The 115343-nt window shown below is 45.5% G+C and carries 94 protein-coding genes and 1 tRNA gene (2 of these 95 cut by a window edge); 60 read left to right on the top strand and 35 right to left on the bottom strand.

The genetic code is table 11. From position 1 onward, the window contains the following. From BUB19_RS13330 to BUB19_RS13280, 11 genes are all read left to right on the top strand, one after another. Nucleotides 1-56, top strand: the end of a protein-coding gene (locus tag BUB19_RS13330; RefSeq protein WP_073095052.1) for a TatD family hydrolase. Its footprint begins 727 nt before the window's first position; 56 of the gene's 783 nt are visible here — the last part of the coding sequence; the start codon falls outside the window, past its left edge; its stop codon occupies nt 54-56. Beyond that, entirely contained in the window at nt 46-1122 is a 1077-nt protein-coding gene (locus BUB19_RS13325) for an asparaginase (RefSeq protein ID WP_073095051.1), read from the top strand. The genes BUB19_RS13330 and BUB19_RS13325 overlap by 11 nt, the downstream gene beginning before the upstream one ends. Before the next feature lie 162 nt (nt 1123-1284). Beyond that, nucleotides 1285-1372, top strand: a tRNA-Ser gene (locus BUB19_RS13320). A gap of 298 nt (nt 1373-1670) precedes the next feature. Then, nucleotides 1671-2483 (top strand): MotA/TolQ/ExbB proton channel family protein, encoded by an 813-nt coding sequence (locus tag BUB19_RS13315; RefSeq protein ID WP_073095050.1) that lies wholly within the window; start codon nt 1671-1673, stop codon nt 2481-2483. 59 nt (nt 2484-2542) lie between these two features. Beyond that, entirely contained in the window at nt 2543-2872 is a 330-nt protein-coding gene (locus BUB19_RS13310; protein WP_073095049.1) for a hypothetical protein, read from the top strand. Between the two features lie 2 nt (nt 2873-2874). Then, the gene (locus BUB19_RS13305; protein ID WP_073095048.1) at nt 2875-3510 is read left to right on the top strand and encodes an ExbD/TolR family protein; all 636 of its coding nucleotides are present in this window, start codon (nt 2875-2877) and stop codon (nt 3508-3510) included. Nucleotides 3511-3512: 2 nt separating this feature from the next. Beyond that, on the top strand, nt 3513-3977 hold the full coding sequence (locus tag BUB19_RS13300; RefSeq protein ID WP_073095047.1) for an ExbD/TolR family protein: 465 nt from the start codon (nt 3513-3515) through the stop codon (nt 3975-3977). A 140-nt stretch (nt 3978-4117) separates the two neighbouring features. Next, nucleotides 4118-4444 (top strand): rhodanese-like domain-containing protein, encoded by a 327-nt coding sequence (locus BUB19_RS13295; RefSeq protein ID WP_073095046.1) that lies wholly within the window; start codon nt 4118-4120, stop codon nt 4442-4444. A 144-nt stretch (nt 4445-4588) separates the two neighbouring features. Further along, the gene (locus BUB19_RS13290; RefSeq protein WP_073095045.1) at nt 4589-6010 is read left to right on the top strand and encodes an MBL fold metallo-hydrolase; all 1422 of its coding nucleotides are present in this window, start codon (nt 4589-4591) and stop codon (nt 6008-6010) included. 200 nt (nt 6011-6210) lie between these two features. Next, the gene (locus tag BUB19_RS13285) at nt 6211-6819 is read left to right on the top strand and encodes a YeeE/YedE family protein (RefSeq protein ID WP_262485840.1); all 609 of its coding nucleotides are present in this window, start codon (nt 6211-6213) and stop codon (nt 6817-6819) included. 39 nt (nt 6820-6858) lie between these two features. Next, nucleotides 6859-7347 carry a DUF6691 family protein gene (locus BUB19_RS13280; protein WP_073095043.1) on the top strand — a complete coding sequence of 163 codons (489 nt, stop codon included), beginning with the start codon at nt 6859-6861 and terminating at the stop codon, nt 7345-7347. Between the two features lie 60 nt (nt 7348-7407). On the opposite strand, the gene smc is transcribed toward BUB19_RS13280, so the two are convergent. Together smc and BUB19_RS13270 are read right to left on the bottom strand one after the other, a co-directional pair. Next, the gene (smc, locus tag BUB19_RS13275; RefSeq protein ID WP_073095042.1) at nt 7408-10968 is read right to left on the bottom strand and encodes a chromosome segregation protein SMC; all 3561 of its coding nucleotides are present in this window, start codon (nt 10966-10968) and stop codon (nt 7408-7410) included. 137 nt (nt 10969-11105) lie between these two features. Next, a complete protein-coding gene (locus BUB19_RS13270) occupies nt 11106-11534 on the bottom strand; it encodes a response regulator (protein WP_073095041.1) in 429 nt (142 codons plus the stop codon). 650 nt (nt 11535-12184) lie between these two features. Here BUB19_RS13270 and BUB19_RS13260 point away from each other — a divergent pair. Then, nucleotides 12185-12652, top strand: coding sequence for a bactofilin family protein (locus tag BUB19_RS13260; protein ID WP_073095039.1), 468 nt, complete (start codon nt 12185-12187; stop codon nt 12650-12652). Nucleotides 12653-12678: 26 nt separating this feature from the next. Here the strand turns inward: BUB19_RS13260 and BUB19_RS13255 are convergent, their stop codons facing one another. Continuing rightward, entirely contained in the window at nt 12679-13221 is a 543-nt protein-coding gene (locus BUB19_RS13255; protein ID WP_143156032.1) for a hypothetical protein, read from the bottom strand. Nucleotides 13222-13501: 280 nt separating this feature from the next. Here BUB19_RS13255 and BUB19_RS13250 point away from each other — a divergent pair, with 280 nt between their 5' ends. The 4 genes from BUB19_RS13250 to BUB19_RS13230 all read left to right on the top strand — a co-directional run bounded on the left by BUB19_RS13250 (nt 13502) and on the right by BUB19_RS13230 (nt 17644). Beyond that, complete coding sequence (locus BUB19_RS13250) at nt 13502-14008, top strand: large conductance mechanosensitive channel protein MscL (RefSeq protein WP_073095037.1); 507 nt, start codon at nt 13502-13504, stop codon at nt 14006-14008. A gap of 54 nt (nt 14009-14062) precedes the next feature. Next, on the top strand, nt 14063-15259 hold the full coding sequence (locus BUB19_RS13245) for an Nramp family divalent metal transporter (protein WP_073095036.1): 1197 nt from the start codon (nt 14063-14065) through the stop codon (nt 15257-15259). A 284-nt stretch (nt 15260-15543) separates the two neighbouring features. Beyond that, the gene (locus tag BUB19_RS13235) at nt 15544-16560 is read left to right on the top strand and encodes an NAD-dependent epimerase/dehydratase family protein (RefSeq protein WP_073095034.1); all 1017 of its coding nucleotides are present in this window, start codon (nt 15544-15546) and stop codon (nt 16558-16560) included. A gap of 4 nt (nt 16561-16564) precedes the next feature. Beyond that, entirely contained in the window at nt 16565-17644 is a 1080-nt protein-coding gene (locus BUB19_RS13230; RefSeq protein WP_073095033.1) for a dihydrodipicolinate synthase family protein, read from the top strand. Here the strand turns inward: BUB19_RS13230 and BUB19_RS13225 are convergent. Next, complete coding sequence (locus BUB19_RS13225) at nt 17629-19437, bottom strand: GDSL-type esterase/lipase family protein (RefSeq protein ID WP_073095032.1); 1809 nt, start codon at nt 19435-19437, stop codon at nt 17629-17631. The genes BUB19_RS13230 and BUB19_RS13225 overlap by 16 nt on opposite strands. Nucleotides 19438-19659: 222 nt before the next feature. On the opposite strand from BUB19_RS13225, the gene BUB19_RS13220 reads away from it, so the two are divergent. Further along, nucleotides 19660-21792, top strand: a complete 2133-nt coding sequence (locus tag BUB19_RS13220) for a hypothetical protein (protein WP_084097276.1) — start codon at nt 19660-19662, stop codon at nt 21790-21792. 375 nt (nt 21793-22167) lie between these two features. On the opposite strand, the gene BUB19_RS13215 is transcribed toward BUB19_RS13220, so the two are convergent. The 3 genes from BUB19_RS13215 to mtaB all read right to left on the bottom strand — a co-directional run bounded on the left by BUB19_RS13215 (nt 22168) and on the right by mtaB (nt 26435). After that, the gene (locus BUB19_RS13215; protein WP_073095030.1) at nt 22168-22878 is read right to left on the bottom strand and encodes a 3-keto-disaccharide hydrolase; all 711 of its coding nucleotides are present in this window, start codon (nt 22876-22878) and stop codon (nt 22168-22170) included. A 54-nt stretch (nt 22879-22932) separates the two neighbouring features. After that, nucleotides 22933-25017 carry a BNR-4 repeat-containing protein gene (locus BUB19_RS13210; RefSeq protein ID WP_073095029.1) on the bottom strand — a complete coding sequence of 695 codons (2085 nt, stop codon included), beginning with the start codon at nt 25015-25017 and terminating at the stop codon, nt 22933-22935. 95 nt (nt 25018-25112) lie between these two features. Continuing rightward, nucleotides 25113-26435 (bottom strand): tRNA (N(6)-L-threonylcarbamoyladenosine(37)-C(2))-methylthiotransferase MtaB, encoded by a 1323-nt coding sequence (mtaB, locus tag BUB19_RS13205; protein WP_073095028.1) that lies wholly within the window; start codon nt 26433-26435, stop codon nt 25113-25115. 234 nt (nt 26436-26669) lie between these two features. On the opposite strand from mtaB, the gene BUB19_RS13200 reads away from it, so the two are divergent. Further along, nucleotides 26670-28832: a glutamine synthetase III family protein gene (locus BUB19_RS13200; RefSeq protein WP_178371496.1), complete on the top strand. Its 2163-nt coding sequence runs from the start codon at nt 26670-26672 to the stop codon at nt 28830-28832. A gap of 118 nt (nt 28833-28950) precedes the next feature. On the opposite strand, the gene BUB19_RS13195 is transcribed toward BUB19_RS13200, so the two are convergent. Both BUB19_RS13195 and BUB19_RS13190 read right to left on the bottom strand, forming a co-directional pair. Then, nucleotides 28951-29424 carry a hypothetical protein gene (locus tag BUB19_RS13195; protein ID WP_073095027.1) on the bottom strand — a complete coding sequence of 158 codons (474 nt, stop codon included), beginning with the start codon at nt 29422-29424 and terminating at the stop codon, nt 28951-28953. Between the two features lie 95 nt (nt 29425-29519). Further along, nucleotides 29520-30527: a zinc-binding alcohol dehydrogenase family protein gene (locus tag BUB19_RS13190; RefSeq protein ID WP_073095026.1), complete on the bottom strand. Its 1008-nt coding sequence runs from the start codon at nt 30525-30527 to the stop codon at nt 29520-29522. Nucleotides 30528-30900: 373 nt separating this feature from the next. On the opposite strand from BUB19_RS13190, the gene yiaK reads away from it, so the two are divergent. From yiaK to BUB19_RS13175, 3 genes are read left to right on the top strand one after another with little or no spacing between them, the layout of a single operon-like run. Then, on the top strand, nt 30901-31917 hold the full coding sequence (gene yiaK / locus BUB19_RS13185; protein ID WP_073095137.1) for a 3-dehydro-L-gulonate 2-dehydrogenase: 1017 nt from the start codon (nt 30901-30903) through the stop codon (nt 31915-31917). A gap of 47 nt (nt 31918-31964) precedes the next feature. Next, complete coding sequence (locus tag BUB19_RS13180) at nt 31965-32468, top strand: P-loop nucleotide/nucleoside kinase family protein (protein WP_073095025.1); 504 nt, start codon at nt 31965-31967, stop codon at nt 32466-32468. Continuing rightward, a complete protein-coding gene (locus BUB19_RS13175) occupies nt 32458-33435 on the top strand; it encodes a phosphotransferase (protein ID WP_073095024.1) in 978 nt (325 codons plus the stop codon). Before BUB19_RS13180 ends, BUB19_RS13175 begins: the two co-directional genes overlap by 11 nt. Before the next feature lie 39 nt (nt 33436-33474). Here the strand turns inward: BUB19_RS13175 and BUB19_RS13170 are convergent, their stop codons facing one another. Both BUB19_RS13170 and BUB19_RS13165 read right to left on the bottom strand, forming a co-directional pair. After that, a complete protein-coding gene (locus BUB19_RS13170; RefSeq protein WP_073095023.1) occupies nt 33475-34941 on the bottom strand; it encodes a pyruvate kinase in 1467 nt (488 codons plus the stop codon). 115 nt (nt 34942-35056) lie between these two features. Continuing rightward, complete coding sequence (locus tag BUB19_RS13165; protein WP_073095022.1) at nt 35057-36436, bottom strand: MBL fold metallo-hydrolase; 1380 nt, start codon at nt 36434-36436, stop codon at nt 35057-35059. A 363-nt stretch (nt 36437-36799) separates the two neighbouring features. On the opposite strand from BUB19_RS13165, the gene BUB19_RS13160 reads away from it, so the two are divergent. The 3 genes from BUB19_RS13160 (at nt 36800) to BUB19_RS13150 (ending at nt 39996) form a co-directional block, all read left to right on the top strand. Then, complete coding sequence (locus BUB19_RS13160; RefSeq protein WP_073095021.1) at nt 36800-37021, top strand: FeoA family protein; 222 nt, start codon at nt 36800-36802, stop codon at nt 37019-37021. A gap of 3 nt (nt 37022-37024) precedes the next feature. After that, complete coding sequence (feoB, locus tag BUB19_RS13155) at nt 37025-39136, top strand: ferrous iron transport protein B (RefSeq protein WP_073095020.1); 2112 nt, start codon at nt 37025-37027, stop codon at nt 39134-39136. A 230-nt stretch (nt 39137-39366) separates the two neighbouring features. Then, nucleotides 39367-39996: an MCP four helix bundle domain-containing protein gene (locus BUB19_RS13150; protein WP_143156031.1), complete on the top strand. Its 630-nt coding sequence runs from the start codon at nt 39367-39369 to the stop codon at nt 39994-39996. A gap of 10 nt (nt 39997-40006) precedes the next feature. Here BUB19_RS13150 and BUB19_RS13145 read toward each other — a convergent pair whose 3' ends face one another. The 3 genes from BUB19_RS13145 to purL form a co-directional block, all read right to left on the bottom strand. Next, on the bottom strand, nt 40007-41035 hold the full coding sequence (locus tag BUB19_RS13145; RefSeq protein ID WP_073095018.1) for an LLM class flavin-dependent oxidoreductase: 1029 nt from the start codon (nt 41033-41035) through the stop codon (nt 40007-40009). Between the two features lie 132 nt (nt 41036-41167). Next, on the bottom strand, nt 41168-42277 hold the full coding sequence (locus tag BUB19_RS13140; protein ID WP_073095017.1) for an alkene reductase: 1110 nt from the start codon (nt 42275-42277) through the stop codon (nt 41168-41170). A gap of 321 nt (nt 42278-42598) precedes the next feature. Then, on the bottom strand, nt 42599-46285 hold the full coding sequence (gene purL, locus BUB19_RS13135; RefSeq protein ID WP_073095016.1) for a phosphoribosylformylglycinamidine synthase: 3687 nt from the start codon (nt 46283-46285) through the stop codon (nt 42599-42601). A 365-nt stretch (nt 46286-46650) separates the two neighbouring features. On the opposite strand from purL, the gene BUB19_RS13130 reads away from it, so the two are divergent. Genes BUB19_RS13130 through BUB19_RS13115 form a run of 4 tightly spaced genes read left to right on the top strand, consistent with a single transcriptional unit; the run spans nt 46651 to nt 53179 of the window. Next, on the top strand, nt 46651-47259 hold the full coding sequence (locus tag BUB19_RS13130) for a TetR/AcrR family transcriptional regulator (RefSeq protein WP_073095136.1): 609 nt from the start codon (nt 46651-46653) through the stop codon (nt 47257-47259). Between the two features lie 4 nt (nt 47260-47263). Further along, nucleotides 47264-48610 (top strand): TolC family protein, encoded by a 1347-nt coding sequence (locus BUB19_RS13125; protein WP_073095015.1) that lies wholly within the window; start codon nt 47264-47266, stop codon nt 48608-48610. Between the two features lie 23 nt (nt 48611-48633). Next, nucleotides 48634-49764, top strand: a complete 1131-nt coding sequence (locus tag BUB19_RS13120) for an efflux RND transporter periplasmic adaptor subunit (RefSeq protein ID WP_073095014.1) — start codon at nt 48634-48636, stop codon at nt 49762-49764. Between the two features lie 7 nt (nt 49765-49771). Then, nucleotides 49772-53179, top strand: a complete 3408-nt coding sequence (locus tag BUB19_RS13115; protein WP_073095013.1) for an efflux RND transporter permease subunit — start codon at nt 49772-49774, stop codon at nt 53177-53179. 74 nt (nt 53180-53253) lie between these two features. Here BUB19_RS13115 and BUB19_RS13110 read toward each other — a convergent pair whose 3' ends face one another. Both BUB19_RS13110 and BUB19_RS13105 read right to left on the bottom strand, forming a co-directional pair. Next, entirely contained in the window at nt 53254-53961 is a 708-nt protein-coding gene (locus tag BUB19_RS13110; RefSeq protein ID WP_073095012.1) for an L-ribulose-5-phosphate 4-epimerase, read from the bottom strand. 210 nt (nt 53962-54171) lie between these two features. Next, entirely contained in the window at nt 54172-54753 is a 582-nt protein-coding gene (locus BUB19_RS13105) for a peptidylprolyl isomerase (RefSeq protein WP_073095011.1), read from the bottom strand. A 236-nt stretch (nt 54754-54989) separates the two neighbouring features. Between BUB19_RS13105 and araA the strand changes: the two genes are divergently transcribed. Beyond that, the gene (gene araA / locus BUB19_RS13100) at nt 54990-56477 is read left to right on the top strand and encodes an L-arabinose isomerase (protein WP_073095010.1); all 1488 of its coding nucleotides are present in this window, start codon (nt 54990-54992) and stop codon (nt 56475-56477) included. Here the strand turns inward: araA and BUB19_RS13095 are convergent. The 7 genes from BUB19_RS13095 to BUB19_RS13065 all read right to left on the bottom strand — a co-directional run bounded on the left by BUB19_RS13095 (nt 56469) and on the right by BUB19_RS13065 (nt 66726). After that, nucleotides 56469-58133 carry a cation:proton antiporter gene (locus tag BUB19_RS13095; protein ID WP_073095009.1) on the bottom strand — a complete coding sequence of 555 codons (1665 nt, stop codon included), beginning with the start codon at nt 58131-58133 and terminating at the stop codon, nt 56469-56471. The two genes, araA and BUB19_RS13095, sit on opposite strands and share 9 nt — an antisense overlap. Continuing rightward, entirely contained in the window at nt 58133-58942 is an 810-nt protein-coding gene (locus BUB19_RS13090; protein ID WP_143156030.1) for a hypothetical protein, read from the bottom strand. Before BUB19_RS13090 ends, BUB19_RS13095 begins: the two co-directional genes overlap by 1 nt. Before the next feature lie 92 nt (nt 58943-59034). Continuing rightward, on the bottom strand, nt 59035-59241 hold the full coding sequence (locus BUB19_RS13085) for a hypothetical protein (protein ID WP_073095007.1): 207 nt from the start codon (nt 59239-59241) through the stop codon (nt 59035-59037). A 66-nt stretch (nt 59242-59307) separates the two neighbouring features. After that, nucleotides 59308-59631, bottom strand: coding sequence for a high-potential iron-sulfur protein (locus BUB19_RS13080; RefSeq protein WP_073095006.1), 324 nt, complete (start codon nt 59629-59631; stop codon nt 59308-59310). 12 nt (nt 59632-59643) lie between these two features. Beyond that, nucleotides 59644-61755, bottom strand: coding sequence for a PVC-type heme-binding CxxCH protein (locus BUB19_RS13075; RefSeq protein WP_073095005.1), 2112 nt, complete (start codon nt 61753-61755; stop codon nt 59644-59646). Nucleotides 61756-61958: 203 nt separating this feature from the next. After that, on the bottom strand, nt 61959-64361 hold the full coding sequence (locus BUB19_RS13070) for an alpha/beta hydrolase family protein (protein ID WP_073095004.1): 2403 nt from the start codon (nt 64359-64361) through the stop codon (nt 61959-61961). Continuing rightward, nucleotides 64354-66726, bottom strand: coding sequence for an alpha/beta fold hydrolase (locus BUB19_RS13065; RefSeq protein WP_073095003.1), 2373 nt, complete (start codon nt 66724-66726; stop codon nt 64354-64356). Before BUB19_RS13065 ends, BUB19_RS13070 begins: the two co-directional genes overlap by 8 nt. Nucleotides 66727-67044: 318 nt before the next feature. On the opposite strand from BUB19_RS13065, the gene BUB19_RS13060 reads away from it, so the two are divergent. Continuing rightward, nucleotides 67045-69267: a sodium-translocating pyrophosphatase gene (locus BUB19_RS13060; protein WP_073095135.1), complete on the top strand. Its 2223-nt coding sequence runs from the start codon at nt 67045-67047 to the stop codon at nt 69265-69267. Between the two features lie 191 nt (nt 69268-69458). After that, nucleotides 69459-70523, top strand: a complete 1065-nt coding sequence (locus BUB19_RS13055) for an N-acetylmuramoyl-L-alanine amidase family protein (RefSeq protein WP_084097274.1) — start codon at nt 69459-69461, stop codon at nt 70521-70523. A 3-nt stretch (nt 70524-70526) separates the two neighbouring features. On the opposite strand, the gene BUB19_RS13050 is transcribed toward BUB19_RS13055, so the two are convergent. Next, entirely contained in the window at nt 70527-70892 is a 366-nt protein-coding gene (locus BUB19_RS13050) for an Hpt domain-containing protein (RefSeq protein WP_073095002.1), read from the bottom strand. Nucleotides 70893-71040: 148 nt separating this feature from the next. Here BUB19_RS13050 and BUB19_RS13045 point away from each other — a divergent pair, with 148 nt between their 5' ends. The 5 genes from BUB19_RS13045 to BUB19_RS13025 all read left to right on the top strand — a co-directional run bounded on the left by BUB19_RS13045 (nt 71041) and on the right by BUB19_RS13025 (nt 80482). Next, nucleotides 71041-73302 (top strand): Tex family protein, encoded by a 2262-nt coding sequence (locus tag BUB19_RS13045; protein WP_073095001.1) that lies wholly within the window; start codon nt 71041-71043, stop codon nt 73300-73302. A gap of 701 nt (nt 73303-74003) precedes the next feature. Next, nucleotides 74004-77168, top strand: coding sequence for a SusC/RagA family TonB-linked outer membrane protein (locus BUB19_RS13040; RefSeq protein WP_084097272.1), 3165 nt, complete (start codon nt 74004-74006; stop codon nt 77166-77168). A 30-nt stretch (nt 77169-77198) separates the two neighbouring features. After that, nucleotides 77199-78659 carry a SusD/RagB family nutrient-binding outer membrane lipoprotein gene (locus BUB19_RS13035; RefSeq protein WP_073095132.1) on the top strand — a complete coding sequence of 487 codons (1461 nt, stop codon included), beginning with the start codon at nt 77199-77201 and terminating at the stop codon, nt 78657-78659. A gap of 60 nt (nt 78660-78719) precedes the next feature. Next, complete coding sequence (locus BUB19_RS13030; protein ID WP_073095000.1) at nt 78720-79154, top strand: hypothetical protein; 435 nt, start codon at nt 78720-78722, stop codon at nt 79152-79154. Nucleotides 79155-79333: 179 nt separating this feature from the next. Next, the gene (locus BUB19_RS13025) at nt 79334-80482 is read left to right on the top strand and encodes a pyridoxal phosphate-dependent aminotransferase (RefSeq protein ID WP_073094999.1); all 1149 of its coding nucleotides are present in this window, start codon (nt 79334-79336) and stop codon (nt 80480-80482) included. Nucleotides 80483-81129: 647 nt separating this feature from the next. Here BUB19_RS13025 and BUB19_RS13015 read toward each other — a convergent pair. Together BUB19_RS13015 and BUB19_RS13010 are read right to left on the bottom strand one after the other, a co-directional pair. Next, the gene (locus BUB19_RS13015; protein ID WP_073094997.1) at nt 81130-82248 is read right to left on the bottom strand and encodes an AEC family transporter; all 1119 of its coding nucleotides are present in this window, start codon (nt 82246-82248) and stop codon (nt 81130-81132) included. 69 nt (nt 82249-82317) lie between these two features. After that, nucleotides 82318-83484: a pyridoxal phosphate-dependent aminotransferase gene (locus BUB19_RS13010; protein ID WP_073094996.1), complete on the bottom strand. Its 1167-nt coding sequence runs from the start codon at nt 83482-83484 to the stop codon at nt 82318-82320. A 342-nt stretch (nt 83485-83826) separates the two neighbouring features. On the opposite strand from BUB19_RS13010, the gene BUB19_RS13005 reads away from it, so the two are divergent. Continuing rightward, entirely contained in the window at nt 83827-84078 is a 252-nt protein-coding gene (locus tag BUB19_RS13005; RefSeq protein ID WP_073094995.1) for a hypothetical protein, read from the top strand. Beyond that, entirely contained in the window at nt 84075-84848 is a 774-nt protein-coding gene (locus tag BUB19_RS13000) for an XRE family transcriptional regulator (RefSeq protein ID WP_073094994.1), read from the top strand. The genes BUB19_RS13005 and BUB19_RS13000 overlap by 4 nt, the downstream gene beginning before the upstream one ends. 14 nt (nt 84849-84862) lie before the next feature. Here BUB19_RS13000 and BUB19_RS12995 read toward each other — a convergent pair whose 3' ends face one another. Beyond that, on the bottom strand, nt 84863-85627 hold the full coding sequence (locus BUB19_RS12995; protein ID WP_073095131.1) for a hypothetical protein: 765 nt from the start codon (nt 85625-85627) through the stop codon (nt 84863-84865). A 283-nt stretch (nt 85628-85910) separates the two neighbouring features. Here BUB19_RS12995 and BUB19_RS12985 point away from each other — a divergent pair, with 283 nt between their 5' ends. Next, the gene (locus tag BUB19_RS12985) at nt 85911-86534 is read left to right on the top strand and encodes a 2OG-Fe(II) oxygenase (RefSeq protein ID WP_245802848.1); all 624 of its coding nucleotides are present in this window, start codon (nt 85911-85913) and stop codon (nt 86532-86534) included. Nucleotides 86535-86536: 2 nt separating this feature from the next. Here the strand turns inward: BUB19_RS12985 and BUB19_RS12980 are convergent, their stop codons facing one another. The 4 genes from BUB19_RS12980 to BUB19_RS12965 form a co-directional block, all read right to left on the bottom strand. Beyond that, nucleotides 86537-86974 carry a DUF4174 domain-containing protein gene (locus BUB19_RS12980; protein ID WP_073094991.1) on the bottom strand — a complete coding sequence of 146 codons (438 nt, stop codon included), beginning with the start codon at nt 86972-86974 and terminating at the stop codon, nt 86537-86539. A 111-nt stretch (nt 86975-87085) separates the two neighbouring features. Beyond that, entirely contained in the window at nt 87086-89146 is a 2061-nt protein-coding gene (gene metG, locus BUB19_RS12975; protein ID WP_073094990.1) for a methionine--tRNA ligase, read from the bottom strand. Between the two features lie 95 nt (nt 89147-89241). Beyond that, on the bottom strand, nt 89242-90180 hold the full coding sequence (locus tag BUB19_RS12970; protein ID WP_143156029.1) for a hypothetical protein: 939 nt from the start codon (nt 90178-90180) through the stop codon (nt 89242-89244). Nucleotides 90181-90400: 220 nt separating this feature from the next. Beyond that, entirely contained in the window at nt 90401-91699 is a 1299-nt protein-coding gene (locus BUB19_RS12965) for a serine hydrolase domain-containing protein (protein ID WP_084097290.1), read from the bottom strand. Between the two features lie 365 nt (nt 91700-92064). Between BUB19_RS12965 and BUB19_RS12955 the strand changes: the two genes are divergently transcribed. Further along, on the top strand, nt 92065-93075 hold the full coding sequence (locus BUB19_RS12955) for a cation diffusion facilitator family transporter (protein ID WP_073094988.1): 1011 nt from the start codon (nt 92065-92067) through the stop codon (nt 93073-93075). A gap of 429 nt (nt 93076-93504) precedes the next feature. Here the strand turns inward: BUB19_RS12955 and BUB19_RS12950 are convergent, their stop codons facing one another. Beyond that, on the bottom strand, nt 93505-95535 hold the full coding sequence (locus BUB19_RS12950) for a M3 family metallopeptidase (RefSeq protein ID WP_073094987.1): 2031 nt from the start codon (nt 95533-95535) through the stop codon (nt 93505-93507). 45 nt (nt 95536-95580) lie between these two features. On the opposite strand from BUB19_RS12950, the gene BUB19_RS12945 reads away from it, so the two are divergent. Continuing rightward, entirely contained in the window at nt 95581-96120 is a 540-nt protein-coding gene (locus BUB19_RS12945) for a DinB family protein (RefSeq protein WP_084097268.1), read from the top strand. Nucleotides 96121-96199: 79 nt separating this feature from the next. Then, the gene (gene trxA, locus BUB19_RS12940) at nt 96200-96517 is read left to right on the top strand and encodes a thioredoxin (RefSeq protein WP_073094986.1); all 318 of its coding nucleotides are present in this window, start codon (nt 96200-96202) and stop codon (nt 96515-96517) included. A 15-nt stretch (nt 96518-96532) separates the two neighbouring features. Here the strand turns inward: trxA and BUB19_RS12935 are convergent, their stop codons facing one another. Continuing rightward, entirely contained in the window at nt 96533-97012 is a 480-nt protein-coding gene (locus tag BUB19_RS12935) for a DUF4442 domain-containing protein (protein WP_073094985.1), read from the bottom strand. Nucleotides 97013-97190: 178 nt separating this feature from the next. Further along, nucleotides 97191-99521 carry a CHRD domain-containing protein gene (locus BUB19_RS24200; RefSeq protein ID WP_073094984.1) on the bottom strand — a complete coding sequence of 777 codons (2331 nt, stop codon included), beginning with the start codon at nt 99519-99521 and terminating at the stop codon, nt 97191-97193. 186 nt (nt 99522-99707) lie between these two features. On the opposite strand from BUB19_RS24200, the gene BUB19_RS12925 reads away from it, so the two are divergent. Beyond that, nucleotides 99708-100505: a M48 family metallopeptidase gene (locus BUB19_RS12925; protein WP_073094983.1), complete on the top strand. Its 798-nt coding sequence runs from the start codon at nt 99708-99710 to the stop codon at nt 100503-100505. A 13-nt stretch (nt 100506-100518) separates the two neighbouring features. Here BUB19_RS12925 and BUB19_RS12920 read toward each other — a convergent pair whose 3' ends face one another. After that, complete coding sequence (locus BUB19_RS12920; RefSeq protein WP_073094982.1) at nt 100519-102930, bottom strand: glycoside hydrolase family 31 protein; 2412 nt, start codon at nt 102928-102930, stop codon at nt 100519-100521. 192 nt (nt 102931-103122) lie between these two features. Between BUB19_RS12920 and BUB19_RS12915 the strand changes: the two genes are divergently transcribed. The 17 genes from BUB19_RS12915 to BUB19_RS12840 all read left to right on the top strand — a co-directional run. Beyond that, entirely contained in the window at nt 103123-103509 is a 387-nt protein-coding gene (locus BUB19_RS12915) for a hypothetical protein (protein ID WP_073094981.1), read from the top strand. A 181-nt stretch (nt 103510-103690) separates the two neighbouring features. Beyond that, nucleotides 103691-104938: a site-specific integrase gene (locus BUB19_RS12910; RefSeq protein WP_073094980.1), complete on the top strand. Its 1248-nt coding sequence runs from the start codon at nt 103691-103693 to the stop codon at nt 104936-104938. A 71-nt stretch (nt 104939-105009) separates the two neighbouring features. Continuing rightward, nucleotides 105010-105378: an ArsR/SmtB family transcription factor gene (locus tag BUB19_RS12905; RefSeq protein ID WP_073094979.1), complete on the top strand. Its 369-nt coding sequence runs from the start codon at nt 105010-105012 to the stop codon at nt 105376-105378. After that, entirely contained in the window at nt 105375-105764 is a 390-nt protein-coding gene (locus tag BUB19_RS12900) for a metal-sensing transcriptional repressor (RefSeq protein WP_073094978.1), read from the top strand. Before BUB19_RS12905 ends, BUB19_RS12900 begins: the two co-directional genes overlap by 4 nt. A gap of 34 nt (nt 105765-105798) precedes the next feature. Then, on the top strand, nt 105799-106002 hold the full coding sequence (locus tag BUB19_RS23985; RefSeq protein WP_143156028.1) for a hypothetical protein: 204 nt from the start codon (nt 105799-105801) through the stop codon (nt 106000-106002). A 42-nt stretch (nt 106003-106044) separates the two neighbouring features. Continuing rightward, entirely contained in the window at nt 106045-106644 is a 600-nt protein-coding gene (gene merTP / locus BUB19_RS12895) for a mercuric transport protein MerTP (protein ID WP_073094977.1), read from the top strand. Further along, nucleotides 106645-106857 (top strand): GDCCVxC domain-containing (seleno)protein, encoded by a 213-nt coding sequence (locus BUB19_RS24530; protein WP_073094976.1) that lies wholly within the window; start codon nt 106645-106647, stop codon nt 106855-106857. A gap of 150 nt (nt 106858-107007) precedes the next feature. After that, entirely contained in the window at nt 107008-107388 is a 381-nt protein-coding gene (locus tag BUB19_RS12885) for an HYC_CC_PP family protein (RefSeq protein ID WP_143156027.1), read from the top strand. Nucleotides 107389-107480: 92 nt separating this feature from the next. Further along, the gene (locus tag BUB19_RS12880; RefSeq protein WP_073094974.1) at nt 107481-108053 is read left to right on the top strand and encodes a helix-turn-helix transcriptional regulator; all 573 of its coding nucleotides are present in this window, start codon (nt 107481-107483) and stop codon (nt 108051-108053) included. Between the two features lie 326 nt (nt 108054-108379). Continuing rightward, nucleotides 108380-109411, top strand: coding sequence for an alcohol dehydrogenase AdhP (gene adhP, locus BUB19_RS12875; RefSeq protein ID WP_015266994.1), 1032 nt, complete (start codon nt 108380-108382; stop codon nt 109409-109411). A gap of 11 nt (nt 109412-109422) precedes the next feature. Next, on the top strand, nt 109423-110001 hold the full coding sequence (locus tag BUB19_RS12870; RefSeq protein ID WP_073094973.1) for a YceI family protein: 579 nt from the start codon (nt 109423-109425) through the stop codon (nt 109999-110001). Between the two features lie 13 nt (nt 110002-110014). After that, nucleotides 110015-111316, top strand: coding sequence for a hypothetical protein (locus tag BUB19_RS12865; RefSeq protein WP_073094972.1), 1302 nt, complete (start codon nt 110015-110017; stop codon nt 111314-111316). 63 nt (nt 111317-111379) lie between these two features. Next, on the top strand, nt 111380-111571 hold the full coding sequence (locus BUB19_RS12860; RefSeq protein ID WP_084097266.1) for a hypothetical protein: 192 nt from the start codon (nt 111380-111382) through the stop codon (nt 111569-111571). Next, nucleotides 111568-112419 carry a restriction endonuclease gene (locus BUB19_RS12855; protein WP_073094971.1) on the top strand — a complete coding sequence of 284 codons (852 nt, stop codon included), beginning with the start codon at nt 111568-111570 and terminating at the stop codon, nt 112417-112419. Before BUB19_RS12860 ends, BUB19_RS12855 begins: the two co-directional genes overlap by 4 nt. Further along, nucleotides 112419-113789 (top strand): MBL fold metallo-hydrolase RNA specificity domain-containing protein, encoded by a 1371-nt coding sequence (locus tag BUB19_RS12850; RefSeq protein ID WP_073094970.1) that lies wholly within the window; start codon nt 112419-112421, stop codon nt 113787-113789. The genes BUB19_RS12855 and BUB19_RS12850 overlap by 1 nt, the downstream gene beginning before the upstream one ends. A gap of 13 nt (nt 113790-113802) precedes the next feature. After that, entirely contained in the window at nt 113803-115302 is a 1500-nt protein-coding gene (locus BUB19_RS12845; protein ID WP_073094969.1) for a thymidine phosphorylase family protein, read from the top strand. Further along, nucleotides 115299-115343 carry the 5' portion of a ribose-phosphate pyrophosphokinase gene (locus BUB19_RS12840; protein ID WP_073094968.1) on the top strand. It continues 840 nt past the right edge of the window, so 45 of the gene's 885 nt are visible here — the first part of the coding sequence; its start codon is at nt 115299-115301; its stop codon lies off the right edge, out of view. The genes BUB19_RS12845 and BUB19_RS12840 overlap by 4 nt, the downstream gene beginning before the upstream one ends.

Below are 115343 nucleotides of genomic sequence, written 5' to 3'. Positions count from 1 at the left end.
AAGTGACGAGAAATAATGCCCTGAAAGTGTTTAAACAAACCTCCCATGAATTATAAAATCGTTCGGCTCAATACAGCTTCCAGGCAGGAGATTGAGCATGCTGTGCTGATCATTTATACGGGTGGCACTTTGGGTATGGCTTATGATGAGCAGGGGGCATTGGTACCCTTTAATTTTGGGAAGATCCTCGAAAAGATCCCCAATCTCAATAACCTGAACATCAGCATTACCGTCATCTCCTTTCCCGAGCCTATCGATTCTTCCAATATCAACCTGCAGCATTGGGTAGACATGGCCTACATCATCTATGAGAATTACGACACCTATGATGGATTTGTGGTGCTGCACGGCACAGACACCATGGCCTACAGTGCCTCCATGCTCAGCTACATGCTGAAAGGACTGAATAAGCCGGTCATTTTTACCGGTGCCCAGTTGCCCATCAGCGCCATGCGATCAGATGCCAGGGAAAACCTGATGACTTCGCTGGAAATTGCCATTTCAAAAGTAAATGGAAAGCCGGTGGTGCCGGAGGTTTGCATTTTCTTTAACCACATGCTTTTGCGGGGAAACCGGGCAAAGAAAGTACAGAGTGTGCATTTTGATGCCTTTGAATCTGAAAATTATCCTCCTCTGGCAGAATCAGGTATCGTCATTGATTACAATTATGCGTCTATAAGACCCTATGAGGAGGGGAAGAAGCTCAGGTACCTGAACAAACTGGACAACAACGTGATGGTATTGAAACTTTTTCCCGGTATCACAGAGAATGTGGTTCGCCACTGTCTGGAAACAAAAGGACTGAAGGGAATGGTCCTGGAAACCTACGGATCTGGCAACAGCCCCAGTGAAGACTGGTTTGTAAAAGCCATGGAGGAGGCTGTGGACAATGGCTTACTGATCCTGAATGTTTCTCAATGCAATGGGGGCAGGGTGATACAGGGCAGGTACCAGACCAGCAAGGACCTCAAAAGGGTAGGGGTATTGAGCGGAGGAGACATTACCACCGAAGCGGCCGTGACCAAGATGATGTTTTTGCTTGCCAATGAGACCGATGAAACCGAAATCAAAAGGAAGATGATGATGCCGCTGGCCGGGGAGATGTCTGTTTTGAGTCAGTGAGGCCTTTCTGATCAAGGCTTTGACCATCAATCCACTAGCTTTCGCAGCCAAAAAAATAGCTTTTACACCCTGTTTTTTTTCCATAATAAAGCGGACAATTATTTGCATGGGCTGATTTTTATAATTTTATTTGTCGCTGCAAGAATGCCAAAATGAACAATTAGAGAGGTGTCCGAGCGGTCGAAGGAGCACGCCTGGAAAGCGTGTATACCCCTAAAGGGTATCGAGGGTTCGAATCCCTTCCTCTCTGCAAGTTTCCATCAATAAGTGATGATGTGCTGGCTTATTTTCACCGGATTAAAGTCAGTGACAAAAAAATGCGGTGGTTTTTCCACTCACATAGTGCGATTTCCATTTAAGTAAATTAAATTACGGGTTCTATTTAATTAAAATACCTTGGAAATCTGTTCGACGGGCTAAATTTCAAATGGTTTCTCACAAATTATAAAGGAATCATTTGCAATTTCAGTCGAAAAAATTATAACTTTAAAAACTTAATTCGAATTTAGAAACCGTTCAACCTTTAAAAGTCTATTAAAAACTACATTATGAAAAAGTTAATCGCTTTGTTCATGCTTTTCGGAATTTTATTCTCTCCGATGATCACAAAAGCACAGGAAGAAACAGAAGAAGCAGAAGCTGACACCACAGAAGAGGCAGCAGCGCCTGCTCCGGAACCAGATCCAACACCAGTCATGACCGACGACGAAATTGTAACTGAGGAGCAATCTTTTCATCAGGTTATAAAAGACAAGTTCATCGAGGGAGATCCTACTTATATGACTCCCGTCTTGCTGTGTTTGATTTTAGGATTGGCCGTTGCATTGGAAAGAATCATTACGCTGAATCTTTCCACCACCAATACCAAAAAGCTGTTGGCTAAGGTAGAAAATGCACTGGAAGAAGGAGGAATCGAAGCTGCCAAAGATGTTACGAAAAGCACCAGAGGTCCTGTTGCTTCCATCTTTACTCAAGGTCTGATGCGGTATTCTGAAGGTATCGACATGGTGGAGAAATCCATTATAGCATACGGATCAGTGGAAATGGGCCGTTTGGAAAAAGGGCTGGTATGGATTTCCCTGTTTATCTCTCTTGCCCCGATGTTGGGTTTCATGGGTACGGTAATCGGTATGATCGGTGCCTTTGACTCTATCGAAGCTGCAGGAGATATTTCACCTTCACTGGTGGCCGGGGGTATTAAAATCGCCCTTTTGACTACCGTTGCGGGTCTGATCGTCGCCATTATACTTCAACTGTTCTACAACTATTGCGTGGCAAAAATTGACTCTATCGTAAACGATATGGAAGATGCCTCAATCAGCCTGGTAGACATTTTGGTAAAACATAAATTGACCAGATAATTCTGGTCATTTTGTTTTTACCTTTAAAATGATTTATTTCACTTTAGAATCTAGATAAAATGGATACTACTGATATATTCTTATATGCAGGGTACTTGCTGATCATAGTTGGTGCAGTATTTGCGATACTAATGCCGCTGATCAAGTCATTTGGCGATCCCAAAAGTCTTTTAAAGACGGCGATTGGTGTAATTGTCATAGCTGCAGTATTTGGTATAGCCTACTCTACTGCAAGCGGTGATGTAGCCGCCAAGTACATGGCCGATCCTTTTAACATCACTCCGGAAGGTGCCAAAATGGTAGGGGGAGTACTGCTTACTGTTTACGCGTTGTTTATTTTGGCTATCGTCGGAATCGTGATAACAGAACTCAATAAATTAATCAAATAATTATGGGCAAGAGAGGTAGAATGAGTCAGGAGGTAAATGCAGGGTCGATGGCGGACATCGCCTTCTTGCTTCTTATCTTCTTTCTCGTAACCACGACAATCGCTTCGGACAAGGGTATCATGAATATCCTTCCTCCCAAGCAGGATCCGAACCAACCACCACCAGAGGTAGAACTGAACGAAAGGAACATTTTCAACATTCTCATTAACCTAAACGATGATCTATTGGTTGAAGGTGAATTTCGAAACAGTACAGACGGTCTGTCCGATGAGATCAAACGCTTTGTGCTGAATTTTGGAAATCCTGATGAAGATGCCGTGGCTTTGTTCAACAGCCTCCCGCCCTCGTTGAGAGGGATGGCAGAGCAAAGTCCGGAATCCTCAGATCACCCTATGTCTGGCGGAGCCGTTATCTCCATAAAAACCAATAGGGGTACCAGTTATGAGACCTATCTGGAAGTTCTGGATGAAGTAAAAAAAGCTTATTTTGAAATTTACGGCGAGCGAGTTGGCCTTACCGGAGAAGAGTACCGTGCCTTAACTGGTCAGAGTGCTGCGGAAAAGGAGTTGATGGACCGGGGAAAAGAGAACATACCCATGGCCATCTCTATCGCTGAACCTGATAAAATCGGAAGCTAATTATGTCAAAGTTTAAAAAGAAAACCAAAGCGGATACCAATATTCCAACTTCGGCATTACCCGATATCATTTTCATGCTGTTGTTCTTCTTTATGGTAACCACAGTATTGAGAGAGCAGGAGATATTGGTAGAGCAGAAAATTCCTCAGGCTACTCAGCTTCAGAAAATTCAGAAGAAAACGCTGATCTCCTACCTGTATGTAGGAAAACCTAAGAATACATCGCTGTATGGTTCAGAACCGAGGATCCAGGCCAATGATGTGCTGATCAATACTTCAGACATCGTGCTTTGGGTCAACCAGGAAAAAGATAACCTTTCTGAAGCAGAGCGGGATCAGATATGGATTTCCCTCAAAGCAGACCGTGATGTCAAAATGGGACCCATCAGTGACATTCAGTTTGAATTGAGAGAGGCGGATGCCAGGAAACTTATGTATGCTTCTGTAGGCAGAGTAGAAAACAATTGATTTTCATATTTCTGTATTCAATCATTGAAAGCTGTCCGAACGGACAGCTTTTTTTTTGCCTTTTTTGCTAATGTGATTAAAATTACTTTTTGGGCTTTTTGCATGACTTACTTTTGTTGTATCAGTTAACAAAAGAAATCATGTTTAATTTATTTCATAAAAAAGAAAAGCAGTATACTGACCTCAGCGCGGAGGATTTCCAAAGGGGCATAGAGGATCCGAAAGCGGTGTTGATCGATGTCAGGACCGCCGGTGAATTCAATAGTGGGAAGCTGCCCAGAGCCCGGAATCTGGACATGATGGGTAGTGGTTTTGCCAATCAGCTTAAAAATCTCCCCAGGGACAAAGCATATTACCTGTATTGCAGAAGTGGCAACAGAAGCGGCCATGCCTGTGCTACAATGGCTGAAATGGGCTTTACCAAAGTCTATAACCTTAGGGATGGAATTATTTCCTGGCCATTTTAGGTTCCTTATGTGACCAAAGTCCTAGTCGCTTTCAAATCGAAGCGTTTAATTTGAGTATTGTAAGCATTTGAGATGAAAATCAAATATTCCTCCGATTTAGCGTCGGAGCAGACGATTAAACAATAAAAATAGAAAAATATACCGATGAAAATAGAGCAAATATATACCGGTTGTCTGGCGCAGGGTGCCTACTATATTGAGTCAAATGGTGAAGCGGCCATTATAGATCCGCTCCGGGAGGTACAGCCTTATATGGATAAGGCCGAAAGGAATGGTGCTACCATCAAATACATTTTTGAAACCCATTTCCATGCGGATTTTGTGTCGGGACATCAGGATTTGTCAGCCAAGACAGGAGCAAAAATTGTATTTGGACCTACGGGTATGCAGATGGGCTTTGATGCTATTGTAGCTAAGGATAACCAGGTATTCCAATTGGGAAATGCCAGCATCCGGGTGATTCACACCCCGGGTCACACCATGGAGAGTTCGGTTTTTCTGCTCACTGATGAAGCAGGTAAGGATGTTGCCCTATTCACCGGCGACACCCTGTTTATCGGTGATGTGGGCAGGCCAGATCTGGCACAAAAGGTGGTGAAAGATCTGACCCAGGAGAAACTAGCCGGACACCTGTATGATTCATTAAGGGAAAAGATCCTGCCTCTTGCAGACGATCTGATCGTTTATCCTGCCCATGGTGCAGGAAGCGCCTGTGGTAAAAATATGAGTAAGGAAACCAGCGATACGCTTGGTAATCAAAAAAAGACCAATTATGCCCTGCAGGAAATGAGCAAGGAAGCCTTTGTCAAAGAAGTGCTTACCGGTCTTACTCCACCTCCTGCATATTTCCCTCAAAATGTCCTGATGAATATCCAGGGCTATGACAGCATCGATACGGTATTGGATAGGGGACAGCAGGCTTTGACGCCGGAAGCGTTTGAGACAGCAGCCAACGAAACCGGAGCTGTGGTATTGGATACCCGTTCCCCTGAAAAATTTGCCAAAGGTTTTATCCCCAATTCCATTAATATTGGCATTGATGGTAGCTTTGCGGTTTGGGTAGGGACCATGATCCCTGATGTCAAACAGGAGATTCTCGTGGTGGCCGATAAGGGCCGGGAAGAGGAGGTGATTACCCGCCTGGCGAGAGTTGGATATGATCATGCACTGGGTTATTTGAAAGGGGGGATAGATGCCTGGAAGAAATCCGGTAGAGAGACAGACAGTATTTCAGTTGTATCTGTGGATGAATTGGCAGCTCTTTCTGCTAAGGTCAGGAACATTAAGATCTTAGATGTGAGAAAAGCCAGTGAGCACCAAAGTGAACACCTGGTGGGTGCAGAGAATTTACCACTGGATTACATCAATGAAAACATGGCAGCAATCGATAAAAACATGCCTTATTATGTGCATTGTGCCGGGGGATACAGGTCCATGATTTTCAATTCTGTATTGAGGGCCAGGGGGTATGAAAACCTGGTGGATATTCGCGGTGGTTTTGATGCCATAAAGGCATCGGGCAAGTTTGAAGTTACTGACTATGTCTGCCCGACCACCCTATTGTAAAGTTATTTTTGGTTGATGTGTTGGTTGATGGCAGGGTCCGGTTCGCCTGGTTTCCTGCCATTTTTCCGACCTTACCGGCCTGATATTCCCCTTTATTTCCTATCATACAGAAAGACGGCAGTGTTTATGCATCTGTTATTCCCTGTGGTTGTCTGTATGGATTATAAAAGGGACTAGTCTGCAAACTGGTATTCAACCCGATAAATCAGACAAATAAATTTAAAAAAATGGAACAGATAGTAGAATGGATCAGGCAGCCCTGGCCCTGGTATGTGGCAGGACCCCTGATTGGGTTAACCGTACCCGCATTATTGATTATTGGCAACAAATCTTTTGGCATATCCTCATCGCTCAGGCATGTCTGCGCGGCCTGTATGCCTGCGAACATTCCTTTCTTTCAATACGATTGGAAAAAAGAGATCTGGAATATCCTCTTCGTGGTCGGTATATTTCTTGGGGGGCTGATAGCATCCCTGTTTTTATCCAATCCGGATGCAATAGTGATTGCTGCAAGTACCCAACAGGATTTGAGCGAGCTGGGTATCGCTGATTTCAACAGCCTTCTTCCCGCCGATATTTTCAGTTGGGCAAATTTATTTAGCCTAAAAGGATTGTTCTTTTTCGTTATCGGAGGCTTTCTGGTGGGCTTCGGTACACGATATGCAGGAGGCTGTACATCAGGTCATGCCATTATGGGGATCAGCAACCTGCAGTGGCCATCATTGCTGGCAACCATCTTTTTTATGGCGGGAGGCTTTGTCATGACGCACTTGTTTCTCCCCCTTATCATGAGCTGGGTTGGATTTTAACAACCGGGAGGCTTAATACATCCATCAAAAAATAGCAAAATGAAAGTAATAGAAAAGAAATCAAATAACCCAATAGAATGTGAGGCACCCAATATGCGCGAGACGGGGGAATCCAAATGGAAGCTCCTGCGGTACCTGATCGTTGGGGTCTTATTTGGGATCGTATTTGTAAAGGCCGAAGTCATCTCCTGGTTTCGCATTCAGGAGATGTTCAGGTTACAGTCTTTTTTCATGTACGGAGTAATTGGATCCGCCATTTTGGTAGGTATTATCTCCATCCAATTGATCAAAAGACTGGGCATCAAAACCCTGGAGGGAGAACCAATCAAAATTGCGGATAAAGAATTCAGAAAAGGTCAGGTCATAGGAGGTTTCCTATTTGGATTGGGCTGGGCACTGACAGGTGCTTGTCCCGGCCCCCTGTTTGCACAGATTGGCTCAGGCTTCTCCGTGGTACTGGTTACGCTGCTAAGTGCCATAGCCGGAACCTGGGTGTATGGCAGGTTTGCTGACAAACTTCCGAACTGATACCCCTTAATTCGAAATGTCACCTGATCCGGGTCGCAGAAGGTATGCGATCCGGATTTTTTATGCTTGCTCCTCGTCGTTTTCGACCAGTTCCCGGAGATCTACCGGGACCACTCTTGAGACTCCTGCCTCTATCATCGTAATGCCATAGATGATATCCGTGCTGGCCATGGTTCGTTTGTTATGCGTGACAATGATGAATTGGGATTCATTGGAGAATTTTTGGATGATCTGATTGAATTTATCAATATTGGCATCATCGAGCGGGGCATCCACTTCATCAAAAATGCAGAATGGTGCAGGTTTCAACAGATAAATAGAAAACAACAGGGAGGTAGCGGTCAGGGTTTTTTCACCACCGGAGAGCTGATTGATGGACAAGGGTCGTTTTCCCTTGGGTTTGGCGATGATCTCTATGCTGCTTTCCAGTGGTAAATCCGGGTCGGACAGTTTCAGGTCACAGTCATCTTCTTCCGTGAATAACGATCGGAACACTTTGACGAAGTTGCTCTTGATTTTTTCAAATGCGTCCAGAAACGTCTCCCTGGCTACCTGATCGATTTCGTTGATGGTAGTCACCAATGAGGCTTTTGCCTTTTGCAAATCATCTCTTTGTTCGGTAATAAAGGTATGCCTCTCTTTTATTTCATCGTAGGCTTCCATGGCCATGGGATTTACCGGTCCCATTTTCTCCAGTTTTTGTTTGACTTTGCTGACTTCCTCCTTGATGTATGTTTCGTCTTTACCGTCAAACTGGGCATCGATTTCGGGATCCTCCTGCATCAATTGGTCGAGGTCAATTTCAAATTCCACACTTAACCGCTCCTTCAATCCGTTGAGCTTGAGGTTGATTTCATTGGCTGCCTGCTGCAGTTCCATCACCAGACTGTCTACCTGTTCTTTGCGTTTCTGGATTTCTCTGACAGACTTGTCCACTTCATCGATTTCACCTCTTGCCGCATAATATTCTTTTTCTGCTTCATTGACGCCCTGTTCGATGGTTTCTTTTTCACCATAGAGTTCTATGAGTTCATCGTCTTTTACCTCATTGTTTTCGATCAGGGATCTTATTTCCTGATCTGTCCGGCTCATTTCGATTTGGGCGGTTTCAATGCGCGCTTTGCTGTTTTCGTAGGTACTTTGTTTGAAGCCAATTTCCTGCTCGATGCTTTGCAACTTGTTCAGGTGCTGGTGGTATTGAATATTTTCTTCATTGTATTGGGATGAGCGAATAGAAAGATCTTCCGCGACTTCCTGCAGCCTTTCGTTAATATCATTGATTTCCTCCTCCATCCGCGCAAACTCTTCTTTTGCTTCCGAAAGCTGCGGTCTTAGCGTTTCCAGCTCCTCGGTCAGGTCAGAAAGCCTATCCTGAATATCTTCTTTTTTGTTGGCATTGGAAGACAACATTTCCGCCAATTGTTCTCTTTTAGTTTTCAGGGAGACATACTCCTGATTCAATTCGTTGACTATCTTCTGCTTTTCCTCCAGTGTTTGTTTAAAACTGATGGCCCTAAGCCGGGAAACTTCCGTGGCTTTTTTATCGAGATTGGTTCGGACTTCGCTGATCTTTTTCTGAAGGGTTTTGATCTCCTTGTCCAATTTTTCCAGGTTTTTGGCCCTGCCAATTCTCTTTCCCTCAAACAAACCAACAGATCCTCCTGAAATGGTGAATTTTCGATCGATGAATTTGCCACTTTCCGTAATAAAAATGGCCTCTTGTGATCTGGGTACCTGATGGATATCGCCATTGAAGATGTACACGTCATCTAAAAGAAAAGCGACCAAAGGCGCGTATTTCTGATCGTATTCGATGATTTCAGTAGCGGCTACCGCATCTGAAAACAGTTTGTTCTGAGAGGGACGGAATTTTTCAAACCTTTCCAGAACAAAGAAATTTGCTTTTCCTTTTCCGGCATCACTCAATAACTTCACCGCTTCTATAGCTTCCTTTTCGGTTTCGACCACATAATAATTCATGTAGTTTTCAAGGAAGTTTTCTATTGTAACGCGGTACTTTTCATCCGTGGTCAGCAGGTCGGAGAGAAGAGGTTTGTTTTTGCCCCAGTTGCTGTGTTTTTTTAAAAACTTGATGGCCTCGGGAAATCCTTCCAGGTTATCCACCAGGGACTTGGTCAGTTGGTATTCATTACTCCTGGCATCAAGTTTTCTGTTGATCTGGGTCAATTCTTCCCGGATAAGATCCTGCATCCGCGTAGCCTCTTCCAGTTTCAGTTGATGACTTTCCTCTTCACTTTTGATTTGTTGCAGTTCCTGGTTTTCCTTTTCCAGTTGTTGCTGTATTCCGGTCAGGCTTTCGGTAAACCCAGCAAGGTTTTCTTCCTGGCTACTGTCATCGGTAGCGGTTTTTTCCAACTCTTGCTTGAGGCTGTTGAGTTGAATTTGTTTGATTTCCTGGCTTTTGGTAAGTTGGTACAGCTCATCCCGCTTTCGGGAGTAGCTGTTTTGAAGGACCTTTTGCTTTTCCTGCTGGGCGTTGTGCTGTACCTTTTTTTCTTCATACATGGCTTTCAGCTCCTGCACCTGCTGTTCCTTCTCTGCGATCAGCTTCCCAGCGACTTGCTGCTCCTGTTCCAGAGATTTGATACTGAACCCAGCCCTTTCATTGCTTTTCTTGTCTTGCTCAATTTGGGTTCTGAGTTGTTCGGATTTGTCCTGAAGAAAGCGCAATCGTTCGTTTTTTATTTTTTTGTCGCTTTCAAATTGCCGTATCTTCAGCACATGTTCGTTTAATGATTTCTGCCGGGAGCCCAGTAGTTTTTCTTTATGCACCATGCCCGACTTTAAGGATTCCAGAGCAGCTTCTTTGGCGGAAATGGAGGCGTTTAATTGTATTTTCTGGTCATTCTCGGCCTCCAATTTTTGATTGATATGGATCAGCGCCTGGCTCTGGTCCTGCACCCCTTTTTTAGCCAGTGCTATGCTTAAAGATTTATACTCTTTTTTAAGTTCGAAGTAACGAACGGCTTGTCTGGCTTGCTTTTCCAGGGACTTGAGGTTTTTTTCTATTTCAAACAATAGGTCCTCCACCCGATCCAGGTCTGCATCGGTGTCTTCCAGTTTTTTTAAGGTTTCTTTTTTTCTGGTTTTAAATTTGGATATCCCCGCTGCCTCTTCAAATAAATCCCGTCTCGAATTATTTTTATCGTTGAGAAGCTCATCAATCATTTTCAGTTCTATGATGGCATAGCTATTGGAATTGATACCGGTATCCAGAAAAAGGTTGGTGATGTCCTTTAGCCGGCAGGTGACCCCGTTGAGTAAATATTCACTTTCCCCTGAGCGGTAGTATCTGCGGGTAATGGTGACATGGGTATATTCGGTCGGGAGCAGGTTTCTGGTGTTTTCAAAGGTCAGGGACACCTCAGCCATGTTGAGCGGTTTGCGATTTTTGGTCCCATTAAAAATGACATTTTCCATCTTATCCGAGCGGAGCATTCTGGTCTTTTGCTCTCCAAGCACCCAGCGAATCGCATCCACTACATTGGATTTGCCGCAACCGTTCGGACCTACTATACCCGTGATCCCCTTATCAAAATGGATCAGGACTTTATCACCGAAACTTTTGAAACCTCTTATCTCTAGTTTGGAAAGCTGCATGCAGGTTGATTTAATACCTAACAAATTTAACCCAATCCAGGCAATTTGCAAGGGAGCAGGAAAACTGTTGTCAACTGATAATGATGTGCCGTGGAGTACGGAAATGCGAACGGAATGAACAAAATGCAGGGGTTACATCAATTGATCGCATTTTTGTTTTTGGTGATGACGATATTTTTATCGAACAGATTGTATATCTCGGTGAATACCTGTGGATACACGGGCTTTTCCAGGTAGCCAATTACCTGAGGGTATTTATTGGATTTGGCTTTGTCTGCCGGATCGGTGGAGGAGGTGACCATTACCACCTGGATTTTGTTTTTGTAAGCTTTTTCCTGTAGCAGTTCTAAAAATGACCAACCATCCATTACCGGCATGTTGATATCCAGAAAGACAAGTATGGTATCAAAATCGTCTTTGCGGTCTTCCAGAATCTGAAATGCCAACTTACCGTTTTCCGAAGTGTGAATCGGTCCGCCTAAGGGGGAAGTTTTGACAATTTTTTTAATGTAGTGCAGGGTCAAGATGTCATCGTCTACAATAATGGTCTCAAGTTTCTGTTTCATGCCGCAACTTTAATTTAACCCGGAAATCCAGCTATCTTACTTCACTTCTGTATCTCGAATTTATGACTTAAAACAAGATAAACAAAATGGAATTTAAAAAATTGAGGTTGTAAATCAAAATTATAACCTATAAACCCATTTATGTAATAAAAGAAATAACTGGTATAATTAAACTATGTTTTTCGAAACTCACCATACTGTCGATTTACCAAAAGCTGCCTGGAAAATGCGTTTTACAGGCAGGAAAATAACTCTCATTTATTTTCAAAACTAAAACAATGATTCTGAAAAAATAATGGTTCCAAACGCTATCACTCCAGATAATTGAATTTGACGCTACCATTATTGGTCTTTATGTTTATTCCTCATGCAAAAGGAAATAAAATATTAAAATATTAATAAATTAAATGTTCCTTTTTTTCGGGGTAATTCTTATAGAATCTAAAAAATGATTTATAATTGTAGGTACAGGTAAAAATACAATAATATATACGGTAAAATTGTTTTAAATTACCTGAAAATGCTTTGTAAAATTTTTTCTTGTGGAGTATATTTTTATGTTCTATATTTAAAATATAATTAGAGTTTATTGTATTATTTGATCTGGTAAAATGATCTCTCAAACAGTTTTTAACATAAAAAGAACGAGTATGTGGACCTCAGAAAAAAAATCCAATCCGGCTCTGGATGGGCCAAGTTCAACCTCCTTTTTTGCTCCTGGCTTCCGGATGATAGGTGATATCGATTCCAGCAATGATATCCGGATTGAGGGTATCATCCAGGGAAACCTGACTACCACCAAAAGGGTCATTGTTGGAAAAACGGGCCAGATTATTGGTAACGTTAAAGCCAACCACGTTTCTATTTTGGGAGAGGTGGTCGGTGAGGTGGTCGCTACAGATATTACCGTGATCGGCGATACCGGCGTTGTTCATGGTTCTGTTATCACCAATAAAATCAAGATAGAAACAGGGGCCGAAGTAGAAGCTTGTATTAAAAAGTATCACGAGAAGAAGGAGCTGAATGCTGCCGAAAAGGAGAGCAGTACGAGAAAGACCGAAAAGATCAGTGAAAAAAGCCTTCAGCCCCAATTGATCAAAGAATCTTTTGAAAATTGAAGCCAGGGAAAACAGGTACTAAGGGATCAATTGTCCCTTAGTGCCCTTTCTTTTTTAAAATCCTGTTCTCCCAATACCATTTCGGAGGCCAGCCTGGCTATTTTTTCCAGACTTCGGGTTTCGGGCTTAATTCCATTCAATACCTTTATGATTGAGCCATGCTTATCGAGAAAGAAAACCGGATTTTTGTAACCTGCCATTTCGTTTAACTGGCCAAGCGGATTGGTGCTTGTCTCCTGTTTGGTTTGGTAGAATATAGGAAATACCAGATCTTCGCTCAGGTAGGAATTGACCCAATTTACAGATCTGAGGTGTTCGTCGAAGGATTTTCGGTTAAACCCAATCAGGTTAAAATTAAGTGCTTTTAGCAGTCTAAGCCCTTCCAGAAATTTGTTTTTTTCTGAGTTGTCCTGCGGAATTATTTCCGAAGGATTGATATAAACAATCGTTCTTTTGTTTTTTATCATCGACTGGAAGAAAACATTTCCAAAATGCGTTCTCACCAACAGATTTGGAAAATCAATCCGCTTTTCAGGTTCGAGTGAAATTAATTCTTTGGTTTCCATCATAGCCATGGTAGTTTTGGTAGTTGTTCATAGGATTATGAATATAATAAAATTTAATTGAAATATTAAATGAAAAAATGAGTTTCTTATTGAAAACTGATCTAAATCATATAAATATCTAATCAAAAGCAGGTGGACAGGGGTAAAGTGTGCAGAAAGTTGTTTTTCTGCTGGTTTTACACCTGCTTACAACAGGCTCCATTGTTATTTTCAGGTAGATGCCGGCAAATCCCTGCAATCAAATCAATAAATTTTGTAACTTGATCTTTAAAGTAATAGCAGCATGGATTCGGGAACAATTTTCTACCTCATAGCGATTATCATTTATTTCATCTATACGACTTTTGCCAGGAAGAAGGAACCGGAGATGGACAACGAGGCAGAGGTGCCGGAGCAGGCCCCTAAAAGGGGCCCCTCCTTTGAAGAATTGTTGCGCGAAATCCGGAATGAGCAGTCGGAAAGGGAAAGAGATTTGCAACAGGATGAGCCGGAGGTACTTGCAGAAGAAACCCCTGAAGTATCCGGCCGCACCAGTCCGGGACCATCTGAGGAAAGACCGGTTAAGACAGAAGAAACTTCTTATCGGGACCCTTACAGGAATATCAAGCAACCCCTGGTAAAATTGGATGATCAGGTGGATTTGGAAGACGACAGAAAAATACTCGGAGAGGTTGTTGATGTAGCGGAGGAATATTCAGGAAGGAGTAAATATGCCCGTATGCTTAAAAATAGCGAATCCGCCCGGGATGCTGTTATTCTCACCGAAATTTTCAATCGGCGTCATTTTTAAAGATTTACAGGATTTTTCAAAGCTAGATTGACAAATGTTTAAACCTTACCTATTTTGATCATTCGATGGATTAAGTCGCTGGGACCCGGTTTGATTACTGCAGCGTTGGTATTCGGGCCGGGAAGTCTCACCATTACCTCTAAACTGGGGGCCGTCTATGGCTATCAATTGTTGTGGGTGATACTACTGGCTGTGGTGCTCATGCTTACTTTTACTGGTATGGGAGCGAGGATCGGCCTGGCGGCAGAATCTTCTCTGATCAGTTTGTTTCGGGATAAATGGGGTAACTCTGCAGCCTGGATCGCAGGCTTCGGACTATTTTTTGTAACTGCCTCATTTCAGGCGGGCAATACGGTAGGTGCAGGCCTGGCGCTGTCCGAATCCCTGGGCGGGTCCAATGCCTTATGGATCACATGCATATCCCTGCTGGCCATTTCACTACTGTTTTTCAGGAGCTTTTACAAGGTGCTTGAGAAAGTCATGATTCTGATGGTGGCAGTGATGCTGGTGTCATTTCTACTTACGCTGGTATTGGCTCCCCCTGACTTTACCGAAGTCATTAAAGGGTTGGTTCCTGTTATTCCAAAAGGCTCTTTCGTCCTGGTAATAGCCCTGGTGGCGTCCAGCTTTTCTATAGCAGGAGCATTTTACCAGTCTTACCTGGTACAGGAAAAGGGCTGGCGTGTATCGCAGAAAAAGGAAGCACTGACAGAAAGTTTTACCGGCATACTTGTCCTGGGTATTATTTCTTCTATGATTCTGCTGAGTGCTGCCACCATCTTGTATCCGCAAGGGGTGAAGGTAAGTTCTGCAGGAGACATGGGACTTGCGCTGGCACCAGTTTATGGTCAATTCGCTTTTATGGTATTCATGGTCGGGTTATTTGGAGCGTCTTTTTCTTCTCTTTTAGGCAATGCCAGTATTGGAGGTACCCTGCTGGCGGATGCCCTTTCGCTGGGAAGGGATCTGAACAGCCTTCCCGTTAAAATATTGATTTCCCTCGTTATTGTGATCGGTGCCGCGGTGGCGCTTGTATTTGGACGACTTCCTTTGGAGCTTATTGTTTTTGCCCAGGGGATTACTATTTTTGCCGTTCCATTTATCGGGTTTGGTCTGTTCCTGATGGCAAATGATGGTAAAATTATGGGCAAATTAAAAAATAAATTGCCGGCCAATATTATCGGAGCGGTAGGTTTGCTGGTGTTGTTGGCTCTGGCAATCAGCAACGCAGTCAATTTGTTTTTCAATTGAACACCACACAATGAGCAAAAGTGAAGGACATCAATCTACGCTATCCCCTGAAATGGAGTTTGTATGAGGCAGACAGGCAAGTCGCAGGCGACAAACGAAGGGATCGTTACCAACATGCAAGCTGCCGGGATTTTTCTTGCGGCTGGCATCATTCCTGCGGACATATTGCTGCTAAAAGACAATGATAATCATATGAAATCGAGCATGATGTACCCGTCACACACTGGAATGACTATCAGACATGCGAGATTCCATGTGACCATTAAAGAACAAATTATAGACACATGAAATCTATCGCTGAACTTGAAGAAAAACTCAGCCGGCCATCGGCGGCGCTAATAGAGGATCTGAGCCGGATCACCGGGGATATCATCATTCTGGGTGTAGGTGGTAAAATGGGTCCTAGTCTTGCAAAGATGCTGCTGAGAGCCATTGAAGCCGCAAAACTCAATAAAAAGGTTATTGGCGTATCCCGTTTTTCTGATGCCCGGGCAAAGGCTGATTTACAAGATCATGGCCTGCAATGTATCAGTGCCGATTTGCTGGACGATAAGGCCCTGCAAGCGCTTCCCGACGTAGAAAATGTGATCTACATGGCGGGAAGAAAGTTTGGAACCTCCGGAAATGCCCACAGCACCTGGGCCATGAATACCTATCTGCCAGGGCGTGTTGCAGAAAAGTTTCAAAACTCCCGAATGGTCATTTTTTCCAGTGGAAACATATACCCGTACGTACATTATGGATCAGGAGGTGCTACAGAAAATACACCTCCCGAGCCTTTGGGTGAATATGCCCAGTCCTGCCTGGGCAGGGAAAGGATTTTCGAGTACTATAGCCATCGGTATGGAATTCCCATGCTCATCTACCGTCTGAACTATGCCATTGATTTGAGGTATGGTAATCTGCTGGAGATCGGGAAGATGGTTTTTGAAGGGCACCCAATAGACTTGCGCAGTGGACACATGAATGTAATCTGGCAGGGAGATGCCAATGAAATCGCCATTCGGTCGCTTTTGCACACCAGCAGCCCTCCCAGGTTACTTAACGTGACCGGACCTGAGACCATCAGTATCCGGCAGCTAGCGGAGATTTTTGGCAATATATTCGGGAATGAACCGGTATTCCAAAATGAGCCAGAGCCCTATGTCTTACTCAATAATGCCTCCCAATGCCACCGCCTTTTTGGATATCCGGGGACTTCCCTGCTGGAGATGGTGGAAATGACGGCAGACTGGATCCGGCATGACGGAGAAATACTGAATAAGCCCACCCACTTTCAGGAAAGGGAGGGAAAATACTAAAATTATGAATCAGATCGACCCTATAAAGAAAAACCATTTACAGGAAGGATTGGTCATTCCTGCCCATCCCCTGGCGCTGGATGCCCAACGTAAACTGGATGAAACCCATCAACGTGCACTGAGCAGGTATTACCTGGCTTCCGGTGCCGGAGGCATGGCCGTGGGAGTGCATAGTACGCAGTTCGAGATCCGGGATCAGAAACATGGTTTGCTGGAGCCAGTTCTTAAAATGGCAATGGAAGAAGTGAAGGCCGCAAACCTGGAAAAGCCATTCCTAATGGTGGCTGGAATAGTAGGAGGTACGGATCAGGCCCTTCGGGAGGCGGAGGTGGCCAAAGGGATGGGATATGATTTGGGTTTGCTGAGTGCCGGAGGCCTGGGCGAATGGACCGAAAGGCAATTGATCAAACGGGCCGAGCAGGTAGCTGAGGTCATTCCCTTGTTCGGTTTTTACCTACAGCCTTCTGCCGGAGGTAGACTGCTCAGTCATGAATTCTGGAAGGACTTTGCGGACATTCCCAATGTACATGCCATCAAAATGGCCCCCTTTAACCGGTACCAGACCCTTGACGTGGTCAGGGCCGTATGTGCATCCCCTCGGAGGGACGAAATCGCTCTGTACACCGGCAACGACGACAATATAGTAGCAGACTTACTCAGCTCCTTCTCATTTGTGGTGAATGGGCAATTTGTCCATAAAAAGATCGTAGGTGGCTTGTTGGGCCATTGGGCAGTATGGACCAGGCGGGCTGTGGAATTGCTGCAAAGGGTGAAAGAATCACAGGGGCGTGGTGCAACGGAAATCTCAGACCTCCTGACTTTGGGCGCGCAAATTACCGATACCAATGCAGCGATATTTGATCCCGCGCACCAGTTTAGGGGATGCATCCCTGGTATTCATGAAATCCTTCGCCGGCAGGGTCTGCTGCAGGGAAGGTGGTGTTTGAATCCTGAAGAGGAACTTTCTCCCGGGCAGATGGAGGAGATTGACCGGGTATATAGGGATTATCCGGAACTCAATGACGATTCATTTGTATCGCGTCATCTGCCAGCCTTTTTGAAGCCTCGTCAGTCGGCAAGATAATATTCAAAGAAGGAATAAATGATCTCGTTCGAATCCGGATTGGGAGCGTGCTTCGGCCTGTTGCTCATCCCCACCCGGTTTTTGACATTATAGTATGCATTGGCTCGAAGGCTGTAGTTTAACGGTACCCAGCGACTTTCCGGGTCTTCCGCGCCTCCGGACACCAGAAATGGTCTTGGTGCCATGAGTACATGGAGTTCATGCAGATCCATCTTTTGTTCCAGCAATTCCGGGTATAGTCCTCGTGCAGGATTATCGGCTGTTGGCAGGCCCCTTTTTCTCCAGGGCGGAGGATGATACCCCAGGTACCAGGGTTCCCAATAATTGATGTTTGGCTTGTCCTGCTCAAAAACTATACCTGGATCAGACCAGGCAGCAGCAGCATATTTGTCGAACAAACAGGAAGCAAACATGGCCCATTTTCCACCGTATGAATGTCCGGTAATGCCAATTTTGTCTTTATTTACCTCCGGTAACCCCGCCAGGAGATGCCAGGCATTAGCGGCAGCATAGGCCAGCATAGACAAGGGTTGAACGGTAGCGCTGTCGATATGCGGATAATAGAGAGAGTACGTTTGGTTCTCGGTGGTTTCACTTGTTCCCAAAGATAGGGTGACGAAGCCCCTTTGGGCGAGCTGCAGCGCAAAATCGCGGTGAGGCTTACCCTTACCTATAGCCGTTTCAGGTTCATAATAGACCGTCACCACCGCAGGTCTGTTTTCCGATCCATGGGGTATCAGCAAATACCCCTTAGTGGTCTGGCCTGGTACCCATTCGAATTGGATGGTATGCTGCACGAAGGCTTCCTGGTCTATTGATTCCACGATTTCATATTTCGGTTCTGTGATCAGCTCCGGCCAGGGACCCATCTTACCATGCCATTTGCTAAGGATTTCCTTTCTACGCTCCTTCCAGTCGGCAAGGTCGTTTACCAGACTGCCGTCGTCAAAAACAAAGGGATCAGCATAATTTCCTTCTACGTTTTCATATTCATAGGGTATGGAAAAATATGGTGCCAATTCATCCCATTGGATCATTCTTTTCAGGTATGCCGGAAAGGTCTGCCCCTCACAGGTGCCACTGCCTTCTACGCCCTGCCCAAAGATGATGCTGTCACCAAAAAAGATCAGTTTTTTCTTCTGACTGATTTTATTATTCGCAACAAGGAAATTAAAAACCTGTTCTGCAATGATTCTGTTGCCTTCACTGGTGGGATGTACACCATCGGGTTTTCCGGAATTGGCCACATTCATGATCAGTGAATTTTTGCCCGGATTGGGAGATTTTCTGTCTATAAATTCCTGATACAGATCTATGGTTTTGAGCCCGTTGGCTCTGGCCAGCTCGGCTATGATATCATTTGCTTTCCTGACCTTCACCAAAGGAGGAGCGTCAAAAAAATCCAATTCGTACCTGTTCGATATGGCGCTGGTATCTACAGGTGTAAGGTTTAGCAGCACGGTCTCGATACCTGCCTGCCGGAGTTTGCCGATTATCTTCTGGTAGGCTTTTCTGTAAGTTCCATAGTCCAGAAATTTGTGCAGATTGATCATGTCATGGATGCCTACCATGATGAAAACCATATCAGGCTTTTCGCTGATCACATCCTTGTCTATTCTGCCAAGTAGGTCGAGAGAATTGCTGTTGCCTGCACCCTTATTGAGTATGCTCCAGCCGGCTGCGGGCGCTTTTTCTGCTACCAGGGTAGAATCTTTTGCATCAAAAGAGCCCGCCCGGGATGTATGTAGCCCCAGCAGCAAAGCGCAGAAAATGAAAAGGAATCTGAAATGCATTTTTATTGATCTAAACCATATTTTTTTAAATTTAAGAATTCAATTTAAATTGACCATACAAAAATTATTTTTTCGTTTCCATTGGTAACGATTTGTCTGCCAATATTTTATAATTTAAAATTTATCCAGGTTTTTTACCATTAATTTCTACCCGCTCCGGATTTCAGAAATGTGCAGATAAATGTATATTGCTCGCTGTTTCCAATCAATTTACTGTTTTCTATGCTTAAGCGTTGTTTCATTTTGTTGATTACCTGTGTCTTGATGGCCTGTAATGATGGAAATTCCGATACGATCCACGTTGTCGGGCCGGCCAATAACGATTTGTTGAAATGGCTGGAAGGGGAGGGCTTCCAGCTCCGGTTTTTTGAAGAACCGCTGCAAGCGGTCGAAAAGATGCCCGATGGGGGTACCCTGCTGATCCTGGCCGAAAATTATCCGGAGAAAAGGGTGGACATCCCCGATGGATTTATGGCTTTGCTGGAAGAGAAGGAAATCAGGTATTATTTGGAGTATCCTTCGGACTTTGAGGGGCTTGAGAGTACGGGTAAGGTATTGCAGACCCGGTTGGAAAGGGGAGTTGTGGCTGCCGATGATTTTGGCGAACAGCTTCCTTCGATGCGTATTTTAGGAATTAACGATTGCCATGTCATACCTGCATCAGTAGATGATCCGATCCTGGTATTGGCAAAAGTGGCAGGCCTGAATCATGCTGCCTATGGACTGGAGGGCGTTCCTGTCTATCCCATACTCTACCCCAATGGATCCGGTTTTATTGCCCTGACCCGGCTTTCTGAGTTTGCAAAAGGGAGGTTTGGTCCTCAAAATCATTGGAAGGCTGTCTGGAGCCACCTGATCGGAGAGCTGACAGGGAAAAATTCCTTTGATTTTCAGGCCTGGCCGCGTTATCTGGCACCCAGCTTTGAAGAGGATGCATCACTGACTGCGGCAGACAAGAAAAATAGCGTAAAACGGGGAGTAGATTGGTTTTTCAAAGGGAATTTTTTCATTCATGAAAATTGGAAGGACAGGTGGTTACAGTACCAGGGCGATGGTACCAATCCGGTGGGCCCGCCGGTGCCTGGCTACCTGCCCACCGGAGATGGGTCAGAGGGCCTTCTGGAAGGCCATTCTTCGAATATCTACTACGATGGAAGCCAACAATACCGGTATTGGATCCGGGCCGATGTGCAGGGAGAGGGAGCTTATGCCCTGGCGGCTGCCGGAAAGATCCTCGACGAAACGGAATACGATAAAAGGGCAGTTAATCTGATCAACTTTTTGTTTTCGGGCAACCTCAGAGGAGGACCCAGAAACCATCCGGACTCTGCCGCTTTCGGTTTGATCGGTTGGTCAGATACCCATCCCCATGTATATTATGGCGACGACAATGCCAGGGCGATACTTGGGGTGATCGGTGCCATGGCCCATCTCGAACGGCAGGATTGGAACTTAAAAATGCTGGAAGCCATATTGGGAAACTTCCGGACCACCGGGAAAAATGGCTTTAGGATCAACCGCATCGAAAATGACGATCTCCAACGGGAGGGTTGGAAGCATTATTGGAACAGGGATGTGGTCAACCCTGCACCACACTTTGAATCCTGGATGTGGGCAGTATACCTTTGGCTATACGATAAAACCGGCTATCAACCCTTGCTGGAGAAGACAAAAAAAGCCATTAAGATCACCATGGATGCCTATCCCGAGGAATGGCTGTGGACGAATGGCATTCAGCAGGAACGCGCCAGAATGATTCTACCGCTCGCCTGGCTGGTTCGGGTAGAAGATACACCAGAACACCGGGAATGGCTCGATAGGATCGTCCGGAAATTATTGGAAAACCAGCAAGCCAATGGGGCCATCCGTGAAGAACTGGGCGGAACAGATAAGGGCAGATACGGCAGGACCAAATCCAACGAAGCATATGGGTTACATGAAGCTCCCCTGATATTCGAAAATGGAGATCCGATAGCCGACATGCTGTATACCAGTAATTTTGCCTTTTTTAGTCTCAATGAAGCCGTTCACGCCACAGGCGACCCGAAATACCAGCAGGCGCTGGACAAACTATCCGATTTTCTTACCCGGATCCAGGTACAGTCCGATCGCTTCCATGACCTGGATGGTGCCTGGTTCCGGGCCTTTGATTACGACAAATGGGAATTCTGGGCCTCCAATGCAGATGTAGGCTGGGGCGCCTGGGGTACGCTTACCGGCTGGACCCAGAGCTGGATTGTGGCCACTCAGGTACTGGTATTGCAGGATCAAAGCTATTGGGAGCTGACGAAAGATTCCAAAATAGCAGAGGATATGGATGCGCACCTTGACGTCATGCTGGAAGATTATCGATAAAAACCTGACTTCCACATGCCCTGAAAATCATGTGGAAGTCAGTCAAATTGTCAATATTGAGTTTCAGTTGGGAAAGCTGGCTATTCCTTCAATTTTACGCTTCAGAGTGATAAGCCATAGAAAATTGACTTATTCCAGTTTTGAGAGAATAGCTATATAAAACCTAAACCGGGATGACGAGCTGTATTTGCAGTATAATGGACATCATCGGCAGGAGGGATGGGGCAGGGAGGAATAACAAGCGAACGGACCAAATCGATTCATCGCAAAAGCACAAAGCCTGCACCAGGATGCATAGGAAAATCAAATAACTACACCCTTGTGGGTCCTCGGTCCATTCTTTGACCAAAGAAAGCGTTGTGTTGTGAATTCTGGTTATCGCTTTCTGATTTTGATGTTTCTGAAGTAAACCTTGTCGCCGTGGTCAGTCAGGAGAATGTGGCCCTCCTCCAATTCTCCATACTGCGTATCCTCTTTAAACTTGTTTTCCTCTTTCCTTTTGAGAAAATCTTTACTGCCTCTGGTATAGCTGACTACTTTTTTCCCGTTTAACCAATGCGAAACCTGTTTACCCCTCGCCACTATTTTTCCGGAGTTCCACTCTCCATGGGGATTAAGCTGCTTGTTTTTGGGGGCATAAAAAAGGTAGGCTGCTGCTGTGGAACTCAGGCCATTGGGGTCCTCTTTGATACCCGGATAATTGTAGTCGTCAATGATCTGATACTCGGGACCATTCACCATCATTTTGCCTGTCTTTTCATGGTAAAGCGTATCTACAAAATATTTAATACCACTGTTGGCACCTTCAGTAAGCTTAAATTCAAATACCAGTTCAAAATCACCGTATTTTTCCCGCGTAATGATATCACCTCCACCCTTACTTTCCAGATACAGCATTCCATCTGCTACCTTCCACCCCTTTTCGGGAAATGTATTGGCTTGCTTGCTTCTCCATTTTTCTACCGTTTTTCCGTCAAATAGTACTTCATATTCAGTTGACTGGGCAGATGCATATGAGACAAATAAAATTGGGCAAAAAGCGAATACTGCTAAGATGCAGGCAAGTGATTTTGGGATATTTATCATGGTTTTTTATTTGTGTTTTGTACGATCATTTACACTATAATATTGTAGAAAGGGCTATTTTAATGTCCAGGCGATTGCATTTTCCAACAGTTGGAGGAACGAGGCATGGGTGAAATCGGTAGGATAGCCCAGGGAAGTATAAAAGACTTTACTTTTGCCAGATTTTCTGGTGTAAGCTATTGGAGCTTCATGACTGGCTGAGTTACCCCTGAGCAATACCCGGGCATCAGGGTCCAGGCTATTTCCCATGAGATAAAGGTTACCCTGGCTTGTCCAGGGCTGATCCGGAATACCCTTTAAAAGGCCTCGGCCTGGTTTTTTGACCGGTATTATGGAGGTGCTGTCCCGTGCTGGTCCATAGCCCTGATTTTCATGCCCCAATACATCCGGAACGAATTCCCACCAATCTTCAAACCCATCGGGAATAGGCTCCTCTCTGACCGAAAAAGCGTGGTTGGCAGTGCGTATACCCAGGATCGGTTTGCCTTCCTTGATATGGTTTTTGATATATGCCATTTGGGTTTTGGAAAGCGCGACACGTCTTAAAAACAGTACCAGCAGATCACTGTTTGTGACGGAATCCAGACCGGGCAATAGAAATGCATTCTTTTCACCTTCACCGGTGATGACCTGCGTTTCGTATCCTTTCTCTTTGGCCAGTTTCATCGCAAAATAGGGAATGGTCATGTCTGCTGCGTAATTGTCCGGATCCACGCTGATCAGGAATGTGATTTTTTTATCTGATTCCGCCCGATTGTTTTTACGTTTGGGTAAAACCTTACCGAATACCTTCAATTTGTAATCCCGGTAACTGCTGTAGCGACCGGAGAGCCAAAGTACGATCTCCTTTTCCTGGTCTGCCAGTACCAGCGGACGTATATTGTCTTCTTCAGACTGGAAGGTTACGGGACTAAACTGCCATTCGCTTTCTTCGTCTCTTCTTTCTGCCCTGAATATCTCATACCTTCTTTCACCATTTACCAAAAGTGGATCCCCGGTGGCGGGGTGCACATCAGCGGAAAAGTAGAGGATATTTTTGTCATGAGGGTGCAGGCTGATCAGTCCGGTATATTCGTTTTCCCCGGGATAAAGTCGGCTTCCTGCATAAGCGATCTCATTCGTCAGCCATTCTCGGCCGGTCCAGCGGGCATAGTGGTAGCGGTGATCCATACCTCCCAGACTGGTCTGTATGGTCTCTCCCCGGGATATAGGGTCTTTGGTCACTGAATAAACAAAATAAGGCAAGCCTGACTCATCCAACTGCATGTCGCTGGTCCAGGCTACATCGGTACGGGTTTCCAGGTCGCCGTCGTAAACCAGGGTAAAATCAGCAGGCCGTAAATTGCTGGTATCGGTCGTGCTTAACGGGCCTACCAAGCTGCCGTCGGACCGGTAGGCCTTTCCGTTTTCGATGTAGCCGTGATAAATGTTGTTGTTGAAATACCGGGGATGGCCGTCGGTGGTGATAAAATGTATACGCTGCGCTCCATCTGACGCATATTTGAGGTAGGATCGACCTTCAAACTGAAACAGCCTTCCTCCAAACCGCCAGCTTTCCCCATCATCTTCAGAAAGCAGATAATGTGGGTTATTCCCGTTTCCCCGGAAAAAATTGAAGGTTTCACCGGTGGATTTCAGGTGAAAAAGGTTGGAATAGCAAACCCTTCCATTGGTTTTGACCACCGATTCCTCCTCCCAGTCCCGGATTTCTGCACCTGTGCGTGTACTTCGGTACCTTACCAGGCTGTCGATGCTGTGTCCGGCATAGACGGTAAGCAGCTTACCATCCGGTCTCAGCATCAATGCACCTACGTTGTGATCGTCTGCTGGCAGGCTTCCCTTGGTCAGTACCTTGGTATAGGTCTCATTGTCTGACAGATCCCATTCGCTTACCGTATTGAACCCCTCTGAAGTGACGCCGGTAAAAATAACTTTGTCGTCCAGCAGCAATGCCCGCTTGTCCTGAAACCAGCACCAGCTTCCATCTTCTGAAAGCAGAATAGGTTGCAGCGGATCTTGATTCTGGGCCAGGGATGGGGTAGAAAAGTAACAGGCCCAAATGATACATAAAATCAGGGCATGATATGTTTTCCTGCGCTGCAGGAAAGGTCTCAGAGAAATGTAATTTTTGCGTATCATCCCGTCAATTTAAGTTATCCATGCGATTTCCGCATTAAAAAGGGGATAAAATACGCTAAAAAATTACCAGCGGTAGTAAAGCTACGAATAGCCTGCTAACCATGGCTGAGCAGGCTGGTTTCGGGTTCCAGGACGTCTGCCAATCCTTTTTCGTTGATTTCACTCAGGCTAACCTCTTTTATCTCATTGATCAAAAGGGGATCATATTTGGCCCTTACCCGGATGTAGTTTTCTGTGAAGCCATGCATCTGGCCTGCATCAACGTCTTCTTCAAAGAGTACCTGAAAAGTTTTTCCCAGATTTTCCTCGTAAAATGCTCTCCTTTTCTTCTCGGACAAAATCCGTAGCATCTTTGACCTCTTGTTTCTGATTTTCATAGGTACAGCTTCGTCCATTTCCGCTGCCCGGGTATTGGCCCTTTCCGAATAGGTGAATACATGTAAATAAGACAGCGGCAATTCCTTGAGAAACTCGTAGGTTTCCAAAAACAATTCCTCCGTTTCACCCGGAAAGCCAACGATCACGTCAGCTCCAATACAACAGTGGGGCATCAGACTTTTGATCCGGTATACACGGTCTTCGTACAATTCACGCAGGTAGCGCCTCCCCATTTTTCTCAAAAGGGTGTTGCTGCCCGATTGCAGGGGGATGTGAAAATGAGGTACAAAATGCCTGGATTCAGCGACAAATTGGATGGCTTCGTTTGTCAGCAGATTGGGCTCTATAGAGGAAATGCGGAACCGGGCTATCCCTTCCACCTGATCCAGCGCCATGATCAAATCTAGAAAGCTTTCCTTACGCTTGCCATTTTGTATGCCGAAATCACCGATGTTTACCCCGGTAAGCACCACTTCCTTAACTTCCGTTTGGCCAATCTCCCTGGCAGCGTCAAGAATATTTGCTATAGTGTCGCTCCTGCTCTTGCCCCTGGCCAGGGGTATGGTACAGAAAGCACAGCCATAATTGCAACCGTCCTGTACTTTTAAAAAGGTCCTTGTCCTGTCATGCATACTAAAGGCGTGATTGAAATCCCTGGCCTCTTTGATCTCGCTGGCAAAAACCTGTGCTTCCTGTCTGGCCGCAAAGCCGTCCAGTAGTTCGATAAGCCGGAATTTTTCTGCAGCACCCAATACCGCATCCACTCCCGGTATAGAAGCGATCTCCTGAGGTTTGAGCTGCGCATAACATCCGATAATGGCCACAAACCCGGCAGGGGATATTTTCCTGGCCTCACGGACAATTTTCTTACATTTTTTATCTGCATTTTCGGTCACCGAACAGGTATTGATGATAAAGATGTCCGGATGTTCCTCAAAGCCTACCTTCTGGTAGCCTTTTTGCTCAAACATCCTGCTGATGGTAGAGGTTTCTGCATAGTTTAACTTGCAGCCCAGCGTATAAAATGCAACTTTTTTCAATTTTCAGACCATTTAATTTCGGAGGGCAAAGTTAAGGAATATCAGGGAGTTTTCCATTTTTGTAAAATTTTGCGGAAAAATCGATTTTCGCTCCCTGTTTGATGGATATTTCTGCTTCAAACGTTGTCAAATGTGTAATTTTACAGAGATTGACCCTGATTTTTTACCATTTTTGCTAAAGACTCATTTATTTTTCTAATTTTGTAAGTAGTTTTTAAACCATAAACTAAAACAATGGCAACATTAAGACAAAAAGCATTAATGAAGGTGCAGGCCAGACCGCAGGTTTCTGCCGTTGCGCCCTCTTTAAAAATTTCCGACTATTTTGGATCGCAGGTTTTTGGCTTGAAAGAGATGCAGGAAACCCTGGCGACTCCTGTTTTCAAGAAAGTCAGTACAGCAATCGAAAAGGGGACTAAGATTGATATGTCTACTGCAGACGAGGTCGCAACGGCTGTCAAAAGCTGGGCATTGGGTAAAGGAGCCACCCATTATACCCACTGGTTTCAACCCCTGACCGGATCCACTGCAGAAAAGCACGACACCTTTTTTGATGCCTTGTCCGGCATGGAAAAATTCAAGGGCAGCGCGCTGGTTCAGCAGGAACCTGATGCCTCTTCTTTCCCTAGCGGGGGTATAAGGACTACCTTTGAAGCCCGTGGCTACACTGCCTGGGATCCCAGCTCACCCATCTTCATTTTCAATCAGACCCTTTGCATTCCAACAATTTTTGTTTCTTTCACAGGCGAAGCCCTGGATTTTAAAACCCCACTCATTAGATCAACTGAAGCTATCAATAATGCTGCAGTTGAAATTTGCCAGTATTTTGATCGAAATGTAAGAAAAGTGAACCCCTCTCTGGGGGTAGAGCAGGAGTATTTTGTCATCGACAGGGCACTATATGCCACTCGTCCGGATCTGGTAATGGCAGGAAGAACTGTTTTTGGCCATAATCCAGCCAGAGGACAGCAATTGGACGACCATTACTTTGGTTCCATACCTTCACGGGTGAAGGAGTACATGAAGGATTTTGAAATTGAGGCCTTAAAATTGGGTATTCCTGTTTCCACCCGACACAATGAAGTGGCCCCCGGACAGTTTGAAGTGGCTCCCTTGTTTGAAGACATCAATAAGGCTACCGATCACAACCTGCTGCTGATGGATGTGATGGAAAAAGTCGCTGAGAAGCATGGATTAAAGGTTTTGTTCCACGAAAAACCTTTTGCCGGTCTTAATGGTAGTGGTAAACACAACAACTGGTCTCTCATCACCGACACCGGTGTAAACTTATTTCAACCCAGTAATTCGGCTCGCGAAAACCTGCAATTCCTCTGCTTTCTGGTGGCTACGCTCAAAGCGGTATATAAAAATGCAGATCTGCTGAGAGCCAGCATTGCTTCTGCAGGCAACGATTTCAGGTTGGGAGCCAATGAGGCCCCGCCGGCCATCATCTCCGTGTTTCTTGGTTCGACCCTTACCGGTATTCTGGACGAACTGGAGAAAAATGGCAATATCAAGATCGAGAAGGGAGACAATATGTACATGAAGCTGGGGATATCCAAAATTCCTGAAATCATATTGGACAATACCGACAGAAACAGAACCTCACCTTTTGCCTTCACCGGTAACAAATTTGAATTCAGAGCTGTAGGTTCCAGCGCCAATCCCGCAGGACCCATGACTGCCCTGAATGTGATTGTCGCTGATGTATTGAAGGAACTCAAAAAGGATATCGATAAAGAGATAGAAGGTGGTAAGGAGAAGAAAATTGCCATCGTTAATGTGTTGAGGAAATACATCAAAGAAAGCAAGAAAATCAGATTTGAGGGAGACGGCTACTCCGAAGAATGGGAAAAGGAAGCAGAAAAAAGAGGCCTTTCCAACTTGAAAAGTACTGCTGAAGCCCTGGATGTTTTGTTGTCCAAGCAGGTAACGGACCTTTACAAGCGGCACAATGTGCTGAACGAAAAGGAACTACATGCCCGCCATGAGATCAGGTTGGAAAACTACGTGATGAAAGTACAGATTGAATCAAGAGTAATGGGAGATCTGGCCCTGAATCATATCATTCCTACCGCTATTCGCTATCAGAACCAGTTGATTGTCAATGCAAATGGGCTGAAAGGCTTGGGTCTTGATCACCGTGCAGCCATTGAAACTATCGAGGAGGTTTCCAAACACATTGAAGCACTCAAGTCCAATGTGAGTAATATGATCGAAGCCCGTAAAAGGGTCAATAAAGTCGAGAATATCACCGAAAAAGCCAAGCTTTACAGTACAGAGGTGAAAGATGCTTACTTTGACAAGATCCGGTATGCAGTGGATAAATTAGAACTGCTGGTAGACGATGAGTATTGGCCTCTGGTTAAATACAGAGAAATGCTTTTTCTGAAGTAATTTGACACAAAAACAAATCATAAAAAAGCCCGGATTGATTTCCGGGCTTTTTTTGATATACCTTATGCAGGCTTTGACCAGATGTTGTCACGAAACCTTCTGGATTATCGATCAGGCGCTAGTAATTGTAGAGCGGAATATACCAACTGATAAACTTATCTTCAAACTTTGTCAGGCAGTCCTTGTTTTCTTCAACTTTCATTTTTCTCCGGATCACTTCCTCCAGCTTTCTAAAATCAACAGCAAGCTCTTCAGGGTCTTGCTCACAAATAAAGTATAACTCCTGCACATCACCACGTATATCAATATATACCCGTGACTGTATTTTGATGTTTCGAAACAGAGATTTCGTCTCCTCATCAAAATAATGGGCAATCAGGTCAAAGTTCAATTCCTTACTCAATTCAGTGGAAGAACAGTCCAGGGTCAGCCTTTCGGTGTCTATGCGGGTATAATCTATCGATTTTGTTTTGATGACATAGGCACTATTCGTTTTCAGTACCTGATAATCTCCGGGTACCTGTCCATCGGAAAAGGACGGAACAGACACCAATCCGAAAATAGTGAGTAACAACAGCAATAATTTATTCATAACCGCTCTCTTTCCGCTTTCAATCTTGATATTTTAAAAGCGAAACACAAAAACCTCTCCACAATCGGTACAAAGTTATTTTTAATGGTTGTATTTTAAAGCCGAATCATGGCTTTGATTACATTATTGGATGGATCGGTCAATTGGCCAAACCTATCCGGGACCTGGTCAAAAGTCAGGTCATGGCTGTGGTACCATTTGGTAGGGAACTTTTTCAGTCTCAGTATTTCCATCACCTGAAGAAAATCGGAGCGGGTCGCATTTCTGCTGCAAAGCAGACTCAATTCGCGTGCATGCAGAGAGGGATGGTGAAAAGATAAGCTTTCCTTATACAGCCCTACCAATATATATTTTCCCCCATGGTCTGCATAATAGGGGCCGGACTCCATGGCTTGTTTGTTACCGGTAGCATCGAATACAAGATCAAACCTGCTCGTATACTGAGTCTTGTATTCCGGATCAGCGGCAAGCTTATTGGCATCAATGGTGCTTTGCGCATGGAAATGGTTTTTTGCCAACTCGAGGCGAACAGGATTTGTATCCAGGGCAGTCACCTGCGCGCCGGCAAGATCTGCGAAAACCATCAGGGCCAATCCTATCGGACCGCAACCCATTATCAGTACTTCATCTCCCTCATTGATGCCCCCCCGGCTCACCGCATGGGCTGCGACGGACAAGGGTTCAACAATCGCCAATTCCTCCCAGCTTAAACCGTGACCGCGAAGCAAAAGCTGCTCGGGAAGGGCCATGTATTCCTGCATGGCCCCATCTGTGTGGACGCCCAGTACTTTGAGGTTTGAGCAGCAATTTGTTTTCCCAGACTTGCATGCCTTGCATAAGCCACAGTGGATGTAGGGTATGACCACCACAGGGTCTCCTGCCTGAAGCCCGGAGTCATGGCTTTTACACACAGTCGCTGCAATTTCATGACCTAAGATACGGGGATAGGTAAAAAAGGCCTGGTTTCCGGCAAAAGCGTGTAGATCCGTACCACAAACTCCTATCCTTTCGATTTTTACAAGTATATCTCCTTTGCCTGTATCAGGTTTTCTGACCTCTCGGTGTACCAATGAACCAGGTCGTTCGCAACTGATCGCCTTCATAGTGGATTTGTTTTTTTAGCCAGGTGTAAATGTAAAAAAAGGAGGGGTAAAAGCGGCCCGTTTCAGTAGAAATTGGTCCGGTAGAGCGCTTTAATGGTGACAATCCTGAACATTTCTCAGGGTCTGGGACAGCAAAGGAGTAAAGTGGAAACATAAAAGGGTAGGAGATCCTTTTTTTTGCAGGCTGTCGGCTGTATTTTTAGCACAAAGAAAAAAATAACTTACTACCTATCTTACCCTTAATCAGAAAGCAGGTACCTGGGGAAGAGATCTGCCTGCCAGAGAAGAAATTATTCTTTTCTCAGGAGATCTTCCTCTGGACATTGGAATGTTTGCTTGTAGAAAGGTATTGTTTCATAAAATTCAGCAAAAAATGGAAGAAGAAATCCGCATTCCCTATGTAAAATTGGAATCTACCTTTGCAAAAGTGCTGCAGAAGTACGGATTTGAAAGTGAGAAAGCCGGTATTTGCGCTACACTTTTTGCCCGGGCAAGTCTGGACGGCGTGCCCTCCCACGGATTGAATCGCTTTCCCTCATTTCTGGACCAAATTAAAAAGGGGCAGGTAAAAGTAGATTCCAGGCCAAAAGCGGAATTTTCCCTTCCCATGATGGAACGCTGGAATGGTATGCTCGGGCCTGGAATGTACAATGCCTACCTGGCCATGGACAAAGCCATCTCCATGGCCAGGGAACATGGAATGGGATGTGTAGCCATGAACAACACCAATCACTGGATGAGAGCAGGGAATTATGGCTGGCAGGCTGCAGAAGCCGGATGTATTGGCATTTGTTTTACCAATACCATCCCCAATATGCCTCCCTGGGGCGGTAGTGAACCGAAATTAGGCAACAATCCTCTGGTAATCGCCGTTCCCTTCAGAAAGCAAGCCATCATTTTAGACATGGCCATGACGCAATATTCCTACGGCAAGATGAGTATTTTTGAAAAAGAAAATGCCGACCTGCCCCATCCTGCCGGGTTTGACAGTAGCGGTGCGCTAACCAGAGATCCCGTCCATGTATTGGCCAGGCAGTTGGCTTTGCCTATCGGGCTGTGGAAGGGAGCCGGCTTATCGTTAATGCTGGATTTGCTGGCTTCCGGATTATCCGGGGGAAAGACTACCCATGAGATAGGCCAGCAGGGAGAAGAGTACGGGATTTCTCAGTTTTTTCTGTGTTTTCATCTGGAAAAACTGCAAATTGATCAAAGGAACCTCGAAGGTAAACTGGAGCAGGTAATCAGAGATTTAAAGTCCTCTGATGTATTTGATGGAATGGAGGTAAGCTATCCGGGAGAAAAATCCTTTGAACGACGGCAAGAAAATTTAACGGCCGGCGTACCGGTATCTGCAGAAATTTGGCATCAGGTCAGGCAGATATTAGCCTGATTGATAGGAATGGGGCTACGCAATGCTCATCACTTAATGAATGAGATATGTTGATTTTGGTAGTGGGATTACCTGGTTCTGGAAAAACCTTTTTTGCCAAAAGGCTGGCTGCACAAATGCAGTTGATTTATTATGGCACCGATCAACTGCGCATGGAGATGGGACTCAGGGGCAATTACTCCGATAATGACCGGCAGCGGGTATACGCGGCTATAGCGCGCAAAGCAAAGGAGGCACTGCAGCAGCAAAAATCAGTATTGGTCGATGCCACATTTCAAAAGGTAGAAAACAGACGTGTACTGCAGGATATCGCCAAAAAAGCAGGACATAAACCGATCTGCATACAAATTTGGGCAGCGGAAAGCCTGACGAAAAAACGATTGTCTGAAACCAGAGAGGATAGCGAGGCCGACTTTTCGGTGTACCAAATGCTTAAAACAAGTTTTGATCCCATCGAAGGCGACTACCTGAGCATTCAATCCCGGGATGGAAATATTGAGGACATGATACAGCAAGCTATGGATTATATAAGCCGCTGCCATGAAAGCTGAAGACATTCAGGTATTGGCAAAAGATGGGTGGTATCGGGGCCGCCGGATTGACGGCCAATTAGTGGAAACGCATATTTCCTGGGTCATCATTGGCCATAAGTGGGTTTATAAAATTAAAAAGCCCATAAAACTTTCCTTTCTTGACTATACCAGCCTGGCCGCCCGGGCCCTTTATTGCGACGAGGAGATTCAATTAAACAGCCGGTTTTCTTCAATCTACATCCGGAGTTGCCCGATTACCTGGTTTGATGGGAAATGGGTAATGGACGGAAAACGAGGTGTTTTGCATGACTATGCCGTATTGATGAAACGCCTGCCGGAAACCTTCAGGATGGACAAGGTATTGAGGGATGGCGGCGGTGAAGCGACATTGATCCGCAAGCTTGCGAAGAAAGTCGCCTTATTTCACCGCAGGCAACCGGAGGAGGATGTATCGTTTCGGTTGGATGAAGCCAGAGATCTTTTCAACGACATCTTAAATCCCGGCTACAAGCATACCTCCGGCCAGCAGAAGTTCCTCCAACAGGCCGTGGCATGGAGCGATGCCTTTCTCAGGAAACACCAGCAACGCCTGGCGGAGCGGGTTCGCCTGGGTTGGGTCAGAGACCTCCATGGGGATTTACACACGGGGAATGTGTTTCTGACTGATCCGCCAGTTATTTTTGATTGCATTGAGTTTAGCAAAAGCATACGTACCATCGATATGCTTTACGAGGTAGCATTTATTTGCATGGACCTGGAGCGGTATGGTCGGGCGGATTGGTCAGCAGTTTTCCTGCAGACCTATCTCAGCGGCAATCCTGTATTGAATACGGATGAGGACGAGGATATTTTTAGGTATTACAAAAGTCTGAGAGCCAATATCCGGGCCAAGGTACTGGGATTGGCATCGTCCGGCGATGGGGAAAAAAAAGCCGATCAGCAAGCCTATCTACGTTTGATGGAGTTTTATATGCAACAAGGGTAACCTCGGGAGACTTATTTTTGATGCTTGTGCTCTCAGCTTTCAGGATGACCGCATAAATTTTTTTGCCATCCCTAGTGCACCCAGTGTAAACCGCTTTTTATTTCTCCGGTCACTGGTGCGTTGCATGATTTCTTTCAGGGTTTTCAGTACGGAAATGGTGTGTTTGCCTTTGTTGACCATGATGCACTCTGCCAGGGAGGCAAGTCCGGCATCTGTTATTTCTGAACGCGTAGGCATTCCGGATTTGTGAAGGTTTTCCAATACCTGGGTAGCCCAGACCACCGGGACATGCGCCGCCTCGCAGATCCACAGGATTTCCTCCTGGATTTCACCCATGCGTTCAAAGCCGATTTCTACGGCCAAATCTCCTCTTGCGATCATGATACCAAATGGCGGATGCCGCATTCCCTCCAGAATCAACTCCGGCAGATTGAGCACTGATTCGGGAGTTTCAATTTTATACACCAATGCAGGAATGGTATTCCCAATTTGCTCCAGCTCCTTCCTTAACATGCGGACGTCTGCTGTATTTTTCACAAATGAATAGCCAATAATATCGGCATGGGCACAGACAAAAGGAAGGCATTCCCTGTCAAAGTCTGTAAGCGAAGGGATGCTGAGGCCGGTATCGGGAAAATTGATGCCCTTCTCAGATTTTATTCTGCCCTTTTTGGATGAAATTCTTTCCAGGTTTACGGCTGCCTTTGCAGCCGCAGTATGACTCACCCTGCCTTCGATTTCGCCATCATCGATAAGTATCCTGTGTCCCGATTCCAAGGAAGCAATGATTCCCTTTTCATTCGGGTGCAGCACCACAGTATCGTCGTCGAAACCTTCCATGGTTTCTGAAAGCCAGATGGTCTCTCCCACAGCGACTTTCACCTTGCCCTTGTCCTTCCCTTTGCCCAACAGTACGGTCCTGATCTTTGGACCCGCCAGATCCATGTGAATTTTGCAACGCTTTCCGGTAATTTTTTCTGCTCTCCGGATTTGTCCGATCATGGCTTTCCAGACTTTTTCATCATCGTGTGCACAGTTGATCCTGGCAACATTCATTCCCTGTTCCAAGAGGTTGCGCACCAGTTCCGGATCCTCGGCAAAGGAGCTGTCAAAAGTTACCATGATGGTGGGCATTCCCTGGGTGTCCGGAGACCCAAACAAAGCCTGACTATTATCTGTCAACTTGCCCTGACTGTACGAATAGGTACATGGGTTGAGTTCCTCCGGGTGGTACCGGTGGCCCAAACGTTCCCGGATCACCTGGATTTGCCGGTGGATATGGTTTTCTGAATTGGACAATGCGGAGAGCCCGTACAGGTGCAATTTTTCCTGCAGGTCTTTCCGGTCTTCAGACCTGAAGCAGAGGTACTGAATCAGATTTCTTGCGGCGGGCTGGTTGCCTGGCGGAATCAGCTCCAGGTATTGCTGTTGTTGGTTAAGCGACTGAGATAATTCCTTCTCCAGGCTCGCCAGGGTTTCATTCAATTCTTCGAGGTCTGCTTTCATTGGCGGTAAAGATAAGGGTTATTCCGGTCATTTATATCGTCTGAATTTTACAAAAAAAATGCGGGACATCATTTTTATGATACCCCGCATTATTGTCGCTGTCTTTATTTTTTACCTAATTGCTCCAGTCTTCCCAGCCACCGGCATAGTTCACCACATTGCGGAAACCCTCTGCCCTTAACAGGGAATAAGCGATTGCTGCCCGGCCTCCGCTCTGGCAGTGAATGATTACCTCTTTTTCTTTAGAAACCTGATCCAGATGCTGATCAAGTTTTCCGACAAAGATGTTCTCAGCACCGTCGATATGGCCTTGCTTGAATTCAGAGGCTCCGCGAACATCAATCACCTGAACATTACCTTTTTTCAGCTTTTCTTTGACCTCCTTTTTGTCAATGGGGCTGTATTTCGCAAGGTTGCCTCCTTCAAAGTCTGCCAATTGGCCGGGTGTGATGAAACCCTTGATATTGTCCAGACCAATCCGCATCAGTTTTCGGGTAAGGTCTGTCACCTCAGCCTCCTCGGCTATCAGTACAAAGTACTCCTCATAGTCCATATACCATCCCATCCAGGTAGAAAAATTGTTGGTATTAGGGATATTGAGGGAGCCCTCCAGAAAGCCCCCGGAAAATGCTTCAGGTGTACGCACATCGATGATTTTTAACCCTTCACTTTTGGCGTTTTGAAACGATTCCCTGGACAGATTTTGAATCTGGGGAACTTCCGTAAAAAGCTCACGGTCAATTTTATTCAGCTTTTTCATCATGGCGAAATACCGCGGTGGTTCGGGCTGGTCGGCCAACAATTCCTTTTGGAAGTTGGCCCTGTCATCCAGCAGTTGCAGCGCCCAATTCCGTATCTTTTCGTAACCCACAGTGGATAGCGGTACGGCACCCAGAGATTTGCCACAAGCAGATCCCGCGCCGTGTCCCGGCCAGACCTGAATGAAGTCCTGAAGCTTCTGGAACTGATTCAGGGAATCAAACATCTGTGCAGCACCAATTTCCTGTGTTCCCTTCAAACCTGCGGCCTGCTCCAGCAGATCTGGCCGACCGACATCACCTACGAAGACAAAGTCCCCGGTAAATAACATCACTGGCTCCTGACTTGCCGGCTTGTCGGTAAGCAGAAAACTGATGCTCTCCGGCGTATGTCCCGGAGTATGCAGCACCTCGAAGTTGAGATTCCCGAGTTTTACATGGTCGCCATGCCTCAGTTTGTTGTGGGGAAATTCATATTTCCAGTCTTTGTCACCCATATCTGAAAGATACAGCTCTGCTCCGGTCAAAGCCGCCAGCTCCCTGGAGCCACACAGGAAATCTGCGTGAATATGGGTTTCCAGAATATGGGTTATTTTCAAATTATTATTTTTGGCGATCTCTAGATATGTGTCTACATCCCTTTTCGGATCTATTACTGCGGCCACACCGCCCGCCTGACATCCAATTACGTAGCTGGCTTGTGCCAGACTTTTGTCATATACCTGTTCGAAAAACATTTCTTTTTAAAATTATATGTTCAATAGTTATTTTATCCGGATAGATCATTTTTTGCCCTCATCCAAATATGTTACAAGTTTAGCGATTCCCTTCTGAAGAAGATGTGACAATTATTACCAAAGAAAATGCCAGTGCGGAAAAATACCATGATCCGGATTATAGGTATACTTACTACCATGCTTAATCTGAATCAATGCCAATGCCAGCTTACTCAGGCTTGGAGAAAAGGATGCCAAAAAGGGATTTACTTTTAATTTATTCAATCTAAATAAAGCGCAATTTCCTTACTATTCCGCAAAAATTATATTAAAATTGCCCTTTCAAAAGATCTCAACGGAATTGGTCCCAAATTCAATATACCTATGACTGCAGCCGGACTTGACAAGGAGCACACCTATGAAATTGCAGGTATCACCACTTCACCTCTGATGGTAAGAATGATGGAAATGGGAGTGATGCCCGGCAAAACGATCAGTTTGCTCCGCAAAGCTCCCTTCAAAGGTCCTATGGCATTTTTGATCCAGGGAAATGTGCTTGCTTTGAGAATTGAAGAAGCGGACCTTATACAGATAAAAGAAGTCTGATACATGGAAGTAACAGAGAAGAAAGCTGTAAAAAGCATTGCCATCATTGGAAACCCCAATGTAGGTAAATCCAGTATTTTCAATCAATTGACAGGCCTTAATCAGAAGATAGGCAATTATCCCGGAATGACGGTAGATAAGATGCTCGGTTATTTTTCATTAGGCAATAAGCACTTTGAATTGATAGATTTGCCTGGTACCTACAGTCTCTACCCCAAGTCTGAAGATGAGATCATTGCCCACAAGGTACTGAATGGAATCGGAATGGAAAAGCCTGATGCCGCCCTGGTAGTACTCGATGCCTGTAACCTGGAACGCAGTCTGCTGCTGGGTACGCAGGTCATGGACCTGGGCATACCCCTGGCCTTTGTTGTAAATATGAAGGATCTGGCAGAAAAGCGCGGACTTTCTATTCAGACATATGCGTTGTACCAGGAGCTGGGGGTTCCTTTGGTGATGACGGATGCCAGAAATAACGAAGGTATGGAGGCAGTAAGGGACCTGCTGTCCAATGATGATTTTTCGATTGGGAAGCCATTCGGTGAGCTGGATTTCGCCGATCTGCTGGAGGAGGTCAGGTTGAAATATGGCTTCCGGACGCATTATCAGGCTTTTCAGGAACTGATCTTCGCAGCATATGATCCGCTGGCAGACCCTGACAAAAAAGATTGGCTGGCAGAAAAGGCAGGAGCCTATCAATTTGATAGCGAGGCTGAGCAGGCCCGCGAAACCAGTCGGCGTTATGCCAAAATAAAGGACATTTTGCGCAGTACGCAATCTTCCGCTAGTGGGGAACCAAAAAAACTACATGCCAGGCTTGATCGCTTATTCATGCATCCCGTATGGGGTTATGTTACTTTTCTAGCGATCATGTTATTGATATTTCAGGCGATTTTTGCCTGGGCGGAAGGCCCCATGAATCTCATTGATGGTGCATTTGCAGCCATGAGTGGATGGGTGGCGGAGACGCTTCCGCCTGGAGTCCTGACAGATTTGCTCTCTGAGGGTATCATTACCGGCATAGGAGGTGTAGTGATTTTTATTCCGCAGATCGCCTTGCTGTTTGGCTTTCTGGCGTTTTTGGAAGATACCGGATATTTCTCCAGGGTTGTTTTTTTAATGGACCGGATTATGCGGCCATTCGGTTTGCATGGAAAGAGCATCGTGCCGCTTATATCGGGTATGGCTTGTGCCATTCCGGGTATAATGGCAACCAGAAATATCAGCAATACCAGAGAGCGACTGATTACCATATTGGTAACCCCCTGGATGAGCTGCTCGGCAAGACTTCCTGTTTACATTATCCTGATTGGCCTTACAGTGCCAGATGAAACCTGGATAGGTGTCAATCTGCAAGCCCTCGCTCTTTTGGCCATGTACCTGATAGGTACGCTATTTACGCTATTGGGGGCTTTTGCACTAAAATTTGTATTGAAATCCAGGGAACGTAGTTTTCTGCTCACGGAACTACCTATCTACCGAATGCCTCGCTGGCAGACGGTATTGCTTACCATGTTCAATAAATCGAAAATCTTTGTCCTCGAGGCAGGAAAGGTGATACTGGCCATATCTATTGTGCTCTGGGTACTGGCCAGCTATGGTCCCTCAGGAGAAATGGAAAACCTGGAAGCGGAGAAAGCGACTGCCCTCGAATCAGTCTCGGAGGACCAGAAACATGAATTGGCCGCGGAGTATGCCTCCAGGGAACTGGAAGCTTCATATATCGGTATACTGGGAAAAGCCATAGAACCCGCTATCCGGCCCCTGGGCTACGATTGGAAAATTGGTATTGCCCTGTTGACTTCTTTTGCGGCAAGAGAGGTTTTTGTGGCTACGGTGGCCACCATATATAGCGTGGGAGAAGATGTGGAAGACGAACTGACGATCCGGGAAAAGTTGGATAAGCAAGTTCACGCTGACACCGGAGAAAAAGTATTTACTCGTGCTACCGGATTTTCCCTTATGGTGTTTTACGCCCTCGCTATGCAGTGCATGAGCACCGTCGCCGTGGTATACCGTGAAACAAAAACCTGGAAATGGCCGGTATTGCAAACGATTGGTATGACGATTGTGGCTTATCTGGGAGCATTGATCACCTATCAAATCTGGAGTTAATCATGTGGCAGGAAATTATCGTGGCAATTTTATTTTTTGGTGTAATCGGTTTCTGGATATATCGGGCCGGGACAAAAAAGACGGCCAGAAGCAGGAATGGATGTGGCTGTGACAAATGCGGATAAATTTATTCCCGGATAGGCTTTTTTTCGTTGTCAGGTATTACATTTGACGCTGGAATTATTTTTCATTATGCGATGTCGCCGGACAGGGACCGGTTTCCATTAATTATGAAGTGGACCTACAGTATAAAACATAAGATAACAACCGCAAGCCTGCTATTTGGGGTAATTTTGGTGGTCTTGTTGATAAACAGTAATCAACGGAAGCAGATTGAAGATTTAAAGTCTGCTTTTGAAACCATCTACAGGGACCGGTTGGTAGCCGAAAGCTATATCCTGGATTTTTCAGAAAAGCTTCATGACATGTACGATGTCATCAACGATCCGCACTTACCCTATGTTAAAAAACAGGAAATCGCAAACAGGATTCTTGGTGAAATCGATACTCTGAATCATCTCTATGAGGCCACCAGATTGACAGAGGAAGAGGCGCGGTATTTCGGGCACTTCACCGGCCTCACCCATGAAATGGATATCCGCCTGCAGGCTGGTGATCTGGCCAGCGAAGCACCTATCATCCGTTCGGCACTTTTAGATTTGAATTCTCTCTCTGAAATTCAATTGGTGGAGGCAGATAAGTTGAAATCAGAAACTGACAAAATTTTTTCCATGGGAAGTATTTTGCTGCAGTTTGAAATGGTGGTCCTCATTGTCATCGGCCTACTGATCCAGGCATTGTTTTTTGCTTCAAAAACCAGCAAGGGGTTTAGGATTCCCAAAAATCCCAATTTGAACTAGGGCCGTTGACTCACACGGGATTGTTCACCCTGTGCGCTACCTGGAAAGACTGTATGGCATTTGCGGTGAGCTCAAAGGAATGCAATCTCTTTTTATGGTCATACAGATTGGTGGTCACCATCAGCTCGTCCACTTTGTGCAGATTTATAAATTTTTCCAAGTCAGCGCTTACGGTATCCTGGCTCCCGATAAAACTATATTGCATCATTTGTTGCAGGGCAGCGGCTTCCTGGACAGACCATATCTGATCCATGTCTTCCACGGGGGGAAGCAAGGGATAGGATTTTCTCCTGATGATTCCAAGGGCCATCTGATAAAATGAACTGGCCAGATAACGTGCTTCTTCATCAGTATCGGCAGCCACCACATTCACACAGGCCATAATATAGGGTTTTTTTACCCGTGGGGAGGGTTTAAAATGGTGTTGATAGTAGGACGTTGCCTGCTGAAAATAACCCGGAGCAAAATGGCTGGCGAAAACATATGGCAAACCCCTGGAGGAAGCCAGGTAGGCGCTGTCCATGCTGGAACCCAAAAGGTAGATGGGTACCCGGATTCCCTCCGCCGGATAGGCCCTCACGGGAGCATCCAGATTGTCGGCTGAAAAATATTGTTGTAGCTCTTCCAGATCCTGCGGAAACTCCTGTACAGTTTCCGTTCTGCCTCTTCGCAATACTGCAGCGGTTTGTTGATCCGTTCCGGGAGCCCGTCCCAGTCCAAGGTCAATTCTGTCCGGATAAAGCCTGGCCAGGGTGCCGATTTGCTCCGCCACCATCAGGGGACTGTGGTTAGGAAGCATGATGCCTCCGGAACCTACCCGTATGCGTTCGGTGCCCTGAGCAATATAGCCCATCAGAATAGTCGGAGCAGCACTTCCTACGTGGGGCATGTTGTGGTGCTCGGCCAGCCAAAATCGCTGGTAACCCCATCTTTCTGCATGCCTGGCCAGGTCCAGGCTTCTGGAATAGGCATCTGCGGCATCATGACCATCTCTAAGAATGGCTAAATCTAGTATCGAAAAAGGTGTAGTTGCAGGCATAATCTCAAAAAACCAGTCGTTCCACAAGCAGGTACAGGCTGGCGTTAGTTTAGGTTTTCGTCCATTGGTTGTTGAATAAAAAAAGAACCAATCCCCGAAAGGGATGGTTCCTCTGCTGTTTCTAGAAGTATATTATTGGTCTTTGCCGGCCACTTCCAGTTCTGGATAATCAATGTATCCTTTTGCACCGGGCGTGTAAAAGGTGTCCTGATCCCATTCTGCCAGTGGTGCTTCCAGTCGAAACCGCTCCGGTAGGTCTGGATTGGAAATGAATGGTTTGCCATAGGCAACTGCATCAGCCAGCCCTTCTGAAACAAAGCGGTTGCCTTTTTCGCGGTCAAATCCTCCATTGATGATCAGTGTACCTTTGTATACAGGACGGTAACGCTCTGCAATGTTTGGCACTGCGAAAGGAAGTTCTGAAACATCGGTAAAGGGCTCAGAAAGGTGCAGATAGGCCAGATCATATGAATTGAGCTTTTCGATAATATGATCAAAGGCAGGAATGGTCTCTTCGTCCATGGTCATGCCAAATAGTCCATGTAGGGATGGATTTAACCTCAGGCCGATGCGGTTTTCCGGAATTTCCTCCCGTATCGCTTCTATGATTTCAAACAGGATCCTGGTGCGGTTAGCAATGCTGCCACCATATTCGTCCATCCGGATATTTGAAGTCCGGTTAAAAAACTGGTGAAGCAAATAGCCGTTAGAGGAGTGTATTTCTACACCATCAAAACCGGCCGCCCAGGCATTTTTGGCGGCCAACCTGAAATCCTGAATCGTTTTTTTGATTTCCTCCAGACTCATTTCCTTCGGAGTTACCGTGTCTTTAAATCCCTTTGGGGTAAAAGCTTTGGCTTTGGGGTTTATAGCCGAAGGTGCCAGGGGCAATGCTCCATCGTGAAAGTCGGGGTGTGAGATTCGACCCACATGCCATAGCTGAATAAAGATTTTACCCCCCTTTTCGTGTACTGCCGATGTTACTTTTTTCCAACCAGCTACCTGCTCGGCTGAATGTATCCCTGGCGTATTGATGTAGCCCACAGCTCGTTTTGATATTTGAGCGCCCTCGGTGATGATAAGACCCGCTCCGGCCCGCTGGGTATAGTAGGTAGCCTGAAGTTCGGTAGGCGCATTCTCAGGATTATCCGCCCTGCTGCGTGTCATGGGTGCCATTACCACCCGGTTGCTTAGCTCCAGGTCAGCCATTTTCAATTTTTCCAATAACGGTTGATTTTTCATGTTTTTAGTTGGTTTATGTTTGAAACAAAATAAATGTATCGCTGTTTAAACAAAAGTTGTTTCGGGGCCTCGTATACAATGTACAAACAACTAATGTTTATACATCATAGTTCCGACAGTACAGTACTTTTTCTGCTTTCCCTGGTATTTACCTGTAAACAAACGCTGAACATTTTCTTGTCGGTAAAAAAATGGATTATCCGGGTGTTTACTATCAAAAAATATCCTGGCTACAAAAAACAGAGAGGCTGCTAATCGAAAATGGCCCGAACAAGGCTTCCACCACGGTCCGGGCCAAAATGATAATTATTTATGCATTAACTACTGTTGTGCTTTTACCCAATTCCGGGCATTCACAAAGGCCAATATCCAGGGGCTGAGTGGTCCCGATTGCTCTCCTTCCGGAAAATAGGGCCAGTTCCAGGTCGAAAGAGACCTTTCTATATGAGGCATAATGGCCAGATGTCTTCCATCACTGGAGGCCAGGCCAGCCACGCCATGGTCAGAACCATTCGGATTGCCCGGATAGCTCTCGTAGGAATAGGTCATGCCTATGTGGTAGGAAGATTTTTCCATGGGAAGGCAGAATTTTCCTTCCCCATGCGCTACCCAGACGCCCAGACGAAGTCCGGAAAGTGATCCCAGCATCACGGATTTGTTTTCAGGGATGCTCACATTTACAAAGGCAGATTCAAACTTATGGCTATCGTTATGCAGCATTTTTGTTTTTTGCTTGTGTTCGGGGTTTACCAGGTCCAACGCTACCATCAGTTGGCAACCGTTGCAAACGCCCAGGCTTAAGGTGTCTTTTCGCGCATAAAAACTGTCCAATGCTTTTTTGGCTTTCTCATTGTATAAAAATGCACCTGCCCATCCTTTGGCGGAGCCCAGCACATCCGAATTGGAAAATCCGCCCACAAAAACGATCATGTTCACATCCTCCAGATTTTCTTTTCCGGAAATCAGGTCAGTCATATGCACATCCTTGACATCAAAGCCGGCGAGCCAAAGGGAATACGCCATTTCACGATCACCATTCACCCCCTTTTCCCGGATGATGGCAGCCCGGATACCGGAGCGTTTTGTTCTAATCGGATCGATGTCCAGTGATCCGTAGCTTCCCTTCCAGTGTTCAGGGAAAATAAACCGTAATGGCTGTTTTTTGTAATTTTCAAATCGATTGAGCGCTAGTTCTTTACCTGATTGTTGCTGGTCCAGCAAATAGGAAGACCGGTACCAGGTGTCACGAAGCGTGGCCATGTCCCAGGTTTTTTCTATTGCGCGAACTACAATTTTACCTGTATCCTGTACAGAGGCAATGGGGCAGTAGCTGATGCCCCTTTTCTTCAGGAAGGCAGCGGTGTCAGCTTCTGATGCTACCTGGATCACTATTCCCGGATTTTCCGCAAACAAGGCCTTTACGGGATCTTTTTCAGGATGGTTTTCCAGGTGGATGGTCAGTCCGCTGTGTTCGTTTGGAAAACACATCTCCAGCAGGGTACTGATCAGTCCCCCCGAGGAGATATCATGGCCGGCTAAAATTTTTCCCTGATGGATCAATTCCTGTATGGCTTCAAAAGCCTTTGCAAAGTATATTTCATCTTTAATGTCCGGGGTGTCCAGGCCAATTTTATGCAACACTTGCGCAAATGAGCTGCCTCCCAGACCGTATTTATCACTGGAAAAGTCGATGTAAAGCAGGGTTGATCCCGAAACCGGTTTGATGGCAGGGGAGAGCACTTTTCTGATGTCATCGCACTCCCCTACGGTAGAAATAATGACCGTACCCGGAGCATACACTGTTTTGCCATTGGGGTATTTTTGTGTCATGGAGAGGGAGTCTTTGCCGGTTGGAATGTTGATGCCCAACTGTATGGCAAAATCGCTGGCTGCTGCTACGGCCCGGTAAAGGCGGTCATTTTCGCCTGGATTTTTGGCCGGCCACATCCAGTTGGCACTCAAAGATACCGCCTTCAATCCTCCATTTAGTGGCGCCCATACCAGGTTGGTCAGTGCTTCTGCAATGGCCAGTCTGGAACCGGCCTCTGGGTTGGCCAGGGCAGCTACAGGCGCATGGCCGATAGAGGTCGCAATGCCCTTGTTTCCGGAATAATCCATGGCCATTACGGCTACATTGTTCAAGGGCAATTGCAGGGGCCCCGTGCTCTGTTGTTTGGCTACCCTTCCGGTTACCGATCGATCTACTTTATTGGTTAGCCAGTCCTTACAGGCCACGGCTTCCAATTGGAGCACCTGATTCAGGTATTCTTCGATTTGATCTCTCTCATAACTGAGCGGGGCAAAATCTGGGTTGAGCTTCTGGTCCTCCAAAATTGTCCTGGGAGAGGAACCGAACATGTGGTTCAGGCTCCAGTCTATGGGTTTTTCGCCCGTCTGACCGTTTTCAAATTTAAAGTGCAGGTCCCCGGTGGTCTCACCAATTTCATAAAATGGCGCCCTTTCCCGCGAAGCAATATTCCTGATCTTGTCCAGTTTGCTTTTTTCCAGCACCAGCCCCATACGTTCCTGAGATTCATTTCCTATAATTTCCCGGGCGGAAAGGGTGGGATCTCCTACCGGAAGCTTGTCCAGGTGTATCGTTCCACCAGTTTCTTCTACGAGTTCGGAAAGGCAATTCAGATGGCCTCCCGCCCCATGGTCATGAATGGAAATAATGGGGTTATCCTCGCTTTCGGCCATTGCACGGATCACATTGGCGACCCGCTTTTGCATTTCAGGATTGGAGCGTTGTATGGCATTCAGCTCCAGGGCATTGCTGAGTTCACCGGTGTTGAGAGAGGAAACGGCACTTCCGCCCATCCCGATGCGGTAATTGTCACCACCCATCAATACGATACTGTTGTCTTTTGTCGGCGATTTTTTAAGGCTATAGGGTGCTCTGGTAAAACCAATACCACCGGCGAGCATGATGACCTTATCAAATCCCCAATTTTTACCCTGTTCTTCATGCTCGAAAGTCAGCAAACTCCCACAGATCAGTGGCTGTCCAAATTTGTTACCGAAATCGCTGGCTCCGTTAGACGCTTTAATCAGGATCTCCGCCGGGCTTTGGTACAGCCATTTCCTCGGTTCCGGAGCTTTCTCCCATTCGCGATCCGGAGCGGTTCTGGGATAGGATGTCATGTAAACTGCCGTGCCTGCGAGCGGTATGGAAGCCGTTCCGCCGGCCATTCGGTCTCTTATTTCCCCGCCCGAACCTGTAGCAGCTCCGTTGAAAGGCTCTACGGTAGTAGGGAAATTATGTGTTTCTGCTTTTAAAGAAAGTACGGTTTCAATTTCCTTTTGCCCAAAAAAATCAGATTTGTCCTGGGTTTCAGGCGCAAACTGCAGTGCTTTAGGACCTTTCACAAAGGCCACATTGTCCTTGTATGCCGAAACAATAGCATTTGGATGGGTTTGTGCCGTTTTTTTGATGAGTTGAAAAAGCGAAAAAGGTTTTTCCTCTCCGTCAATGACAAAGGTTCCGTTAAAGATCTTGTGCCGGCAATGCTCTGAATTTACCTGGCTAAAGCCAAATACCTCGCTATCGGTGAGGGGCCTTTCCATGGCCTTACTTATCCCTTCCAGGTAATTTATCTCCTCTTTGCTGAGGGCAAGGCCTTCTTTTTCATTGTAGGCTGCGATATCTTGTATCAACAAAATTGGATCGGGCATTTTGTCTATATAGAACAGGTCCTGATCCAACCGATCATACTTGCGCTGCAACATCGGATCAAGCGTGGATCCGGAAGTCCATGGAAGGAAGAACTCAATTCTCAGTACGCCGCTGATTCCCATGTTTTCGCATATTTCTACCGCATTGGTAGACCAGGGAGTGACCATTTCCTTTCTGGGGCCTACAAATTCTCCAACCAGACTGTTCTGATTGAGCCAGGTGGCAGCGCCGAAAAGCCAGGATAATTTTTGCAGGGCTTCCTCCTTCAGCTCCAGCCGGGTTTGAAGGGCATAAATGGTTTTGTCAGCAGATTGAAAAAAGATAATTTTCATAGACGAGGCAGTAGCTTTTTAGAAAGCACAAAGGTAAGAAATTGCTTTTTAAATCTACCGGCAATTTGTAGGATAAACACAAGCAAGTGACCTCTGGATTGTCCGTTTTCGGATATGCCGGGCCGGGAGCTGTTCATTTCAGGACAGGCATGAGCGACTTTTCCATTTGGTATGAATCGATATCTTTTCTTTCTCCTAGCTGTTTTTTAGCTTTTTTTAGTTTGTTCTGAGCAGTAAGCGAATTATAAGCTGCGTTTAAGTAAATCTTTTGTTGAATAGAGAAAATAATTCATTTAATTTTGCGGAAACTTTGAACCTTTTAAAAGTTTCCGGAGTTTTTTGGCAGGATGTTTATTGAAATACATTTGGAAGCAAAAGAAAAAATAATTCAGGTAGCATTGGAGCAGTTCATGGTATATGGAATCAGGGCGGTGACCATGGATCAAATCGCGAGACAGGTAGGTATGTCCAAAAAAACCCTTTACGAAGAATTTTCCAGCAAAGAGGATTTGGTCAATGCCGCTTTTGAGATAGCCCTTAGAGAAGATGAATGTGCTTTCGATCAGATGATGGAAGAAGACGAAGGGGTGATCGATCATTTGCTGCGGATGACCAGGTACCTGCGGGAGAGGTTTTCCAGTATGAATCCTTTGGTGATGCATGAAATTCAGCGTTTTTATCCCCAATGTTGGAAAAAGCTGGAGGATTTTAAGAGAGATCATGCCTGGAAAGGAATCGTAGAGGTACTGGAGAAAGGCAAGCAGTCGGGTGATTTCAGAGAAGAGATCAACTCGGAGATTCTTGCCTTTATGCGATTGGAGCAAATTACCAGTGCTTTTACGGGCAATGTTCCTGGCGGCAAATACAGCATGTTGGAATACCACCTGCAAATCGTCGATCATTTTATTCACGGGATCCTGACTGAGAAGGGCAGGTCCAATTATTACAAAAAGTTAGCAATCCACCAATCTTAATTTTATGAAGGTAAAATTTGTAATGCTATCAATAAGCATTTTGCTAAATGGTTATTGGTTTACAACGACAGAGGCTCAGGAAATCCCTTTTACGCTGGAGGAGAGTGTCACTTATGCTTTAGAAAATAATGCAGATGCGAGAAATGCCAGGCTGGAGATTGAGGCTGCCAGAGGCCTTGTAGGCGAGCGACGGGCAGAAGGCCTGCCGCAAATCAATACGAGTGTGAGTGCGACCAAGAACCTGATCGTTCCCATTTCACCGTTTCCAGCGATGTTTTTCGATCCGGATGCCCCTGAAGGAGAATTTATAGGGGTTCAATTTTCTCCCGAATATTCGGCAGGGCTGACGGCCACCGTGTCTCAGATGATTTTTAACGGCTCCTACTTTATCGGGCTACAGGCCGCCAAAACCTACAAGCAACTGGCAGAGGTGGATAGGGAATTTACCGAACTGGAGGTGATCGAAAACGTAAAGAAGGCCTACTATTCAGTACTGGTAAGTGAGGAACGAGAAACCCTGGTAAGGGCCAACCTGGGCCGGATTGATACCTTACTCAGAGAGACACAAATTTTATTTGATGAGGGTTTTGTAGAGAAAATCGATGTTACCCGGATCAGGGTGCAACGGAACAACATACAGACAGAATTGGACAAGGCCTCAACTGCTAAAACGGTTAGCTTGCGATTGTTGAAATTACAAATGGGTATGCCTGAAGATCAGGATATTCAATTGGTAGACGAAATTACGGCACTCGAAAGCCTTTTGGATGCAGACCGCTTGCTCATGGAAGAAGGTCAGCCAAGGGTAGAAGTAGAACAGATCAATACCAACTACGAACTCGCCACGCTGGATTTAAAAAACAATCAAATTCAATACATGCCACGGCTTGATGCCAATTATACATTCCAGCGAAATGCTTTTGGGGGAAGCTTTTCCAATCTTTGGTCGGGTGATTGGTTCACGGGTTCCATACTTGGAGTAACTCTACAGATCCCCATTTTTGATGGCTTGACCAAGAAGTACAAAATTCAGCAGAACAGGGTTCAGCTCAGACAGCTGGAAGTACAGAAGGAATTTACCCTTCAGAATATTGCTCTGGAGAAATTTCAGGCCCGGCAAAACCTTACGAATAGCTTGAAGGCCCTGGATGTGCAGCGGGAAAACAGGGATATGGCCATGGAGGTATTTGATATGGCAAAAATAAAGTATCAGGAAGGGGTAGGTTCAAACCTCGAGGTGGTGGAAGCCGATACTGCACTCAAGGAAGCTGAAACGAATTATTTTTCGGCCCTTTATGACGCGTTTATCGCGAAAGTGGATTTGGAAAAAGCACTGGGAATATTAAAATAAACTGAAAGACACCTCACAATTATATGAAAAATACCATCAAATTTTTGACACTGGCCCTGCTGACCGGGGCATTTTCCTGCGCCGAGCCCAAAGACGAGCTGGCAGAAAAAAAGAAACAACTGGACTCCTTTAAGTCAGAAGCTGCGGCTTTAAAGGTTTCAATTGAGGAGTTGGAGGAAGAAATATCCCGCCTGGATCCCGAATTCAGGAAAAATCAACGAAAATCAGTTCTGATCACTACTGCACAGCCTGACCGCGGTAATTTTGAGCACTTTGTAGAGGTTACCGGTTCGGTATTGTCCAAAAAGAATGTCAATATCAGTGCAGAGCTATCCGGAAGAATTGAAGAGATCGTCACCCGTGAAGGCATGTCTGTAAAGAAGGGCGAGGTGATTGCAAGGATTGATGCCGAATCGGTAGATAGGAGCATCGCAGAAATTCAAACGCAGATGGAACTGGCAAGGACTGTATTTGAAAAGCAGGAAAGACTTTGGGAACAGCAGATCGGTACCGAAATGCAATACCTGGAAGCCAAAAACCGGTTGGAGACACTGGAGAAAAACCTGGCCTCACTGGAATTGCAGCGGGACAGAACTACAGTGCGAGCTCCATTCAATGGCACAGTTGAAGAGTTGCTCGTTCGTGTGGGTGAGCTGGTGCAGCCGGGAAGTCCTATCGTTAACCTGATCGGTGAGGACGACCTTTTCATTGAAGGCGACATTTCTGAGCGATACATCGGGATCCTGGAGCGAGGCGATTCGGTAAATATCCGCTTTCCCTCTATAGACAAGTCGTTGAAAACCAAGGTGACCGCGATAGGAAGCGTCATCAATCCTGATAACCGCACCTTTAAAGTAGAAGTATTCCTCCCGCGAATGGACCTGGTAAAACCCAACATGCTATCTGTCCTGAATATCAAGGACTACGAAAATCCGGAGGCAGTAACAGTACCAACCTATCTGATCCTTCAGGACAACCGGGGTAGCTATGTGTTTGTAGTCGAAGAAGGGATGGCCCGGAAAAAATATGTGGAAAGGGGCATGACCTTTAAAGGGGAAACAGAGATTCTGGAAGGATTGGATGGCTCAGAAACATTGGTAGACAAGGGTTTCAGGGAAGTCGGAGATAATTTTAATGTAAACATCGCATCGTAGGGCATTTATGGATACATCAAACACACCAAAAAAAGGCCTGATCAGGGAATTTGGGATTTCAACGCTTTCGGTAAACAACCGGACCAGCGTGGTCATCCTGACTTTTATCATTACGTTTCTGGGTATGTATGCCTATCGGACCATGCCCAAGGAAAGTTTTCCGGAAATCGTAATACCCACGGTTTATGTGGGTACTGCCTATCCGGGAAACTCTCCGGTAGATATGGAAAACCTGATTACCAGACCTATAGAGAAGGAGCTCAAATCTATCAACAACCTCAAGGATGTGAGCTCCACTTCCATCCAGGATTTTTCCTCCATCGTAGTAGAGTTTAATCCCAACGTTGACATTTCCAAAGCTCTTCAGGATGTAAAGGATGCGGTAGACAAGGCCAAAAGCGAACTTCCTTCTGACCTGGACAGGGATCCGGACGTATTGGAAATCAATACCTCGGAGTTTCCTATCATGAATGTCAATATTTCCGGCAACTATACCGAGCAGGAACTCAAGAAATACGGAGAGTTTCTGGAGGACGAGATCGAAAAGCTTTCAGAGATTTCCAGTGCAGACCTGAGCGGCACGATCGAAAGGGAAATACAGATCAATGCAGACATTTATAAAATGGAGGCCAACGGGGTCACCTTTTCGGATATTTCTGCTGCCGTATCGGATGAGAATGTGACCATTTCAGGAGGAAATATTTTATCCGGAGATTTCCGCAGGACTTTACGTATTGCCGGTGAATTTACCGATCCCATGCAATTGGAGGATGTGATTGTCAAAACGGAAAATAACAAGATCGTCTACCTGAGAGATGTGGCCTCTGTAAACGATACCTACAAAGAGCGGGAAAGCTACGCAAGAAGTAATAAACTTCCGGTGGTAACCATCAATGTGGTAAAAAGAAGCGGTGAAAATCTTCTGGACGCCTCAGACAAAATCAAAGCACTGATAGAAGATGTTAAAATCAACCGTTTTCCGGAAGATCTGGAGGTGACCATTACCAATGATCAGTCTAAAGCTACCCGATCACAAGTAGACAATCTGGAAAACAGCATTGTCTCAGGCGTGATCCTTGTGGTACTGGTACTGATGTTTTTCCTGGGATTCAGGAATGCCCTGTTCGTTGGTATCGCTATTCCGCTTTCCATGTTTATCTCCTTTCTGGTGCTCAACTCGCTGGGCGTTACCCTGAACCTGATGGTATTGTTTTCGCTGATTCTTGCCCTGGGGATGCTGGTCGATAATGGTATTGTCGTCGTCGAAAACATCTACCGGCTCATGCAGGAGGGTAAATCTGCAGTACGTGCTGCTAAGGAAGGCGTAGGCGAGGTGGCATGGCCGATCATTACCTCTACAGCTACCACGCTGGCGGCATTTCTGCCGCTCGCATTTTGGGACGACATCATTGGGGAGTTTATGAAATATCTTCCGATCACGCTGATTATTGTTTTGTCGTCGTCTTTATTTGTAGCATTGGTGATTAACCCGGTGCTCACCGCATTGTACATGAAAGTACAGGATGTGGACAAACGAAAACCGGTGCAAAAGCCCATGATCGTGGCAGCAATACTGACTTCCATGGCGATCATCTGCTATTTTGCCGGCTGGATGGCTCTGGGAAACTTGCTGTTTTTAGGAGCGCTTCTGACAATATTTAACGTCTTTGCCCTTAGAAGTGCGATCCGTTGGTTTCAAAATGTGTTTTTGGTCAAACTTGAAAATCTGTATGAGAAGACCCTTCACTTTGCACTGAGTGGATCCAAGCCCTACCTGTTTTTTGGCGGCACGGTGTTGTTGTTGTTGGTATCGCTGGTGCTGTTAGTTGTAAGGGCTCCCAAAGTGCTCTTTTTTCCCGACAATCAGCCAGCTCTGGTAAGCATTTACATGGAGAAGCCGATAGGAACAGATATCGAGGCCACCAATGATTTTGTACATCAGTTGGAGGATGATTTATTCGAATTGCTGGAGCCATATGACAATATCATAGAGTCGGTCATTACACAAGTGGGAGAGGGTACCGGTGATCCACTGGAGGGGCCCAGCCAGGCCAAGACACCCCACAAGGCAAAGATCACCATTGGATTTGTAGAGTACCAGTTTCGCGAAGGGGTGAATACCAATGAAGTCATGGAGAAGATCCGAAACCTGGCGGAAGGATATCCCGGAGTGCTGGTGACCGTGGACAAACAAAGAAACGGTCCTCCCGTAGGAAAGCCCATCAATATTGAGGTCAGTGGTGAGAATTTTGAGCAATTGATCACCTATGTGAATGAGATGCGCGAGGAGATCAACGAGTCTGGTATACAGGGTATAGAAGAATTAAAGACAGACCTTGAGCTGGGTAATCCCGAACTGATCATCGATATCGACAGGGAAAAGGCCAGAAGGTTTGGCCTGTCTACATCCACCATAGCCAATGAATTGCGTACCGCTTTATTTGGGTTGGAGGTTTCCAAATTTAAAGAGGGAGAAGACGATTACCCAATCCAATTGCGCCTGGCAGACGAATATCGCTACGATATAGGTACTTTACTGAATAAAAAAATAAGCTTCCGGGATAAATTCGGCAATCAGAAAGAAATACCCATATCCTCAGTTGCCAGCCTGGAATACAGCTCGACCTATGGTTCGGTAAAGCGAAAAGATCTGGAAAGGGTGATTACCTTATTTTCCAATGTCAATGATGGATTTAATGCTACAGAGATCAACAACTCGATCAAGCAACTGATGCAGGATTTCGAGGTTCCGGAAGGTATCGATGTCAGCTTCACAGGAGAACAGGAAGAGCAAGCCAAATCTGCTGAATTTCTTACCAGGGCACTGATCATTTCCATCTCTTTGATTTTTCTCATCATCGTGGCCCAATTCAACTCGGTGACTACACCCTTTATCATCATGGCTTCCGTGGTATTCAGCACCATAGGTGTGTTTCTGGGTTTGCTGGCCTTTAATATGGATTTTGTGATCATCATGACCGGTATCGGCATCATTTCACTGGCCGGGGTTGTAGTAAACAATGCAATTGTATTGATAGACTATACCAACCTGGTCAGGATGAGAAAAAGAGAGGAACTGGACATTCCGGAGGATGGTTTTCTGAGCAGAGAGGATCTGCTCGATAGCATCATCCAGGGAGGAAAAATCAGGTTGCGGCCCGTATTGCTTACCGCCATCACCACAGTACTGGGCTTGACCCCACTGGCACTGGGAATGAACATTGATTTTTATGGTCTGCTGTCCTCTTTTGACCCGAAATTTTACATTGGTGGAGACAATGCAGATTTCTGGGGCCCCATGGCCTGGACGGTGATATTTGGGTTAACCTTTGCGACCTTTTTGACGTTAGTAATAGTACCTGTCATGTATTTATTGGCAGATAAATTAAATGCTGTTGTTCGCAAGAGCAATTGATTAGATTTAATTAAAGGTTGGTGGTTTTTTAAGTGTTAAAACCTCCGGAGCATTGCTCCGGAGGTTTTTGTTTGTTAGCCTTCTTGTCCATAATAAGCCTCCTTACCGTGTTTTCTGTCGTAGTGTTTTTTGATCAATGCTGGTTTAAGTCTTGGTGCGTTGGGATTGATCTGCAGGGTAAGGTAGGCCATGCGGGCGATTTCTTCCAATACGCGGCTGTTGTACACTGCTTTGGCAGGATCCTTTCCCCAGGTGAAGGGCCCATGATTGCCGATCAGTACCATTTCCACCTCCTTGTAGGAGATTTTTTTCTGTTCGAAACAATCCAATATCTGATGTCCCGTCATATGCTCGTAATCTCCCGCAACTAGGGAATCGGCCATTGGTGCTGCACAGGGAATGTCGCTGGTATTGTGGTCAGCATGCGTGGTACCAAAAATCGGTATGTCCATCTGCGCCTGAGCCCAGGATACCGCGTAGGTGGAGTGGGTATGACAAATTCCCCCGATATCCGACCATTCCCGGTACAGAAAGGCATGGGTTTTCGTGTCTGAAGAGGGTCTCATGGCGCCTTCTACCCTCCGGTTTTCATAATCGACGATGACGATATCCTCTGGCTTAAGCTGCTCATAGGGTATGCCGCTGGGTTTGATAGCGAAAACCGCTTCTTTGCGGTCTACGGCACTTACATTGCCAAAGGTGTACACCACCAGATCGAGCTGGGGCAATTGCATATTGGCCTCGTAACATTCTCTTTTTAATTCTGTATATCTACCTGACATAATTTTCGTCTTTTGTTGGTGTCACACTCATCCATTCCTTATTCAAAATCTAATTTTTTAAAGTACTACCTCAAGCCATCCGTCTGCCGCCCATGTTTGGGTATTGATCATTAATTCTGGTCTTTCTCCATCCGCCACACCATTACCAAAAAAACATGACAATGTACGAATACGAAAAAAAGACAAATTTTAATTTGCAGACTCATCTAATTATGGGTTTTCCAGTGGTTTAATTTGCCGGATTGCAACCGGTTTTTGTAGGTACTGTTCCGTGTTTTCCATCACCTGAATTTGTTTTACCAGATCCATCCCTCTTACCACCTTACCGAAAGCAGCAAAACCCTGACCATCCGGATTGCGCATTCCTCCATAGTCCAGTTCCGGTTGGTCTCCGATGCAAATAAAAAAACTACTCTGAGCGGTATGGGGACCACTTCTCGCCATAGAAATGGTGCCGTTTTGATGCCGTAAACCTGTTTTTTGGGTAGTTTCCAGATCTATGGGCGGGAATAGTTTCTTCTCAGAAACCATGCCCCCCTGTATCACCTGAATTTTTATTTCCCTACCCGCTTCATTTTCGGGGGTACAAACCCTGTAAAAATCAGTATCATTATAGAAGCCATTGCTTAGGTACCGGAGAAAGTTTGCCACAGTTTCCGGAGCTTGATCCGAATAGAGTTCAATGTCTATATTGCCCATATCAGTAACTATTCGGTATTCCTGAGCCATCTGAGCGAAAACATTGGAATAGGCGAAATACATTAATAGGAAACAATGGGCCAGTTTAAGCATCGTCAAAAAGGATAGTATTTTTAATTGCTGCCAATGGCGCTCAATATCCGAAAAAAGGATGGCTTCGGCAATAATATTTCCAGAGCCGCTGGATTTCTTTGACAGTGGCGTAAATTGAGCATTAAATATTGAATTTCGATATTGTATTTATGTGGAACCTGAAAATTTTTTCGATTGGTATTTTAATTCTCAAAATTAAGGTGTAATTATGACATTTAAAATATAAGATTGGTTTCATGAAGAGTTTATCCCAATATGAGGTATGGTTCATTACAGGCAGTCAGCACCTGTATGGAGAGGCGGCACTAGCTGAGGTAGCCAACCATTCCAGGGAAATGGCTGCGGCATTGGATGCGTCCGAAGAAATTTCGGTTCACCTGGTATTTAAACCCGTTGTTACCACTGCGGTGGAGATTCAGGAAGTATTTGCCCAGGCAAATGCCCAAAAAAACTGTATCGGTGTGATCACCTGGATGCATACTTTTTCTCCGGCCAAGATGTGGATCAATGGATTGAAAATTCTCTATAAGCCGCTCCTGCACCTGCATACCCAATACAATTCCAAACTACCCTGGGATACCATAAATATGGATTTTATGAATCTGAACCAAAGCGCCCACGGAGACCGGGAGTTTGGGTTTATCTGCACACGGATGAAAATCCCCCGAAAGGTTGTTGCAGGGCATTGGAAAGACAAAAAGGTACGTGTGGAAATTGACAATTGGTGTAGGGCGGCTTGTGGCTGGCACGATTGGCAGGGAGCTCAATTTGTCCGATTTGGAGACAACATGCGTCAGGTAGCTGTGACCGAAGGCAATAAAGTTTCGGCCGAAATGCTTTTTGGTTTTTCTGTAAATACCTACGGGGTAGGTGACTTGGTAGGCCACATAAATGAAGTAGATGCGCAGGCAGTAGACCATTTGATTGGCGTTTATGAGGATCAGTATGTATTGGCGGATGCATTAAAAAACGGAGGCGCAGCAAGGGCATCGTTGCGGGAGGCAGCCAGGATAGAGTTGGGATTGAAGCAGTTTTTGGAACAGGGATCGTTCCGTGGCTTTACCAATACCTTTGAAGACCTGCACGGGATGAGCCAGCTTCCGGGTATCGCTGTGCAGCGGCTGATGGCACAGGGCTATGGGTATGCGGGAGAGGGCGATTGGAAAACCATGGCATTGGTTCGTGCGATGAAGGTGATGGGTACCGGATTGCCGGGGGGCAATGCATTTATGGAGGATTATACCTACGATTTGGAAGAGCAGGGCGGAATGGTACTTGGCGCACACATGTTGGAAGTAGACGAGAGCCTTGCCGAAGGACCTATCCGCTGCGAAATCCATCCGCTGGGTATAGGAGGAAAGGAAGACCCGGTAAGGCTTGTTTTTAATGCAGGAGGGGGAGATGCTGTCAACGCATCTCTGATAGATTTAGGTGACAGGTTCCGGTTGGTCATCAATGAAGTGGAGGCGGTCATTCCCCCCAGGGATCTTCCCGAGCTACCGGTGGCCCGCAGCCTGTGGCGCCCAAAACCAAACTTTAAAACTGCGGCCACTGCCTGGATTTTAGCTGGCGGTGCGCACCATACCTGCTTCAGCCAGAACCTGGACACGGAAGTCTTAGAGGATTTTGCGGAAATAGCCGGATTGGAATGTCTGGTCATTGATGGAGATAGCAGGTTACGAGATTTTAAACGTAATTTAAAAGGTATCAACGGGTCATTTTGACCTGTCTGATAATTGTTTACGCAGATAGGACTCGTAAAAATGGGTGGCCGCCATATGGTGTGGGATCAATACTTTGTCAGCTCCGCTTTTTTCAAACAAAGCCAGATCGCCCGCTCTTAGCGCGGTAAGGTAGATTTTCCCTGCGTATCCGTTGTTTACCAGCGTTTCAACCAGATGCCTTGAGGGGTCTAATAGCGGCACTGTTGATATCACACATTTTGCGGTTTTAAAGGGGATTTGATGAAATATTTCAGGATCTTCCATATCGGCAAAAACCACATCTCTTCCTGCTTCCCTTTCCTGTCGTACCACCATCGGGTCAAAATCGATTCCCAGGTACCTGAATTCCTTTTGCTGATCCAGTATATCTGCGATCTTACTTCCAAATCTGCCAAAACCCAGGATAATCAAGTCATAGGCCTTATCTGATTTATCCTCAATGAAGGGGTCGATAATTTTCCTGCGTTCAAAAATGCGCAGGAGCGGCGAAAGAAATTCATACAGCGGATGTGAATACAGGATCAGGTAGGTAGAAAGACCGATGGTAATAAGGCCAACCAAAGTTATCAGCCCCACTACTTCCTCATTGATATGCCCGATACTGAGTCCCAACCCTGCAAATATCAGAGAGAATTCGCTGATTTGCGCCACGGTGAGACCTGCAAGAAATGAAGTCCGCTTCTTGTATCCCATTATGCCCATGATGATCAAAACGATAATGGGGTTGCCAATGAGTACAAAAAAAGAAAAAACAAAAGCTGTTCCCACCTGATTGCCGATCACATCAAAATTCAGCTCGGCACCCAGGTTTACGAAAAAGAACAGCAATAGAAAATCCCGCAGGCTTACCAATCTGCTGCTTATTGCTTCTTTAAATGAAGAGGAAGCTAAACTAACGCCAGCCAGGAAAGCCCCCACTTCTCCGCTGAACCCCATTACTTCGCCAAGGGAGGCCAGGGATACTGCCCAGGCAATCGCAAACAACACAAGTAACTCCTGAGACCTGGCGAGAAAATTACTGAGCCCGGGGATCAGCCATTTCATGGCTAGCCAGGTCAGCAGGAGGAGTACCGCACCAGAAAGAACAGTCTGCAAAATCGCTTGCCACAAGGGAGATTCAGTTTCCTGCCGCATGGTGGATAAAACGATCATGACAAGAATTACCACAATATCCTGGACAATCAAAAAGCCTACTGCAATCTGCCCGTGTAGCGAATCAATTTCCTTTTTGTCCGATAATAATTTGACAATGATAATGGTGCTTGAGAACGTAAGGGCAACTGCAACGTAGAAACTATGGATATGGCTAAACCCCATGCCGATTCCAATCAGGTATCCAATGAAGGAGGTAAAGAGCACCTGTCCCAATCCTGTTAATAAGGCCACCCTACCTACGGATTTTATTATCCTGAGGTCCAGCTTCAGACCTACTATAAATAATAAAATGACTATGCCCACCTCTGCCAGCAGATGGATGTTTTCTTTCGAATAAACCACATCCAAAACCGAGGGGCCTACCAGGATTCCCAACGCGATAAACATAACGATAAGCGGCTGCCGGAGCAGCTGTCCTGCACCGCCTAAAAGTGCTGCCAGAAACAGTATTATGGCAAATTCATAAAACGGGTTTGCTGCAAGCTCGCCAAGCCAATTCATTAGGGTAAGATAATAAGCGGTGTGTTTCCATCATGAATCAGGTCATTGATGAATAATTTTCTGAAAAGTTGATCATTTAAGTTTCTGGACCCTTTCTGCAGGACGATAAATATTTCCTTTTGATGCCCATATGTAGATTTGATCTCCTTCACGGCATCTTTTCCCATATAGATGTTTAGGCGATGGGTCCAACTCCCGGTGAAATTACCGGACAGCTTTTGCAAATAGGACTGGCTTTCCTCCTCTTCAGATTGGTCACTGATGATAGTTAGCCATTCTACTTCCTCCAGATGGTCTCCGATGCTCGCCAAAAGACGTTTTAATGCAATTTCGTTAACTGGATATTTGGGATGGCAGGCCACAACCAATTTCTCCGGGATACTTCGATTGATGGTTTTTGGAATGCCTACAAACAAATGGTTCAACTGATTGATGATATTGGTGGCCGTGCTGCCTATAAGGAATTTTTTTAACGGGCCCGTCCCCTTCAAACCCAAAAAAAGCACATCGTTGGGTTCCAGATAGGTTTTCAAAAACGGAACCAACGGCTTATCGATGGCTAGAAATATATCATCCGAATGGTTCAGGTTTGTTTTATCCAACAGGTCCAAAAAATTCTTTTTTGCTTCTTCTTTTTCAAAGCTGATCAATTGCTTTCGGGTGGTCTTGTCGGCTACAGTAGGTATCATACCTGGTACCCTATTGACAAAGACCAATTTCATCCCATAATGCACCTTCCATTGGTAGGCCATTTGTATGAGCGGAACGGAATATTCAGAAAAATCAAGTAATGCAATTAATCTCTTCATCTAACAGCTTTATTTTGGCGCAAATAGTTTCCTTAAAGATATCAAAATCTTTACTATTTTGCCATTCCAGGGCTGTTTTAATGCAGAGGGCATTACTGGTCTTCATACCATTTTTCCTCAAAGGTATGCGTTGGATCAAAAGCTGCTTTGAGAACCTTTATTACCATCCATATCATCAGGATCGGAGAAACAGCAAACATCAGCAGGATGAATGCTGTATTCAGATTTACCGCTACTGCCACAACGTATACCAGCAGAAATCCACTTACCAGACTGACGGGGATCAGGGACTTATCCATAATTTACCTTTTTTACGGAAAACGAAGACAGTCAGGTAATTGTTCTCCTGCAAGCCTCAAAAGATTTCAGGCATTTTCCACCCGGGGTGCCCAATATGTGCAGTAAGCGCCGGGTTTTACGGGGCCTTTAAATAGCTGGCAGCCGCCACATTTTCTTTTTTCAGTCGGGGGCAGATACAGTTGGCAATTGTCACAGCGATTGTCGGAAACAGGGGTCTCTTCCTCATATCCCAGGCTCTTCCTCTTCTCCAGTTCTTCCTCATCCAGACCGCTGAGATCGTCGCAATCCGTAATATCTTCCAGACTGTATTCTTTTTGAGGACTTCCGCAATTCAATAAAACCAATCCTGAGGAACCTAGCAGGGTTTGAATAAATATTCTTCTATGCATGTATCGTGTTGCTTAACGATTGGCCATCAGCTCCTGAAGTGGAAATCCGGCGTAATCATTTATTTTCTCGAGTTTGTTTAATATCAAAGCCAGCTTTTCAGAATGGCGTTTACTGGACTTTTCAAGCCCTGCTTTTAAGTGCTCAAGTCCGATATTTTTCCAATGATTCATATTGTCCTCCTCCAGAGAAGACAGAAGATTGACGTAAGCGTCAACGCTTTCTTCCTCCCCTCTGGCGCCCATGATGTGGGATACCTCTTTGATATAATCATTTTTCCATCCCTCGGTACTTGCGAAGAAATCATGATTTTCTTTAAGCGCTTCAAGTATTTCAACTCCTGAGCCGGCATTCGAACTGAGGATTGCCGTGCGAAACCATTTGTTTGAGCCTTTATCTATCAAGGCAGCGGCCAATTTCTCAACTGCGAGATTGCCTTCGTAATTTCCAAGACTTAAAATGGCCTGCAGCGCAACAATTGGTGTTTCATCGGCTGTTTTCGATGAGATTTCTTCCTTCAATTCAGGAAAATCTTCTGCGAGAATCAATGCATTTTTTACCAGTCCCCAATGATCACTTGCTAACGCACCGGCCACCATCCCGGCCCTCAGTGCATCCAGCGATTTAAGCAAATGGAGGGCCAGAACCTGTGCTTTTGGGTCGTCTTTGCCGGCCAATTCCGATAAGTGGGGAATATATTCCTGTTTGGGGTTTTCCAGGATCAACCGTTGCGCGGTAGTTCTGTTCCACCCGTTTTCATGCGCCAGTTGGGCGACCAGATCCGCCGCATCCATTTGAGAAAAATCCGGAATTACTTCATCTGGCCTGGGAGAGGATTTTGGAACGAGGCGGTAAATTCTTCCGTGATTTTCACCATTCATAAAATCCATTTCTTCCTTCAGGTCATCTGGGATGGATACCGGGGTTTCGATATGCTGCCGGTAAAAATCAACCAGGTAAAGAAAACCGTCGGGTCCCACTGTAAAGCCTACCGGCCTGAACCAGGGGTCCGTGGAGGCCAGGAATTCCTTTTCGGTTTCCTCAGCGGGCCGATGCGCCACAAGGATGGGGCTATTTTTATCCAGCACCAAACGGTCTCTGTGTACCAGATTGCCCGCTACATCGCCGGTAAAAAGATCTCCATAGAATTCTTCGGGAAAACCGCTACCATCATAGATCGTCCCCCCCGAAGCACCCGTAAAATGGTCTTCAGCATACTCTACCCGGTCAAGTTCCTGCTCCTGGTACTGTTTATTTCTTCTTCTGGTTCTTTCTGCTCTCCAATAGGGGGGAGGGGTCATTTGAAACATTTCTAAATCATGGTCGGAAATATTTTGGTTTACAGATTTACTGGACAAATGGCCGTGTCTTTCCAGATATCTGCCTGGAATGACGGCCTGTTGAATATGCAGCGTATTTTGAGTAAAAAGCTTATTGCCCCAATCATCAAATGTTTGCCCAAACTGAGCTGTCCCGCTTTCCTTCTCGTACAGTTCCTTGTCCAGCCGAAACCTGAAGTCCATACCCTGGAGCGATAGAGCGCCGGTATCTGCACTGTTTCTGAACTTTACATCACTTCTCTGTCCGTTATTTGCCGCATAGATCCAGTTATCTACACCCAGGCGCAGGTTAGTAATTTGTGCCTCCGAGTTATTTTCAAAAAAGCCCGAGAACAATATCTCTTTGTTGTCCGCCACACCGTCTCCGTCCTCGTCCTTCATGTAATAAATATAAGGAGCAGCAGTGACGAGCAAGCCCCCTTTCCAGGGCATCAGGCTGGTGGCATCTGCTATTCCCTCAGCAAAAATGACAGCGGCATCTATCTGCCCGTCACCGTCCTCATCTAACAGTTTTTTGATAACTCCTTTGCCCTGGCCTTCCTCTGGCTTATAGGGATAGTCTGGCATTTCTATCGCATAGGCGGTACCCGCTTCATCGAATACAAGATCTACAGGATCTTTGATATGAGGCTCAGCAGCAAATAGCTGTACCTCAAAATCTTCGTGCATATCAAAGGTAGCCATTGAAGCTTCCGGACTTAGGGGACCAGCATATTTGTCTTCTGTACAGGATTGAATACCTGTAAATAAAAGCAGTAAAAGGGTATAGCAGGCAGTACTTTTCATGTGTTTTTATCTTTTCTTTATGGCCTTGCAGATATAGAGCATTGTGCCTTTCTCTCGTCAGGCAGGTTTGAACCCACAATATCTGATCTATATGGGAATTTGAAAGTCCAATATTGAATTAAATTGGGTAAATCGAAACTAATTTTCCACAAATGGAAGGTGTTTTTCACTAATCCCGTAGCAATTTGACCCGGTTTATTCGTTTAATATTTTTTTACCTTGCTAAATCCAAAGAAATCATCCAAATAAGCGTAGGCTTCTTTTCTGACTTCCGGCGGGAAATCATGGCCTGCATCGGGGTACCGTACTTGCAGGTGTTCCGGAAATCCCATCCACTGGTACACCGGCCTGAGCTGAGCAATGGCATGCTTAACTCCTTCGACCGAGAAATTGCTGTCCTTTACGGGGGCATTGGTAAAAACAGGCCTTGGTGCGATCATGGCAATGATGTCTGTAAAGTCGAAGGGCAGCCTGGCATCCGGCAGATGCTTTCTGATAGCGGGCATGTATCTGTCCTGAGCCCAGGGGCCAAGGCGGCCGCCGTATTTTTTGCTGCCGGCATCGCCAATATCATAGTAGCTGAAAGGTGTCCAGCCACAGCTACTCACCACGGCCTTGATCCGCGGATCATGGGCCGCCACAAAAAGGGCATTGTGGCCACCCAGCGAATGCCCGATCACACCAATGCGATCGGGGTCTACTGCCGGCATCTCGCTCAAAACATCAATGCAGCGCATGTGATTCCATACGCCAAGCAACGTACCGGAAGGAAAGCCATCGTTGGAAAAATCATGATTTTTTTGTTCGCCAAAACTGGGGTAGTCGGGCGCCATGACGACATACCCTTTACCGGCGAGCTCCCTGGCCACAGCCCTGTTTTCCAAAGGCCCCTCCCCGTCCACAATTTTTTTACCACCTTCACCCGTGCTGTGGAGCACCAACATGGCAGGGCGGTCTTTACTTTGGTGGGGAAGGTACAGGTATGCGGTAACATCATTTCTCGGATCGGACTTGAATTTAACGTGATATCTGGTAAAATTGTCCGCTGCAATAGAGTCCAGATAGGTAAGTTGTGGTACAATGAGATTTTCGCGGGATGGAAGTGTTCCCATGATCGAAGCCATATCGTTTTGCCATCCTTTCTCTTTGGCTTCCCATTCCTCCAGTGTTTTGAGGGGAATTTCGCTTTCGGTGCGCAGCAGGTAAGGATTAGACCATACTTGTTGCGGATGGGGCTGGTGGAGCAGTTTTTTGATCGCCGTCATGATGACAGACTCTGATTCGGCAGTCACGGGACTTGCATTGATTTCATACCCTCCCTGCGGGTATGCATCTGCTGTGCCGATGTAAAAGGGACCGTAATCCCCATAGGCAGCCATGGCAACAAAGAGGTCGGGTCTTTCGGCCTTGGCGGCCAATTGATATTCCGCAAACAACTCTCCGGGTAGATGCAATATCCGCGTGTCTCCCAGAGTCAGACAACCGATGTCAATCTTCCTGCCCATCTGCTGCCGCTTGTACCAGGCCAGCTTTTGCATGTTATTGGTGAGCCAACGGGCATTTTGGCTGTGCATCTCCTGTTCAATACCTGCAATGCTTTCGTCGGCGGGAAGCAATACTGGTTCTTGTTGCCAGAAAATATCCCCTGAGTTCAGGGCTTGTTTACTGGTGTTTTCCCAGGCTTGTTCCATTCCTGCAGCCAACCTTTCGGCCAGCAGACTCCTGTTGATTTTTGATCCATCATTATACTTCCCTGCAGCAATATTTGCTCCGGCACCATTAAAATGTACATGCAGGGCCTCCGGTACGGAGATTTGGCGCATGTAGCGTGCGATTCCCGGAAAGTCAGGATTGGCGATCTTCGTCAGGTAGTAGCTTTGGGGATGTACCGCATAATAACTCAGTACCGCCAGCGGCTCATCGCCGTTCCAGAAACTGATCAAAGAAACTTCCGGGTCTATCAGGCCTTCCGGAAAATCCCTTATAGCAGCGTCTTTGGTAGAAGAGCTACGGAAATGGCTTACTTTGCCGTCAGGACCTAAGATGCGGCGATTTGAGGCCACCTGCCTTACCTCAGCCTTTCCGGTACCGACATGGGTCAGGGGTTTGGAACGGGACAAAGCAGCCTTGATGGCTTCCTCCAGCCGATCCAACAATACCCGGTCAAATGAACTGTCAAAAGCCTGCGGATCCAGGCCTGAGTCAACCAGGATTTTTTCCGCCGACCAATCACTGATAGGTGCATCATGCTGGTGTACAGCATGTACGGCTACCCGCGAAGGAATGGTTGATGCAGCTTTTGCCAGGCGGGATTTGAAGACATCCTGGCTTTCGTTGGCTATTCCTATCCAATCAATAGCACAGAGCACAATGGGAAGCCCACTACCGCTTACGATAATCCCCTTTGCCCTTAGGCCCAGGTTGTCTCTGTTTTCCATCCGGTCATATGCCAGCATACTACCCACCGGCGGCGTAGCATCCACATCAAATACCGCCAGAGATAGGCTTTCATCCAGGGACATTCCCTGGCGCGCAGCTACCGAACTGTAAAAAAACAGGCAACTCAGGCCTACGATAAGGGCTAGGGTAAATTTCGGCTTATTCATTGCTGTTTTTTGTCTGCTGGTAAATCCATTCTATCATTTCATTTTGTGACGATTTACTGAATCGGATAAATCCTCCTGGTATATACTGCATACCTTTGTATTCGGCTCCGACCTGGTCTGATAATTTTTCCAGATTGGCTAGGGTGGTGTTGATGGCGTCCAGATCGGCATGACGATCCAGCTCCGGACTGATCACCATCAGGGGTCTGGGTAAAAGTGCCCCGAGCATCTCCGGAAAGTCCACCGGCATGGCCGATGGCTGATCCAGGAATAATCCCCACCTGGGCACCAGGCCATAAAGATGTGAGAAAGCCTTTATCCCCTCCATTTCTGGCCCGGCCTCCCGTAACGGCGTAAATGCGGAAGCTACCGCTACCCCGGCCGCTCTGTCCTCCAGTGCTGCTGTGATCAGTGCTACCGTACCACCCAAAGCGTAGCCTGCCAGATAGATGTTACTTTTGTCTATAAATGTCAACTGCTCCAATGCCCTGACCGCATCACGGGTGTCTTTGACCATTTTACCCATTTTAGACCAGTCGGGATACCGGTCATAAAATTCGGTACCTTCTTCGATGCGACTGCCATAACCAAGGAGATCCATGGTGAGGACGCCCATTCCTTTTGCGAGGCAACCTTCAATAAATTCGTTCATCTCTCTGCCAAAGCCTGTATTGGTATATTTGTGCAGGTATATGACCACCGGTATTTTTGTATTTTTTTCCCTGCCATAGTCAGTCTGTACCTGCTCGGGCAGGTATAAAGCTCCATGTTGGTAATCACCCAGTGCGTTGTAGGGCGCGATATTGCGCCTGAATCCATTGTCCACCGTAGGTCGGTCAAGAAGCAGGTCCAGGTAGTCACTCTTGCTGCTTAAATTTTCAATTGGGGAAGCAGCTATTCCTTCTGGCTGTACTCCGAGCGTCCACGAAAGTGCTTCTCTTACCTCTTTCTGCCAGGCCAGAAAGTCAGGGGGATCCATCGTCCGACCGTTTTTTATCAGAGAGGCCAGCGTATGGGGTTGTTTGGGTGAGTTGTGTAGCTGGTTTCTATTATCCTTCCACCGCGTAAAGTCATACGTATAATATCTCCTGTTTTCCCAGTTCTTGTCGGAACGACCAAATTGTATGTCCAGCCAGTCGATGTAGCCTTCAATATCTCTGGCTGCAACAGCATGTTTCCCATCCCTGAACCGCAATCCCAGTTTTTCGGGTACGCCGAGAAAGTCATATACCTTTTTCAGGGACTCGAATTGCTGTTCGATGGCCCAGGGGTCGCCACCACCGGCTTCCCGGATAGAAGAACTCAGCAATAGGGAATTGGGAGCGATCAAAGCCATAAGGGAGTTTTGATCGATGGGCAATTTGTGTTCCCGGCCGTTGAAAAACCGCAATCTGGGATGAAACCACTGCGGGCGGATGGAATTTAAAAAATCGATGGATTCGTTTTCATGTCTTTCATCCGTATACCGGTAGGGTATTTCTCCGCCAGTGCCACCGCTGCTGCTGATCAATGCTGTGATCCTTGGGTCAAAAGCGGCAGCCAAAATCGATAGCTTGGCGTTTCTGGAATGCCCTGTTAGCGCTATCCTGTCTTTATCTACTTCTGGAAGGGTATGCAGGTAGTCCACAGCCCTTTGTGCGCCCCAGGCCCTTGTCATCAATGCAGACCAATCATAGCCGGGATATACTTCCTGGTAATGAATGGTTTCATCAAACACATCAGCACCAGCGTAGATGACTCCCATATAGCCCCTCCTTACGGCTATCTGCACCCATCCCCGATGGTTCCACTGACTCATAAATACCGGGTGGGGCCCTTTACCAGGTGGTGTAAACACTTCGAGCGTCAGGCGTGCTTTTTCATGGGATCCAAATGTCAGCAGGATCGTCTGGACCCTGATCTCACCCTCATGGTGTTCGGAAAGGATCTCCGATGTTAGGTTTTCCGGAGGATCCGGAAAGGTTCCGGATAGCAAAAGTTTCACCTGCTCTTTTATCCAAGCCCTTTTTTCATGCCACTGATCCATGCTTTCAACCCTGGTAGGTCTGTCTCCCTCATTCAGGATGAGAGGATCCGGCAGGAATGGAAGTGAGGGCAAGGTGTCAAAATCAGGAGGTAATTCTCCTGTCCTTTGCTGCCAGGCTTCCCAGGTGCTGTCCCGGAAGCTTAGTCTTTCAAAGGAGGAGAAAACATTTCTCGTCCGTTGATCAGGTCGCGGATGGGGTCGATTGTATTGTTGAAGCTGCTCCAGAAAAGCTTCTCGCTTTAGTGTATCTGCAGACTGCGGAGAGGCAGTGTAAAGGGGAAGGCTGAACAGGAAGAAGGAGGAAAGAAGATGAAAGAAATAAACTACCGGTTTTTTCATAATGCACGTGGGATTAGCTTCGGGACAAATTAGCTTGAAATTACTGACAAATTTTAATGCAAAATGGACCAATGGTAAAATAATGCGATGGACACAGGCAAGGCTGTCTTCCGAATAAGTGTTTAGGGTTAATTTGCTAAAAAAACCTGAAAAATTCATTGAATTACTCCAAAAAGTCAGAATTTTTGATCAGAAAAGCGCCAATCTGAGGTAATGGCATTGCCAATTGTATCTTTTGCAAATTCTTCCTTGAAAGGATTGGGAATAATAATATCTTTGTCGAAATTAAAAAATCTGTGTGTTTCTTTAATAGTTGATATGGAACAATTATTTCTCTATTTGGTCCCTTTTTTGGGTATTTTTGGGTTGGTGGTGATGGCCATTAAATCTGCCTGGGTAAACAGGCAACCGTCCGGCGAACAAAATATGGTGGAACTGGCCGGATATATTGGCAAAGGAGCCATGTCCTTCCTGAAAGCGGAATGGAAAGTGATGATATATTTTGTTGTGATCGCCGCAATTATCCTCGGCTGGTCAGGTACTTTGCTGGACAATTCCAGTCCGGTCATCGCGGTATCTTTCATTATCGGAGCCGTACTGTCGGCCTTTGCCGGATACCTTGGAATGAAAATCGCCACCAAAGCCAATGTAAGGACCACTGAAGCGGCTAAAACCAGCCTTGCCAAAGCCTTAAATGTGTCTTTTTCAGGAGGCACCGTCATGGGCCTGGGCGTTGCCGGACTTGCCGTTTTGGGTATGGGTGGTTTGTTCATCATCTTTTATCACATGTTTGTATTGTCCTCCGGAGGCGATGTCAATGGTCACGAAATGGAGACCGCGCTGGAGGTTTTGGCCGGTTTTTCTCTCGGAGCTGAATCTATCGCCCTTTTTGCCAGAGTAGGTGGAGGGATCTATACCAAGGCGGCAGATGTAGGAGCTGATCTGGTAGGTAAAGTAGAAGCGGGTATACCCGAAGATGATGTTAGAAACCCGGCTACCATTGCCGATAATGTGGGCGATAATGTGGGCGACGTAGCGGGAATGGGCGCTGACTTGTTCGGATCCTATGTGGCCACCATACTGGCCTCGATGGTGCTGGGTCGTGAAATCGTCAGCAATGATAATTTCGGAGGTATCGCCCCGGTATTGTTGCCACTGGTCATCGCCGGACTGGGATTGGTTTTCTCCATCATCGGTACAGTATTCGTAAAAATATCATCTGAGACAGGCAGTGTTCAGGCAGCCCTGAACAGGGGAAATTGGATTTCCATCTTGTTGACGGTAGCGGCATCCTTTTTTGTCATCGATTACATGTTGCCCGAGGGAGACCTGGTGATGTCCCGGTTAAACTCCATAGCATTTACAAAAATGGGGGTTTTTGGTGCGGTTTTTATCGGACTGATCGTGGGAGCGCTGATGAGCATCATTACAGAACATTATACAGCCATGGGCAAGGGGCCTGTTAATTCAATCATCAGGCAATCCTCTACCGGCCACGCTACCAACATCATCGGTGGTCTGGCAGTGGGTATGCAGTCCACTGTATTGCCGATTCTGGTGCTTGCGGGTGGTATTTTCTCCTCCTACATGGCTGCCGGACTGTATGGTGTGGCCATTGCAGCAGCCGGGATGATGGCTACTACGGCCATGCAATTGGCCATAGATGCATTCGGACCGATTGCGGATAATGCGGGAGGAATAGCAGAAATGTCGGGACTTCCCAAAGAAGTAAGGGAAAGAACAGATATTCTGGATGCGGTAGGCAACACTACAGCTGCTACCGGTAAAGGATTTGCCATTGCATCAGCGGCTTTGACTGCCCTGGCACTGTTTGCTGCCTATGTAGGTATATCAGGCATTTCTACCATTGATATTTACAAAGCAGACGTCTTGTCAGGCTTGTTTGTTGGGGCCATGATACCCTTTATCTTTTCATCTCTGGCAATAGCGGCAGTAGGGCGTGCAGCTATGGACATGGTGAATGAGGTGAGAAGGCAGTTCAAGGAAATGCCGGGAATAATGGACTATACCGAAAAGCCGGATTACGAAAAATGTGTGGAGATTTCTACCAAAGCCTCCATCCGGGAAATGGTGGCGCCGGGTGCCATAGCCCTTTTGGCTCCGATTATTGTTGGATTTCTTTTTGGTCACGAAGTTTTAGGCGGAATGTTGGCCGGAGTGACCGTGTCCGGAGTTTTGATGGGTATTTTCCAGAACAATGCCGGTGGTGCCTGGGACAATGCCAAAAAATCCTTTGAGAAAGGAGTGGAAATCAACGGTGAGATGTATTACAAAGGTTCCGAGCCTCACAAAGCTTCTGTTACCGGAGATACCGTAGGAGATCCGTTTAAAGACACATCAGGGCCATCCATGAATATTCTCATCAAACTGACTTCCATTGTTTCCATTGTTATCGCCCCATTTATCCCCCTGGATAGTCCGTTGGGGATATCCGATATCAACAGAGAAGAAATGAAGCCCAGGGTGGTGCAGGTGGAGACAGAGACCGCAACGGAGATAGAAGTTCTGGAGATCAATTAAAGAATTGCGAGACAAGGCGCAAAATTAAAGATGTTCGCTTGCTTGCGTGCCACCGCGGTTGTCAATGGTCTGCCGCCTGGATAATTTTGGGATCAGGCCATTGAAAAAGGACCTGTAAAGTAGACAATTATATACCTTCGTCCGTTTAGGATTAATACTGTTGCCGCTTTGAGCCTTAAAAGCCGCTAGACATGAAACGATATTCTGGTCAACGAGATTTCTTGTGTGATGGGCCGCTATCAGGCTTGAAAAACAATACTGGAATTTGGCATGGGTTCGTGCTGCTGCTGATTGCCATTGGGAGCCTGGTTTCCTATTACCCGGCTAAGGCAGCCCTCTCAGCAGTACCTCCATTGGACGGCAAAGTAATCTGCATTGACCCCGGTCATGGCGGTACAGCAGCCACAGACTCATATCGGGTAGGCCCTTCAGGTGAGCGGGAGGAATGGGTGAATCTACGGGTAGCTTTGGTGCTCTCCGAAATGCTTGAGGAGGCCGGAGCCACAGTAGTTCTTACCAGAACAGACGATACTTTTGTTCCTCTGGAAGACCGTAGCAGGATGGCCAGGAAAAGCCATGCCGATATATTCGTTTCCATTCACCACAATGCTACTGCTGATCCGACAGTAAATTTTCCCATCGTTTATTTTCATGGTAGTGCATTGGAAAATCCAGCAAGTGTAAATTTTGGAAAAATAGTAGCTGAGCGCCTGAGGAATGCCCTCTTTGAAAATCAAGGGCCATTCAGCCTGGTTTCGGATTATACCATATTTTCAAATTCCGGGGCCAGTGTTCTCCGGGGAACCTACGGAATCCCGGGCATCATTGCCGAGGCATCTTTTTTCACCCATCCCGGGGAAGAGCGCAGGCTTAAAAGGGAAAAATACAATCGATTGGAAGCAAGGGCTTACTTCGACGCAATTGCTGCATTTTTTTCCGCACCTGTTCCTGAAATCAGGCCAAAAAAGGAACCAGGCGAAATCCCACCGTTTGAGGTTTTTCAGGAAGCAGAAAGGATGCGTCCGGAAGCTTTGCAATGGAAGTCCAACTACGAAAGAGGAAAGGCGCTTCTAGAGTCCGGCTCAGAGGACGAGTTGGACAGTGCCTATCACTTGCTTACGCTTTCGGTAAGATCCTTTCCTGATTCTTATCTCGCCGGGGACTGTCACCGGTTGAGGGCTTCGGTTTTGGAGAAGCAGGGAAAAGCTGCCGATGTTCGAATAGTAGAAAGAAGGCTCCGGGCGTTTTATCCCTGACACTTATTTTCTCCTTGTTTCGAGCTCTGTTTCCAACTGGGAGATTACTGTTTCCAGCACGGTATTGGTTTCCATTATCAAAGGAGAAAGCTTGTCCGGCTGGCCTTCTGCCTCAGCCAGCTGCTCAATTTCTCTGATAATAGGGCTTAATATATCAATTTTGATATTGTCAATGCTCGGTTTGATCTGGTGAGCCAGGTTTTTTATTTCGGTATAATTTTTTTCGTCAAATGCAGCATTCAGACCACTAATGGTCTTCCTGGCCTGATCGATAAATAATTTGGTCATTTCGACAATAAACTCATCGCTTCCTCCGCTGATTTCTTCCAGATTGATGAGGTTATACAGTTTTCCCTGGCTATCTTTCATTGTGGTTTAGGTCTTATACAAGCTACAAATATACCACTTGAAACGGGAAAAACCGCATCGAGGATTTTCAGTTTTTTCCATGCTCGACGAGAAAATAGACTTAAATTGCGGCCTGAAATTAAAAACCAGCAGTAAATAATTTTTATTCATGTCAGAGTTGAACTATTATTCAAAGATAGCCAGTGAGTTGGGTGTACGTAACGATCAGGTCTTAAATACAGCCGGCTTATTAGACGAGGGCGCTACCATCCCCTTTATTTCAAGATACAGGAAGGAGGTCACCGGAAGCCTGGATGAAGTTCAGGTTGCCGCCATCCGGGATCGGCTTCAGCAACTGAGAGACCTGGAAAAGAGAAAGGAAGCCATTCTAAAGTCCATAGAAGAACAGGGGAAATTGACCGCAGAACTTGAGTCCCGGGTACAGGCCGCCGAAACCATGAGTCTGTTGGAAGACATCTACCTGCCCTACAAACCGAAGCGGAGAACCAAGGGAACGATTGCCCGTGAAAAGGGTCTGGAGCCCCTGGCCCTGCAGATATTTGCGCAGGAGACCGGTCAGCCGGAGGCTTTGGCCGAAAGCTTCGTTAACGAAGAAAAGGGTGTGAACAACATAGAGGAAGCCCTGCAGGGCGCCAGGGATATCATGGCCGAATGGATCAATGAAGACCTTGATGTAAGAAAAAAGCTTCGGAAATTATTTATAGAAGAGGGAAAATTCACGGTCAAAGTAATTCCCGGTAAAGAACAGGAAGCGATAAAATATAAAGATTATTTTGAATGGGAAGAGCCCATCAAATCTGCCCCTTCTCACAGGGTTCTGGCCATGAGGAGAGGTGAAAAGGAGCTTTTTTTGATGATGGATACCGGTCCTGCAGATGCAGATGCGCTCCAGTTGATCGAGAAGAATGTGCTGCAGGCGTCCAACTCCTGCGCCCTGCAGGTAAGTATGGCCGTAAAGGACAGTTACCGGAGACTATTAAAACCTTCGATGGAAACCGAAATCCGGCTGTATTCCAAGAAAAAGGCAGATGAGGAGGCTATAAGGGTGTTTGCAGAGAATCTGAGACAGTTGCTCCTGGCTTCTCCTTTGGGAGAAAAAGTCGTGCTGGCTATAGACCCTGGCTTCCGGACAGGTTGCAAGTTGGTTTGTCTTGGTCCCCAGGGGCAATTGCTGCAGAGTGAAACCATCTACCCTAACGAGCCACAAAGAAAGACACACGAATCTGGCGCATTGGTCAAATATCTTGCAGAAAAACATGGCATCGAAGCCATAGCCATAGGAAACGGCACCGCTAGCAGAGAAACCGAATTATTTATTAAGAACATCGGGCTGCCCGCAGAAATATTGGTAGTCATGGTGAATGAAAGCGGAGCATCGATCTATTCTGCTTCCGACGTAGCCAGAGAGGAATTCCCGGACCATGATCTTACTGTGAGGGGAGCAGTTTCCATCGGTAGAAGACTGATGGATCCTCTGGCAGAACTGGTAAAGATTGATGCCAAGTCCATCGGGGTAGGCCAATATCAACATGATGTTGATCAAACCGCACTCAGAAATGCGCTTGACGATACTGTCATGAGTTGTGTAAACGGGGTAGGGGTGGAAGTGAATACCGCATCGAAACAACTGCTAACCTATGTTTCGGGTCTGGGTCCATCTCTCGCGCAAAATATAGTCGCTTTCAGAAATGAACACGGACCTTTTAAAAGCAGGGAAGACATAAAGAAAGTACCCCGATTGGGAGAGAAAGCTTACGAGCAGGCGGCTGGATTTTTGAGGATCAGAAATGGAGTTAATCCATTGGATAGTAGTGCGGTTCATCCTGAAAGATATGCACTGATTGAACGTATGGCCAGTGATATGGGTGTATCAGTAAAGCAACTGATTAAAGACGATGGTCTTGTACAGAAAATACCACTCCAGCAATATGTAGACGAACAGGTAGGGCTGCCTACACTTCAGGATATCCTTGAAGAACTGGGCAAACCGGGGAGAGATCCCAGGGAAAAGTTTGAAGTGTTTCAGTTTGAAGAGACCATCAATGAAATGAAGGACCTGAAGGTAGGCATGAAATTACCGGGAATAGTTACAAATATCACGCAATTTGGAGCTTTCGTAGATGTAGGCGTTCATCAGGATGGTTTGGTTCATTTAAGTCAGCTGGCAGATAGGTTTGTCAGGGATCCCAAGGAAGTGGTTTCGGTAAATCAAAAAGTAATGGTCACCGTGATGGAAGTGGATGTATCGAGAAAGCGTATTGGATTGAGCATGAAAGCGGATCCATTTGCGAAAACAAGTCGGGAGCCGGCGGCCGGCAAGGCTGTAAGGAAGCCGAATGTTGCAAAACGGAACAACGCGGAAAGTATGGAAGAAAAATTAAATTTACTGAAGCAAAAATTCGAAAAATAAAGAATGTATCATCCTTTTTGAGAGAAGCCTGGGTTCGTTTTGAGCCTGGGCTTTTTCGTTTTATATTGACTATTGTTTGTATTAGTCCCTGGAAACGCGGACCAGACACCGAAGAATAGCCTGTTTTACAATTAATTTAGAATAATAATCTGATTATATAACAGTATATAATATATTATACTGAATAATGGATTACATATTTTTTAGGTTAGTAAATCAATCCCAATTCATTAATTTTTCAAAAAAATAGATAAAAAAGGGGTATAAAATAGCTTGAAAAATTTTAAAATAATAAAAAAATGTTTTTAATGGTTAAAATTAAAACCTATAGGCTGGTATTGTTACAAAAAATAGCATTTCATATTTTTTCAAATAAATGATAATTTTATTATTATAATATGTGTTAAACAATTTTAAAGAAATTAAAATGTTATTAAAATAATAAAAAAAATAAATATAAATATAATTATTATTAATTTCGTTTTTTAAGATGTATTAAAAAATAATTTGGTAAATTTTTCTTATTCGGTTTCCTGTTTTATATTTATCGAAAATTAAAGAGTATGGGTTAAAAATAACCATTATTACTTTTTAGTTTGATAAAACCCCACAATAGCCTTTTCAAAACACCCAAAAATTAACCACTTGGGCTTACCAGTTTAAAATCTGGTTTAAATATTAACTTATTAACCATTTACAACATGATTAAAAAATTTACTCAGGCAAAGGACTGGAGTACCGGCATAGCCAAACTCCTCCTTGGATTGACGATTCTTATTGGATCGACTGTAATTAATCCGCTCTTTGCACAGGAGCGGTCGGTATCTGGAAAGGTAATTGACGAAAACAAGCAGCCAATTCCGGGAGCCAGTATTCTGGTAAAGGGAACCACCAAGGGTGCTGCGACGGATATCAATGGGGAATTTTCACTTTCCCTGTCAGCAGAAGAGAATTTACTGGAAGTATCCTTTATCGGATATGATAAAAAGGAAGTCAAGGTAGGAAATCAGTCTGAATTGACAGTCTCTTTATTACCGGATGAGACGGCACTTTCGGAGGTGGTCGTTACGGCCTTTGGAATGGAACGCGAAAAGAAGGCGTTAGGCTACACTACACAGGCGGTAGAGGGTAGCCAGATAGCAGATGCCCGCCAGCCGAATATTGCCAATAACCTTTCCGGCCGTGTGGCCGGTGTACAGATCAATAGCAACTCCATGCCAGGAAGTGGTTCACATATTGTGATCAGGGGTTCATCCTCTGTAGCTGGAAATAACCAGCCTCTCGTGGTTTTGGATGGTGTACCTTTGGAACAATCTTCTGACAGACGGTACGGCGGAGGGCTGTCTGAGATCAATCCGGACAATATAAAGGAAATAAATGTACTCAAAGGCGCTACGGCCGCAGCACTTTACGGATCCAGAGCAGCCAATGGCGTCATCATGGTCACCACCAAAGATGGTTCCGGATCTAAAGGGATAGGGGTAGAATACAATACCAACATGACCTTCGACAGGCCGCTTGTTGAACCGGGTTTGCAGAATATCTACGGGGGGGGTATCGGATACAGAACCTGGTATGTTGACGGTAGAAACGGCTTTGACGCGGATGGAATCCGAGGTACTGCAGGCGTGGATGAAAGCTGGGGCCAGCCTATGGACGGTACCGAGGTGCCACTCTGGTACAGCGCTCCGGGTAGGGAACCTCTCTTGCCCCAACCGGATAATTTTCAGCAATTTTGGGAAACCGGCAGGAGCATGACCCACAACCTGGCTGTCGCAGGAGCCAACGAATCGGGCAATTTCAGGTTGTCTATGGGCAGACTGGACCAGTCAAGCATCATGTACAACAACAACTATTACAGAAACAACTTCAAACTTAATGCGGGTTACAATTTTACTGACAAACTTAAATTTACTGTAAACGCCGAGTATGTAAAATCCGGCTCAGACAACAGAAGGTATACCGGTAGTTCTGATTTTATCTGGGCACACCGGCACACGGATTTTGATAAGCTGAAGAACTGGGAGCAATATTACGATATCCAGAGGGAAACCTTCCGTCCCGGAGATGATTATCCCTACGCCAACTGGCAGCACGAATATTTTTCGAACCCTTATTTCCTGCAGGACCGGTATCCCAATGCCAACGAAAAGGATAGATTGGTCGGAAATATCGCCGCTACCTACAGTTTCACCGATGATTTCAGTGTGATGGTCCGTTCCGGAACAGATTTCTGGACAGACAGCAGAACAGATGTGACCAGTGTAGAAAGGACCAAAAACTTTGTGCGCATACTGGGAGCCTACACAGACACACAAGTGACCAGTCAGGAAACCAATAGTGACATTATCCTGACCTATAATAAAATGCTGGATAACGGGTTTTCTCTCAACCTGCAGGGCGGAGCGATCAACAGGGTAAATAATTACCAAATGTCCTCCGTAAATGTAAGAGAGCTGACCATCGATGGCCTGTATAACCTGGGGAATTATGCCAGTCCGGTAGTGCCATCAAGTGAGATCCGGAAGCAGGTGGTGAATAGTGTGTTTGGTTCTGCCCAGTTTGGGTATGCCAATTCAATATTTCTGGATGTAACCGGAAGAAATGACTGGTCCAGTACTTTGCCCGTTAATGGCAACTCCTTTTTTTATCCCTCTGTAGCCCTGAGCGCAGTATTGACAGATCTATTCAATGTACAGAGCAATTTCCTTTCCTTTGCCAAGGTCAGAGCCAGTTTGGCACAGGTAGGAAATGATGCCGATCCTTATCTGCTGAATCAGGTGTTTGCCTCACAGGGATTGTGGGCTGGAACGACGCCTACCTATGCTGCGTCTGACGAGATCGCCAACAGAAACCTCAAACCAGAAATTACGACCGGGCAGGAAATCGGTTTGGACCTGAGGTTTCTGAATGGCAGGATAGGATTAGACTTCACCTACTACCACCAGGCTACCACAAACCAGATCCTGGCGGTGGCGATATCCAGGGCATCAGGTTATGAGAGCCAGATTTTGAATGCCGGTAAAATCACCAACCAGGGTGTAGAGTTGATGTTGACCGGATCCGTTTTACAAAACGCCGGGGGTCTTAACTGGGATGTGGCATTGAATTTTGCCAGAAACAGAAACCTCGTGGTAGAACTTGCTGAAGGACTTGAAAACTATACGCTTGGCAGCCAAAACAGCCTTACCTCCGAAGCCAGGATAGGACAACCCTACGGTACTCTTTACGGGAGACGGTACCTGCGTTCTCCTGAGGGCGAGATTGTGTACAGCAATGGGCTTCCCCAGTTAGAGGCAGGCACTTTCCAATTGGGTAATATTCAGCCGGACTGGATAGGAGGGTTGTCAAATACCTTTACCTACAGGGGATTTAGTTTTGGTTCATTGATAGATGTCCGTATGGGGGGAGACCTGTTTGACGTCGGAACAGGCCTGGCTCGTAAAACCGGACAATATGTGGAAACTGCAATTGGCCGGGAAGAGGGTGTCATCGGTCAGGGCGTGAAAAATGTCGGTACGGACGAAAGCCCGGTTTATGTGCCCAATGATGTGATCGTCGGTGCCCAACCTTTCTGGAATGCGCAGAATCCGAGAACCTACCACGAATCCGGAATTTTTGATGGATCTTTTGTCAAGTTGCGGGAGCTGTCACTAGGATACAGTCTGCCTCAATCCCTGCTATCCAATACTTTTCTTCAAAGTGTACGGATTTCTGCAGTGGGTAGAAACCTGGCAATTTTGTTCAGAAATCATCCCCATCTGGATCCGGAGTTTGACGGCAAGGGCGGCAACGCTCAAGGTTTCGGATATGGTGAAATGCCTTCCACAAGAAATATTGGCTTTAACCTGAATGTATCCTTTTAAGCGATTTCCAACCTGGTAAAGAAAATGAAAATGAAAAGATTTAAGTTTATACCCTGTTTATTGTTGTTGGGTCTGTTTGTGCTGGCAGGTTCCTGTACAGAAGAATTCGAAGAAATCAACACAGACCCAAACAACCCTGTGACCATTTCTCCGGCCCTGCTCCTTCCTAACGCCATACAGGTTTCTGTAGACAGGTACTGGGGGCATAGTACCCGATTTGAGCGGCTAAATATCGATGCTGCCATGTGCTGGATCCAGCACCTCGCCAGAAACATTTACATCAATGCAGAAGGGGATACCTATGAGATTCCCATCACCGTATCTACCGGCACCTGGGATAATCTTTACAACAGCTCTCTGGTAAACCTGGAACAGGTCATTGAGCTGGCAGGAGAAGGCGGGGAATTTCAAAACCGCAACTATGAGGGAATCGCCCTGGTCATGAAAGCGTTTACTTTTTCTTATCTGACAGATGCTTTTGGCCCCGTTCCCTACTCCAATGCATTAAAAGGAGCCGCCGATGAGCCTGTCAATTCGCCCGACTATGATTCCATGGAAGAAATATATGCGGGTATGCTGGAAGATCTGAAGCTGGCCAACGAAAAGCTGACTATCGGCGGTCCGGTGGTCAATGGAGATATTATGTTTGATGGCGATATCTTGCGTTGGAAAAAGTTTGCCAACTCCCTTCGGTTAAAGCTTGCTAACCGGCAGGCAGCCAAAAAGCCTGCAGAATCCAGGGCCATCATGCAGGAAATTCTGTCTTCTCCTCAAACCTTCCCCATATTTACCGGGAATGATGATTATGCTGCTCTCAATCATGCCAATGTAATAGGTAGCCGAAACAAGATGTTTGACGTCTTCTCTACCCGATCAGACTGGAACATCAGCACTACATTGATAGATAAATTGCTCGAGCTGGAAGATGACAGGATCAATGTTTATGCCTTGCCTCTGGATGATGGCTCCTTCGTAGGGCTACCCAATGGCTTGACAGACGCCGCTGCTTCGTCCATATCTGCATCTACCATTGGTCAGAAGTTTCTGGATCCCGAAGCACCCAGTATTCTGATGACTTACTCCGAGTTGATGTTTGTACTTGCTGAGGCCGCCCTGGATGGGGATATAAGTGGAGACCATATGGATTACCTGGAGAAGGCCATAAGCGGTTCCTTTGAACAGCATGGATTGGAAATGCCCTCAGATTATATCGGAAGATTGGGTACAATTGATAAGCAAACCATCATGACGCAAAAGTGGATCGCCTTATTCGGGCAGGGCATAGAAGCCTGGACCGAATACAGAAGGACAGGTTTCCCACAAATGCCTACGCCGGATCCGAATGCGATATTCGTAAACGAGGGTGTACTACCGACGCGGATCGAATATCCGCCGTCAGAGTACTCTCTGAACATGAGCAACCTGGAAGAAGGGATTCAAATGCTTGGTGGAGGGGACAATATGAGGACACCACTTTGGTGGGCAGAGTAAGCCCGCTGTGTAGCAATACATGCAAAATGAAGTTTATTCACATTCAATTGAATACATATCATGAACAAAATAGTAAATAAAATCACTTTATTGGGTTTGGTACTGGTAGCTTTCTCTTGTGTAGAGGCTGTTGAATTGGCCACTCCAAATGTTGCGGCCCCGGTATTGGTAGTACTCGAAGGAAATGAATTTGAGGCTACCACTGGCGTAGCAGTAGAGGGTTCATTTTATGAGCTTGATAAAAGTGGAATCCTTGACCGGACTGTAGGTATCGATTCTATTCCTGTCTCCGGACTGGACATCACTGTGTTTATCAACCAGACGGAAGAGATAAGTACATTAACTACGGACGCGCAGGGTAAAATTCTATTCCAGAATCCCTGGAATTCTCTGGGAGTGCCGGATCCAAGCTCCGGTACTCAAATTCGGTTGGAATTTGCCGGAACATACAATGATATTGCCTTCAGGCAGTACCACAATGTGCGGGTAAAATAAGGCCGCTTTTAGTAGGACAATTTTCCTCGATTGAGGGATGCTTTGTTTTGGAACAGGTCTTTTTCCGGCTGAGGTGAGCTATTCACCGTGGAAACTGCCATGCCTGGTCTGAATAAGGCATCCCTTATTCATTTGAAATCAGCATTCATTTATTTTAACCACTTAACACAAAATCAATCATGACTACATTTAACAGAAGAAATTGGCTTAAATCGAGTCTAACGATGACTGCAGGCCTCATGTCCATGGGATATGCCGGCGCAGCATCCGAAGCATCTGCTGCAAAGGCATCTTCCTTTTTACCCAAAAAAGACCGGTATGCCAGATTGACCTCAAACGAAAATCCTTTTGGACCCTCGGCTTCTGCCAAAAAGGCACTGAAAGCTGCAATTGACGATTCATTTTTATATCCCAGGGAATACCGCCAGAAATTGATTGGCCTTATTGCAGAGGAGGAAGGAGTAAGTGAGGACCATATCCTGCTTGGTGCAGGTTCCAGCGAACTGTTGCATGCAGCCGCCAGAGTGTACGGGGGAGCAAATGGAAAAGTACTTTCTGCAGACCCTACTTACACCTCTCTGGTCAGGTCTGCTGAAATGATGGGCTCCGAATGGGTGAAAATTCCACTGGATAAGAATTTTGACCATGATCTGGCTACCATGGAATACAAGGTGAAACCTGACATTTCTCTGGTCTATCTGGTGAATCCTAATAATCCAACCGGAAAAATTATGACAGGAGAGGAGATCATCAGTTTCTGTAATACAGTATCTTCGAAAGTCCCCGTATTTGTAGACGAGGCCTATTGGGACTACATGGAGAATCCCAAGGGCTCTACCACCACGGCCTGCATAAAAAACGGAGCAAATGTAATCGTGGCCAGAACATTTTCTAAAGTTCATGCCTTTGCCGGTCTGAGGGTAGGATATTGCATTGCTCAGCCCGAGGTGATTGAGAAGCTGACCAAAGAGGGTCCAAGAAATACCCTGAGCGGCCCCTCTATGAGTGCTGCTACTGCGAGTCTGGTAGATTACGATTTCATCAAGTATTCTGTTCAAATGAATAATGAGGGCAAAAGTTTCGTATACGATGTACTGAAAAAAACAGGGCACGATTACTTTCCTTCTCATACCAATTTTATTCTGTTCCCCATTGCTATGGATTATGCTGACTTCAAGCAGAAAATGCTGGATAAGGGAGTGGGAATCAAGAGTATGAATGTGGCCGGACAGGATTATTGCCGGGTGAGTATGGGTAAAATGGAGGATCTGGAGATGTTTGCAGATGCCTTTCAGAAAGTCATCGGTACTACCTTCAGAAAATCCTGACAACGCGTCGATTTTCAGGGGTAGAAGTGAATCCTCATGATTACTAGCTGGCTAAGGCAGTAATTTATTGCGGCTTTCCTGTCTGAAATTTGGTTTAGGACAGCCCCATACCTGCCAAAGCACGGGCGAGCGGTCAGGTGACAGTCCGGGACAGTTTAAGCGAGCGTAAATTTAATGGCAGCTTCATTTTTTGGGAGCTGCTTTTTTGTTTTGCCGAAATAGACGTCCTCAGGTTTCCGTTTAACGCATCCGGAAGATACCTGATGGTAATTTTTTTCCTTTTAGTATCCCATAAGGGCGTAAATCGACCAAAAATGGGAGCAGAATACCAGCCTGCGGCAGCATCCGGTAAAGCCCGGGTCGCAGAGGTCCGGATATTTGATTTAAAATAAGTTGTCCAGGGATGAAGGCTTATCTCGGATAGGCATGTAAATAAGCTGATTGAGGTAAATGGCGATAGCGACTGTTGATTTCCCTCCTGGTGTTCCGTAAAATCAGACCCTGTGCAGCTTGTGACTGGTTCCGGCGAATGAAGCAGGCAAGATAGGACCAATAAAAAAGCAGCTTCTCACCTGAAAAGCTGCTTTCTGTGTTTACAGAGGTTAATCTGATCACATTTTAAAATTAATTGTTAGTGGTTTATATTTTTACGAGGAATGCGTTTCTTTCTCCAGGGCAGGCTCATACTCGATGAGGTTAAACCATTTCAACATCGGCTTCAGTATCCCCAGGCCAATCAATAATATTCCGGCTACCAACAGGGTGGTAGGGGAGGTGAACAATTCTCCAAATGAAAACACCGTTAACATGACAAGTGTGGAGAAGGGAAGAGAGCAGGCAAGTATGTTTACGGCAAGCTCCATGTCGAAAGTTTTATTCCTCTTTTTTTCATTGTTCTGTTCCAACGCGGTGACCGAAGCCATATGTGCAAAGGGCCAGAAGCTGATGGCGCTTTGTGGGAAAACCACCAAAACAAGTATTGCCGCATAGGAAAGCTGCGGAGCAAACAGTAAAATTGTTCCGCTCAGCAGGAAGGTCAAGCCAGACCGGATCATCAGCAGACCAGCAATTTTCCGGATCTGCTTCCAGTTAAATACCACGGCAATACCGATAAATATCAGGACCAGCGGGGTCATCAGATTGCTCAGGGTACTGATGGCCGTGGACATGAATGTGGGCAGGTTTTCCAGGTGTAAACCCAGGCTAATCAGGACCAGTGCCAGAATGATGACCACATTAATGGGTTCATTGATCAGGCTCAGCAGCAGTGATTTGATTTTTTCGCCGTTTCCTACTTTCAGGTCATTGTTGATCTTGAAATACCAGCTCATGGCAATCATGTAAGCAATGACGAGAACAAATATCTTGTTTCCAATATCTGCGAGTGCTCCCCAGGCGAGTGCATCGTCTCCCAGGTATTCTATCAGAAATGGAAAACAAGATAGTCCCGGTGCCAGCGAAGGAAATAGCAGCAAATAAGTCCTGTAGGATGAGGAATCTTTTTCAAGACCGAATAATGGAAGTGAAAATTTTAATATAAAGTACAAGGTGAAATTAAAAGCCAGAGCCATGAGAGGCAAAGCCAGTAGATCCCACTGCACCTCTGCTTTCAGCAAGGCGACGAATATAATGGCCGGAAGTGCAACGGTAAGGATTAAGGTTTTTAAACCTTTTTGCTGTGCTGGATCTTTTAGTTTTTTCCTCAATAAAAACCCAATAACCAATAGCAACAGCAAAGAAAGCGTCTTTTGGACTGCTAAGTTCATAATAATTGATCAGTTTGTTAGTGATTGTAAAGTGGTGGTTAATTGGGTTTATTGCTGATTGATCAATTATCAGGCGGTTACGGTCTTCAGGGCATCCACGAATAACTTCATTTCATCCATAGTACCCATACTCACGCGACACCAGGGCGAATCAGCAATGGAATAGACCCTTATGCCAACACCCTGGTCCATCATTTTTCCGGCAAACGCCTTACCCTCCTGTTGAATGGGGAAAATCATGAAACTGGTATGTGAAGTTATTGGGTCAAATCCCATGGATTTTACCTGGTCAAGCGTATATTCTTTTGATTCTTTGTTCCACTTTCGGCAGGAATCGATAAATTTTTCGTCTTTCAGGCTGGCAATCGCTCCCTTGAGTGAGGTGACACAAAGCCCCATGGTACCTCTCACCATGCTTGTAATGGACTTGATGCGCTCCTCAGTGGCTACCATATAACCTATCCTAAGTCCAGCCATGCCGTGGATTTTTGAAAAGGTACGGGCTACCATGACATCATGGCCCTCTCTCACCAGGCCTACCATGGTGTGGTCTTCAGGCTTTTCCATAAACTCCAGATAGGCCTCATCGACAAATATGGGGCGCTTTTTGCCTGCACTCTTGCAAAATGCCTTCAGAGCAACCGGATCTGTGATGGCCCCCATCGGATTGTTGGGGTTGCATACGTAGAGCAATTTGGTTGCTGAATCTATGGCACTTTCCATCCCATCCAGGTCGTGCGAATAATCAGCTTTCAAGGGGACCGCTTTCCAGTCGCCTCCCATTGCTTTGGCCGTATTTACCAGAGACATGTAAGAAGGGTCAGCAGAAATCACGTTTCCACCGTGTTGACACAAGACGATGGCCGTTTTTTCCAGCATATCAGTCGAGCCAGGCCCTAACATGATATTTTCAGGCTTCACTCCTTCTTTCTCCGCCAGCATATCTATCAGATATGCAGCGTCTGCATGACCATACCTGTTGCCCAGACTAATAGATTCAGCAATCGCCTTCTGAACACCCGAAGAAGGGCCAAAAGGGTTTTCGTTTGCCAATAGTCTGGCCTTCATTTTTACATCTTTATAAATGGGATTCATTTCCCACAACATGCTTTCGCTGTTCCAGTGCTGTCCAGATGCGGAATTGGTCTTCGCAGAGAGTTTTCCGGTAATCAATGGCAATGAACCCAAACCCAATACGCTGGTTTTTAACCAGTCCCTTCTGTTAAAGTTTTTCATAATTTAGTTTTGTAAAGTGGTTAATATTTTGGTTTAAATTTACATCAAAAATGAATGAAAAAAAATTATTATCTTAAAATATGGGTAAAAAATAAATCAAAAAATTTAAAAATAATGTAAAAAATAAATTTAATGGGTAAAAATTTAACTTGATAACTAACTACCATTTTGTTTTCTACCAGATTCGGGTTTGTGTATTTTAAGATCTATTTGAAGAGGGTCCAGCTTTCGGGCTCCAGGCCTCAGGTTAGATGCCATCTCTGTATAAAAAGTTAAAAAAATAGTTTATTTTACCAACATTCTATATATTTACAATGTCACATTTATTAACCATTTTCACTAATGACAAATCCTGTTAAAATAAACTTTACTACCAAGCAACTTACCTCAGGCAATGTTCAGGTCAAATTCTATGTGTTGGATTCCAGAAAATCCATTTATGGATATCTGCTGGTAGATTCCGGTCTTTCGGAACAGCAAATTAGGGAAGAAATCGAAATGAGGCTAAAATCCCAGACCCGGATGGATTTGCTTCGGTTTACATTTAAGAACCAATGGAAAGATGACCATCAATTTTTCCTTTATTCGGCATGAAATTTCTTTCTGAAAACATTAAATTTTTACGAAAAACCAGTGGTCTGACGCAAACTGAACTTGCAGACAAACTGGGTGTGCAGCGCAGCATGATTTCTGCCTACGAGGATGGTCGGTCAGACCCTAAGATTTCAGCTTTGGAAACGCTTACTAAATTGTTTGATCTGAGCATGGATGAGTTGGTTTTTTGGGACATCCGCACAAAGGGACGCAGATACCTTCAAAAAGATCCCCTAAAAATTTTGACGATTGCACTTGATGCAGAAGACGAGGAACGGATCAGCATGGTGGGGCATAAAGCCTCTGCCGGATACCTCAATGGTTATGCTGATCCCGAATATATGGAAAAGTTGCCCAACTTCAGTTTACCCAACCTTGCCACAAACCGGACCTACAGGGCTTTTGAGATCAGTGGAGACAGCATGCTTCCGTTAATGCCGGGTACCCTGATCATTGGTGCCTACGTAGAAAGTGCACTTGAGGTAAAGAATGGCAAAACCTATGTACTGGTGACCAAAACTGAGGGAATTGTGTACAAAAGAGTGTTCAACTATATTCAGGAAAAGGGAAAGTTATTTGCAGTATCCGACAATGACCGGTACAAGCCTTTTGATATTGCCATTCAGGATGTCCTTGAAATATGGGAGGCAAAGGCATATGTCAGCAAGGAATTTCCGGAACCTTCCTCCTCAGGCCCCGTGACACTTGAGGATTTGGCAGCGATGATTCAGGAAATCAAGGCAGATATACGGCGAACAAATGACCGCTAACCTGGAAAAGAAATTCAGGAAGAAAGGTTCCTGAACGCTTCAAGGATTTTTCCTTTTGCATCAAACTCTGGATCCAGATTGATGATCCCGGTGTTGAAATTGTGCCAGAGACCATCTCCACAATCCAGGTAATTGCCTGTTTCGATGGGCTGGTCTTCCGATGCCAGGGTATAATCGTAGTCAGGTATAAAAATCAATGATGCTAACGACCTTCCTTCATCCCATTCCAGGGGTTTTACCTGATCATTTACCTTTGCTTCCACCTTGCGGATCGAAAACCTGTACAATAACTCAATATCTGCCAGCCCTTCCTGTCCGATTGATTTAAACCGGATTCCTAAGGGTGCCTCCTTTTTACTGATTTCGTAAATCGCCTGTATAAAATCCTGGCAAGTCAAATACCAGTCCTCCTGGTTTAGCGGTATATCTCTGGTGATCTTGCCATGAGTATCCTTGGCCAAGATTTTAATCCCCCCTTTCTCTCCCAGTGTCTTTTGGTTTGACCATTTGGATGCAGAGTAGAGCTTTTTGAAAACATTTTCCCAGAGTTTTGGAATTTCTCCTTTGTAGCTGTAATCGTCCGCCATGGTAAAACCTTCATCGATGATCTCTTCCGGGCTCAGGTCTTCTCTTCCGGTATAATGTATATCAAACTGTGTGTTGACAAAATTCTTACCGAATGACATTTTAAGCTTGAAAACGTGACTAAAGGGTGGCGGTACTTCACCTGTAGTGTATTCGATTTCCAGCCTGATAATGTCGTCGGATTTTAAATGCATCGTGCTTTCCTTTTGGTTACGGACCTTAAAATTAAAGCTTATCTCCCAAAAAAACGGATAAATATCAAAATTCAATTTTCAATAGCCGCAATTGGTATAATCCGTAAATTATTTTCGACATTTGAATTCGGAACTTCCCGGTGCCAGACAGGCAGGACTGAGGCGATACGCGGCGGCCTGAACTTCTCAAATCGAGAATATTCCTGTGGATCGGTAAAGGGATCACAACCGGTGCTACGGTACAGGTCCTGCGCATCAAAAAAAATATCAGAGGATTTTCGCCATGACAATGAACAGCAGCGGCCGGAACACAATTCTGGCAGAAGAACTGTACGAAAAAGGATGGTCGGTAGTTGACGGATACATTGCTGACACATTCAGAAAACAACTGCTTAAAGAACAGCGGGAATTACTGCAACATGGGCAGTTCCGGCATGCCGGTGTGGGAAATGGGCAAAACTTCGCCATCAAACCTGAAATCAGAAGCGACAAAGTGCTCTGGCTGGATGAAAGTGAGCTCACTCCCTTGCAACAGAAATACTGGGATACCATGGAGCAACTGAGGGCAGACATCAACCAGCGGTGTTTCCTTGGATTGCGTGCTTTTGAATCACACTTTGCCATGTATCCCCCCGGATCATTCTACCTGAGACATCTGGATCGGTTTCAAAATGTACAATATCGAATCGTTTCGGTGATCCTGTATTTAAACGATGACTGGAGTGAAAATGATGGAGGGGCTTTGCGCTTATATTTCACCGGATCTACTGGTCTGGAGGAATATACTGACATTTTTCCTCTAGGTGGCAGACTGGTTGTTTTTTTAAGTGGAGAAATACTACACGAGGTCTTGCCAACCAAAAAAACGAGAATCAGCATCACGGGATGGTTTAAAGATGAGTATTGAATTTATCGGCGGGTTCCGTTTTCCGATCGTTTCATCTCGCGAATCCGCATGGGCATGGCATCGATAGTCGCAAAAAGCTCAGCCCAATTGACCCTGGCCTGTTCCTTTTTTAATTTTGCACCTCCGTCTTTTCCGATAAGCACATAGCAACCCATATTGCATCCCGGGGCATATTTTTTCCGCAGTGTATGGCGGTAGCTTTCACTAAAGGTAAAATCGCTGTTTCCGGATAGGCTGTCTCCGAGGGTAAAATAGATCAGGTCTCTGTCTGCCAATTTTTCTTCCAGATCTTCCGCCCATGCCAGCTCGGGTAGCTTTTTTGTCTGCTCCCCGGGAAAAATCAATAAAATACGGTTTTTCCATTGAAGTTCCTTCAGCGTAGTTGGATCAGGATCATTGATCATCAGTGACAGGGATAGCAGGGTCAATAGGTAGAACATGCAAGACTTATGATTGGGTCATACATAGATCAAACTGCCTACCGGTTATGAATGTTTACCGGTATGCCCGTTAATCTAATCCATAAATCCTTTTCTCCTGCCCTGACTATCTCAACGGATCGTCGATCCGGGTTGGGTGGCTTCGTGCGGCATCAGCAGTTTAAATTTCCCATTGGCATCTTCTGCCATCAGTACCATGCCTTCCGATGCGATCCCCGCCATTTTTTTGGGGGCAAGGTTCAGCAGCATGGTTACCTGTTTTCCGATAAGCTGTTCGGGCTCAAATTGCTCGGCCACCCCGCTCAGAACCGTACGTTTGCCCTGCCCGGTATCTACGGTTAATTGGAGCAGTTTTTTCGACTTTTTCACCTTTTCTGCCTGCAATATGGTAACGATCCTCAAATCCAATCTGGTAAAATCATCGAATGCGATCAATGGCTTTATGGCTGCTGTTTCGTAGGGCACAGCTTCATTTTGCCTTTTGCTGGCCAGCAGTTTTTCTACCTGTTTTTCCACGGTACTATCTTCGACTTTCTGAAAGAGCAAATGAGCTTCGTTGATTTTGTTACCGCTTTTGAGCAGGTCTATCCGGCCGGCCTGTGTCCAGTCGGGTATTTCCAGTCCCAGCATCTTCTTTATTTTTTCTGCGGTGAAGGGTAGGAAAGGGGCTGAGACTATGGATAAATTGGCGGCGATATTCAAAGCGATATGGAGAATGGTGCCGGTTCTCTCCGGATCTGCCTTGACTGTTTTCCAGGGTTCGGTGTCTGCCAGATATTTGTTTCCGGTCCTGGCAAAGTCCATCATCAATGCCAATGCTTCCCGAAATCGGTATTTTTCTAGGGATTGGGCAATTTTGTTCGGGTACGCTTTCAGGGCGAGTATCACTTCCTCATCTACGGGCTGAAGTGCACCTTTGGCGGGTACAATCCCACCATAGTATTTGTGCGTAAGTACAACTGCCCGATTAATGAAATTTCCATATATGGCTACCAGTTCATTGTTGTTCCTCGCCTGAAAATCTTTCCAGGTGAAGTCATTGTCTTTGGTTTCAGGGGCATTGGCGGTCAGCACATACCGGAGTACGTCTTCCTGCCCGGGAAATTCATCCAGGTACTCATGTAGCCACACCGCCCAATTTCTGGACGTTGAGATTTTCTGGCCTTCCAGATTCAGAAACTCGTTGGCAGGTACATTGTCTGGCAGGATATACCCCCCATGCGTTTTCAGAATGGCAGGAAAGGTGATGCAGTGAAATACGATATTGTCTTTGCCGATAAAATGAACCAATTTGGTATCCATATCTTTCCAGTAGGGCTCCCAGTCGATTCCCTTTTCGCGGGCCCATTCTTTGGTAGAAGAAATGTAACCTATGGGCGCGTCAAACCAAACATACAAGACCTTCCCCTCTGCTCCGGGCAGAGGTACCGGGATGCCCCAGTCCATGTCTCTGGTCATCGAACGGGCCTGCAGCCCGTCTCCCGCTTCCAGCCAACTTCTGCATTGTCCCAGTACGTTGTTTTTCCAATCCTGGGCATGATCCTCCAAAATCCATTTTTTGAGAAAAGATGTATAACGTCCCAGGTCGAGAAACCAGTGCCGGGTCATTTTCAGTACAGGGGTATTGCCACTTAATTTCGATTTGGGATTGATCAGGTCAGTAGGATTCAGGGAGGAACCGCATTTTTCACACTGGTCGCCATAGGCCTGTTCATAGCCACAGTTGGGGCAGGTGCCTTCTATGTACCGGTCTGCCAGAAATTGCCCGGCTTCCTCATCATAGTATTGTTCTGTCTCTTTCTCTACAAATTCTCCCTGATCATACAGCTCTTTAAACAATTGCCCGGCAGTTTCATGATGGGTGGGAGAACTGGTTCTGGAATAATGGTCAAAGCTGATTCCAAATTTCTCGAAACTTTCTTTCATGATGCCGTGGTAGCGGTCTACGACCTCCTGAGGGCTGATGTTTTCATTTTTCGCTTTGATGGTAATGGCAACCCCGTGCTCGTCAGACCCACAGACGTAGGCCACATCCCTGTTTTGGAGCCGCAGATAGCGTACGTAGATGTCGGAAGGAATGTAGCATCCTGCCAGGTGGCCAATATGCAGCGGTCCGTTGGCATAAGGCAATGCAGAGGTAATGGTATATCTTTTAAATTTTTTCTCACTCATAGCGCACAAAGATAGGGAAATTAGGTTTTGGGTAAAATATGGCGGCGATTTAATGAGCTGGCCATATCATCCGGAAATGGGAGGCCTTTTGCCGGTCAGTTTTTGCCAAAAGGCAATGTCAGGCCCAGCCAGGGCACGGCAATAATTGTATCCAGGCCGGGAGCGAGAGGCAAAAACAAGCCATAATCCAAACTCATTCTGCGGATAATCCTTCTTCCCCCGGCAGATATAAGGCCTACAGTCTCCCCGCCTGCGGCGATAAAGTAGTTTTCAGTCAGAAAATACCCACGAGGACCTGTACGTACCATTCCTGCCACAGATATGGTTGGAGCATTGGCTATTGAGCCGCCCGCAAATGCCCAACCCAATCCAATCGTTAGGTTCTTGTCCCTTGACCCAAACGTTGACAGCCCGTACAGCATCCCAAAGTTTCCCTCATTCAGGCCAATGACTGTTCCGGCCAGGGCACCGGCTCCCAGATTGATTTTGTCTTTGACGACAGGGAATGAAACTTTCGGAGTAATCCATACAGGGGTCTGTGCACCGGCAAAAAGGAATAAGGGTACTAATCCCCCACCAATCGAAAAGTTATCTGTAATTCCGGTAGAGACCTGATTGAAAAATATCCAGACATTCTGGTAGTAGGCTTCGCCTTTTTTCAGTCCGTATCCATTGGGCAGCCAGTAATAGCGGGTGGCCTGGGGGTTGGCAAACCAGAATTCTCCATTTACCATTCTGCCGGTATCCATGCCACTGATGCGTACAATATCAGACCGGAACAGGGTAATTTCGCCAAGATTGTCGGTTCGAATTGTGATTTTGACCTCATCTTCTGAAATGATCCTGCCCAGATATTCATTGCCATCTTTGGTCTGAACCAGTACCAGTTGAATATTTTCATCAAGGGTGTCCAGATTCTGTGCACCCAGAAAATAGGGTAGGAAGTTTAGCACAGCAATGGCCAAAAGAAAGCGGCTATTTCGGCATAGACCTCCCAATCGTATCTGGGTTGAGGGTTGGGTTGAGGGTGACATCTGGCTGAAATTTTTAAAACCGTATTACAAGCTCCAAATCTATCCTAAGATACATTTATACCTTGGATTTAAATAAAATTTTCTTAACATATTGCGGTAAAAAACTTCGGCCGAAATCGCCCCTATCATGTCTTAAACCAGGAAAACTGACTGACTAAATCCAGTGATCATTTCCTGACTGATTTTTTTCCGACGGGGATCAGAAAGGAGTCTTCCTGGTTTAATCATCTACGGCTGCGCCCACCATTTGCTTGAATTTCCAGGCAGTCTGGTCGCCGGTCCCGCCCTGGGTTTGCTTCATGATAATCCCAATGATCTGTTCCTGTGGATCGGCAAAGTATTGGGTATTGAAATAACCTCCCCATACAAAGGTGCCGGGGCTACCCAATCCTCCCTTGGCCTGTCCGCGTTGCGTCAATACCCCAAAAGCAAGTCCGTAATGCTGGTCAGCTCCGCCGTAAAGGTCCCCGGTTTGATCGGCCATAAGGGTGGCGATCGTCGTCCGGCTTAAAAACCTTTTGCCATTTAATTCCCCTCCATTGAGGTACATTTGAAGGAAGGTGGCATAGTCCTCTGCGGTACTGGACAGGCCGGCACCTCCGGAAAAGAAGGTTTTGGCGCCTTTTAACGGATAGTCTACATCGTAAAATGTGTTGGGGTAATTCTTCCATTGTCCATCTACCTTGTGTTGGATGGAAACAAGCCTGTCAGCTTTGGAGCCAGGCAGGTAAAACCCGGTATCCTGCATGTCAAGGGGCTCAAACAATCGCTGTTGCAGGAAAGCTTCAAAGGTCATTCCGGACATGATTTCGACAAAATAACCCAATACATCCAAACCCAGACTGTAGGTATATTTCTCTCCGGGATCGTGGTGCAATGGAAGCCGGGCTAATTTCAATACCACATCCTTGATTTTTACATCCTCTGCGGTAAACAAATCCGTAGTGCCTGCTTTGTGATAGATCATTTTCATTCGTTCATCTCCGTCTATTACTCCATAGCCCAGCCCAGAAGTGTGCGTAAGCAGGTGTCTGATGGTGATTTCACGTTCAGCAGGTCGGGTCGTATAGGTGGTATCCGCATAGCGGAAATTTACCAGTACCTCAGGGTTTTTGAACTCCGGGATGTATTTGGAAATGGGATCGTCTAACTGAAATTTACCTTCCTCCCACAGCATCATTACGGCCGTGGAAGTGATGGCTTTGGATTGCGATGCGATGCGGAATATCGCGTCTTTCCGGAGTTCTTTTCCCTCGGCATTCGCCTGTCCATAGGCCTGGTGAAAAACTATTTTCCCATTGCGGACGATTAATGCTACGGCCCCGGGAATGGTATTGTCTGCCACTGCCTCTTGCAGCATCGCATCGACACGGTCCAGTCTTTCGGATGACATCCCCACACTTTCAGGATTACCGGTTGTTAAAAATGGAGATTTCTGCTGTGAATTGGTTTGCGCATTAGACTGAATGATTGCAAATGAAATGAGCCAAAACAGCAAGAATGTTTTTCTGAAAGCCATAGGATCTAAAGTTGAATGGGTATTGAATTTTTGTGCCTTGAATGTAAACATTTATTACCTATTTTCCTGTGTAAATAATTATCTTTTCACGGCCCCATGCCTTATCGTCGGCTGAAAGGGATTCTTTGACGAATAAAATAATCATTATCCGAAGTATTTAATGGTGATTTTATTCATTCCGATCCCATGAATTTATCTATTCAACTTTCCAGGAAATACCGGGATTATTTTTTTCCAGATATGGCTTTCCAACGGTATAGGAGGATGTTTTGCAAAATCAGCGAATTCTGGCCAATAAATGGAGGAATATTTTTTCAGGCATCCAAAATAGCCGTACTTTTGAAAGTACATCAGGTAGAAAAAATGTGAATTCGGAAAAGCAACGCCTCATCATATGGTCAGTAGTCATCAGTTTGTTGCTATTAGTGATCAAGTTTTATTCGTTTTACATTACCGGATCAAATGCGATCCTTACCGATGCCATGGAGAGCATTGTCAACGTCGTTGCCTCCTGTTTTGCGCTTTACAGCGTCTACCTGAGTGCGCTTCCCAAGGATAGCAATCATCCCTATGGACATGGCAAAATTGAATTTTTCAGTGCAGGAATAGAAGGTACGCTAATCATCATCGCCGGCATCTTTATCATATACCAGGCCATTGTCGGTTTAATTTTTCCCAAAGAGCTGAAAGATTTGCCAATCGGCATGGGGCTCGTTGGTTTTTCTGGCATTATTAACGGAGTATTGGGTTTTTTCCTCCAGAAGAAAGGTAAATCTCTGAACAGCATTACCCTGGAAGCAGATGGGCGACATCTCGTAACTGATGCCCTTAGTAGTTTTGTACTGATTGCCGGCATCGGTATCATCTATTTCTCGGGCTGGATTATGCTGGACAGTATCATTTCCATGGCTTTTGCTGTTTTTATCCTATTCAATGGCTATTATCTGGTGAGACGTTCGGTAGCTGGACTCATGGACGAATCTAATCCGAAGGCCATAGGGCAGACAGTTAAAATTTTAAATCAAAGCAGAAAGGAAAACTGGATCGATATTCACAATATGCGGGTACAGCAGTATGGAGGTGATAGTCACATTGATTTGCACCTGACTTTGCCCTATTATTTTGATTTGATCCGGGTACACGATGAAGTGCATGAGGTGGAAGAGGTGCTGGAGCAAAACCTCCCTGGCTATGTGGAGGTGTTTGTCCATGCCGACCCATGCCTTCCGGATTCCTGCTGCCATTATTGCCAGGTAAAGGACTGCGCCGTCCGCAAGCATCCGCGGACAAAGAAAATAAAGTGGACCGCTCACAACATGGCAAAGAATCAGAAACATTACCACGAGCTGAGCCAATTTAGGTCCGGGAAACAGTAAATGCACCAAAATTGTTTACGATCTCACAATTTTTTTTGGCGAAAAAAATTTATTGTTTTGACAAAATAAATAATATTATTTGTCGTTCGCATTGATTTTTATGCTGCATTATTGTTTTTTCCACAAAATATTGCTTGGGTTTTATGAGCTGTTAAAAATATTTATATATATAAAATTTTGTTTTATACCTCATTATTTGTATCTTAATACCGTGGTATTCATTTAAATTTTGAAGTCATGAAAGATAAACAATTTACCGTACTGATAATGGTTTCCGCAATAATCTGGTTGTTGATAATTGGTTTTATCATCATTTGATCGATATCATCCATTTTGTTTCCTACCCATTTTTCCGCAATACGGAGTCAGAACGTTTGATCCGTAATATATAATTTTAAAGGGGCCCTTTCCGGGGCCCCTTCATTGTTTTCAGACCAGTAAACCGGCTCTTTTGATCAATGCATCGGGTTTTGGTGCCCTGCCTCTGAATTTTTCGTATAATACTTCGGGATGCTCCTTTCCGCCCATGGCCAGGATATTGTCCCTGAAAGAAGCTGCTGTCTGTCCATCGAAAATACCTCTTTCAAGAAACAATTCGAAAGCATCAGCATCCAGGACTTCTGCCCATTTGTAGCTGTAATATCCTGCTGCGTAGCCTCCCTGAAAGATATGTGAAAAAGAAGCACTCATCAGTGTGCCCGGTACCGGATCGAGCAGTTCGGTAGCTTGCATGGCCTTTTTCTCGAAGGCAAAAAGGTCCTCAATCTCATCCGGATCTGTAGTGTGGTAAGCCATATCCAGCAGACCCAGGCTGATTTGTCTGACCGTTTGGTACCCCTGATGAAAATTCGCTGCTTTTTTTATCCTTTCAATAAGCGCTTCCGGAATGGGTTCGCCAGATTGGTAGTGCCTGGCAAAGAGATCCAGGCAATCTTTTTCGTAGCACCAGTTCTCAAATATTTGTGAGGGAAGTTCTACAAAGTCCCAATAAACATTCGTTCCGGACAATGACTCGAAAGTACCATCTGCCAGCATTCCGTGCAATGCATGCCCAAACTCATGAAACAAGGTAGTCACCTCGTTGAAAGTCAGTAGTGAGGGCTTGGTCTTAGTTGGTTTGGTAAAATTGCACACGATAGAAACGTGTGGCCTTTGTTCGCGCTCAGTGGTTTTTTTCTGGCCCCTGTATATGGTCATCCAGGCACCATTGCGTTTCCCTGGTCTGGGAAAAAAATCCGCATACAAGACAGCAAGGTGTTTTCCTGCTTCATTTTTTACTTCATAGGCTTTTACGTCGGGGTGATAGACCGGAATACTGGAATTGGCTTCGAATGAGAGGCCATATAATTTTTTTGCAGTCGTGAATACTCCCTCAATGGTGCTATTGAGTTCGAAATAGGGTTTCAGTAATTCGTCGTCTACCTCATATTTCTCCATCTTCAGTTTTTCGGCATAGTAGGCGATATCCCATTTTTGCAACTTGTCCAACTGGTCCCGTTTGCGGGCAAAGGCAGTCAACTCGGCCATTTCCTTCTCCGCCTTAGGCCGGGCTTTTTCCAAAAGGTCTTCCAGAAAGGAAAGTACCTGTTCCCCATCCGAAGCCATCCGTTCTTCCAGTACGAAGGTGGCAAAATCCTTGAATCCCAGAAGCCTGGCTCGGGCGTCTTTTAGCTTAAGGATTTCTTTTATGATTTCCTGATTGTCCAGGTCATCTCCTTTGCAGGCTTTGGTGTTGTAGGCAATAAATAGTTTTTTCCTCAATGCCCGGTTTTTGGCGTAGGTCATGAAGGGGATGTAGCTTGGAAATGCCAGCGTAAATACCCACTTCCCCTGCTTGCCCTTCTCTTCTGCCGCCTGGGAAGCAGCTTCAATCAGTCCCTCCGGAAGTCCCTCCAGGTCACTTTTTTCAGAAATCACCAATTCGTATTTGTTGGTCTCATTGAGTACATTTTCTCCAAACTGCAAGCCCAGCCTCGATAATTGCTGGTCTATCTCCCGGAGCCTTTTCTTCCCATTTTCATCCAAAAGGGCACCATTTCGGATAAAGGATTTGTAGGTTTTGTCCAGCAAGGTTTTTTCCTCAGTGTTCAGATCAAGTCCTTCCTTCTGATCATAGACTTTTTTAACTTGCGCAAACAGGACCTCATCTAGCAGCACGTCATTGCTGTGTGCAGAAAGCAGCGGAGAAATCTCTTTGGCCAGCCGCTGGATTTCATCGTTGGTTTCTGCTGCATTCAGGTTGAAGAATAATGCTGCCGCCCTTGATAATCGCTCACCAGAGCGCTCCAGCGCTACAATGGTATTGTGAAAATCAGGTTGAGCAATTTCTTTTATGGTGTTTATTTCCTCTTTTGCGAGCTGAATACCGGATTGGATAGCCGGAAGGAAATGTTCATTTTTAATCAGGTGAAAAGGAGCCGTTTCGAAGGGCGTATTGAAATTTTCCAACAATGGATTCATAGTTAATTTTTATCTTTGACTTTAAAACACAAAAATAGCAAAATTATGGAGACTATTTCCGGACTTAAGGTACCGGTAGCAGGCACTTATGATCCCTTTTATAAAAGGTACATCGATCTGGTAGCAGGAAAAAATCTCCGGGAGGTCTCCCGGCGACAGGAAGAAGAAATGGTTTCGATCTTTCAGCCAATCAATACCGAAACCGGAAAGCTAAGCTATCAGGCCGGTAAATGGTCGCTCAATCAGGTTTTGGGTCATATTGTGGATACGGAAAAGATCATGCATTTCAGGGCACTTTGTATCAGCAGGGGAGAATCGGCTGGCTTTCCTGGCTTTGATCAAAACAAATATGTAGAAAAGGCCATTTTCGACGAAATCCCAGCCCGCGAGCTGTTGTCTTCATTTTTATTGAACCGGCAACTTTTCTGGCAATTTATCCCCACCATTCCCCGGGGGCAATGGAATGAAGTAGGTGAGGTCAGTGGCCATTCCATGTCCCTGCATGCACTCATACATATTATTTTTGGGCACCTGGAGCATCATTTGATTTTGATCAGGAAGCATTACCTCCCCTTGCTGGGTTGATATCCGTTATTGTGATTTTTATTACTGATTTATCTCCTGGCTTTTTTTAATTTTGCTCTGTATTAAATAAAATGTGTATATGGCAAGTGGAAAAAAATTCTGCGAACTCATTAATAGTGACCAGCCTGTACTGGTAGATTTCTACGCCACCTGGTGCGGACCCTGCCAGATGATGCAGCCTATTCTTCAGGAAACGGCTGCTAAAATTGGCGACAAGGCTAAAATTCTTAAAGTAGATGTGGACAAAAATCCGCTCGCAGCCAGTAAGTATCAGGTGAGGGGCGTGCCTACATTGATTTTATTTCGCAATGGACAGCCGGTATGGCGGCAATCCGGGGTAGTTCCTGCCCATCAGTTGGAGCAGGTGATCCGACAACATACTCTTGAAAAAGCCTGATAGAGCCAGAGTTGCTTACCGTTTCCTGAAAGACCAGGTAATTATAAAGGTAGCTACGGTTTCGCCCTCCTGATTAGAGGCCGATATGGGTAACTGAAGTGTGGCGGTGTCACCCTTGTTGCTGAGTTGCTGTAGTGCTGCCGAGATTTTTTCGCCCTCAACACAGCTCATGAAGATGGTTTGGGTAGCCTTTTTGATGAAGGTCGCCTCGAAACCGGTTACCAGCATGGAAACGGAAGGCTTGCCGGAAAGGTGCAACATGCAAAGGATGCCGGACGCCAGCTCCGCTGTTCCGCACAAGGCTGAAAAATAAATAGAGCGAAAAGGGTTTTTGGTTCTGTAGGTAAAAGGCACGGAGGTCTGACACTCCCGCATATTGAGTTTCTTCAGGCGGCAACCCCAGAATATTACCGAGGGGAGATTTTTCACCATGTACCACAAGAATGAAGGAAAGGTCGTAATCGATTTTTGAAAGCGCTGCTGGGAAGGGTTCATTTGTTTTCTATCATTAGGTCGGGAAAGTATCAAGATAGGATTTGCACGGATATCATCCTAGATATGTAAAAAAAACCGCAACCCAAATGGTTGCGGTTTAATCTAAAATAAACCCATAATACGCAAAACTTATCCGGATTCAGTGTAGCGAATGCTACATCGCCGTTTCCGCCCGGATTTAAACATTTATCTCGACATTGCTGCCAATATTACCCTGACTCACGATTACGCCGAGCTGATCAATGGACAGATGTACATTGACATACCCGTCAAGATTCAATATATCTTCATAACTAAGGGCCGTTCCGTCATCCAGGGCCCTGATGGTGGTAGCACTCATACCGGTAGTGCCATTTACAGGATTGAAGGAAACGATGATTCCGCCGCCCTCTGCTGCTGAATTGGCGTGGATATGTGCGGGGTGTATTCCTCCATCTGGCGTATTCATCAGGCTTATGGTTGCCAGGGTAAAACCGTTGTTTCTCTCGCTGAAGGTAATGGTGCCGCTTATGCCGGGAACAGCAAGCTCGGAGAGTTCATAACTGCTCGTATTGCCTGTCAGCTCATTTCCCCCTATGTCTCCCTGAGCTACTATGGTACCCAGGTTATCCATAGACAGGTGTACATTGACGTAGCCGTCAATGCTGAGGATCTCCTCATAAGTCAGCGCTTCCCCATTGTCCAATGCCCTGATGGTAGTCATGCTCATTCCACTTGTTCCATCTACCGGGTTAAAGGAGACAATGATCCCACCGCCTTCTGCAGCCGAGTTGGCATGGATGTGTGCAGGGTGAATACCTCCATCAGGAGTATTGTTAAGCATAATGGTAGCGAGCGAGAACCCGTTTTTTCGCTCTTCGAAGGTTATGGAGCCCTCGATTCCGGGAACTGCCAGCTCATTTAGAGGGTACATTTTTGACATTCCTGTCAACTCATTTCCGCCAATATCTCCTTGCGCCACGATGGTCGACAACTGATTCATGGAAAGGTGGACATTTACATACCCGTCCAGATCAAGTATTGCCTCATAGGTAAGCGGTTCACCGCTGTCTAAGGCCCTGATTGTGGTTTTGCTCATTCCTGTAGTTCCATCCACAGGATTGAAAGATACGATAATACCACCCCCTTCTGCGGCCGAATTTGCATGTATGTGAGCAGGGTGTACGCCTCCATCAGGAGTATTGTTTAACATGATCGTGGCCAGCGAAAACCCATTTTTCCTTTCTTCGAAGGTGATCATGCCATTAATTCCGGGAACTGCCATTTCATTCAGCATGTAGCTCTGACTCGTTCCGGTCAACTCATTCGCGCCAATATCGCCCTGTGCGACTATGGTGGACAATTGATTCATGGAAAGGTGAACATTTACATATCCATCCAGATCAAGAATTTGGTTGTAGGTAAGCGGCTGTCCGTTGTCAAGTGCTCTGATAGTGGTCTCGCTGCTTCCGGTGGTTCCGTCCACGGGATTGAAGGAAACGATAATTCCACCCCCTTCTGCGGCTGAATTGGCATGAATGTGGGCTGGGTGCATGCCGCCTTCCGGAGTGTTGTCCAATCGAATGCTGGCCAGCGTAAAACCATTTCTCCTTTCCTTAAAAATAATGGAACCACTAATCCCCGGTACGGCCAGCTCGTTCAGAGGGTACTCCTTGAAGTTTTCTGTAAGTTCATTGCTACCAATATCTCCCTGGGCCACTATGGTTCCCAAATCATTTGCGCTCAAGTGTACATTGACATAACCGTCCATGCTGATGATTTCCTCGAAGGTAATGGCCTGTCCGGCATCATTGGTTCTGATGATAGTCCGGCTTGTACCGGTGGTCCCATCTACGGGGTTGAAGGAAACCAATATCCCACCACCCTCAGCAGCCGAGTTGGCATGAATGTGCGCCGGGTGAGAGCCTCCGTCCGGAGTGCCGGTAAGCGTAATCGTGGCAACCGTAAAACCACCTACACTTTTCTCAAACAAAATGGTCCCGCCGATGCCATCTACATCCTTGGTGAGCAGGTTGTAGCTTTTGCTGGTCCCGTCCAATGCATTTCCTCCGATATCTCCCTGAGCGACTACCGTTTCCAGTTGACCATATGCCAGGTGAACATTTACATATCCTTCAAAGGCGATCAGAGATTCATAACTGATATAAGTTCCATCATCCTGCTGATTTACCAAAGTCACACTCGTGCCGGAAGCTCCATTGACGGGTTCCAGAGAAATCGCTATATCACCGCCTTCATCTGCAGAGTTAAAATGAATATGGGCGGGGTGAGCTCCACCATCAGGAGTACCGCTCAGATTGATGGTTACCTTGGTGTACCCTCCTTCGCCTTCTTCAAAAACAACATTCCCGCTAATTCCCGAACCATCGACAGCGTTCAGGGGATAGGTTCTGCTGTTACCCAAAAGTTCCAGCGCATCTGCCGGACTTTCTTCATCTACGCAGGATTGCATCAGCACACTTCCTGCAATCCCAAGCATTAAAAACATCAAATGATAGTACTTTTTCATAAGCTTTTTAGGATATTGTTTAAAATTGGATTTTCTTGTTTTTATAAACTGATTGCCGGGGGAGATGTTTTATATTTGTGGATTTTTTTGGTTGGTACCCGATATACAAACATTTATTATTTTGAAGAAATGCACCGAAACTGGCATTCTTTTTGACATTTCAAGCTAGGTTAGAAATAAAAAGTCATGTATAAAAAAGCAATTGTTTTTCTTTTTCTGGGGTTGATCATCTATAGCTGCGCCACAGTACCATTGAGCGGCAGGAAGCAGTTGAGCATTGTAAGTAATGCAGAGGTACTTCCGTTGGCCTATGACCAGTACGATCAGGTTTTAAATGAGAGCAAGGTTTTGACCAACTCCACAAAGGGGCAACAGGTAGTCACTGTGGGCAGGAAGATTGCGGATGCAGTCGAAAAATACCTTAATGACAATGGACACCCTGAAATAACCGATGGTTTTGCCTGGGAATTCAATTTGCTGGAAAGTGACCAGGTAAATGCCTGGTGTATGCCCGGGGGAAAGGTAGCTTTTTACACAGGGATTTTACCGATCTGCCAGGATGAAACCGGAATCGCCGTGGTAATGGGGCACGAAGTAGCCCACGCGATTGCCAATCATGCAAGAGAAAGGATGTCGCAGGGTATGGTGGCTAACGGCCTCCTGGGAGGTATACAGGCTGCCATGGGCGAAAATCCCACACTTACCCAAACCATCTTTTTGCAGGCGATTGGATTTGGTGGTCAGGTAGGGATGTTAAAGTTTTCCAGAGATCAGGAATTGGAAGCAGACCAATTGGGTTTGATTTTTATGGCCATGGCGGGATATGACTCCAGAGAGGCACCTGCTTTCTGGCAAAGGATGAATGCCCAATCGGAAGGAGCAAGGCCTCCTGAATTCCTTTCAACCCACCCTGGTCCTGAAAGAAGAATAGATCAGCTTAACGATCAAATGGAAGATGCTTTAAAGTATTATCAGGGCAATTGAAACCCGGTAGTGCTTACCCTAGCTGGATTAGCTGTTCGCGCGCATCCAGATCCACGGTCAGCGCCGAAACAGATTTGCAGATCTGAAAGCGATGCTCTCCTGCAGGCAATGGGTCAAATTCTGATATCTCATCCAGAAAGGCTATGTTGTTTGTATCCATTTTAATGCGTTGACCACCCACGATGGCATATTGCTCAGAAAATCCATGGAAATAAATTTTGGCTTTATTGTATGAACTCCGGAAGGCTCCGGTTGGCGCAGCAATCGTGAGGATCTTATGGTCATGATCCATCTGAATGGTTCTGTTGGAAAATGATCCGGAGAGGTATTGATAGCTGTTGCCATCATCCTCGTATAGTGTTTGTACCTGCAGGCCTTTGCCTTTGTATACATGTATTTTTAGTCTGTTGTCCGGCTCAGCGGCAGTAGATGCTGCAGCAGATTGCATCAGTAAAATGGATCCGGCGGCCACGAAAACCGGCAAGTAATCCAGTGGGCAATCCCAGAAGACCTCCTGTCCACCCCGGGTTTTTTTATCGGAGAAGAAATAGTACCATTCTCCCTCAGGAAGATAGACTTTAGTAATGGATTTATGACTTTCCACCGGAGCTATCAACAGGGAGTCACAAAACAAGTATTGGGAGTCAAAAGATCCATGATACACTTTGTTGTCTTCCGGGTAGCTCAATGCCAGACTTCGGGCCAGCGGTAAACCGCTTTGGGTTGCCCGCTGGAAAGCTGAATAAATCAATGGCATCAACTTGTACCGCAGACGGATATAATTTCGTGCAATGGCTTCTACTTCTTCCCCGAAGGCCCATGGCTCAGAGGCATGGCTGTTGATCATGGTATGCGCACGGAATAGCGGACAGAATGTGGCGATACTTATCCACCTGGCAAAAAGTGGGGGTGTACAGTTTCCGACAAATCCGCCAATGTCATATCCTGAGAAAGGTATACCGCTGATTCCCAAACTATTGACCAGCCGTACACCTGCAAGCATGTGCTCATCGTCAGATACATTATCACCTGTCCATACAGCCGCATAGCGCTGTATTCCGGCAAATCCGGAGCGGGTAAGCACAAATGGACGGATATCTGCATTTAATTTTTTTTGTCCCTCCATGGTGCTTCTTGCCATCTGCAACCCGTATACATTTCTGCATTTTTTATGGTTACCGCCGGATCCCTCAAAATCAAACTGGATCAGGTGAGGGATGGTCTGACCCCAGGTAGCTGGTTCGTTCATGTCCGTCCAGAACCCATCTACGCCAAGATCTGTATAAAATTTCATCTTCTCTGCCCACCATTGCCTGGTTTTTGGGTGTGTAAAGTCCGGGAAAGCACACCAGCCCGGCCAGACCTGCCCCTGGTAAATTTCTCCGTCTGGATATTTAAGGAATAGCTCCTTTGCACGTCCCTCTACATAGGGCTGATAGTTTTCATCTACTTTGATGCCGGGATCGAGGATTACCACCACTCTGAAGCCCATTTTCTTTAGCTGCCCTATCAGAGAGGCAGGATCGGGAAAATTCTTGCCGTCAAAAGTGAAAACCTTATAATTCTCCATGTGATGGATGTCCAGATAAATCACATCTGCAGGAATATCTTTATCCCGGAATGTTTTGCCCAGCCTTAATACCTCCTTGTCCGGATAATAGGAATAACGACACTGCTGATATCCGAGAGCCCATTTGGGGGGGAGCTCAGGTCGCCCCGTGAGCGCAGTATAGGCAGTAATGATATCAGCAATATGTTCGTCATGAAAGAAGTAATAGTCCAGATCGCCATCTGCGGCCGAGAAGTACGCATACCTTTTGTTTCCAGCTCCGAAGTTAAATGTTGATTTGTACGTGCTGTCCAGAAATATGCCATAGCGGAGCCCATGGTGGAGGCCGATAAAAAAGGGTACAGATAAGTAAAGGGGATCATCTCCCGGGCCATAGGCAAAGTGGTCGGTGTTCCAATGCACATAGCTTTGTCCAAAACGGTTTAAACCGCCTGTTTTTTCGCCCAGACCGATGAATTTCTCCCATTCCTGCAACAACCGGTAATTGCTGACTTCAGTTCCGAGCCAGTTTATACCATAATTGGGATCATCCTCGCTGATCACCTGGCCTGAGGGCGTTTTAAATGTCAGTGAAAAATTTTCTTTCCGTACAAACAAATGAATCTTACCCGTTTTCAATAACAGAAATTTATCCCCATCCTCTAAGGTATAGGGAATATCTTCTCCCATTGCCTGTACCGTATACGGGTTGGCTTGAAAAGATTGTTCTTTGCTGACCTGAATGCGAAAGGTATTCTGGCTAAGTATCTGAATTTGAAAAGCGGCATTCTCAGTTTGACCGGAAATGCCCCTGGGCGTCGCATCAAAGCCTTTCAGCTTACCGGGTACCAAAGGAGAAGCTTCTTTTTTTTGCATGGTTCAAGCCTTTTTTCTTCAAGTTAACGAGTAAATTCAATATTCAAAACGGTAGCCATTTCCGGCGGCTATTGTCTGGGTGAACACCTCTCTTGAAAAGGTGTATTCAGAGGGCGGGAATACTGTCATTTTGATGATTTAAATCATGTTGCTGGTTTTGAGTTTTTTAGCGGAAAGCTTTACATTCAAGACATGAAGCTGACCTTTCTTTTGCTCGTGCTTGTACACGGGTTGATTCATTCTTTGGGTATGATCAGGGCCTTTGACTGGATGCAGCTAAAGGAATTTACCGCTGAAGTCAGCAGGGGAATGGGCTTGCTCTGGTTGACTGCTTCCCTGCTGTTTCTACTTTTTGGCCTGTTTTATTATTGGGGCTGGAGACATTCCCTGTATATAGGCGTAGCGGCTGTTTTACTCTCGCAGATATTGATCCTGCTCTATTGGAAGGATGCCAGGTTCGGTACCTGCCACCCCGACAACAAAGGTTCATCAGAACCCAAAAGCCTGCAAATCTTACGATTTGCGGGCTTTTTTATTTTTTACGTATCAGTTCGATTTAGACAATTTCAGCAAAAATGAGACCTATCCGGTGAACCAAATGAATAGTTTATTTTAGTTCACCAGATTGATGCAAATAGCTGTAAAACAGATAGTTGCATTGAGTATTTTGAACTGCTTTAGGTCTGTTTGAGTGACCTTGTGGAAGCAGTTCACCACGAGAGGAATCATTTTAACACAAACACTCAAAAGCTGAATTGTCATGAGAACTACAAACACCTTCGGAGTTCAGTTCATCACAAGAACGAACAAGGCCAAAGATGGCCTACTCCCAATCTATGCCAGGGTCACCGTTGATGGCCGCAGAGTTGAAATATCATTGAAGCGCTGGATCAAACCAAGCGACTGGAATGGCAGCAAAGGCATGGCCAAGGGCAGCCGGGAAGAAATCAAATCGCTCAATCACTACCTGGATGAAGTCCGGGCAAGGATTATGGAGTGCTACCAGGAGATGCAGGTCCAAAAAAGACTGATCACTGCTGATGCCATCAAGAGTATGTTCCTGGGTACAGACCAAAAGGACTTCACCTTATGCAAGCTGGTGGATTATCACAACCAGACAATGCGGGATACACTGGCGTGGGGCACGATGAAAAACTACTTCACCACTCAGAAGTATATCCATCGATTTTTGAAAGAGCGCTTTGGTACTACCGACATGTTCCTGTCGGAACTGTCTTATAAATTCATCACCGATTTTGAATTCTACCTCCGAAACTATAAACCCAAAGACCACCAGAAGCCGCTTGGCAACAATGGAGTGATGAAGCATCTGGAGAGGTTCCGGAAGATGGTGACAATGGCCGTGAAAATGGAATGGGTAAGCAGGGATCCATTTGACAAGTACCAGCTCAAATTCCATCGGGTGGATCGGGATTTCCTCAATGATGAAGAGCTGGAGGCCGTAGAGAACAAGGACTTCAAAATTGTCCGCCTGCAGTGGGTAAGAGATTTGTTTGTGTTCAGTTGCTATACCGGACTGGCCTACATCGATGCCATGAACCTTACCCCATCCAATATTACCATTGGCATTGATGGGGAATACTGGTTATCTACCTGCCGCCAGAAGACCGACCAGCCGGTAAGGGTTCCTATCCTTCCCAAAGCTTGGGAAATCATCGAGAAATACAAAACCCATCCAAGAGCTGTGCAGAGGGGGGCAATATTCCCAATGATTTCTAACCAAAAGCTGAACTCTTACCTGAAAGAAATTGCTGATCTGTGCGGAATTGAAAAGAACCTCACATTTCACCTAGCCAGGCATACTTTTGCTACTACAGTTACGCTTTGTAATGGTGTGCCACTGGAAACGGTTAGCAAGATGTTGGGTCACTCCAAAATTACAACCACGCAGGTTTACGCCAAAGTGGTAGAGAAAAAAGTGAGTGAGGATATGCAGAATCTAAGAGAGAAACTAGCAGCACCAAAATTGATGAGAAGGGCGAAATAGCCCTTTGTATTTAAGTACTTGCTTAAATAACTATCATTCCCTACCTTTGTTTAAGCAATTGCTTAAATACTATGAATACATGTATCCGTGTCTTTGCAGATAGCATCCAGATCAGTCGCTGCAGAGAAGACTTGAAAAACAAAGAAGAAAGCTTTTTAGAACTGGCCGATGTACTGAATCTGGCAGGTAATGCGGTTCGCCTCAAAATCCTGTACCTCTTGAAACAGGAAAATGAACTTTGCCCATGTGACTTGTCAGACATCCTGGGCATGACCGTGCCGGCCGTCTCCCAACATCTAAAAAAACTGAAGGATGCGGGAATCGTGACGACCAAAAAATCCGGTCAAACCATCTTCTATTCAGTAGAAGAGCAAAGTCAGCGAATCATTTCATCAGTGCTCGATTTGTTTAAGCTCCCAAATTCAATTCCTACCTTATGATACCCCATGATCTCACTCAAAGCATAAAGGTTTCACTAAAAACAGCAACAGGTCAGCTGGGATACATCCTTAGCAAAATAGATGATGTGGACCAGGTTGAAAATATCCTTTTGCAGCTAAAAGCTGTGCAGTCCATGCTTACTAAGACTACTTACGAGTTATTGGATGATGCCTACAGGAAAGCACTAGCAGAAAGGATCTCGTCAGCTTACCAGAGCTGCCCTGGCGACTGTGGCAATGAAGAAACAATAGAAAAGCTGAGAAAACTATTTCCAGAGCTTAAACTCGAAGAAGTGCCTAAAAAACTACGAGAAGCCCGCATGGTGGAAGAAGAATTGAAGAAATTTTTATCCGAACGTTTGGATACCCCCTCCCCCCGTGACTGACCTTTGGAGAGATGTTTCATTAAAATAGATTGATATGAAAAGTAAACTCATGATTTTCGCAACAGCGAGTATTCTCGCAATTGGTGGCCTTGCCTACGGGATCAACTCATCTCCAAAAGCTTGTCCTTTGGAAGGTACTCCAGATTGTCCAAAAGTTACCTGCCCTTTGGCAGGCACTCCTGAATGTCCTTATGACATGAAAGTGGCGGAAGTACCCGCCTGCTGTAAGAAAAAGTAACTGGGAGGGCGCAGAGCCCTTCTTTTTTTGAAAATTAAGTATATGAAAAATTCCCTTTTAACCAGCGGCCTTTTAGCCGCTTTAGTAAGCTCCCTTTGCTGCATCAGCCCGGTGCTTGCATTAGTGGCCGGTGCAAGCGGGATTGCGTCCACTTTCTCATGGATCGATCCGGCAAGGCCTTTTTTTGTCGGCATCACAGTGGTTGTATTAGGCTTTGCCTGGTATCAGAAACTCAAACCAAAGGCCAAAAAGGAAAAAGAATGTGCCTGTGAGGAGGACCTTCAGCCCTCCTTTTGGCAAACAAGAAAGTTCCTTTCAATAATCACGGTCTTTGCTGCCCTGATGTTGGCGTTCCCGCTTTATGCTCACATTTTCTACCCTAAATCTGAAAAGCAAGTGATCATCGTTGATAAGTCAGACATTCAGACCGTAAATTTTCAAATCAAAGGCATGACTTGTCAGGGGTGCGCAGCGCATGTAGTGCATGAAGTAAATAAGCTCAGCGGCATCCTGAATGTAACCGCCTCCTACGACCAGGGCAATGCCATCGTAGAATTTGATAAATCCAAAACGGACGTCCTTGAAATTGAACAAGCCATCAACTCAACCGGATATTCAGTGACCAATAAAACAGAGAAATAAATGGAAATCATCTTAGAATCTACCATCACTTGCCCCAACTGCGGACATCAGAAAGAAGAAACTATGCCGACTGACGCCTGTCAGTATTTCTATGAATGTGAAAACTGCCACCAGGTGCTAAAACCAAAGGAAGGGGATTGCTGCGTGTATTGCAGCTATGGTTCAGCACCTTGTCCACCAGTACAATTGGATTCTGATCAAGCATGTTGCTAGGGTAGACAATGCTTTATGTGACATACATCATGTTTTGACATGTGCAATGTCATAGCGCACTCAATAACCGTTGCGTACTTTTGAGTCATATTGAAGGGGATAACAAATAGATACCCGCTTCAATGGATGGCATTTTACATCAAAAGGGTCATGAAGCGCAACTTATATATCGTCCTAATAATTGCAATGCTTCTCCCTGGCAAAGGGATGGCAGTGTTTCAGCACTTTTGTGGGGGCGAACTGATCAGCTTCGAGCTTTTTCTAAAACATTACGAACCATGGTGTGACGACCACAGCAACCCTTGTGATGGCTGTGAGGATCAGGAAACCATCTTCTCTCTCGATGATTTCAGGACACCTCATTCAGACATTCTGGTCATTGATTTTTCACATGCGGCAATGGCTCAGCCATCGTTCCATTTGCCTTCTACACAATTTTTCGAGTCAAGAAACTACACAACTCCTAAAAAGGCTCCCCCCGGCTGGTCAGGGCGGTATCGCTCTATCCTGTTCCAGTCATTTCTTCTGTAATTCTACATTTGACGTTCAATTGTATTGTCACACACACAGCTTCCTGTAGTGTACAATACTTTATCAAATGTAAAATCTAAACAAAAGAAGAAATGAAAACTTCACATATCTACATCAAAAACATGGTGTGCGAGCGGTGTATCATGGTGGTGCGCCAGGGGCTCGAAAACCTCGGTTTCCAAATAGCCTGCATCCATTTGGGTGAGGCAGTGATTATTGGGGAGCTTAATGATGAACGGATCAGCCTGATTCAGGAATTCCTAAAGCAATCAGGACTTGAACTTATCGAAGAAAAGAAGCTCCGGCTCATTGAGCACATCAAAAGCCTTGTAATCGATTACGCACGCTCCGGGTACCAAGTGCAGGAAGAAAAAATTTCAAGCTATCTGTGCCGACATCTTGAACACGATTACGGCTATTTAAGCACCCTGTTTTCGTCTTTTGAAAACATTACCATTGAACGCTACCTCATCCTGCAACGGATTGAGCGGGTGAAAGAACTGCTGATCTACAATGAACAAACCTTGAGCGCCATCGCCTTTCAGGCGGGTTACAGCACGGTTCAGTATATGACCAGCCAGTTTAAGCAATATACAGGAATGACCCCTAAAGAATTTCAAAAGCTCTTTCTCAACAGGAGAAAGTTTATTGATCGGCTATGCTAGTCAATAATTCTGTAAAAAACGGATATACAGACTATAATTTCCTGAACGAACGCTATTCAAAATGTGAGATAGCTTGAATTTATCACAATTAAATAGTTGATAATCAATAATGTAGATGATTTTAAATTTTAAACTTCAAAATGGAACACCAAGAAAATTACGTAAAAGATCAGGCTTGTTGAGCCAATAAATTTGCAGGCGTTTGGCGCTATTTGGATTCGTTCGGTTGGCGGTCTACAACCAAACGCAGGATGCGAAAGGAACAGACTAAATGTCAATTTGACTGATGTGTCAATGTTAGAAAGTATTCATTTAAATAAATAACCATGTTACCAAAAACCATGAAAGCGGCTGTGGTCACAGAGTTTGGCCAACCGCTTAAAATTGAAGAGATACCTGTAAAGGCCCCAAATGAAAACCAAATCCTGGTGCAGGTAATGGCATCAGGAGTATGCCATACGGATTTGCATGCAGCTGATGGCGACTGGCCTGTCAAGCCCAGGTTGCCGCTCATTCCTGGCCATGAAGGCATTGGCTATGTGGCGGCTGTGGGCTCCAATGTAAAAAACACCAAAGAAGGTGATATAGTGGGTGTTCCCTGGCTCTACAGTGCCTGCGGTCATTGCGAGCATTGCATTACAGGTTGGGAAACACTGTGTGAGTCGCAGGTAAACGGAGGCTACAGCGTAGATGGCGGCTATGCGGAATACGTATTGGCAGATCCCAATTATGTAGGGCGGTTCAGCGGAGCCATAGACTTTGTGCAAATGGCCCCTATTTTATGTGCGGGTGTAACGGTGTATAAAGGCCTAAAAGAAACCGAAGTGCGACCAGGACAGTGGGTGGCCATTTCAGGCATAGGTGGCCTGGGTCATGTGGCAGTGCAATACGCAAAAGCCATGGGTTTGCATGTGCTTGCAGTGGATGTGTCAGATGACAAATTGAACCTGGCCAAAAAGCTTGGAGCTGATAGAGTGGTCAACGGTAAAAATCCCGATGAAGTGATGAATGCCCGGAAAGAAACGGGTGGTGTTCATGGCGTGTTGGTCACGGCTGTGTCACCAGTGGCTTTCCGGCAGGCGCTGGACCTGCTACGCAGAAAAGGAACGCTGGTAATGAATGGACTTCCTCCCGGTAGCTTTGATCTGCCCATTTTTGAAACCGTATTGAATCGCTATACGGTACGGGGCTCCATTGTTGGCACCAGGAAAGACCTGCAGGAAGCTATCGACTTTGCAATGGAAGGAAAGGTAACCACCACGGTAAAATCCGCTCCGCTGGAAGATATCAACCTAATCTTTGATCAAATGAAAAAGGGACAGATAGAAGGCCGTATGGTACTGGATATTGGTCATTAACCCACCTAACAATGAAACGATTCATAAAAATAGAAACATATTTCCTGCTTTTGGCAGTCGTAGCGCTTTCCCTACCGGCAACTGCACAACAGCACTATGAGCTGATGGGCAGTCAATCTTTAAAGGTAACAGGAACCTCCACCCTACACGATTGGGAGATGGTTTCTGAAAAACCGGAGGGTTCGGCAAGTATTACCCTGAGCGGTGAGCGGATCAAGGAAATAGTGTCCTTGTCGGTAACCATACCGGTAAATACGTTGAAAAGCGGCAAAAGTGGGATGGACGAAAATGCCTATAAGGCGCTGAGAGCGAAGCAACATCCCAACATCCACTTTGAACTGACCAGGGCACAGGTGGATGACCTCACCATCTTTGCCGGTGGCAGGCTCACCATTGCCGGTACTACCAGGCCAGTTGAGTTCAAGGTAGACTATCGGGTTTCTGGAAAAAACATTCGCTTCAAAGGAAGCCTGCCCGTGACTTTCAGTCAGTTCAATATGGATCCGCCAACAGCAGTATTTGGTACCATAAAGACAGGAAATGACCTGAAGATTTCTTTCGAAACCTTTTTTAAACAATCAAACAATTAAAAATTCAAACAAAATGAAAACGAGAAATAAAATAATTCAATCCTTGCTTGTTGCCATTCTAATATTGGCATCTGGCGTAGTGTATGCCCAGCAACCGGCCTTGCAGTATTTCAGGCCAAACGATAAAAACGGCCTGAATGTATTCGAGCCCTCAAAAGAGGATACAGTTATCTTTGATGGATTAAAAGTGAGGGTTGGTGGCGATTTCGCCATGCAGTTTCAAGGTATTAGGCAAAGCAATACGGCAGGTAACCTGACCAAACTGGGATCAGACTTCAATTTGCCGTCTGCCAACCTCAACCTGGACGTCCAGGTATTGGACGGAGTTCGCATGCATCTTAGGACCTATCTTTCTTCCAGAGCTCATAATGAATCCTGGATCAAAGGTGGTTATATGCAAATTGATAAACTGGATTTTATCAAGCCTGAATTCCTAGAAGGGGTAATGAAATATACCAGTATAACGATTGGGTTGGATGAGTTCAATTATGGTGATGCCCATTTCAGACGTTCTGACAATGCCCGGGCGATCTTCAATCCCTTTGTTGGCAACTACATTATGGATGCTTTTTCAACTGAAGCATTTGGTGAAATTACTGTTCAAAAAAATGGTCTTTTGGCTGTGGTTGGGCTCACAAACGGTAAGCTCAATCAAAATGTAACGGTTACCGATAATACCGACAACAAGCCATCATTTTATGGCAAACTTGGATTTGACAAGCAACTTAATGAAGACTTCAGAGTGCGGTTAACAGGTTCCTGGTATATCAATAATGGTACATCAACTGGAACCTGGTTATATGGTGGTGACAGGGCAGGGACCAGGTATTATAATGTATTGTACACATTACCTGATGCCAATGGAGTTGCTGAAGGAGGTCCAAGAGATGGAAGGTTCAATGCCAGATTCACAAAACTTACCGCCTTACAGATCAATCCATTCATCAAATTCAAGGGACTGGAATTCTTCGGGATATATGAGTTGGCCAATGGCAACAATGAATTTACCCAGCCCCAATCAGATACTGAAGGGGGCTTCACACAGCTTGCCGCTGAACTTCTTTATCGGTTTGGTACAAATGAAAAGTTCTACATAGGTGGAAGGTACAATACAGTAAATGGCAAGATGAGAGAAAGTGCCACTGAAAACCTGGATATCAGCAGACTCAATCTTGGTGGCGGTTGGTTTATTTCCAAAAATGTCCTGACCAAATTGGAATATGTGAAGCAAAGCTATAATGGCGAGGCATGGACTGGCAGATTTGCCGGAGCTGAATTTAGCGGAGTGATGGTGGAAGCTGTTATCAGCTTTTGATTGTCCAATGATCATGGAGTCGGACATGTAGTCCGGCTCCATAGATTTTTAACCAGGTCAATAATGAATTGGTTACAGTACAGTAAGGAGATACTCAGGAAAGTAAGCTTTGACAGCCAACTTCTAAAGAAAGAATTCAAAAAAGCACTAAGGATGCTTAACCGGAAGGATGGCATTTCTCTGAAACGATGGTTTAAAGAGAAATTTGGAAAAACACACGATGCATCAATTGACAGAAAAAATCAATTACCATGATCATTACTAAATCAACGGGATTACAGGAGCCTTTCAATAAAGGAAAGTTAAAACAATCACTTATGCGTTCTGGTGCAAACAGTGAACAAGCTGACGAAGTAGTTAGTGAAGTAATGGAAATGCTGGTAGAGGGAATGTCTACACGCAAGATTTACAAAACGGCATTTCGCCTACTACGAAATGTTTCCCGTCCGATGGCGGCACGATATAAACTCAAACACGCTATTATGGAATTAGGCCCCTCCGGTTTCCCTTTTGAACAATTCGTGGCGGAACTATTGAAACATAAAGGTTACAAAACACAAGTAGGAGTGATTGTAAAAGGGCATTGCGTAAATCACGAAGTGGATGTAATTGCTGAAAAAGACAAGCATCATTTTATGATTGAGTGCAAATTCCATAACCGTCAGGGTTACTCGTCCGATGTAAAAATTCCGCTTTACATACAGTCAAGATTTTTAGATGTAGAAACGTCATGGAAACAGTTGGATGGTCATGCCGAAAAATTTCATCAGGGTTGGGTGGTAACAAACACCCGCTTTTCAGAAGATGCAGCACAATACGGAAGGTGCATGAATATGAATTTGGTGGGTTGGGATTACCCGAAAAATAATGGGTTGAAAGATTGGATTGATGGTTCGGGCTTACATCCGGTAACCTGCCTTACCACCCTTACACAAAAAGAGAAGCAACAATTATTAGATAGAAAAATAGTGCTGTGTAAAACCATGCACCACAATCACACTGTATTGCAGAGTATCGGCATCGGTTCACCGAGATTGGAAAAGGTAATGGATGAATGTTCGGCTTTGTGTGAAACATTTTCAAACCATCAAAAAACTAAATAATGAAGAACGGTAAAATACAAATCCAGTTTCTCGGAGCAGCCGGAACAGTAACCGGCTCAAAGTATCTTATTACCGCATTCGGGAAAAATATTCTGATTGACTGCGGCTTATTTCAGGGTCTAAAAGAGCTACGGCTTTTAAATTGGAAACCTTTAAGTTTTCCCCCTTTGAAAATAGACTTTGTTTTACTTACCCACGCTCACCTTGACCATACAGGCTACCTTCCACGCTTGGTTAAAGAAGGTTTTGCCGGACATATCATTGGCACATCGCCCACATTGCAGGTTGCCGAAATTATTTTAAAGGATAGTGCTAAAATTCAGGAAGAAGATGCAATAAGGGCTAACAAGCATAAATATTCAAGACATAAACCTGCCCTGCCTTTATATGGTCTTGATGATGTAGAGGCAACATTGCCTTTAATGAAATCAAAGCCATTAAATGAATGGTTTCACATCAATGAAAACATACGTTATCGTTTTCGGTATAACGGTCATATTATTGGCGCAACTTTTATAGAGCTTCAGATAGGCGATAAGTTATTGGTTTTTTCAGGTGATATAGGTAGAGAAACTGACCCCTTGTTATTTCCACCCGAAAAACCGGAACATGCAGATATGCTCTTCATTGAAGCAACTTACGGCAATCGTCTTCACCCAAATCGTCCGGCTATTGATGCTTTACAGGAATTAATCAACCGATGCACCGCCAGAAACGGAACCATTATTATCCCAAGTTTTTCTGTAGAGCGCACCCAATTGCTTATGTATCTTTTTTGGCAGTTAAGAAAGTCTGGAAAGATGGCGAACATTCCCATTTACATGGACAGTCCGATGGGAAGAAATGTGCTGGAAGTGTTTCATAAAAACACTTCATGGCATAAACTTTCAATTGAGGAGTGTTCCGAAATGTGCAGCGAGATTAGAAGAATTAAAACAATGGATGAAACCCATGCGCTTGCTGCCGATAGTTCACCGAAAATAATTATTGCGGGAAGCGGAATGGCAGCAGGTGGCAGGGTGCTTACTTATTTTACAAAATATCTTGGCGATGAAAATGCAACTATACTGTTGGTTGGATTTCAGGCGGAAGGCACAAGAGGGCGTGCATTATTGGAAGGAGCAAAGGAAGTCAAACTCTACGGCAAATATTATCAGGTAAAAGCAACGATCGAAAACATTGAGGGCTTATCAGGTCATGCAGACCAAAACGGATTGATTGACTGGATGAGTAAATTAAAATCCATGCCCGATAACATATTCATCGTTCACAGCGAAGCAGATGGTGCAAAAGGATTAGAAAAGAAGATGCAGGAAACTTTGGGATGGTCATCATATATTCCCCGATTGAACGAAACTTTGTACATATAAAACAGATTGGGATATGCACAACAATAAAACTCTTACGATAAAAAATCTCGGGATAGATACCTACCGCGAGAACATAATTTATATGCGTTCTGATTGCCATGTGTGCCGCTCCGAAGGATTTACTGCGCTTACTCGCGTGGTGGTCCATTGCATGGATAGAAGCATTGTAGCTACGCTGAATGTTGTACAATCAGAACTGTTGCGACACGGAGAGGCAGGTCTTTCCACGGTGGCCATCAAAAGGCTGGAGGCAAAAAAGGACAACAAGATTACAGTCTCCCACCTACAACCCATTCCATCGGTTGGATTGGTCAGGGCAAAGATGTATGGAAAGGAGTTGACGGAAACTGAACTGGAACAAATTGTCGGAGACATTTCAAAAGGCCACTACTCCAACATTGAACTTGCCGCATTCATTACCGCCACTTCCGGCAATCACCTTTCCACCAGTGAAATAATTGGCCTAACCCGTGCTATGGTACGCTCCGGTGAAAAATTAACATGGGATGGAAACCTTGTATATGATAAACACTGTATAGGAGGCTTACCGGGGAACAGAACAACTCCTATTGTCATCAGCATAGCCGCTTCTGCAGGTTTAACTATTCCCAAAACATCCTCCCGTGCAATCACATCCCCCGCAGGAACAGCCGATACAATGGAAGTGATGACCAATGTGGAACTGACAATGAGTCAAATGAAAGAGGTTGTCACTATGGAAAACGGTTGTTTGGTCTGGGGAGGATCGGTGAGTTTAAGCCCGGCCGATGACATTCTTATCTCCGTTGAAAAAGCGCTTGATATAGACAGCGAAGGTCAGATGATCGCTTCCGTGCTTTCCAAAAAAGCAGCGGCAGGTGCAACGCACGTGATAATTGATATACCTGTCGGAGAAACTGCTAAAATCAGGTCAGAAAGTAAAGCGAAAGAACTAAAAGAACTATTCGAAATAGTTGGGAAAAATATTGGTTTAGTTGTGAAAGTGATTATTACCGATGGCAGCCAGCCAATTGGAAGAGGGATTGGTCCTGCCCTGGAAGCAATGGACGTTTTGAGCGTGCTGAGAAATGAGCATGACGCTCCCGAAGACCTGAAGCAAAGAGCAATACTAATTGCCGGTGAATTATTGGAACTTTCGGGAAAATCAGAGAGAGGAAAAGGTGTAAAAATGGCTGCCGAAATACTTACTTCAGGTTTAGCCCACAAAAAATTAATGTCAATATGCGAAGCACAGGGGCGTTTCACAGAGCCATCCTATGCGGATTTTTGTATGGAGGTGTTGTCCGAGGTTGATGGAATTGTTGAAAGAATAGATACCAGGAAGATTGCCAAACTCGCCAAGCTTGCCGGAGCACCAAAATCCCCCAAAGCAGGGGTATTGTTTAATGCCCCTTTGAATAAACAAGTAAAAAAAGGAGATGTACTCCTTGCCATTTACGCAGAAGCAAAGGGCGAATTGGATTATGCCCTTGAATATTATAGAAGTCAAACCCAAATAATTGTAATCAAATGAACAATAAGAATATCATTCTATTTGCATTGCCAGATAATGAA

The sequence above is a fragment of the Cyclobacterium lianum genome (assembly GCF_900143075.1).
In the GTDB taxonomy this organism is placed as follows: Bacteria; Bacteroidota; Bacteroidia; order Cytophagales; family Cyclobacteriaceae; genus Cyclobacterium; species Cyclobacterium lianum.
This window is presented reverse-complemented; position numbering and strand designations above follow the sequence as displayed.

Coding starts and splice junctions, on each gene's coding strand:
- BUB19_RS13325 (WP_073095051.1), top strand. CDS start 46: ATGAATTATAAAATCGTTCGGCTCAATACAGCTTCCAGGCAGGAGATT.
- BUB19_RS13315 (WP_073095050.1), top strand. CDS start 1,671: ATGAAAAAGTTAATCGCTTTGTTCATGCTTTTCGGAATTTTATTCTCT.
- BUB19_RS13310 (WP_073095049.1), top strand. CDS start 2,543: ATGGATACTACTGATATATTCTTATATGCAGGGTACTTGCTGATCATA.
- BUB19_RS13305 (WP_073095048.1), top strand. CDS start 2,875: ATGGGCAAGAGAGGTAGAATGAGTCAGGAGGTAAATGCAGGGTCGATG.
- BUB19_RS13300 (WP_073095047.1), top strand. CDS start 3,513: ATGTCAAAGTTTAAAAAGAAAACCAAAGCGGATACCAATATTCCAACT.
- BUB19_RS13295 (WP_073095046.1), top strand. CDS start 4,118: ATGTTTAATTTATTTCATAAAAAAGAAAAGCAGTATACTGACCTCAGC.
- BUB19_RS13290 (WP_073095045.1), top strand. CDS start 4,589: ATGAAAATAGAGCAAATATATACCGGTTGTCTGGCGCAGGGTGCCTAC.
- BUB19_RS13280 (WP_073095043.1), top strand. CDS start 6,859: ATGAAAGTAATAGAAAAGAAATCAAATAACCCAATAGAATGTGAGGCA.
- smc (WP_073095042.1), bottom strand. CDS start 10,968: ATGCAGCTTTCCAAACTAGAGATAAGAGGTTTCAAAAGTTTCGGTGAT.
- BUB19_RS13270 (WP_073095041.1), bottom strand. CDS start 11,534: ATGAAACAGAAACTTGAGACCATTATTGTAGACGATGACATCTTGACC.
- BUB19_RS13260 (WP_073095039.1), top strand. CDS start 12,185: ATGTGGACCTCAGAAAAAAAATCCAATCCGGCTCTGGATGGGCCAAGT.
- BUB19_RS13255 (WP_143156032.1), bottom strand. CDS start 13,221: ATGATGGAAACCAAAGAATTAATTTCACTCGAACCTGAAAAGCGGATT.
- BUB19_RS13250 (WP_073095037.1), top strand. CDS start 13,502: ATGGATTCGGGAACAATTTTCTACCTCATAGCGATTATCATTTATTTC.
- BUB19_RS13235 (WP_073095034.1), top strand. CDS start 15,544: ATGAAATCTATCGCTGAACTTGAAGAAAAACTCAGCCGGCCATCGGCG.
- BUB19_RS13230 (WP_073095033.1), top strand. CDS start 16,565: ATGAATCAGATCGACCCTATAAAGAAAAACCATTTACAGGAAGGATTG.
- BUB19_RS13225 (WP_073095032.1), bottom strand. CDS start 19,437: ATGCATTTCAGATTCCTTTTCATTTTCTGCGCTTTGCTGCTGGGGCTA.
- BUB19_RS13220 (WP_084097276.1), top strand. CDS start 19,660: ATGCTTAAGCGTTGTTTCATTTTGTTGATTACCTGTGTCTTGATGGCC.
- BUB19_RS13215 (WP_073095030.1), bottom strand. CDS start 22,878: ATGATAAATATCCCAAAATCACTTGCCTGCATCTTAGCAGTATTCGCT.
- BUB19_RS13210 (WP_073095029.1), bottom strand. CDS start 25,017: ATGATACGCAAAAATTACATTTCTCTGAGACCTTTCCTGCAGCGCAGG.
- BUB19_RS13200 (WP_178371496.1), top strand. CDS start 26,670: ATGGCAACATTAAGACAAAAAGCATTAATGAAGGTGCAGGCCAGACCG.
- BUB19_RS13195 (WP_073095027.1), bottom strand. CDS start 29,424: ATGAATAAATTATTGCTGTTGTTACTCACTATTTTCGGATTGGTGTCT.
- BUB19_RS13190 (WP_073095026.1), bottom strand. CDS start 30,527: ATGAAGGCGATCAGTTGCGAACGACCTGGTTCATTGGTACACCGAGAG.
- yiaK (WP_073095137.1), top strand. CDS start 30,901: ATGGAAGAAGAAATCCGCATTCCCTATGTAAAATTGGAATCTACCTTT.
- BUB19_RS13180 (WP_073095025.1), top strand. CDS start 31,965: ATGTTGATTTTGGTAGTGGGATTACCTGGTTCTGGAAAAACCTTTTTT.
- BUB19_RS13175 (WP_073095024.1), top strand. CDS start 32,458: ATGAAAGCTGAAGACATTCAGGTATTGGCAAAAGATGGGTGGTATCGG.
- BUB19_RS13170 (WP_073095023.1), bottom strand. CDS start 34,941: ATGAAAGCAGACCTCGAAGAATTGAATGAAACCCTGGCGAGCCTGGAG.
- BUB19_RS13165 (WP_073095022.1), bottom strand. CDS start 36,436: ATGTTTTTCGAACAGGTATATGACAAAAGTCTGGCACAAGCCAGCTAC.
- BUB19_RS13160 (WP_073095021.1), top strand. CDS start 36,800: ATGACTGCAGCCGGACTTGACAAGGAGCACACCTATGAAATTGCAGGT.
- feoB (WP_073095020.1), top strand. CDS start 37,025: ATGGAAGTAACAGAGAAGAAAGCTGTAAAAAGCATTGCCATCATTGGA.
- BUB19_RS13150 (WP_143156031.1), top strand. CDS start 39,367: ATGAAGTGGACCTACAGTATAAAACATAAGATAACAACCGCAAGCCTG.
- BUB19_RS13145 (WP_073095018.1), bottom strand. CDS start 41,035: ATGCCTGCAACTACACCTTTTTCGATACTAGATTTAGCCATTCTTAGA.
- BUB19_RS13140 (WP_073095017.1), bottom strand. CDS start 42,277: ATGAAAAATCAACCGTTATTGGAAAAATTGAAAATGGCTGACCTGGAG.
- purL (WP_073095016.1), bottom strand. CDS start 46,285: ATGAAAATTATCTTTTTTCAATCTGCTGACAAAACCATTTATGCCCTT.
- BUB19_RS13125 (WP_073095015.1), top strand. CDS start 47,264: ATGAAGGTAAAATTTGTAATGCTATCAATAAGCATTTTGCTAAATGGT.
- BUB19_RS13120 (WP_073095014.1), top strand. CDS start 48,634: ATGAAAAATACCATCAAATTTTTGACACTGGCCCTGCTGACCGGGGCA.
- BUB19_RS13115 (WP_073095013.1), top strand. CDS start 49,772: ATGGATACATCAAACACACCAAAAAAAGGCCTGATCAGGGAATTTGGG.
- BUB19_RS13110 (WP_073095012.1), bottom strand. CDS start 53,961: ATGTCAGGTAGATATACAGAATTAAAAAGAGAATGTTACGAGGCCAAT.
- BUB19_RS13105 (WP_073095011.1), bottom strand. CDS start 54,753: ATGCTTAAACTGGCCCATTGTTTCCTATTAATGTATTTCGCCTATTCC.
- araA (WP_073095010.1), top strand. CDS start 54,990: ATGAAGAGTTTATCCCAATATGAGGTATGGTTCATTACAGGCAGTCAG.
- BUB19_RS13095 (WP_073095009.1), bottom strand. CDS start 58,133: ATGAATTGGCTTGGCGAGCTTGCAGCAAACCCGTTTTATGAATTTGCC.
- BUB19_RS13090 (WP_143156030.1), bottom strand. CDS start 58,942: ATGAAGAGATTAATTGCATTACTTGATTTTTCTGAATATTCCGTTCCG.
- BUB19_RS13085 (WP_073095007.1), bottom strand. CDS start 59,241: ATGGATAAGTCCCTGATCCCCGTCAGTCTGGTAAGTGGATTTCTGCTG.
- BUB19_RS13080 (WP_073095006.1), bottom strand. CDS start 59,631: ATGCATAGAAGAATATTTATTCAAACCCTGCTAGGTTCCTCAGGATTG.
- BUB19_RS13075 (WP_073095005.1), bottom strand. CDS start 61,755: ATGAAAAGTACTGCCTGCTATACCCTTTTACTGCTTTTATTTACAGGT.
- BUB19_RS13070 (WP_073095004.1), bottom strand. CDS start 64,361: ATGAATAAGCCGAAATTTACCCTAGCCCTTATCGTAGGCCTGAGTTGC.
- BUB19_RS13065 (WP_073095003.1), bottom strand. CDS start 66,726: ATGAAAAAACCGGTAGTTTATTTCTTTCATCTTCTTTCCTCCTTCTTC.
- BUB19_RS13060 (WP_073095135.1), top strand. CDS start 67,045: ATGGAACAATTATTTCTCTATTTGGTCCCTTTTTTGGGTATTTTTGGG.
- BUB19_RS13055 (WP_084097274.1), top strand. CDS start 69,459: ATGAAACGATATTCTGGTCAACGAGATTTCTTGTGTGATGGGCCGCTA.
- BUB19_RS13050 (WP_073095002.1), bottom strand. CDS start 70,892: ATGAAAGATAGCCAGGGAAAACTGTATAACCTCATCAATCTGGAAGAA.
- BUB19_RS13045 (WP_073095001.1), top strand. CDS start 71,041: ATGTCAGAGTTGAACTATTATTCAAAGATAGCCAGTGAGTTGGGTGTA.
- BUB19_RS13040 (WP_084097272.1), top strand. CDS start 74,004: ATGATTAAAAAATTTACTCAGGCAAAGGACTGGAGTACCGGCATAGCC.
- BUB19_RS13035 (WP_073095132.1), top strand. CDS start 77,199: ATGAAAAGATTTAAGTTTATACCCTGTTTATTGTTGTTGGGTCTGTTT.
- BUB19_RS13030 (WP_073095000.1), top strand. CDS start 78,720: ATGAACAAAATAGTAAATAAAATCACTTTATTGGGTTTGGTACTGGTA.
- BUB19_RS13025 (WP_073094999.1), top strand. CDS start 79,334: ATGACTACATTTAACAGAAGAAATTGGCTTAAATCGAGTCTAACGATG.
- BUB19_RS13015 (WP_073094997.1), bottom strand. CDS start 82,248: ATGAACTTAGCAGTCCAAAAGACGCTTTCTTTGCTGTTGCTATTGGTT.
- BUB19_RS13010 (WP_073094996.1), bottom strand. CDS start 83,484: ATGAAAAACTTTAACAGAAGGGACTGGTTAAAAACCAGCGTATTGGGT.
- BUB19_RS13005 (WP_073094995.1), top strand. CDS start 83,827: ATGACAAATCCTGTTAAAATAAACTTTACTACCAAGCAACTTACCTCA.
- BUB19_RS13000 (WP_073094994.1), top strand. CDS start 84,075: ATGAAATTTCTTTCTGAAAACATTAAATTTTTACGAAAAACCAGTGGT.
- BUB19_RS12995 (WP_073095131.1), bottom strand. CDS start 85,627: ATGCATTTAAAATCCGACGACATTATCAGGCTGGAAATCGAATACACT.
- BUB19_RS12985 (WP_245802848.1), top strand. CDS start 85,911: ATGACAATGAACAGCAGCGGCCGGAACACAATTCTGGCAGAAGAACTG.
- BUB19_RS12980 (WP_073094991.1), bottom strand. CDS start 86,974: ATGTTCTACCTATTGACCCTGCTATCCCTGTCACTGATGATCAATGAT.
- metG (WP_073094990.1), bottom strand. CDS start 89,146: ATGAGTGAGAAAAAATTTAAAAGATATACCATTACCTCTGCATTGCCT.
- BUB19_RS12970 (WP_143156029.1), bottom strand. CDS start 90,180: ATGTCACCCTCAACCCAACCCTCAACCCAGATACGATTGGGAGGTCTA.
- BUB19_RS12965 (WP_084097290.1), bottom strand. CDS start 91,699: ATGGCTTTCAGAAAAACATTCTTGCTGTTTTGGCTCATTTCATTTGCA.
- BUB19_RS12950 (WP_073094987.1), bottom strand. CDS start 95,535: ATGAATCCATTGTTGGAAAATTTCAATACGCCCTTCGAAACGGCTCCT.
- BUB19_RS12945 (WP_084097268.1), top strand. CDS start 95,581: ATGGAGACTATTTCCGGACTTAAGGTACCGGTAGCAGGCACTTATGAT.
- trxA (WP_073094986.1), top strand. CDS start 96,200: ATGGCAAGTGGAAAAAAATTCTGCGAACTCATTAATAGTGACCAGCCT.
- BUB19_RS12935 (WP_073094985.1), bottom strand. CDS start 97,012: ATGAACCCTTCCCAGCAGCGCTTTCAAAAATCGATTACGACCTTTCCT.
- BUB19_RS24200 (WP_073094984.1), bottom strand. CDS start 99,521: ATGAAAAAGTACTATCATTTGATGTTTTTAATGCTTGGGATTGCAGGA.
- BUB19_RS12925 (WP_073094983.1), top strand. CDS start 99,708: ATGTATAAAAAAGCAATTGTTTTTCTTTTTCTGGGGTTGATCATCTAT.
- BUB19_RS12920 (WP_073094982.1), bottom strand. CDS start 102,930: ATGCAAAAAAAAGAAGCTTCTCCTTTGGTACCCGGTAAGCTGAAAGGC.
- BUB19_RS12915 (WP_073094981.1), top strand. CDS start 103,123: ATGAAGCTGACCTTTCTTTTGCTCGTGCTTGTACACGGGTTGATTCAT.
- BUB19_RS12910 (WP_073094980.1), top strand. CDS start 103,691: ATGAGAACTACAAACACCTTCGGAGTTCAGTTCATCACAAGAACGAAC.
- BUB19_RS12905 (WP_073094979.1), top strand. CDS start 105,010: ATGAATACATGTATCCGTGTCTTTGCAGATAGCATCCAGATCAGTCGC.
- BUB19_RS12900 (WP_073094978.1), top strand. CDS start 105,375: ATGATACCCCATGATCTCACTCAAAGCATAAAGGTTTCACTAAAAACA.
- BUB19_RS23985 (WP_143156028.1), top strand. CDS start 105,799: ATGAAAAGTAAACTCATGATTTTCGCAACAGCGAGTATTCTCGCAATT.
- merTP (WP_073094977.1), top strand. CDS start 106,045: ATGAAAAATTCCCTTTTAACCAGCGGCCTTTTAGCCGCTTTAGTAAGC.
- BUB19_RS24530 (WP_073094976.1), top strand. CDS start 106,645: ATGGAAATCATCTTAGAATCTACCATCACTTGCCCCAACTGCGGACAT.
- BUB19_RS12885 (WP_143156027.1), top strand. CDS start 107,008: ATGAAGCGCAACTTATATATCGTCCTAATAATTGCAATGCTTCTCCCT.
- BUB19_RS12880 (WP_073094974.1), top strand. CDS start 107,481: ATGAAAACTTCACATATCTACATCAAAAACATGGTGTGCGAGCGGTGT.
- adhP (WP_015266994.1), top strand. CDS start 108,380: ATGTTACCAAAAACCATGAAAGCGGCTGTGGTCACAGAGTTTGGCCAA.
- BUB19_RS12870 (WP_073094973.1), top strand. CDS start 109,423: ATGAAACGATTCATAAAAATAGAAACATATTTCCTGCTTTTGGCAGTC.
- BUB19_RS12865 (WP_073094972.1), top strand. CDS start 110,015: ATGAAAACGAGAAATAAAATAATTCAATCCTTGCTTGTTGCCATTCTA.
- BUB19_RS12860 (WP_084097266.1), top strand. CDS start 111,380: ATGAATTGGTTACAGTACAGTAAGGAGATACTCAGGAAAGTAAGCTTT.
- BUB19_RS12855 (WP_073094971.1), top strand. CDS start 111,568: ATGATCATTACTAAATCAACGGGATTACAGGAGCCTTTCAATAAAGGA.
- BUB19_RS12850 (WP_073094970.1), top strand. CDS start 112,419: ATGAAGAACGGTAAAATACAAATCCAGTTTCTCGGAGCAGCCGGAACA.
- BUB19_RS12845 (WP_073094969.1), top strand. CDS start 113,803: ATGCACAACAATAAAACTCTTACGATAAAAAATCTCGGGATAGATACC.